Annotated in this window: 68 protein-coding genes, 2 rRNA genes and 2 pseudogenes (2 of these 72 only partly in view); 45 read left to right on the top strand and 27 right to left on the bottom strand. The window is 64.4% G+C overall.

Translation table 11 applies throughout. The annotated features are described in order from the left end of the window. Positions 1-442, top strand: a 23S ribosomal RNA gene (locus AC3RCP_RS22255); it begins 2,450 nt to the left of the window's first position. A 139-nt stretch (positions 443-581) separates the two neighbouring features. Beyond that, positions 582-697: ribosomal RNA gene (gene rrf, locus AC3RCP_RS22250) — 5S ribosomal RNA — on the top strand. A gap of 133 nt (positions 698-830) precedes the next feature. Here rrf and AC3RCP_RS22245 read toward each other — a convergent pair. Together AC3RCP_RS22245 and AC3RCP_RS22240 are read right to left on the bottom strand one after the other, a co-directional pair. Beyond that, the gene (locus AC3RCP_RS22245) at positions 831-1,835 is read right to left on the bottom strand and encodes a zinc-binding dehydrogenase (protein WP_492571915.1); all 1,005 of its coding nucleotides are present in this window, start codon (positions 1,833-1,835) and stop codon (positions 831-833) included. Then, positions 1,825-2,757, bottom strand: a complete 933-nt coding sequence (locus tag AC3RCP_RS22240) for a TIGR03571 family LLM class oxidoreductase (protein ID WP_101338659.1) — start codon at positions 2,755-2,757, stop codon at positions 1,825-1,827. The genes AC3RCP_RS22245 and AC3RCP_RS22240 overlap by 11 nt, the downstream gene beginning before the upstream one ends. Before the next feature lie 243 nt (positions 2,758-3,000). Here AC3RCP_RS22240 and mrdA point away from each other — a divergent pair, with 243 nt between their 5' ends. Continuing rightward, positions 3,001-4,893, top strand: a complete 1,893-nt coding sequence (gene mrdA, locus AC3RCP_RS22235) for a penicillin-binding protein 2 (RefSeq protein ID WP_101338658.1) — start codon at positions 3,001-3,003, stop codon at positions 4,891-4,893. A gap of 1 nt (position 4,894) precedes the next feature. Here the strand turns inward: mrdA and AC3RCP_RS22230 are convergent, their stop codons facing one another. Beyond that, positions 4,895-5,881 (bottom strand): LysR family transcriptional regulator, encoded by a 987-nt coding sequence (locus tag AC3RCP_RS22230; RefSeq protein ID WP_101338657.1) that lies wholly within the window; start codon positions 5,879-5,881, stop codon positions 4,895-4,897. A gap of 155 nt (positions 5,882-6,036) precedes the next feature. Here AC3RCP_RS22230 and AC3RCP_RS22225 point away from each other — a divergent pair, with 155 nt between their 5' ends. The 3 genes from AC3RCP_RS22225 to AC3RCP_RS22215 are packed head-to-tail and all read left to right on the top strand — an operon-like array spanning position 6,037 to position 9,016. Further along, positions 6,037-7,338 carry an MFS transporter gene (locus AC3RCP_RS22225; RefSeq protein ID WP_101338656.1) on the top strand — a complete coding sequence of 434 codons (1,302 nt, stop codon included), beginning with the start codon at positions 6,037-6,039 and terminating at the stop codon, positions 7,336-7,338. Next, the gene (locus AC3RCP_RS22220; RefSeq protein ID WP_007928209.1) at positions 7,335-8,090 is read left to right on the top strand and encodes a class II aldolase/adducin family protein; all 756 of its coding nucleotides are present in this window, start codon (positions 7,335-7,337) and stop codon (positions 8,088-8,090) included. The genes AC3RCP_RS22225 and AC3RCP_RS22220 overlap by 4 nt, the downstream gene beginning before the upstream one ends. Next, entirely contained in the window at positions 8,087-9,016 is a 930-nt protein-coding gene (locus AC3RCP_RS22215; protein WP_101338655.1) for a 2-hydroxyacid dehydrogenase, read from the top strand. Before AC3RCP_RS22220 ends, AC3RCP_RS22215 begins: the two co-directional genes overlap by 4 nt. Here the strand turns inward: AC3RCP_RS22215 and AC3RCP_RS22210 are convergent. After that, on the bottom strand, positions 9,010-9,945 hold the full coding sequence (locus tag AC3RCP_RS22210) for a LysR family transcriptional regulator (RefSeq protein WP_087091837.1): 936 nt from the start codon (positions 9,943-9,945) through the stop codon (positions 9,010-9,012). The two genes, AC3RCP_RS22215 and AC3RCP_RS22210, sit on opposite strands and share 7 nt — an antisense overlap. A 182-nt stretch (positions 9,946-10,127) precedes the next feature. On the opposite strand from AC3RCP_RS22210, the gene AC3RCP_RS22205 reads away from it, so the two are divergent. The 8 genes from AC3RCP_RS22205 (at position 10,128) to AC3RCP_RS22170 (ending at position 21,396) form a co-directional block, all read left to right on the top strand. Next, positions 10,128-11,432 carry an MFS transporter gene (locus AC3RCP_RS22205; RefSeq protein ID WP_492571916.1) on the top strand — a complete coding sequence of 435 codons (1,305 nt, stop codon included), beginning with the start codon at positions 10,128-10,130 and terminating at the stop codon, positions 11,430-11,432. A 28-nt stretch (positions 11,433-11,460) separates the two neighbouring features. After that, positions 11,461-12,690, top strand: a complete 1,230-nt coding sequence (locus tag AC3RCP_RS22200) for a Zn-dependent hydrolase (protein WP_492571917.1) — start codon at positions 11,461-11,463, stop codon at positions 12,688-12,690. 10 nt (positions 12,691-12,700) lie between these two features. Further along, on the top strand, positions 12,701-13,726 hold the full coding sequence (locus tag AC3RCP_RS22195; protein WP_492571918.1) for a histone deacetylase family protein: 1,026 nt from the start codon (positions 12,701-12,703) through the stop codon (positions 13,724-13,726). Between the two features lie 296 nt (positions 13,727-14,022). Then, positions 14,023-14,709: a cysteine hydrolase family protein gene (locus AC3RCP_RS22190; RefSeq protein WP_492571919.1), complete on the top strand. Its 687-nt coding sequence runs from the start codon at positions 14,023-14,025 to the stop codon at positions 14,707-14,709. Between the two features lie 6 nt (positions 14,710-14,715). Continuing rightward, positions 14,716-15,603 (top strand): LysR family transcriptional regulator, encoded by an 888-nt coding sequence (locus AC3RCP_RS22185; protein WP_492571920.1) that lies wholly within the window; start codon positions 14,716-14,718, stop codon positions 15,601-15,603. Between the two features lie 175 nt (positions 15,604-15,778). Continuing rightward, a complete protein-coding gene (locus AC3RCP_RS22180; RefSeq protein ID WP_492571921.1) occupies positions 15,779-16,981 on the top strand; it encodes an EAL domain-containing response regulator in 1,203 nt (400 codons plus the stop codon). A gap of 150 nt (positions 16,982-17,131) precedes the next feature. After that, positions 17,132-17,758 carry a response regulator gene (locus AC3RCP_RS22175; protein ID WP_492571922.1) on the top strand — a complete coding sequence of 209 codons (627 nt, stop codon included), beginning with the start codon at positions 17,132-17,134 and terminating at the stop codon, positions 17,756-17,758. Beyond that, positions 17,758-21,396: a transporter substrate-binding domain-containing protein gene (locus AC3RCP_RS22170; protein ID WP_492571923.1), complete on the top strand. Its 3,639-nt coding sequence runs from the start codon at positions 17,758-17,760 to the stop codon at positions 21,394-21,396. Before AC3RCP_RS22175 ends, AC3RCP_RS22170 begins: the two co-directional genes overlap by 1 nt. A gap of 621 nt (positions 21,397-22,017) precedes the next feature. Here the strand turns inward: AC3RCP_RS22170 and AC3RCP_RS22165 are convergent. From AC3RCP_RS22165 to AC3RCP_RS22150, 4 genes are all read right to left on the bottom strand, one after another. Then, the gene (locus AC3RCP_RS22165; protein ID WP_492571924.1) at positions 22,018-23,019 is read right to left on the bottom strand and encodes a fimbrial protein; all 1,002 of its coding nucleotides are present in this window, start codon (positions 23,017-23,019) and stop codon (positions 22,018-22,020) included. A gap of 30 nt (positions 23,020-23,049) precedes the next feature. Next, on the bottom strand, positions 23,050-25,512 hold the full coding sequence (locus AC3RCP_RS22160; RefSeq protein ID WP_492571925.1) for a fimbria/pilus outer membrane usher protein: 2,463 nt from the start codon (positions 25,510-25,512) through the stop codon (positions 23,050-23,052). Between the two features lie 229 nt (positions 25,513-25,741). Continuing rightward, the gene (locus AC3RCP_RS22155) at positions 25,742-26,422 is read right to left on the bottom strand and encodes a fimbrial biogenesis chaperone (protein WP_492571926.1); all 681 of its coding nucleotides are present in this window, start codon (positions 26,420-26,422) and stop codon (positions 25,742-25,744) included. A 114-nt stretch (positions 26,423-26,536) separates the two neighbouring features. Next, positions 26,537-27,061, bottom strand: a complete 525-nt coding sequence (locus AC3RCP_RS22150; RefSeq protein WP_492571927.1) for a fimbrial protein — start codon at positions 27,059-27,061, stop codon at positions 26,537-26,539. A 439-nt stretch (positions 27,062-27,500) separates the two neighbouring features. Here AC3RCP_RS22150 and AC3RCP_RS22145 point away from each other — a divergent pair, with 439 nt between their 5' ends. The 6 genes from AC3RCP_RS22145 (at position 27,501) to AC3RCP_RS22120 (ending at position 32,224) form a co-directional block, all read left to right on the top strand. Next, positions 27,501-28,706, top strand: coding sequence for an EAL domain-containing response regulator (locus AC3RCP_RS22145; protein WP_492571928.1), 1,206 nt, complete (start codon positions 27,501-27,503; stop codon positions 28,704-28,706). Then, positions 28,703-29,146, top strand: coding sequence for a hypothetical protein (locus tag AC3RCP_RS22140; protein WP_492571929.1), 444 nt, complete (start codon positions 28,703-28,705; stop codon positions 29,144-29,146). Before AC3RCP_RS22145 ends, AC3RCP_RS22140 begins: the two co-directional genes overlap by 4 nt. Before the next feature lie 89 nt (positions 29,147-29,235). After that, positions 29,236-29,991 carry a carbonic anhydrase gene (locus AC3RCP_RS22135; protein WP_492571930.1) on the top strand — a complete coding sequence of 252 codons (756 nt, stop codon included), beginning with the start codon at positions 29,236-29,238 and terminating at the stop codon, positions 29,989-29,991. Positions 29,992-30,266: 275 nt separating this feature from the next. After that, positions 30,267-30,680: a DUF4398 domain-containing protein gene (locus tag AC3RCP_RS22130; protein WP_101338637.1), complete on the top strand. Its 414-nt coding sequence runs from the start codon at positions 30,267-30,269 to the stop codon at positions 30,678-30,680. A 14-nt stretch (positions 30,681-30,694) separates the two neighbouring features. After that, complete coding sequence (locus tag AC3RCP_RS22125) at positions 30,695-31,468, top strand: OmpA family protein (RefSeq protein WP_492571931.1); 774 nt, start codon at positions 30,695-30,697, stop codon at positions 31,466-31,468. A 60-nt stretch (positions 31,469-31,528) separates the two neighbouring features. Next, positions 31,529-32,224, top strand: coding sequence for an outer membrane protein (locus AC3RCP_RS22120; protein ID WP_492571932.1), 696 nt, complete (start codon positions 31,529-31,531; stop codon positions 32,222-32,224). Positions 32,225-32,382: 158 nt separating this feature from the next. Here AC3RCP_RS22120 and AC3RCP_RS22115 read toward each other — a convergent pair whose 3' ends face one another. Then, positions 32,383-32,646 carry a hypothetical protein gene (locus AC3RCP_RS22115; RefSeq protein ID WP_101338634.1) on the bottom strand — a complete coding sequence of 88 codons (264 nt, stop codon included), beginning with the start codon at positions 32,644-32,646 and terminating at the stop codon, positions 32,383-32,385. Positions 32,647-33,159: 513 nt separating this feature from the next. Here AC3RCP_RS22115 and AC3RCP_RS22110 point away from each other — a divergent pair. Genes AC3RCP_RS22110 through AC3RCP_RS22100 form a run of 3 tightly spaced genes read left to right on the top strand, consistent with a single transcriptional unit; the run spans position 33,160 to position 34,079 of the window. Continuing rightward, entirely contained in the window at positions 33,160-33,357 is a 198-nt protein-coding gene (locus AC3RCP_RS22110; RefSeq protein ID WP_177323800.1) for a hypothetical protein, read from the top strand. Further along, the gene (locus tag AC3RCP_RS22105) at positions 33,354-33,740 is read left to right on the top strand and encodes a hypothetical protein (RefSeq protein WP_007928225.1); all 387 of its coding nucleotides are present in this window, start codon (positions 33,354-33,356) and stop codon (positions 33,738-33,740) included. The genes AC3RCP_RS22110 and AC3RCP_RS22105 overlap by 4 nt, the downstream gene beginning before the upstream one ends. A 21-nt stretch (positions 33,741-33,761) precedes the next feature. After that, on the top strand, positions 33,762-34,079 hold the full coding sequence (locus tag AC3RCP_RS22100) for a hypothetical protein (protein WP_256593413.1): 318 nt from the start codon (positions 33,762-33,764) through the stop codon (positions 34,077-34,079). Positions 34,080-34,122: 43 nt separating this feature from the next. On the opposite strand, the gene AC3RCP_RS22095 is transcribed toward AC3RCP_RS22100, so the two are convergent. Further along, the gene (locus AC3RCP_RS22095) at positions 34,123-35,328 is read right to left on the bottom strand and encodes a hypothetical protein (protein ID WP_492571933.1); all 1,206 of its coding nucleotides are present in this window, start codon (positions 35,326-35,328) and stop codon (positions 34,123-34,125) included. Then, complete coding sequence (locus AC3RCP_RS22090) at positions 35,329-35,505, bottom strand: hypothetical protein (protein WP_157832265.1); 177 nt, start codon at positions 35,503-35,505, stop codon at positions 35,329-35,331. Between the two features lie 865 nt (positions 35,506-36,370). Between AC3RCP_RS22090 and AC3RCP_RS22085 the strand changes: the two genes are divergently transcribed. The 4 genes from AC3RCP_RS22085 to qhpG are packed head-to-tail and all read left to right on the top strand — an operon-like array spanning position 36,371 to position 41,976. After that, positions 36,371-38,287, top strand: coding sequence for a sigma-54-dependent Fis family transcriptional regulator (locus AC3RCP_RS22085; RefSeq protein ID WP_492571934.1), 1,917 nt, complete (start codon positions 36,371-36,373; stop codon positions 38,285-38,287). Continuing rightward, positions 38,287-40,005, top strand: a complete 1,719-nt coding sequence (locus tag AC3RCP_RS22080; protein WP_492571935.1) for an ABC transporter ATP-binding protein — start codon at positions 38,287-38,289, stop codon at positions 40,003-40,005. Before AC3RCP_RS22085 ends, AC3RCP_RS22080 begins: the two co-directional genes overlap by 1 nt. After that, complete coding sequence (gene qhpE / locus AC3RCP_RS22075) at positions 39,995-40,672, top strand: subtilisin-like serine protease QhpE (protein ID WP_492571936.1); 678 nt, start codon at positions 39,995-39,997, stop codon at positions 40,670-40,672. Before AC3RCP_RS22080 ends, qhpE begins: the two co-directional genes overlap by 11 nt. Continuing rightward, a complete protein-coding gene (gene qhpG / locus AC3RCP_RS22070; RefSeq protein WP_492571937.1) occupies positions 40,669-41,976 on the top strand; it encodes a flavin-dependent monooxygenase QhpG in 1,308 nt (435 codons plus the stop codon). Before qhpE ends, qhpG begins: the two co-directional genes overlap by 4 nt. A gap of 222 nt (positions 41,977-42,198) precedes the next feature. Here qhpG and AC3RCP_RS22065 read toward each other — a convergent pair whose 3' ends face one another. Then, entirely contained in the window at positions 42,199-44,100 is a 1,902-nt protein-coding gene (locus AC3RCP_RS22065; RefSeq protein ID WP_492571938.1) for an amidohydrolase, read from the bottom strand. 230 nt (positions 44,101-44,330) lie between these two features. Beyond that, positions 44,331-45,821, bottom strand: coding sequence for an aldehyde dehydrogenase family protein (locus tag AC3RCP_RS22060; RefSeq protein ID WP_101338626.1), 1,491 nt, complete (start codon positions 45,819-45,821; stop codon positions 44,331-44,333). Between the two features lie 231 nt (positions 45,822-46,052). Here AC3RCP_RS22060 and AC3RCP_RS22055 point away from each other — a divergent pair, with 231 nt between their 5' ends. Together AC3RCP_RS22055 and AC3RCP_RS22050 are read left to right on the top strand one after the other, a co-directional pair. Then, positions 46,053-46,442: an MliC family protein gene (locus AC3RCP_RS22055; RefSeq protein ID WP_007921876.1), complete on the top strand. Its 390-nt coding sequence runs from the start codon at positions 46,053-46,055 to the stop codon at positions 46,440-46,442. A gap of 211 nt (positions 46,443-46,653) precedes the next feature. Next, positions 46,654-47,097 (top strand): hemerythrin domain-containing protein, encoded by a 444-nt coding sequence (locus AC3RCP_RS22050; protein ID WP_009044849.1) that lies wholly within the window; start codon positions 46,654-46,656, stop codon positions 47,095-47,097. Between the two features lie 156 nt (positions 47,098-47,253). Here AC3RCP_RS22050 and AC3RCP_RS22045 read toward each other — a convergent pair. The 4 genes and pseudogenes from AC3RCP_RS22045 to AC3RCP_RS22030 form a co-directional block, all read right to left on the bottom strand. Continuing rightward, positions 47,254-48,198: pseudogene (locus tag AC3RCP_RS22045) on the bottom strand (methyl-accepting chemotaxis protein); the annotation flags it as partial. Between the two features lie 354 nt (positions 48,199-48,552). After that, positions 48,553-48,819 (bottom strand): annotated as a pseudogene (locus tag AC3RCP_RS22040) (PAS domain-containing protein); the annotation flags it as partial. A 235-nt stretch (positions 48,820-49,054) separates the two neighbouring features. Then, the gene (locus tag AC3RCP_RS22035) at positions 49,055-49,459 is read right to left on the bottom strand and encodes a DUF1090 family protein (protein WP_101338624.1); all 405 of its coding nucleotides are present in this window, start codon (positions 49,457-49,459) and stop codon (positions 49,055-49,057) included. A gap of 130 nt (positions 49,460-49,589) precedes the next feature. After that, positions 49,590-50,255, bottom strand: coding sequence for an HAD family hydrolase (locus AC3RCP_RS22030; RefSeq protein WP_492571939.1), 666 nt, complete (start codon positions 50,253-50,255; stop codon positions 49,590-49,592). Between the two features lie 450 nt (positions 50,256-50,705). Between AC3RCP_RS22030 and peaA the strand changes: the two genes are divergently transcribed. The 4 genes from peaA (at position 50,706) to peaD (ending at position 55,273) form a co-directional block, all read left to right on the top strand. Beyond that, the gene (peaA, locus tag AC3RCP_RS22025) at positions 50,706-52,286 is read left to right on the top strand and encodes a quinohemoprotein amine dehydrogenase subunit alpha (protein WP_492571951.1); all 1,581 of its coding nucleotides are present in this window, start codon (positions 50,706-50,708) and stop codon (positions 52,284-52,286) included. Between the two features lie 80 nt (positions 52,287-52,366). Continuing rightward, entirely contained in the window at positions 52,367-53,800 is a 1,434-nt protein-coding gene (peaB, locus tag AC3RCP_RS22020; protein WP_274329582.1) for a quinohemoprotein amine dehydrogenase maturation protein, read from the top strand. Between the two features lies 1 nt (position 53,801). After that, entirely contained in the window at positions 53,802-54,125 is a 324-nt protein-coding gene (gene qhpC / locus AC3RCP_RS22015; RefSeq protein WP_007921889.1) for a quinohemoprotein amine dehydrogenase subunit gamma, read from the top strand. A gap of 23 nt (positions 54,126-54,148) precedes the next feature. Continuing rightward, positions 54,149-55,273 carry a quinohemoprotein amine dehydrogenase subunit beta gene (gene peaD, locus AC3RCP_RS22010; protein ID WP_492571940.1) on the top strand — a complete coding sequence of 375 codons (1,125 nt, stop codon included), beginning with the start codon at positions 54,149-54,151 and terminating at the stop codon, positions 55,271-55,273. Between the two features lie 44 nt (positions 55,274-55,317). Here peaD and AC3RCP_RS22005 read toward each other — a convergent pair whose 3' ends face one another. Then, positions 55,318-55,719, bottom strand: coding sequence for a lysozyme inhibitor LprI family protein (locus AC3RCP_RS22005; protein ID WP_274334863.1), 402 nt, complete (start codon positions 55,717-55,719; stop codon positions 55,318-55,320). A 192-nt stretch (positions 55,720-55,911) separates the two neighbouring features. Here AC3RCP_RS22005 and AC3RCP_RS22000 point away from each other — a divergent pair, with 192 nt between their 5' ends. The 3 genes from AC3RCP_RS22000 to AC3RCP_RS21990 are packed head-to-tail and all read left to right on the top strand — an operon-like array spanning position 55,912 to position 57,538. Then, positions 55,912-56,367 (top strand): SRPBCC family protein, encoded by a 456-nt coding sequence (locus AC3RCP_RS22000; RefSeq protein WP_101338619.1) that lies wholly within the window; start codon positions 55,912-55,914, stop codon positions 56,365-56,367. Continuing rightward, positions 56,357-56,716, top strand: coding sequence for an ArsR/SmtB family transcription factor (locus AC3RCP_RS21995; RefSeq protein ID WP_009044833.1), 360 nt, complete (start codon positions 56,357-56,359; stop codon positions 56,714-56,716). The genes AC3RCP_RS22000 and AC3RCP_RS21995 overlap by 11 nt, the downstream gene beginning before the upstream one ends. 15 nt (positions 56,717-56,731) lie before the next feature. Further along, entirely contained in the window at positions 56,732-57,538 is an 807-nt protein-coding gene (locus AC3RCP_RS21990; protein WP_492571941.1) for an aminoglycoside phosphotransferase family protein, read from the top strand. A 222-nt stretch (positions 57,539-57,760) separates the two neighbouring features. Here AC3RCP_RS21990 and AC3RCP_RS21985 read toward each other — a convergent pair whose 3' ends face one another. Beyond that, positions 57,761-58,165, bottom strand: coding sequence for a GFA family protein (locus AC3RCP_RS21985; protein ID WP_007921926.1), 405 nt, complete (start codon positions 58,163-58,165; stop codon positions 57,761-57,763). Positions 58,166-58,673: 508 nt separating this feature from the next. Here AC3RCP_RS21985 and darA point away from each other — a divergent pair. The 3 genes from darA to darC all read left to right on the top strand — a co-directional run bounded on the left by darA (position 58,674) and on the right by darC (position 61,112). After that, positions 58,674-59,615 (top strand): 2-hexyl, 5-propylresorcinol biosynthesis aromatase DarA, encoded by a 942-nt coding sequence (gene darA, locus AC3RCP_RS21980; RefSeq protein ID WP_492571942.1) that lies wholly within the window; start codon positions 58,674-58,676, stop codon positions 59,613-59,615. A 7-nt stretch (positions 59,616-59,622) separates the two neighbouring features. Further along, entirely contained in the window at positions 59,623-60,774 is a 1,152-nt protein-coding gene (darB, locus tag AC3RCP_RS21975) for a beta-ketoacyl synthase DarB (RefSeq protein WP_150052385.1), read from the top strand. A gap of 80 nt (positions 60,775-60,854) precedes the next feature. Continuing rightward, positions 60,855-61,112 carry a 2-hexyl-5-propylresorcinol biosynthesis acyl carrier protein DarC gene (darC, locus tag AC3RCP_RS21970; protein ID WP_157832264.1) on the top strand — a complete coding sequence of 86 codons (258 nt, stop codon included), beginning with the start codon at positions 60,855-60,857 and terminating at the stop codon, positions 61,110-61,112. 89 nt (positions 61,113-61,201) lie between these two features. Here darC and inhA read toward each other — a convergent pair whose 3' ends face one another. After that, the gene (gene inhA, locus AC3RCP_RS21965; protein WP_101338614.1) at positions 61,202-61,888 is read right to left on the bottom strand and encodes an isonitrile hydratase; all 687 of its coding nucleotides are present in this window, start codon (positions 61,886-61,888) and stop codon (positions 61,202-61,204) included. Between the two features lie 114 nt (positions 61,889-62,002). Between inhA and AC3RCP_RS21960 the strand changes: the two genes are divergently transcribed. Further along, the gene (locus AC3RCP_RS21960; protein ID WP_492571943.1) at positions 62,003-62,995 is read left to right on the top strand and encodes a GlxA family transcriptional regulator; all 993 of its coding nucleotides are present in this window, start codon (positions 62,003-62,005) and stop codon (positions 62,993-62,995) included. On the opposite strand, the gene AC3RCP_RS21955 is transcribed toward AC3RCP_RS21960, so the two are convergent. From AC3RCP_RS21955 to AC3RCP_RS21935, 5 genes are all read right to left on the bottom strand, one after another. Further along, positions 62,981-63,883 carry an alpha/beta fold hydrolase gene (locus tag AC3RCP_RS21955; RefSeq protein ID WP_492571944.1) on the bottom strand — a complete coding sequence of 301 codons (903 nt, stop codon included), beginning with the start codon at positions 63,881-63,883 and terminating at the stop codon, positions 62,981-62,983. The two genes, AC3RCP_RS21960 and AC3RCP_RS21955, sit on opposite strands and share 15 nt — an antisense overlap. 136 nt (positions 63,884-64,019) lie before the next feature. Beyond that, entirely contained in the window at positions 64,020-64,490 is a 471-nt protein-coding gene (locus AC3RCP_RS21950; RefSeq protein WP_101338612.1) for an isochorismatase family protein, read from the bottom strand. Positions 64,491-64,592: 102 nt separating this feature from the next. After that, positions 64,593-66,413 (bottom strand): glycoside hydrolase family 15 protein, encoded by a 1,821-nt coding sequence (locus AC3RCP_RS21945; RefSeq protein WP_492571945.1) that lies wholly within the window; start codon positions 66,411-66,413, stop codon positions 64,593-64,595. Further along, positions 66,406-67,206 carry a glucose 1-dehydrogenase gene (locus AC3RCP_RS21940; protein ID WP_053262027.1) on the bottom strand — a complete coding sequence of 267 codons (801 nt, stop codon included), beginning with the start codon at positions 67,204-67,206 and terminating at the stop codon, positions 66,406-66,408. The genes AC3RCP_RS21945 and AC3RCP_RS21940 overlap by 8 nt, the downstream gene beginning before the upstream one ends. Positions 67,207-67,325: 119 nt before the next feature. Continuing rightward, on the bottom strand, positions 67,326-67,913 hold the full coding sequence (locus tag AC3RCP_RS21935) for a TetR/AcrR family transcriptional regulator (RefSeq protein ID WP_009044820.1): 588 nt from the start codon (positions 67,911-67,913) through the stop codon (positions 67,326-67,328). 132 nt (positions 67,914-68,045) lie between these two features. Here AC3RCP_RS21935 and AC3RCP_RS21930 point away from each other — a divergent pair, with 132 nt between their 5' ends. Further along, complete coding sequence (locus tag AC3RCP_RS21930; RefSeq protein WP_492571946.1) at positions 68,046-69,239, top strand: MFS transporter; 1,194 nt, start codon at positions 68,046-68,048, stop codon at positions 69,237-69,239. Between the two features lie 3 nt (positions 69,240-69,242). Here the strand turns inward: AC3RCP_RS21930 and AC3RCP_RS21925 are convergent, their stop codons facing one another. Then, the gene (locus AC3RCP_RS21925) at positions 69,243-70,379 is read right to left on the bottom strand and encodes a cupin-like domain-containing protein (protein ID WP_492571947.1); all 1,137 of its coding nucleotides are present in this window, start codon (positions 70,377-70,379) and stop codon (positions 69,243-69,245) included. Between the two features lie 312 nt (positions 70,380-70,691). On the opposite strand from AC3RCP_RS21925, the gene AC3RCP_RS21920 reads away from it, so the two are divergent. Then, positions 70,692-71,435 carry a thioesterase II family protein gene (locus tag AC3RCP_RS21920; RefSeq protein WP_492571948.1) on the top strand — a complete coding sequence of 248 codons (744 nt, stop codon included), beginning with the start codon at positions 70,692-70,694 and terminating at the stop codon, positions 71,433-71,435. 172 nt (positions 71,436-71,607) lie between these two features. Here AC3RCP_RS21920 and AC3RCP_RS21915 read toward each other — a convergent pair whose 3' ends face one another. After that, the gene (locus AC3RCP_RS21915) at positions 71,608-72,576 is read right to left on the bottom strand and encodes a siderophore-interacting protein (RefSeq protein ID WP_101338608.1); all 969 of its coding nucleotides are present in this window, start codon (positions 72,574-72,576) and stop codon (positions 71,608-71,610) included. Between the two features lie 211 nt (positions 72,577-72,787). Here AC3RCP_RS21915 and AC3RCP_RS21910 point away from each other — a divergent pair, with 211 nt between their 5' ends. The 3 genes in view from AC3RCP_RS21910 to AC3RCP_RS21900 are tightly spaced (at most 12 nt apart) and all read left to right on the top strand, a layout consistent with a single transcriptional unit that may run on beyond the window. After that, positions 72,788-83,962 (top strand): non-ribosomal peptide synthase/polyketide synthase, encoded by an 11,175-nt coding sequence (locus AC3RCP_RS21910; RefSeq protein WP_492571949.1) that lies wholly within the window; start codon positions 72,788-72,790, stop codon positions 83,960-83,962. Continuing rightward, positions 83,962-90,543 carry an amino acid adenylation domain-containing protein gene (locus AC3RCP_RS21905; RefSeq protein ID WP_493149220.1) on the top strand — a complete coding sequence of 2,194 codons (6,582 nt, stop codon included), beginning with the start codon at positions 83,962-83,964 and terminating at the stop codon, positions 90,541-90,543. The genes AC3RCP_RS21910 and AC3RCP_RS21905 overlap by 1 nt, the downstream gene beginning before the upstream one ends. Before the next feature lie 12 nt (positions 90,544-90,555). After that, a protein-coding gene (locus tag AC3RCP_RS21900; RefSeq protein WP_493149218.1) for a non-ribosomal peptide synthetase crosses the window boundary here: on the top strand, positions 90,556-103,388 show its 5' portion. It continues 349 nt past the right edge of the window; the window shows 12,833 of its 13,182 coding nt (coding positions 1-12,833); the start codon lies at positions 90,556-90,558; the stop codon falls past the right edge of the window.

Raw genomic sequence — 103,388 nt, 5'->3', positions numbered from 1 at the left:
CGCCCAAGAGTTCATATCGACGGCGGTGTTTGGCACCTCGATGTCGGCTCATCACATCCTGGGGCTGAAGCCGGTCCCAAGGGTATGGCTGTTCGCCATTTAAAGTGGTACGCGAGCTGGGTTTAGAACGTCGTGAGACAGTTCGGTCCCTATCTGCCGTGGACGTTTGAGATTTGAGAGGGGCTGCTCCTAGTACGAGAGGACCGGAGTGGACGAACCTCTGGTGTTCCGGTTGTCACGCCAGTGGCATTGCCGGGTAGCTATGTTCGGAAAAGATAACCGCTGAAAGCATCTAAGCGGGAAACTTGCCTCAAGATGAGATCTCACTGGAACCTTGAGTTCCCTGAAGGGCCGTCGAAGACTACGACGTTGATAGGTTGGGTGTGTAAGCGCTGTGAGGCGTTGAGCTAACCAATACTAATTGCCCGTGAGGCTTGACCATATAACACCCAAGCAATTTGCGCTTAACAGCCAGATTGCGGTGTGTGAAGACGAAACGAACCGAAAGTTCGAAAAAACACACAAACTATCGCATACCCAATTTGCTGAAGCGTCGAAAGACGACTCGGCACACCGAATTTCTTGACGACCATAGAGCATTGGAACCACCTGATCCCATCCCGAACTCAGCAGTGAAACGATGCATCGCCGATGGTAGTGTGGGGTTTCCCCATGTGAGAGTAGGTCATCGTCAAGATTAAATTCCGAAACCCCAATTGCGAAAGCAATTGGGGTTTTGTTTTTGCGCGCGGAAAAACCTTTCCAGTCACCGGAGAGCAGTGCGCTTCGACTCAAGAACTACCTCAAGCCGAAGGCACCCTTGGCGGGCGTTAACGTCCCAGGCTGTTGTGGGTCAGCCGGGCTACCCACTTGCCATGCTGCTCACCATTCTTCAATGCCCGCAGTTTCTCCGGCAGTTGGTTGAAGTCGAACTCAATCAGCGGTGCAGGTTGCAGCAGACCCGATACAGTCCCGCTCATCAGTTGCTCGGCGTACTGACGTAGCTGTTGCCAGTCGGCTCGGCTGCCGTAAGCGTGAATACTGTTGAGGGCCACCTCGTGGAGTGAGATCGCGGTGCTGAACGCCGGCAATGGCGCTGCCTCCTGACGATCCTGAATACACACCAAGTGCCCGTTGTAACCCAGCAGTGCTGCCAGCCTGCGCGCCTGAGCCCCGCTGACGGTATCGAACAGCGCATGCAGGCAACGTTCGCCCAGTCGCGATTGCAGCTCGGTTTGCCAGGTGCCTGCCCGATAGTCGAAGACCCCGACCGCGCCTTGCGCCAGCAACCGCGCATGGTGCTGGGCAGACGCCGTCGCCCACACCCGCAAACCACGTTGCGCCGCCAACTGAACCAGCAGTGAACCCACTGCCCCGCCAGCTCCCACCACCAGCACATCACGTGCACCTACAACGGGGACCTTATCCAGCGCCTGCAAGGCGGTCAGGCCGGGGCTGGGCAGGCTGGCGGCAACTGCGTCATCCAGTGACTCAGGAAGCGGCAGCGCCGCATTGGCATCGAGCAGGCAATACTCGGCGAAGCTGCCATCACGGCTCAACGACTGGTGATAAGCCACCCGTGTACCGATCTTCAGCGTCACCGCGGACCCCGCGGCCACCACCACACCAACGCCATCGACACCAGGCACGCGGCCGGTATGCCAATCGGCATGTCCCCACTCGATGATCTTCCAGTCCACCGGGTTGAGGGCGATCGCGGTATTGGCGATCAGCACTTCATTCGCTCCCGGTTGCGGCAATGTCTTGCGGATCAGTTGAAGGCCTTCCAGGCCGGCTCCTGCGGTCCAGCCCCAGGCGTTGTATTCAGTTGGCATGGTGAAACCTCGGCAATACGAATTCGGCAATTTCCTCGATGGCCTCGGCCACCGGGCGTTCACTGCGGCGCAGATGCAGGCCGACATGCTGCACGCCTGCCTCACGCAGGGCCTGCAGTTCCTCGATCAGTGCCAGGCGCCCACAGCGGCCACCAAAGCGCAGGCGCTGCATGGGCGCATGTGGGTCAGCGGCAAGGTCCAGGTGGACGAAGCTGATATAGGGTTTGTCGCCACCGACCTCACGCCAGAGCGCGACGCGTCGGCGATGTTCGTCCGGGGTGCCCGGGTAGGCGAGCCAGCCGTCCATGTGTGCACCGATCCAGGCCGGCGATTGCTGGCCCAGCCCGGCCACCAGCAGCGGTGCGGCTTCAGGACGCTGTGGCAGCAGATGCGCACCCTCGGGTAAACGATCCTGTCCCTGGCTGTGCAACAGCTCGACAGCATCGCGAAAGAGCTCTCCGCGCTGGGCGTAATCGACACCGAACAGCGGATACTCCATCGGCCGGTCACCACTGGCGACCCCCAGCAGCAAGCGACCATCGCTCAACTCGTCGATGCTGTTGGCGGCCTTGAGGGTCAGCCACGGCTGACGCAACGGCAGGACCACCGCGGCGGTTCCGAGCATGATGTTCTGCGTGATGCCGGCCAGATAGCCGAGGTAGGAAAAGGTTTCGAAGACCTGAGCGGCATCGCCGAAATTCGGGTCGTACACCGGTACGTCACGTACCCATAGCGCGCGAAAGCCGGCCTGGTCCGCCAGGCGGGCGAGGGTTGCGTGCTGCTTGAGGTCCGGCACGCCGAAGGGGCGACCTTCGATCTGGCGCAGGCGTTGGCCATCGCTGGACCAGTCGTTATCGAGCGGCAGTTCCAGGCCGACGGAAAAGTTGTTCCTGCCAAGCAGGCGTTGAAAACGAGGGTGCATGAAGGGCTCCGGCGTCTCGCCCGTGGCAAGACGGTCATAGGGATCACAGCGCAGCAGTATCCCCAGGCCCGGCCCACGGAAAAATGCATGAATCGGAACAACAATCTTGAGCGGGGATCACGAATCGGCCGAATTCTTCATGAAAGCGCCGGGACGGTTTTTGGTATGGTGCAGCTCGTTTTTCAAGGGACCGACATTCACCCGCACGGATCAGCGTTCACTATTCCACGAGAAGCTGTAGCAATGCCTGAACCGATACCGATCAAGGACCACGAAAAAGAGACGCGTCTGGTCAACAAAAGGCTGTTGGCCTGCGCGCTCCTGGTGGTCGCCATCACCTGCACCCTGATCGGGCGCCTGTACTTCCTGCAGGTGGTCGAATTCGACTATCACTCGACCATCTCCGAAAACAATCGGGTGCACGTGCTGCCCATCACCCCGACTCGCGGCCTGATCTACGACCGCAACGGCGTGCTGCTGGCCGACAACCGCCCCAGCTTCAACCTGACCATCACCCGCGAGCGCACCACCGATCTGAAAGGCGAGCTGGACCAGGTGGTCAGCCTGCTGCACCTGCCCGCTGAAGACCGCGCGCTGTTCGACAAGGCGCTGAAGCAGTCACGCCACCCGTTCGTGCCGGTCACCCTGTTCTATGAGCTGACCGAAGAGCAGATCGCCGTGCTGGCGGTCAACGAGTACCGCTTGCCGGGGCTGGAGGTCGAGGCCCAGTTCGTGCGGCACTATCCGATGGGCGCGCACTTCGCCCATTCCATCGGCTATGTCGGGCGCATCAACGAGAAGGAAGCCAAGGTCCTGGACTCGGTGGAGTACCGCGGCACCCAGTCGATCGGCAAGACCGGGATCGAGCGTTTCTACGAGTCCCAGCTGCATGGCCATGTCGGCTATGAAGAGGTGGAAACCAACGCCCAGGGCCGGGTCATGCGGGTGCTCAAGCACACCGATCCGATCCCTGGGAAAAACATCGTGCTCAGCCTCGACGTGAAGTTGCAGGAGGCGGCCGAGGCGGCCCTGGGCGACCGTCGCGGATCGGTGGTGGCCCTCGATCCGCAGACCGGCGAAGTGCTGGCCATGGTCAGCAAGCCGAGCTTCGACCCGAACCTGTTCGTCACCGGCATCAGCTTCAAGGAGTACAGCGCGTTACGCGACTCCATCGACCGGCCGCTGTTCAACCGGGTGCTGCGCGGCCTGTATGCGCCGGGTTCGACCATCAAGCCGGAGGTGGCGATCGCCGGGCTGGACTCCGGGGTGGTCAACGCCTCGACCCGAGTGTTCGATCCGGGTTACTACCAACTGCCGGACGTCGACCACAAATACCGCAACTGGAACCACAGCGGCGACGGCTGGGTGGACCTGGACGCGGCGATCATGCGTTCCAACGACACCTACTTCTACGACCTGGCGCACAAGCTCGGTATCGATCGCCTGCACGATTACCTGGCGATGTTCGGCCTGGGCGAGAAAGTCTCCCTGGACATGTTCGAGGAAGCGCCGGGGCTGATGCCGTCCCAGGCCTGGAAGCGCGCCACCCGGCGTCAGCCGTGGTTCCCTGGCGAGACGGTAATTCTCGGCATTGGCCAAGGGTACATGCAGGTCACGCCGCTACAGCTGGCCCAGGCGACGGCGCTGATCGCCAACAAGGGCGTGTGGAATCGCCCTCATCTGGCCAAGACCGTCGATGGCGTGGCGCCGGTGGACGAACACCCGATGCCGAACATCCGGCTCAAGGACCCGGTCGACTGGGACCTGGTCAGCCACGGCATGCAGATGGTGATGCACGCGCCCCGGGGCACCGCGCGCGACGCGGCGGCCGGTGCGCAATACCGCATCGCCGGCAAGAGCGGTACGGCGCAGGTGGTGGCGATCAAACAGGGCGAGCGTTACGACCGTCTCAAGACCCGCGAGCGCCATCGTGACAATGCTTTGTTCGTCGGCTTCGCGCCGGCCGAGCACCCACAGATCGTGGTGGCGGTGATGATCGAGAACGGCGAGGCCGGCGGCCGGGTCGCAGGCCCCGTGGTACGTCAGGTCATGGATGCCTGGCTGCTCGATCAGCAAGGCCACCTGAAGCCGCAATACGCCAGCCCTGGCAAGGGGCCGGACGTTCCCCACGCCTGAGTCATTTGAACATCAGGCTGTCCGGCACCTGCTCACGAATACTGAGCATGTGCTGGATGCTGTCCAGGAACAGGGTTTCGGCCTGGCTCATCTTCTGTTCCCGGTGCCACAGCAACTGGATATCGAAATCCACCACGCCCTCGTCCGGCGGCAAACGCCAGAGCAGCCCTTGCTCGACATCCCGCCTGACCAGGTGGATCGGCAGGCAGCCGATCCCGAACCCTGCGCAGATCAGGCGATAGATCTCTTCAAAGCTGGTGGAGGAGGCGACGATCTTGCCGGTAAAGCCCTGCTGGTCGCGAAACAGCGTCAGCGGTGACAGGTTGCCCCCCAACTGGTCGCTGGTGAAGCTGACGAAGTTCTCGTTGGCCAGCTGTTGCAGGGTCAGGCCTTGCTGGCCGAACAGCCGGTGGCGCTGGCCGCAGAAGTAGGCATATCGCTCGCGAAACAGCACCCGCTGTTCCAGCCTGGGTTGTGGCAGGCGGCACAGCCCGACCCCCAGGGTCGCGGTCTTTTGCAGCAGCGAACTGATGATGTCCGAGCTGCCCATCACCTCGACTTCCAGCTCGATTTTCGGGTGGGCCTCATGGAAATCGGCGAGGAACTCGTCGTAATGCGGCGCCTGCACACCGCTGACGGTGAGGATGCGGATCTTGCCCACCACGTCGTCGTTGCGGCTCTCCAGCACCGTGCCCAGGCGCGAGATATCGCCGTAGATATCGGTGGCGATACGCAGCACTTCCTCCCCGGTTTCCGTCAGCTCGAAGCGCCGCCCGCTGCGCGCGATCAACACGCAGTCGAGCTGTTCCTCCAGGCGCTTGAGGGCCTGGCTGACCGCCGACTGGGTGATGTGCAGGCGCGCGGCGGCGCGGCTCATGCTGCCTTCCTGGCCGATCACCAGGTAGGTGCGCAGCAGGTTCCAGTCCAGGCGATCGTTGAGGAAACGCCGACCGACCCAGGGGTTGGAGGTGGAGAGCGGTGCGGGCATGGCGGCTCCATGTAGTAGCGGTGCTAATAGCAAAGATAAGGATTTGAAAATTGACTAATCCTGGCATGACGGCGATAAAGCCCACAAGCGCCAGAGAGCGCCGCGTGATCAGCCTTCCGCACCTGCCCAAAACTACAAATACACAGGGTCCTTGCATGCACAGCACTCCTCAGCCGCGCCGAGCCGCGGCGGCGGCCTTTATCGGCACGACCATCGAGTTCTACGACTTCTACATCTACGCCACGGCCGCGGCCCTGGTCCTCGGCCAGGTGTTCTTTCCCAGCAGCGACCCGGTGATGAGCACCCTGGCAGCCTTCGGCAGCTTCGCCGTGGGCTTCATCGCCCGGCCCATGGCCGGCATGGTGTTCGGCCACCTCGGCGATCGCCTCGGGCGCAAGAAAATGCTGCTGGTGACCATGGCGCTGATGGGCCTGGCCACCACCGGCATCGGCTTGCTGCCCAGCTACGCCAGCGTCGGCATCTGGGCGCCCATCAGCCTGATCGTGCTGCGCATCATCCAGGGCATTTCCGTGGGCGGCGAGTGGGGCGGGGCGGTGCTGATGGCCAGCGAACATGCCCCGGCCAAACGCAAGACCTTCTACGCCTCCTTCGCCCAGCTCGGCAGCCCGGCCGGCCTGCTGCTGGCGTTGATCGCCTTCCGCCTGGTGACCGGGCTGGACCAGCAGGACTTCCTCGACTGGGGCTGGCGCCTGCCGTTTCTCGCCAGCGGCGTGCTGATGATGTTCGGCCTGATGATCCGTTCCGGCGTGCATGAGTCGCCGGAGTTCGCCAAGGCCCGGGACAACAACGAAACCGCCCAGTACCCGGTGATGGAAGTGCTGCGCAGCTGCTGGAAGCAGATCCTGTTCGCCGCCGCCGCGGTGACCATCGGCTCGGCCGGTTTCTTCTTCACCAACACCTTCATGATCACCTACGTGACCCAGTACCAGGGCATTTCCCGGGCGACTATTCTCGATTGCCTGTTCCTGGTGACGATCATCCAGCTGCTGTCCCAGCCGGTCTCCGCGCTGCTGGCCGAGCGTATCGGCGAGGGGCGTTTCCTCAAGTGGGTGGCGCTGCTGTGCATGGCCACGCCGTACCCGATGTTCCTGTTGGTCGGCACCCAGAACATTGTGCTGATGACCCTTGGCATCGCCCTGGCGGTGGTGATTCTCTCGGCGCTGTACGCGGTGATCGCCGGCTACATGACCCAGGCCTTCCCGGTGCACCTGCGCTACTCGGGGATCTCCATCGCCTACCAACTGGCCTGCGCGGTCGCCGGTGGCAGCACGCCGCTGATCGGCACCCTGCTGGCCAGCCAGTTTTCCGGACAGTGGCTGCCGCTGGCGGTGTTCTTCAGCCTGCTGTCGGCCCTGTCATTGATCGGCGTCTGCGGCCTGGCCCGGCTGCGCGCCAACCCGACTGTCCACCACGCTGCCAAAGAGGTGTATTCGTGAGCAAACCCGAACACATGAGCCCGATTGAATGGCAGGCCCGCTGCGAGCTGGCGGCCCTGTATCGACTGGTCGCGCACTTTCGCATGACCGACCTGATCGACACCCACATCACCCTGCGCATTCCAGGGCCCGAGCATCATTTTTTGATCAACCGCTACGGGGTGATCTTCGACCGCATGCGTGCCAGCGACCTGGTGCGCATCGACCAGGAGGGGCGCATCGTCGACCCGCACTACGCCGGGCACCGGGTCAACGCCGCCGGCTTCGTCATCCACTCGGCGATCCACATGGCGCGCCCGGACCTCAACTGCGTGATCCACACCCACACCGCCGCCGGCATCGCAGTGGCCGCGCAGAAACAGGGGCTGTTGCCCATCAGCCAGCACGCGCTGAAGTTCTACGGCAAGCTGGCGTACCACACCTATGAAGGCATTGCCTTGTCCCTGGACGAGCGCGAGCGCCTGATCGCCGACCTTGGCCCGCACAAGGCGATGATCCTGCGTAACCACGGCCTGCTGGTGGGCGGTGCCAGCGTCGCCCATGCGTTCCAGGAGATCCATTTTCTCGAGCGTGCCTGCCAGGCCCAGGTCCAGGCGCTGGCCGGCGGTTGCGAGCTGAACTACCCGTCGCCGCAGGTCTGCGCCCACACCGCCGAACAGTTCGAACGCGACGACGCCGACCACATCATCGAGCTGGCCTGGGAGGCCGCCTTGACCTTGATCGAGTCCCAGCGCGAGTCCTATCTGTCATGAGCCTCGTGGTGCTGCTGTCCCGCGACAGCCTGTTGCTCAAGCAATTGCAGGCCGCCTTCGCCCGCTGCGCGCCACAGGTCCAGGCGGTGCTGGCCGACGATCCGCGTGCCGCTCAGGCGCAGGTCGCCGCTTGCTGGTTTCCACCCGCCGGCAGCCTGGGGCGCTTGCCCAGCCTGCAAATGATTCATTCGGTGGCGGCGGGCATCGACCACCTGGAACACGACCCTTCGTGCCCGGACCTGCCGGTGTGCCGGGTGGTAGACCCGGGCCACCGCCAGGGCATGACCGAGTACCTGCGCTGGGCGGTGATCCACTATCACCGCGGCTTCGACCGGGTGCTGCAGCAGCAGCGCGAGCGGCACTGGGAGCGGCCGCTGCAACGGCCGGCGCGGCAGTTCAAGGTCGGGGTCATGGGCCTGGGTTCCCTGGGCAGCGCCATTGCCCTCGACCTGGCCGCCGCCGGCTACGACGTGCGCGGCTGGGCCCGCAGCGCCAAGCGCCTGGCGGGGGTACAAACCTTGGTCGGACCGGGGCAGCTGGAGCCCTTTCTCGACCAAGTGGAACTGCTGATCAACCTGCTGCCCCTGACCGCCGAGACCCGCGGCATTCTCGGGTGCGACAGCTTTGCCCGGCTGGCCCATGGCGCGGCGCTGGTCAATGTCGGGCGCGGCGGCCACCTCAACCTCGACGACCTGCAACAGGCCCTGGCCAGCGGCCAGTTGCGCGGCGCTTTGCTCGATGTGTTCGAACAGGAGCCGCTGCCGGCCGATCATCCGTTGTGGAGCACCCCCGGGGTCACTCTCACCCCGCACATGGCCTCGGCGGCTTCCCACGATTGCATTGCCGAACAGGTGGCGGACAACCTGCGGCGGCTGCAAGCCGGCGATGCGCTGTTGAACGAGGTGGACAGGGCACAGGGTTACTGAGCGCCCAGGCAGGCCTGTAAGGCTTCGATAAAGACCGTCTCGGCGCGGCTCATGCGCTGTTCTCGGTTCCACAGCAGATGGATATCGACGTCGGCGATGCCTTCGTCGGGCGGCAGGCGCCACAGCAGCCCGGCTTCGACATCGGCCGCCACCACATGCTCGGGCAGGCAGCCGATACCGTAGCCGGCGATCACCAGGCGCCGCACTTCTTCCAGGCTCGGCGACGAGGCGACGATGCGCCCGCTGAAACCCTGTTGGTCGCGAAAGATGGTCAGCGGCGAGAGCATGCCGCCGATCTGGTCGCTGGTGAAGCTGACGAAATTCTCCCGCTGCAAATCCCCCTCGGCCACCTTCTGCTGGCCGAACAGCCCATGGTGCTTGCCGCAGAAAAACGCATAGCGCTGGCGCAGGAACAGCCGCTGTTCCAGGCGCGGCTGGGGCCGGCGGTTGAGGCTCAGGCCGAGGGTCGCGGTTTTCTCCTGCAAGGCGCTGACGATGTCCGAGCTGCGCAGCACCTCGATCTCCAGGTCGACCCGCGGATGCTGGCGGTGGAAGTCGGCGAGGAAGTCATCGAAACGCGCGGAAAAGATCCGGCTGATCATCAGCAGGCGCACCTTGCCGATCACCTCGTCGGCCGGCTGCTCCAGCACGCCACTGACCTGGGACATCTGCCCGTAGATCTCGCCGGCCAGGTGGAAGATCTGCTCGCCGACTTCGGTCAGGGCAAAACGTGGTCCGCGCCGGGCGATCAACTGGCGGCCCAATTGTTCCTCCAGGCGCTTGAGGGCCTGGCTCACCGCCGGCTGGGTCAGGTGCAGGCGAGCGGCCGCGCGGCTGATGCTCAGCTCCTGGCCGATCACCCGAAAGGTGCGCAGCAGGTTCCAGTCCAGGCGGTCGTTGAGCAGGCGGTCGGGCAGGCGGTTGGACATGGCGCGGGGCTCTGGGTCGAAGGACAGGGCTGATAATAAGTAGAAGTAATAATCAGCATAATAAATAGAAAATTGACTAATTATAGGCCCGCGACGATAAATCCCTCCCAGACAGGCGCCGCCAGAGCGCCTCTGCGTTCCCGTTCTCTCCTGCCAGAAAAATAATCAAAGGAGCACGATCCATGAAGCCTTCAGCTTCGCCACAGCCGCGCCGTGCGGCCGCCGCCGCCTTTATCGGCACCATGATCGAGTGGTACGACTTCTACATCTACGCCACCGCCGCGGCGCTGGTGTTCGGCGCCTTGTTCTTCCCCTCCGACGACAAACTGTTCAGCACCATGGCGGCCTTCGGCACCTTCGCCGTGGGCTTCTTCGCCCGACCATTGGGCGGCATCGTGTTCGGCCATATCGGCGACCGTATCGGGCGCAAGAAATCCCTGGTGATCACCCTGCTGATGATGGGCGTGGTCACGGTGTGCATCGGCCTGCTGCCGACTTATGCACAGATCGGCGCGGCGGCGCCGGTGCTGCTGATCCTACTGCGCATCGTCCAGGGCATCGCCGTCGGTGGCGAGTGGGGCGGGGCAGTGTTGATGGCCAGCGAGCATGCGCCCAAGGGCCGGCGCAACTTCTTCGCGTCCTTTGCGCAGTTGGGCAGCCCGGCCGGGTTGATCCTGTCGCTGCTGGCCTTCAGCGCGGTCACCCGCCTGCCCGAAGAAGACCTGATGAGCTGGGGCTGGCGCCTGCCGTTCCTCGCCAGTGCGCTGTTGCTGGTGGTGGGCCTGGCGATTCGCCTGGGGGTCAATGAGTCGCCGGAATTCCTCGCCAGCCGCGAGCAGGCGCACAAGAGTCTGCGCAAGGAACAGGCGCCGGTGATGGAGGTGCTGCACAGCGCCTGGCGCCCGCTGCTGCTGTGCATCGGCGCCAACACCCTGGGGATTGCCGGGGTGTACTTCACCAACACCTTCATGATCGCCTACAGCACCCAGCAACTGGGGTTGCCGCGTTCGCTGATCCTGGAATGCCTGTTCGTGGTGGCGATCATCCAGTTCTGCATCCAGCCCCTGGCGGCCTGGACCGCCGAGAAGATCGGCGCCACGCGCTTCCTGTGCCTGGTGTCGTTGCTGGCCATGGCCTCGCCCTACCCGATGTTCGTGCTGGTGAGCAGCGGCCAGGCGCCACTGATCATCCTCGGCATCGCCCTGGCGGTGGTGTGCATGGCGTCTTTCTATGCGGTGATCGCCGGCTACGTCAGCGGCATGTTCGAGACCCGCGTGCGCTACACCGCGATCTCCCTGGCCTATCAGATCTGCGGCGCCGTAGCCGGTGGCCTGACGCCGCTGATCGGCACCTGGCTGGCCCATCAATTCGCCGGCCAGTGGTGGCCGATGGCGCTGTTCTACAGCCTGATCGCGACCATTTCGCTGCTCTGCGTGCTGGCCCTGGCCCGTCGCCATGCAGCCGTCCACCGCCTGGAAATGGCTTGAGTGTTTATCGAATCCGGAGAACCGAAGCATGTTGAAGATCAACGGTGAACGCCTGTGGGCGAGCCTGATGGCCATGGCCGAAATCGGTGCGACTGCCCGTGGCGGCAGTTGCCGCCTGGCCCTGAGCGAGGAGGACAAGGCCGGGCGCGAGCTGTTTGCAAGCTGGTGCCGCGAGGCCGGCATGAGCCTGAGTGTCGACCCCATCGGCAACCTGTTTGCCCGGCGTCCGGGCAGCGACCCCGACGCCGCCCCGGTGATGATGGGCAGCCACCTCGACACCCAGCCCGAAGGCGGGCGCTTCGATGGCGTGTACGGCGTGCTCGCCGGCCTGGAGGTGGTGCGCTGCCTCAACGATCTGCAAATCCAGACCCGCAAGCCGCTGGAAGTGGCGGTGTGGACCAACGAGGAGGGCGCGCGTTTCACCCCGGCCATGTTCGGCTCGGCGGTGTTCACCGGGATCATGGACCTGGAGAGCGCCCTGACGGTGCGCGACGCCGACGGCATCAGCGTCGCCGAGGCTCTGCACGCCACCGGCTACGCCGGTACGCGGCCGCTGGGCGGGGCGGTGGATGCCTACTTCGAGGCGCATATCGAACAAGGGCCGATCCTCGAAGACAACGCCAAGAGCATCGGCGTGGTCAGCGGCGGCCAGGCGATCCGCTGGCTCGATGTGCAGGTCGAAGGTATGGCGGCTCACGCCGGCACCACACCGATGCCGCTGCGCAAGGATGCGCTCTACGGCGCCGCGCAGATGATCCTGGCGATCGAAACCCTGGCCACGGATTTTGCCCCCGAAGGCCTGACCACCGTTGGCGAGCTGAGCATCGCCAAGTCTTCGCGCAACACCATTCCCGGCCTGTTGCAATTCACCGTCGATCTGCGGCACCACCGCGACAGCGCCATCGCCGCCATGGAGCAGGAAGTACGCGCGCGGCTTGCTGCCATCGCCGGACAACGCCAGCTGAAAGTGACCATCAGCCCGCACTGGATCAGCCCGGCCACGCCCTTCGATGCCGACTGCGTGGCGGCCGTGCAACAGGCGGTGGACGGCCTGGGCTACGCTCAGCAATCGATCGTCAGCGGCGCCGGCCATGACGCAATTCACCTGGCGCGGTTCTGCCCCACGGCCATGGTCTTCATCCCGTGCGTTGGTGGCCTGAGCCACAACGAAGCCGAAGACGTACTGCCCGAGGATGTGCGCCAGGGCACCGACGTATTGCTCAACGCCGTGCTGGCCCGCGCCGGCCGGGTCGAATAAGGAGAAGGTCATGCGCAGTTTTTTCCACCCCGAACAGCTGCTGCACCATCCGCGCAGCTATTACTCCCGCGGCCAGATGCGCACCCCGCAGGAAGTGCCCGAGCGCGCCCAGCGCCTGGTCCAGGCCGCGCACTCCCTGGGTTTTGACGTGCAACAACCAGAGGACGCCGGCCTGCAACCGCTGCTGGCGGTGCACGGCGCGGCGTACCTGCAATTTCTCAAGGAAGCCCACCAGCGCTGGAAGGAGATTCCCGAGGACTGGGGCGACGAGGTGATGTCGAACATCTTCGTCCGCGAGCCCAACGCCCTGCGCGGCATCCTCGCCCAGGCCGCGCGTTACCTGGCCGACGGCAGCTGCCCGGTGGGCGAACTGACCTGGCGTTCGGCCTACTGGTCGGCGCAAAGCGCGATTGCCGGCGCCCGCGCCTTGCTCGACGGCGAACCGGCGGCCTACGCCCTGTGCCGCCCGCCGGGCCATCACGCCCGGGCCGAAGCCGCCGGCGGCTTCTGCTACCTGAACAACGCAGCGATCGCCGCCCAGGTACTGCGCGAAAAATTCGAGCGGGTCGCGGTGCTGGACACCGACATGCACCACGGCCAGGGCATCCAGGAAATCTTCTACGAACGCGACGACGTGCTGTACGTCTCGGTGCACGGCGACCCGACCAACTTCTACCCGGGCGTCGCCGGTTTCGCCGACGAGTGCGGCAGCGGCGCGGGGCAGGGCTACAACCTCAACCTGCCAATGGCCCACGGCGCCAGCGAAGCCGAATTCCTCGCCCAGCTGGAAACCGCCCTGGCGGCGGTGAAAAGCTTCGACGCGCAAGTGCTGGTGCTGTCCCTGGGTTTCGACATCTACGAACTCGACCCGCAAAGCAAAGTGGCGGTAACCCGCGCAGGTTTCGCCCGCCTCGGCGAACGCATCCGCAGCCTCGGCCTGCCGTGCCTGATCGTGCAGGAAGGCGGCTACCACCTGGAAAGCCTGGAAGACAACGCACGGGCATTCTTTGCCGAAGCTGGGGCCTGGAAGCTCTGATCGAGGCGATTGTGAGATCGCTTCGCGGGCAAGCCTCGCTCCTACGCAAGCACAGGTGCCGCCGTCCGTAGGAGCGAGGCTTGCCCGCGATAAACGTCAACGATAACGCGGGGCTCGCCCTTCATGGGCGGTGCTTTGGCAGACAGCCGCTGAGCGGTGAACCACGCATATTGCAGATTGCCGAACATCCCTATTTGTGCGAAAACCGCACAGACCCTGTGCTACCTGCGCTGTGTTCGAGCTTGAGGTATTTCCCTAGCATTTGTTTATTCACTCTACCGAAGAAGGAAATACCCATGCAACGTTTTACCCGTCGTTTCCTCGCCGCCTGTGCATTTTCCGGCATTGTGGCCAGCACTGCTGCCTTGGCTGAAGGCCATCCGACCATTCGTGCCATGTCGGGCGCCATGCCGATCAACGAGTTGCCGGCCGGCAAGTCCGCACTGCTGGTGATCGACTTCCAGAACGAATACTTCACCGGCAAGATGCCGATCCCGGACGGCACCAAGGCCCTGGCCAATACCCGTGAGCTGATCAAGTTCGCCGACAGCCACAACCTGCCGGTCTATCACGTCCAGCACGTTGCACCGGCCGGTTCCGCTGTGTTCGCCATCGATGGCGAAACCGTGAAGTTCCACCCCGACATGCAGCCGCGGGCCAAGGACAGGGTGCTGCAGAAAAGCACGGTCAGCGTCTTCGCCAGTACCGATCTGGATAAGCGCCTGAAGAGCGCCGGGATCGAGAACCTGATCATCTCCGGCCTCATGACCCACGCCTGTGTCGCCGGTGCCGCCCGTGACGCCGCGCCCCTGGGCTACAAGGTCATAGTCGCCTCCGACGCCTCGGCCACTCGCGACATTACCCGGGTCAACGGCGACAAGGTCGACAAGGACGCCTTGCACAAGGCCGCGCTGGCCGAGATCGAGGACACCTTCGGCGACGTGATGACCACCGCCCAGATCCTCAAATTGCCGGTGCGCTAAACCGCTATGAATCAGATGCTCGCCATGCGTGTGTTCCGCTGTATCGTCGAAGCCCAGGGGTTTTCCGCCGCCGCCGAGCGGCTGGACACCACGCATTCCTCGGTGTCGCGACATTTGCAGCAACTGGAGTCCACGCTTGGCGTGCGTCTGATCAATCGCAACACCCGGCGCATGAGCCTCACCGCGGCGGGCGAGCGTTATTACACCGCCTGCGTGGACATCCTGGATCGCGTCGATGCCGCGTCCCAGGCCGTGACCCTGGAGCAGGAACGCCCCTCCGGGTTGCTGCGCATCAGTGCGCCGCTGGTGGTCGGCACCCTGGAGCTGGCCCATTGGCTGCCGGCGTTCCAGCAGCGGTATCCGGACATCCAGGTCGATCTGTCCTGCTCGGACCCTTTTGTCGATCTGGTGGCCGATGGCTTCGATGTGGCCATCCGCATCTGCGGGCCCTTGGCCGACAGCAGCCTGGTCGCGCGCTTGCTTACGGTCTCGCCCATGGTGATGGTCGCGTCATCGGCCTACGTCTTCAGGTGCGGCCTGCCACGCAGCGTCACCGAACTCAGCGCGCATCGGCTGCTGACCTTTGCCTCGGCCACGCAGTGGTCCCTGGTGAGTGAAAAAGCTGAGCCGGTCACCGTGACCGCCGACAGCCGTTTTCACACCGACACCATCACCGCGTTGCACGCCTGCGCCCTGGCGGGTGGGGGCATTGCCGCCTTTACCCTGGCCACCGTGCAGGACGACCTGTTGGCCGGCAGGCTGGTGCGGATTCTTCCCGACTACACCCTCGGTGTGCGTCATTACTATGCGCTATACCCCCATGCCCGGAACCTGCCCGCCAAGGTCAGGGCATTTGTCGATTTCATGGCCGAGTATTACCGAGCCAAGTCGTGACCCTGGGGCTGTCCGGCCGCTCTCCGTTCACTCATCGCGCTCAGCCCCTGGCGTAGGTGCCTGACACTCGGGCTTGGGAAAATTCCTACAAGTCTCTGGGAAGGCCCCTGCTCAAAACTCCGCCATCGCCTAGCAGAATGCCTCTCCCTGGCTCCATGGCAATGGCAGACGAACGATGACCTCCCTGCGTATTCTGGTTTTAGAAAAACACTCGGCTCAGCGCAGTGCCGTGGTCGCTGCGCTGCAGCAACTGGGTGTTTTCGATATTTTGCAGGCCAGCAGCGGAGAACAGGCGTTGGCCTTGATGCAACGCCAGGGCCAGGTGGATGTGGCCCTGTGCGACCTGGCCCACATGGGCATGGACTGCCTGGATTTCCTCAACTGCGTGGGCCAGCTGTCGATGGTCCGGGCAGTGATTCTCTACTGCGAGTTTCAACCACAGTTGCGCCGGGCCATCGAACAGATGGCCTCGTTTTCCGGGGTGGAACTGCTGGGAACCCTGAGCACGCCGATACAGGCCAAGGCCCTGCAAAAGATCCTGCAGCGTTACCAGCACCAATGCCAGGCGACGGCAGCGGCGCCTGTGCCCGTGACGAGCTTGCCCAACGAAGAAGACATTCGCCGTGGGCTGGCCCTGGGCGAGTTCCGCGCGTTCTTCCAGCCCAAGTTTTTCCTGGCCAATGGTCAGGTGGCCGGGGCTGAAGTCCTGGCGCGCTGGCAGCACCCGTCGAAGGGCTTGCTGCTGCCCAGGGATTTTCTCGCGGCCGTGCTGGCCTACGACCTGATCGACGAGATGTTCAAGCAGTTGCTGGAACAGGGCCTGAGCCTGCTGGGCATGTTGCAGCGGGGTGGGCGCCCGCTGGAGATGTCGTTCAACCTGCATGCATCGCAACTGTTGGAGGCGGGGCTGACCGACCATATTCGCCAGGCGCTCAAGCGCCATCGGGTATCGGCTGCGGCCCTGACCTTCGAGCTGGCGGAGAACGGTCTGCTGGAGATCCAGCCGAGGATTCAGGAGAGCCTGCTGCGTTTGCGGGTCATGGGCTGCGGGCTGTCGATCGATGATTTCGCCGTGGGTTTTTCCTCGCTGAAACTGCTCTGCCAGTTACCCTTCAGCGAGATCAAGCTGGACGGTGAATTTGTCCGCAGCATCCAGGAGCCGCGCAGTAAAGCGGTGATTGCCAGCACGGTGGCCTTGGCCCGCTCACTGAGTATGTCGCTGGTGATCGAAGGGGTGAGCAATCAGCAAGAGTGCTATGCGCTGATCAATATGGGATGTGAAGTGGGTCAGGGTTTTTACTACGCCCAGCCCATGTCTTCCCATGAGCTGTTAACGTGGCTGCGGGCACCCACCATCGCCGGGCAGGAAGAGGGTTAGCCAGCGCTGCGCGGGTGAGGAAAACACACGCAGCGCCGCTTTGTAAAAGCTCATATATGCTAAAAGCCGTAGCGGGATATCAGGCGCTTTGCGTGTAGCATCCTGATCCCTTCCGACTCGATTCTCGTTCCCCCATTTACTGAGGCTCCTATGCTCAAAGCCGTGATTGTGGACGATCACCCGTTCATTCGTTCGACCGTGAGGATGATCCTCAAGCAGGAGCAGTACGAGGTCGTGGCGGAAACCGACAACGGCGCCTCGGCCGTCCAGCTGACCCGCGAACATCAGCCCAACCTGGTGCTGCTGGATATCTCCATGCCGGGGGTCGACGGCCTGGATGCCCTCAACCGCATCTCGGCGTTGAAGCTGCCGGTGAAGGTCCTGGTCCTGACGTCCTTGTCCCCGGTGTTCTTTTCGATGCGCTGCATGCGGGCGGGGGCCGCCGGCTACGTGTCGAAGGCCGATGACCTGGACGAGCTGGTGAAGGCCATCAACGCCATCAAGTCCGGCTATACCTTCTTCCCCGACCTGACCCTGAACTCGGTGCGCCGGGGGGACGTGGAAGCCTCGGAGCAGGCGTTGATCGAGAGCCTTTCCGACCGGGAACTGTCGATCCTGCAGCAACTGGCCAAAGGCTTGAGCAACAAGCAGATCGGTGACGACTTGCTCCTGAGCAACAAGACCATCAGCACCTATAAGGCCCGGTTGATCGAGAAGCTCAATGTGAGCTCGCTGGTGCACCTTTCGGAACTGGCCAAGCGCAATAACCTGATCTGATGAAGTCTTCACTGCGCTTGTGCCTGGCCCTGCTGGTGCTGCTGTCGCCGGTATTCGTGGTGGCCCACGCCGCTGATGAGGCCGAGGCGGAAACCCTGCAATTGCTCGGGCGCTCCACTCTGGGTGAACACCAGGTCGAGCTGGCCGAGGCGGACTGGAGCTGGTTGCGCAAAAAAGGCACCTTGTACCTCGGGGTTTCGGCGCCGGATTACCCGCCCTTCGACGTGACCGGCACCGGTCGCGATTACGAAGGGCTGACCGCCGATTACGTGGGGCTGCTGGCGCAGCTGCTGCATGTCCAGGTGCAGGTGCGTCGCTTCCCGTCCAGGGCCGATGTGATCCGTGCGCTGAAAGACGGTGAAGTCGACCTGCTGGGCACCGCCAACGGTTTCGAAGAGAGCGACCCCGAGCTGGTGATGTCGGCCGCCTATGCCGACGATCAACCGATGATCGTCACCCGTAGCGACGAAGGTGCTTCGTTTGCCGGGGACATGGCGGGGAAAAAGATTTCCATGCTGTACCACTACCTGCCGCCGCAGAGCGTCAGTCGCGCCTATCCCGATGCCGAGCTGCAACTCTACCCTTCGACGTTGAGCGCGATCGGCGCCGTGGCCTTCGGCAAGGCCGACGCCTACCTCGGTGATGCCATCAGCGCCAATTACCTGATCGGCATGAACTACCTGAACAATGTCCAGCTCAGCGACTTCTCGCGGCTGGAGGGCAGCCGCTTTGCCTTTGCCTTGTCCGCCCGCAACACCCGGCTGCTGGGCATCACCAATGCCGCCATCGCGGCGATTCCCATCGGCGAGCGCATGGCCATCCTGCGGCGCTGGGGGGCCTCCGAGATGAATATCCCGGGGCAGAATCGCCTGCACCTCACGCCCAAGGAACAACGCTGGCTGGAACAGCACCCCAGGGTCACGGTGGCGGCGATGGAGAACTTCCTGCCGCTGTCGTTCTTCGACAAAAAAGGCGCCCTGCGTGGCGTCAGCGCCGACGTGCTGGCCAAGGTCAGCCTGCGCACCGGCTTGAAGTTCGACATGGTGCGCGGCACCTCGATGGCCCGGCAGATCGACAACCTGCAGGCCGGCAAGGTCGATCTGCTGGCCGCCTTGACCCCGAGTGCCGAGCGGGAAGGGCAGATGCGCTTCACCCGGCCTTATCTGTCGACCCCTTATGTGTTGATCACCCGTATCAGTCCGCAAAGCCCGGCGACCCTGGATGAGATGGCCGGCAAACGCCTGGCGATCATTCGCGGCATGTTCCTTACCGACTACATCGCCAGCCGTTTTGCGCAGGTGCAGATCGTCTATGCGGACAACGCCGCCCAGGTCATGGCGATGGTCGCCAAGGGCGAGGTGGATGCCGGCGCCAACTCCCTGCTCAGTGCCCGCTACATGATTTCCCGGCAGTATCGGGACCGTTTGCAGGTCACCAGCACCGTGGGCATCGAGCCCGCCCGGTTCGCCTTCGTCACCCAGCGCGGCGACCTGGAACTGTACGCCATCCTGGAAAAGGCCCTGCTGAGCATCTCGCCGGAAGAAATGGCCGAGATCACCAATCGCTGGCGCAGCGAGGTGGTGATCGACGACACCTTCTGGCTGCGCAATCGCGACGCGATCGTCCAGGGCTTCTTTATCGCTGGTGTGTTGCTGCTGCTGGCGTTCGTCTGGATCGCCTACCTGCGCCGCTTGATCCAGCGGCGCGAAGTGGCCGAGCGGGCGCTGAACAACCAGCTGGAGTTCATGCGGGTGCTGATCGACGGCACGCCGCATCCGATCTACGTGCGTGACCTCGAAGGGCGCATGGTGATCTGCAACTCCAGTTACCTCGAGGTCCTGGGCCTGAGCAACGACGAGGTGCTGGGCAAACTCATCACGGAAAGCGTGTTTACCGACAGCGCCGAAGCCGCTGCCTACCACGACGAGTACCTGCAAGTGCTGCGCGACGATGTGTCGAAAGTCCAGGATCGCGCGCTGGTCCTGCCCGATGGTCGCCGGCTGACGATCTATCACTGGATGCTGCCGTACAAGGACAGCGAAGGGACCATCACCGGCATGATCGCCGGCTGGATCGATGTCAGCGAGCGCGAGCAACTGCTGGGCATGGTCCAGGAAGCCAACCGGGCCAAGACCACCTTCCTGGCGACCATGAGCCATGAAATCCGCACGCCGCTGAACGCGGTGATCGGCATGCTCGAACTGGCCCTGAAAAAGTCCGACCAGGGCGTGCTCGACCGCTTTGCCATCGAGGTCGCGTCGGGGGCAGCCCACGGCCTGCTGGACCTGATCGGCGACATCCTCGACATCGCCCGCATCGAGTCCGGCAAGCTGTCCCTGACCCCCGGCCGCGCCAACCTCAGGGAACTGGTCAGGTCGGTGGCGCGGATCTTCGAGGGCCTGGCGGAGCAGAAACAGCTGAAGCTGGAGCTGACACTGGATGCCCGCGCCGATTGCGATGTGTCGATCGACCCGCTGCGTTTAAAGCAGGTCATTTCCAACCTGGTCAGCAACGCCATCAAGTTCACCACCGAAGGCGAGGTGCGCCTGCTCCTGGAAGTGCTGGCCGACGCCCCCGGCGAGCCGCTGTCGATACGGCTGCGGGTGGAGGACAGTGGCCAGGGCATTTCCGTCGAGGACCAGCAGCGCCTGTTCAGCCCCTTCACCCAGGCCAGCAACAACAACCAGTCCGGGCGCAGCGGCTCGGGCCTGGGGCTGGTCATCAGCCGTACCCTGTGCGAAATGATGGGCGGTCAACTGCACTTGCACAGCGTGCTGGGGCAGGGCACGCAAATCGAAGTGTTGCTGCAGATGCCGGTCCTCGAGCCGCTGCCCCCTGAAGCACCCTCTGCGACTGAAGCCTCGCTCCAGCAGCCACTGAAGATTCTGGTGGTCGACGACTACCCGGCCAACCGCCTGCTGCTGTCCAAGCAGCTGGGCTACCTGGGCCACGAGATGGTCGAGGCCCAGGACGGCGCCCATGGCTTGCGCGCCTGGCGCAAGCAGCGTTTCGATGTGGTGATCACCGACTGCAATATGCCGATCATGAACGGCTATGCCCTGTCGCGCGCGATCCGTGCCGAGGAAGCGGACCGGCGCCTGGCGCCGTGCCTGATCATCGGCTTTACCGCCAACGCGCAACCGGATGAAAAGACCCGTTGCCTGGAGGCGGGCATGGACGACTGCCTGTTCAAGCCCATCAGCCTGGAATCGCTCAAGCAGCGCCTGGACCGGTTCGAGCCGGTCGTCGTGGCGGTGCCGGCGGATCAGGCCGCCGAGGAGCAGGTCGACGACATCGACTTCGCCGCCCTGGAAAAACTGGTCCGCGGCGATCAGGCGGCGATGCGCGAACTGCTGAACGACCTGGCGCTGAGCAACCAGCAGGACATGGCCCGGCTGGCCGAAGACTGCTCCACCCAGGACGGGCAGGAACTCTCCGACCTGGCGCACAAGGTCAAGGGCGGCGCGCGCATCGTCAAGGCGCGACGCCTGATCCTGGCCTGCGAGCAACTGGAGGCCGCCTGTGAAGCGAAGGCAGACGGGCAGGCCCTGCGGCGGGCGGGTGCTGCGTTGAAAGAGGAAATGTCCGCGCTGGCGACGGCGTTGGACACGTACACCGAGTCACTCGAGAACCGGTGAATCCACACGGCCGCAGCGCTGTTTAAAACAGTGCTCCGGCCAGTCGCCGGCTTGATCGGGCAGGTGAAATCGCAACCTTTACCGGGCACCGGCCGATGCTTGAGCAACTGGCGCCGAATACTGCCGGGTGACCCCTTGAGTCAACACGGGCCGGCCATAAAGGCGGTATCGCTCACCCAGCGTCATACGGCGCCTGCCCTGCACTGCATGGGCTTGTGGAGCGCCGAGGTCATGCGATGGGCATGGCTGTGGATTCAGCACGGCAGGGCAGGTCGCCGCCGCGCCCACCCGCCAATCACCCCGGTTACCGGCAGTCTGGCTGTGGCATAGGCAGGGCGTCGGCTGCTCGAACAACAGGGCTCGCACATACCGGGTTTTGCCGCGAGGCTCAGCGTCTTTGAGGTTTTGTTCAGGCGGGGCCAGTGCCTGGCAACTTATCGGACACCCAGGCGCCAACGAGTGTGCGGGGCATGAGGCGGGACAAGCGGCTGAGCAACAGAGAGCGACTTTCCGGCGTGCGCTTTGCTTAGCGAAGGCACGATAAACCGGGGGCGGCAGGCAGGGTTCAACAAGGGGGGCGTACGCCACGGTGTGGCGTACGCAGGATAGTCTGGCAAGGCGTCAGTTATAGGTCATGGTGAAAGTCGCCGTACCGTTAGCCTTGCCGGCTGTGACAATGGGGCCGGTTTGATAGTACTGGGCAAAAAATGGGAAGGAGATGCCGCCACCAGGAGCTGCTCTTTCTGGCGTTGTGATGCCAAATTGCACTGGCGCCCCGGCACGCGTCAGCCTGATCCCCACTCCGCTGGCGGCAGTTTCAGTAGCGGATGGATCGATCGCCATTACCCCGGGCACGCCAGAAGCGTCAGCGGTTGCATCGATCCTGTAGTTGATCCGGGCACCGGCGTCACAGTTAAGGGCAATAAAGAATTGCACGGCAGTCGATGCGTGGCCCTGGCCTGTGAATGTATTGCGCGGTATATCGCCCAAGCGGACATTGATAGTGGGGGTAGTGACCGAGCACGCGACGCTATTAACGTTCGAGGCGCCGAAATTATAGGCATAGACATAGTTCTGGTTAATGACACTTGCGCGAATACGCCCGGGAATCGCCAGTGTCCCACTGCCGGTTGTATTGGCAATCTTGACCAGTTCAAATCGAATGGGGCCTCCCCATGCGGCTCCGCAGTAGCGTAGCCACGTCAAGGGCACACCTGCCGTGCAGCCATTACTCAGATAGTCCCGTGGGAAGTTTCCCGTATACCTCCAGCCCCAGCCATTGGGTGGAGTCACCACGCGCATCGCCACCCCCGCGATGCCGGTATTGAACAATTGCTCACCATTAAAATTAACGGCGGAGGTCCCTTCCGCTGACCAACGTGAAGTCTGGCTGGTCGTTACGATGCAATTAAAGAAATTGCCACGATTGGAGAATGCAGGTGCGGTTGTTGTAGCAACAACAGTACCGATAGGCGCATCCCGCTGGATGATAATATTGCCGAAGTTAATGGTCTCGGTATCGCCAGCGGCACCTGAAATAAAACTACAGTTTGCCTGAGAGAGCATGGAATACATGCCAGAAGTACAGAGCAGGCCGGCTATCAATAACTTTTTCATATTCATGCTATTACCTATGTTCTTTGTGTCGCTGAGTTATTGGCATTCAGCATCTAATGACAGCACCGATGAAAGCCCATCTGCACTTGGCAAGGTAAAGCTGGCGCGACACTGTTGATTGGCCGCGGAGCCCCACTTGACCGTCAATTGGCCCTTTTCCGGTACACCGCTCAGGTACACCTGGCCATCGGCCCCGACGATCCCGCTGTTGTCCATGGCATCTTTTTCCTGCACTAACGCGGCGGTTGCGCCAAACGGCACCGGTTGGCCCTGGTACTTCAGGGTCATCAGCACGCGGCTGCCAACACGGGTTTTAAAGTTGGCCAGCACCACGGCGCCGTTCGTTGGGGTCACCGTCTGGGTGTTGGTCTCGATGTCGAGGTCGTCCGCCAGCGATTCACTGTCCAGGGCGATGCGGTTTTTGCGGTAGGTACTCACATACGGCACCACGGCGTAGCCGCGCCAGTCCGTGCGTACCCCGGTGTTGTTTTGCACCTTGGCATCCGCCGCGCCCGGGGCGCGGACCAGGGCAATGGTCTCGCCTTGTTCCTGGGAAAAGGTCACGCCGTAAGGGTGGGCCACGATCCCGCCCTGGACGCCATAGTTCACCTGCTGCGAGCTCTTGTCGTAGTTGTAGCCGGCCCGGGCTTCGCCGTAGGTGCCCTTGTAGTTGGCGCTGGCGTTGCCGGTTGTACCGACACCCTGGTTGGCATAGCCCTGCTGTACGTTGTAGTTCAGGTTGTTATCCGCCAGGGCGGTGCCGCCGACGCTGACATCCTGGCTGGTATTGCCCTGCTTGCTGGTGTTGAGGCTGTAGCGGGCCCAGCTGTTAGGCAGCACTTTTTCCAGCGGCACCTGCACATTGAAGGACAGTTGCTGATCCTTGCTGTTGCGGCCGCCTTCGTAGACCGGTGCCTGGGTGTAGGTGTAGTCCACACCGTAACTGACGCTGTTATGGGTCAGGTTGTAGCCGGCGCTCAGGCTGCGCTCGTAGCCCTTCTGACGCCAGAAGTCCTGCTGATAGCCGTTGATATAGAAGTTGCCATACTCGCCCAGGACCTGGCTGATGTTGATCTGCGCCTTGCTGCGCTTGTTATAGGTCCGGCGCCAGTCATTGAAGTTGCCAGGATCGATTTCATTGGCCTCCTGGAAATCGTAGTAACCGCTGGTGGAGTAGCGGTAACCGGCCAGGGTAAAGGTGGTGCCGGTGGCCGCGATGTCCTTGGCGTATTGAATGCGATAAGACTGGCCGTTATGCCGCGAGCTATCGCGCAATTCGGTCTTGGCCTGGGTCACGTCGGTGGACAGCGAACCCCAGTCGCCAAACCCATGGCCGACCCCCAGGCTCGCCGCGGAATATTTCCCGGACGCCAGCAAGCCGCCGTACAGCGTGGAATCGTAAGGCATGCCGTAGATCAGTGTGCCCTGGGCGAATGCCGGCTTGCTGCTCTCGCTGGCCGTCGAGCGGTATTCGCCCGCGGTCAGCGCATACTTCAGGCGTCCTTCGCGCAACATGACCGGCACGGCGGAGAAGGGCTGGAGGGAGCGGCGTTCGGTGCCGTCGGCTTCGGTAATCGTGACTTCCATATCGCCACTGGACGAAGTCGGATACAGGTCGGTAATGGCGAAGGCACCGGCTGGCACATAGGTCTGATAGATGATGTAGCCGTTCTGCCGCACAGTGACCTGGGCATTGCTCTGCGCAATGCCGCGCACCACGGGGGCAAAGCCTTTCAGGCTATCGGGAAACATGTTGTCGTCCGAAGCCAGCTGTGCCCCTCGGTACTGGACGCTGGTGAAGACGTCGCTGGGCGTCGCGCTGTCGCCCAGGGTCAATTGGCCTTTTACCGAATGAATATCCCGCTGGGCATAGGTGTTGACGTTGTCCCAGGCGCTTTTGCCGCTGCTCTGGTTGTAGGTGGAATAGTTGCGCAACCGCCAGGCGCCCAGGTTCAACCCGCTGCGCAGGTTCAAGTAGTAACTGTCATCGGTCCCAGAGCGGTGGTCACGGGAGGTATTGGCGCCGCTAAAGGTGTAGTTCAGCAGGCCGGCCGTCAGCCCTTGGTCCCATGTCCTGGGGTCGACATAACCACGCGCTTCATTGCTCAGCGCGGCTTGCGGAATACTGATGTCCAGGCGTTGTTCGGCGAAATTGAACCGGCTGCCGGCATCGGGAATATAGTCTTGCAACTGGGTGATGACTTGCGCGGCCGGCAGTTTTTGCAGGGCCGGGAAGGCTTCAAGCTTGACGCCCATCTCTTGCAGTTGCTGCGCCGTCAACTCGGGCTGCAACTTGCCCCCGACATCGACAAAGTTCACGTCACGATTACTGATTTGAGTATCGTTCAGATAGATATCAACCCGGTAAGTACCAGGAAGTTGCCCGCCCTTGCTGGAAAAACGCTCAAGCTCGATGAACTGTTGACCGGGCGTGTCCGCTTCCAGCGCGTGAGGGTTGAAATAGTCTTCGGCCAATACCGAAGCCGGTTGCAGACTCATTCCCAGAACAAACTGAGTCGCCACCAGGGTCGCCAGGCGAGTGGGAGTAAAAGCAGATGGCCGAACATTTGCTTTTGCCTGCGTTGCAGGGTTTACACAAATTTTTTTCATGTAGATTAATTCCACCCAACCTTATGACACGCAAGCCACTCCCACGGATGGCGGGCAGTTGATCCAGCGGATTGATATTGAGTTAAACAAAGAGGGGTAAAGCAGGTTCTGAACTTAATCAGAGGGGCGCATTGGCCTCTTCGGAAATGCCACCGAAATCATTGATCGCTTGCCAACTTGCGGCGCCGGTCGCACCGTTTGGAATGGTCCAGGTCAGTGAGCTTTGTGGGGCCACCATGCCGGCATTTTTAATTTCGTCTTTACCCACGCTCACGCGATAAAAAGAAACGTGGTAAGGCGTCGGATTATTAACCTGCAATTGGTTCCCGGAGCGCGTGAACTTCAGTTCTTTGTAGGCAGCGTTCGCTGAACCGGGCAAGTTGGCCGGTCGATAGAACATCTTGATCCGGGTTTTTACGGAAATCTGCAGTTGATTGGCGTCGGTTTTTTCCGAGGCGGGGATCGACTTGATATTGACCCAGTACACCGACTCCCGGTTGTCCGGAAAGCTGCCACCCGTACGGATGATACGCAGCACGTTTTCCTGGCCCGCGTCGAGGCGAAACAGCGGCGGCGTCATGATAAAGGGGGCCTTTTGGGTCGCGGAAGCCGAGCTGTCCTCGATCCAGGATTGAATCAGATAAGGGGTGTCTTTTTCCGGGTTGGTGACGGAAATGGAAGCTTCTTTTTTCGACGCGTCATACACCACGCGGGTGCCGCCCACTACCACGCCGGCCCACGCAGTATGGGCCATGCCCAGGAGGCAGCCGGCGACACAAACGGACTTGAGCCAATGCATTGATCAATGCTCCTTGAGTAGCCCCTTATTCACTGGGTTTTTCCAGGAAGAGGGGGCAGTTTGCTTATGCGCTGATACCGGGCATTAAACGGGTTAATGCCCGGGCTTTACGGCTTAGTTGTAAGTGACAGTGAAGTTACTTACAGCGTTTGCGGTACCGGCGCCCACAGTGGCGTTGGTGGCAACGTACTTGGCGATGAAGTTGAAGGTGGTATCGGCGGTGGTGGAAAGAGCGCGACTGGCCGAAGCGCCACCGACCGGAATCTGGGTAACGGCGTCTTGCTCATACAGGCCGATACCGACACCGGTCGCTACGCCAGTGCCGGTGGTCAGAGCCAGCAGGCTGCTGTTTGCCGCGTTGGCTGGGCCGTCGAACTTGACAGTGGCGCTGGTGGCAGCTACCGGACAAGAGGTCAGCACAACGCTGAAGCGCGTCGGCGCGGAGGTGGCGCCTACGGCACCCAGGGCCGTGGAGGCGACAGTGCCCAGGGCTACGGTCTGGTTGGCGGTGCCCGGGGTAACGGTGCAAGCAGCATCGGTGATGTTGCCGGTGAAGTTGATAACACCGTCAGCGGCGTTGGCCATAGTTGCGAATGCCGAACCAGCCAGCAGGGCAGCAGTGATCAAACTCTTCTTCATAGCGATGTTCCTTTAAGATTTAGTAGGTTCTTGCACATTATTTAGGTACTTCTAAACAACACAGACACCTGCTGTCGCCTTTCAAAAGATGGCTTCATATGTACAAGGGTTACTTGCATGCATATAGCCGGGGTCTGAACTCTCCTTGTTCTATAGAAGAGTTGCAGCAATATTCACAGCTTTCATAAATACTCCACAGATGTGAATTCAGCAGAGCGTGTAGGAAATTTCCCAAGCGCCAGGTGCCGCCGATAAGGAGCCTCAACAAACCGCATCGCTCAGGTTTAATGACTTTCTTCCTTATTTAAGATGCGGCGATTGGTTTTATTCCTGCGGTGATTCTTAGGAAATTTCATACAACAACGGAGGACGTTACCTCGGTTGTTTCCCGGGGCGCTGACGCAACATGGGCTACAGCTCTTTTCGTGGGTGGGTCCCAATGCCTGTTTCTACTTTGCGTGTCATCGTCCTTGAAGATCATTCCTTCCAGCGCGCCATCGCCGTGAGCATGTTGCAGCAGATGGGCTGTACGCAGGTGTTCCAGGCCGCGGACGGGGCGCAGGCGCTGGCGGTGCTGAACGAGGTCGGCCCGGTGGACATCGCCCTGTGCGACCTGCGCATGGATGGCATGGACGGCCTGGAGTTCTTGCAGGCGGTCGGCCATTCGGGGCAGGTGGGCTCGGTGATCATCAGCAGCTCGCTGTCCGCCGACCTGCGGCGCACGGTGCGGCAGATCATTTCCCTGTTGAACCTGGAACTGCTCGGCGATATCGGCAAGCCGCTGCACTACGAAACCCTGGAGCGCCTGCTAAAAAAGCATTGCAGTGCGCCGCGTATCGCAACCTCGCCCGAACCGCCGGAGATCTTTCCGGATGAGGCGCAGGTACGCGAGGCCCTGGCGACTCACGAACTCTGCGGGTTCTTCCAGCCGAAATTCATCCTGGAGACCGGGGAGATCACCGGCGTCGAAGTGCTGGCCCGCTGGCGGCATGCCTCGGGCAAGGTGCTGTCTCCGGCTTGTTTCCTGCCGGTCCTGGAGCGTTACGGCTTGCTCGACGAGCTGCTGAACCAGCAGTTGCACCAGGGGCTCGCGCTGCAACAGCAATTGCGCACGCTGGGGCATGACCTGAATTTCGCCTTCAATCTGCACGCCGGGCAATTGTCCAGCGGCACCCTCGCTTCACAGATCCGCTGCGTGCTCAGTGAGTACGGCGCGCGGGGTTCGAGCCTGACCTTCGAGCTGACCGAGAGCGGCCTGCTGCAAGCGCCGGAAACCAGCCTGGAGTGCCTGTATCGCTTGCGGATGATGGGTTGCCGCTTGTCCATCGATGATTTCGGCACCGGCTTTTCTTCACTCCAGCGCCTGCTCCAGCTGCCCTTCAACGAAATCAAGCTGGATGCCGGGTTCGTCCAGGCGCTGACCCAGGAGCCGCGTTGCCATGCGGTGGTCAGCAGCACCCTGGCGCTGGGCGAAGCCCTGGGCATGGCGGTGGTGGTGGAGGGCATCGAGACCGACGAGCAACGCCAGCACCTGTTGAACATGGGCTGTAGCCAGGGGCAGGGGTACTGGTACGCCAGGCCCATGAGCAGCGGCGATCTGCTGCGCTGGCTCGAGGGCGGACAACAGCGGAGCCTGCGCGCATGACCGACAAGAAACTGCGCATCCTGATCGCCGATGAGCGTCACGAGCAGTTGCTGCACATCGAGAAGCTGCTCAACCGCCTCGACTACTACCGCATCGCGCCCATCCGCACCTTCGATGAGCTGGCATTGCTGACCGATAGCGCCACCGAGTCGTTCGACCTGCTGATCGTCAACAAGGCCCTGGGCGTGCCCTATGGCATCGACATGCGGCAGTTCTGTCGCGCCCGCCCGCACATCCGCCATGCGCTGTTCTACGACAGCCCGGAGCCATCGCTGGAGCTGATGCTGCACAGCCCGGACCAGCCGGTGCGTGCCTGCCTGGCCGACCCTCCGGACGCCGGCTCGCTGAGCCTGCTGATGAGCATCATCGATCCACCGGCCCAGTGGGCCAGCCTCGCCGCGTTGTCATGGTTGCACGGGCCCGCCCGGCAGGCCCGATGAACCGTCAACAAGCCGTTGTGCATGGCCAGTGGGGGATGCGCAAATGGATTCGCGCCAGTCGAATTGATCGGTTTATCAAACGAGGCTTCATGAACGTGTTTATTCGTCCTTTTCATCTGTTCGTTCCCTTGTGTTTTTCCCTGGCCAGCCAGCACGCGGCCGGGGCTGACTGGACTTACCACGGCGCCCATGGCCCCACGCACTGGGGCATGTTGGGCAGCGAGCTGTGCGCCCAGGGCGCCCAGCAGTCGCCCATCGATGTCGAGTTGAAAAAAGTTCACCCCCTTAGAGGCAGCGCCTCGGACTTGAACATCAGCTACGGCGCGACGTCGCTCGACGTGGTCAACAATGGCCACAGCATTCAGGCCAACGTCGGTGAGGGGGAAACCGTCACGTTCAAGGGCCGTGAATACCGCCTGGTCCAGTTCCACTTTCATACCCCCAGCGAGCACCGGATCGAGCATGTGTCGTATCCAATGGAAATGCATTTGGTCAACCAGGGCCCGGACGGCCGTCTGCTGGTCATCGGGCTTATGGTCAAGGAAGGGCAAAACAACCGCGAGCTTGCCGCGTTGTGGAAGCACCTTCCCGAGCGTGAAGGCCAGGCCGTGACCCTGAGTGCCAAGGACGCGCCTGACCTCGGCTCGCTGCTGCCCGCTGCCAGCCATCATGTCTTCTACCAGGGTTCACTGACCACGCCGCCCTGCACGGAAGGGGTGCAGTGGGTGCTGTTCGAACAACCCATCGAGCTGTCGAAGGCCCAGATCCGGAAAATCCGCCAGTTGTTTCCCGACAACCACCGCCCGGCGCAGCCGCTCAATGAGCGCGAGGTGGACGAGGACTGAGTCCTTGGGAAATTTCATACAGGAACTCAGGCCGTTGCCTCGGTTGTTGGCCAGGGTGGTCACGCAAGATGAGGCACAGCTCTCCAGCGCTGGCCGATGGGTCAGGCGCTGATTCGCTGAGCGTGCCGATGAGCGACATCGCTCCACCGGCCCAATAAATCATGAGTAGCAGCTGTGCATTGCCAATGGGCAATGCGCTTGTGGATTTCCATTGCCTCTCACTTGGGTGAAGAGGGCTGCAAGCATTAGTTGGCAGAGAACATCTGGAGAACTTTATGAGTACTAAGCATTCAAGTCGGCGAGCCATTTTCTGGGCCTCCCTGCTCACCGGCACGGTATTGATCAGCGCCTGCGCCAGCGTCCCCGCGCCTGACGAACAGGTGTCCCTGGCACGCAATGCCCTGAGCCGTGCGGTATCCGCCGGAGCGACCCAGTACGCGCCGGTACAGATGAAGACCGCGCAGGACAAGACCATGTTGATGGACCGCGCGCTCGGCGAAAAAGACTTTGGCAAGGCCAAGGGCCTGGCCGAGCAGATCGCCGCGGATTCGGCACTGGCCGAGCGCATGGCGCGCACCGCGAAACTGCAGAAAGAACTGAAGGATGCCCAGACCGGTATCCAGGTCCTCAAGCAGGAAATGCTGCAGGCGCCTGATGCCGGGTTGAATCCAGACTCGCCGACCTTTTAACTGAGGAATTTTCCATGCGAACTTCATTGATTTTCCCTTCCCTGTGCGCATTCGCGCTGCTTTTGACCGGCTGCGCCGCCACCCCGGAAAACCCGCAACTGGTCGAGGCACGCAAGCTGTACTCGGACCTGCAGAGCAAGCCTGAGTCGAGCACCCTGGCCGCCCTGGAAACCCAGGACGCCTTTATCGCCCTGGGCAAGGCGGACATGCTGTCCATCCAGGACCGCCGCGCTCCCGAGATCGACCAGTACGCGTACCTGGCCAAGCAAAAGATTGCCCTGGCCGAGCAGACCATTCTCGGGCGCAAGGCCGAGGCCGGTTTGAGCAACATCGATGTGCAGCGCACCCAGGTGCAGCTGGATGTGCGTACCCAACAGCTCAAGGCCCTGCAGGCGATGAAAGCCAAGCCGACGCCACGCGGTGAAGTGGTCACCTTCGGCGACGTGCTGTTCGATACCGGCAAGGCCAGCCTCAAGCCCGGCAACCAGCGCAACGTCCAGCAACTGGCCGACTTCCTGCTCAACAACCCCGAGCGCAAGGTGCGCATCGAAGGCTTCACCGACAGCGTGGGCAGCGATGCCTTCAACCAGACGCTCTCCGAACGTCGCGCCGAAAGCGTGGCCTTTGCCCTGGAACGCCTGGGCGTGGACATGACCCGCATCAAGACCCAGGGCTACGGCAAGGAATATCCGGTGGCCGACGACGCCTCGGCGCAATCCCGCCAGTTGAACCGTCGGGTCGAGGTGATCATTTCCAACGGTGCCGCGGCGGTCGATAGCCGCGGGTAACTGCGCCGCTGGATCAAGGCGGTATCGCTTTCCCTTAAACGTTAGAGATAAAACCTGACAATGAAGACTCTTACAAAAATCTCCGCTGTGCTGCTGCTCGCTCCTGCGGCTTACACCTCGCTGGCGGTGGCCGCTCCTGCCGAGAAAGAGGGTTACTACGGAGTCGCCCGGGTGATCAGCGCCGAGCGCAAGGCCCGCAACATGGACTCCAGCGCGCGTCCCGGCATCGGGGCGTTCGTCTCCGGCGACGACAGCCAGAAGGACATGACCGGCTCGATCGGGGTCGGTTACCGGTTCGGCAATGGCTGGCGCGTGGAGGGCGAGTTGTCCCTGCCGCAAAAGGACACATTCACCAGCGGCTCGACCACCTTCCCCACCAGCCTCAACGAGCACCATATCGAGTCCAGGCGGGTGATGCTCAACGCCTATCGGGACTTCCGTGTGACCGAGAAGTTGTCGCTCTACGGTTCCGCCGGGCTGGGCCTGGCCCAACTCGAGTCCAAGGGCTGGCAGGGTAACGAGTCGCGTCAGTACGGCTCGGCGACCCAGACCAACCTGGCCTGGTCCCTCGGCGCGGGCGTTGCCTACGACGTGACCGATCGCCTGGCCCTGGACCTCGGCTATCGCTACGTCGACATGGGCGACACCGAAAGTGGCTGGAACAACTTCCCGAATGCCCGCGGCCTGCAGGACGAGAAGATGAAGGCCAACCTGGTTTCCAGCGAGGTCGTGCTGGGTATGCGCTGGGCTTTCTAGGCCGGTAAAAACCACCATCGCGAGCGCGCTCCTGCGGGAGCGTGGCCAGCTGCCGGAGCGGCGTGCTCGCGATGAACGTCAACGGCAACGCCCAGCCTCCGGGCTCCCCCCGAACCGAAAGGTTCAGGGGGCATGCGCGTGATCGCGCAGCGCTGGCGTTAGCTTTGCATCGCCTTGCCCTGCGCCACATCCAGCAAGGCCACGCCATCGCTCAGCAGCAGCGAGGCGATATCGGCGATCTGGAATAAATCACTTTCATCCGCGGTACGCGCGGTCATGCAAGACAGGCTGTTCATCAGTTTGTGAATGGCGCGAACGCGCCGGTCGGCGCAGGCCAGCAAGTCCACCAGCGAGGCGCTGGAATCGATCAGCAGGACAGGATGCTCGGTGGCAGTGCTGTGAAGCGGGATATATCCGTTCATTGATGTAGCTCCTTGTGTGTGAGGAGCCATCACCCAAACTTCCTACAGCCTGGGTGGCGGCTGCACGCGGGGTAGGAAACCGGCACACAAGACCCGGTCACGCCGAAGCGTGCCCGCGTACAGCCGCCATAACGCATAGGCAGCAAAAAGCGCCCGCACAACTTGGGCGCTTGTACGCTTCTTGATGACGGGTTCCTACACCCGGACGCTGATTTGGCAGCGACCGGCGCAGAGTAATGACGCGCCTTCATGAGCGCAAGCCCCGACTCAATGACTGAACGTAACAGGGCCGCCAGCGAGCAATGTGCCTGCTCAGACCTTGATCCGGCTCTAGCGTCAGACAAGTTCAGGCACGCTTGTAGGACTCTCCTGAAATACACGTTTTTACCCTGTTCAAGTGTTCTATCCGCTTGAGCCGACAGATGACGGCCAGCACCATCCCCCGCCTTATCAATAGCGCCAACACGCTCAACGGCTTGCTTGGACGCGTCGTTTATCAGGGAGGAGGGGGGTATGTGGCTGCGCCTTGAAGCCTTTTTAACGACGCCTATTGTCGGAACACTGTGCGTCGCACTGGGTGTTCCAACTGCTGGCTTAGCCTCGTTGGCTTGTGGTGTCGTGGTTGTAGGAAGTGCTTCTTTTACGGCTGGTGTCGTTGGTAACTCTGCCGGGGAAGCAATGGCCGAGAAAATTTATGAGGCGGTCAAATGAGCCTGAATACGGCAGACAAAATATTTCTGGTGGTCGGACTCGTCGATTTTGCAGGGATATTTATTGTGCTTGGTATTTGCTTGCACATGGCCTACACCAAGATGGACTTGATGTTGGATCATCTGAAAAACAGTGCTGTGCTCAGCACGCTGACCACGCTCAGGCACGGTGGCCCATGGGGGAAACTGATTCTGGTCGGGAGCATTTCCGGTTTTGTAACCTTCCCCCATTTTTACCTTAAGCGTGGCTGGGTCAGTGCCGAGGACTTGCTGGGTTTTCCTGCGGCGCTTAAGCGCAAGTTGGTCGTGCTGCAGTGGAGTGCGCTAGCGCTGATAGTGGTCATGACGGGCCTTGCGGCGGTGGTCAAGCTGGGTGTTGTTTGAGGTTATTTACGAGAGCCACAAATGAGTACCCCTGAGATTGCTTTCGGGTATCTGGGTGGTGTAGTGATTCTCGGCACACTTGTCTGGATTGGCGTCGCGTTGCACATGGCCTATACGAAAATGGATGAGCTCTTGGACCATCTGAAAAACTGTTCCGCCATCATGGCCCGCGCTCCGTTAAAACACGGCGGTCCCTGGGGGAAGCTGTTGCTGATTGGGGGGATCTCCGGGATCGTGACGTTTCCCGGGTTCCATCTCAAAAGAGGGGAGACAGAAACCATCGTGACGCCGGGCCTGGCCAATGGCGCGGCGACCTTTACGATTATTTATCCGCGATGAACGGCACACCTCCTGCCGGGAGGCCGGCAGGAGGCAGCGCGGCTCAGTCGTAGTTGCTCACATAAGCCAGGATGCCCTGGGCGCCCAGGGCGTTACCGTTGAAACGGGTCGCCTGCAGCAGTACGGCGGTCTGGTTGTCGCTGGCGACGGCTTTTGGAAAGGTATTGCCGCTGTCGTTCGGGTTGATCGATGTTTCCGCCGCCAAGGGGATGAAGGCGTCATCGAACCGGTTGAAAAAGATGCCGGTATAACCGGTACTCCAGGTCACCAGGAAGTCAATGACACCGCATGTGGCCGGCATGGCACTGATATAGGGCTGGCTCGAGGCGTAGACATTGTTGTTCAGGCGAACGGGGGAGAGGGCTTGCAGTTCCTGATCGCTTTGGTACTGCTCAGCCTCAGACTGATCAGCCTTGCCGAAGATCCGGACTCGGTCGCCATAGACATAGGCGCTGGTGCCGATATAAACCAGCATGATGTTGTTGTGCGCGGTGTCGAAGGTTGCATGGAACTTGCCCATGCCGGTTTGCGAGTAACTGGTCATCAGATTGACCGGCGATTTGCCGGAGGAGGGGCTGCCCACTCGCAGGAAATTGATCTTGCTCAGGGTTTCCTGGACGCCGACGATCACCCCGTCGCCATGGTTCATCAGCACGATATTTTCGTAGGTGGAAGTGTCCAGATCGGCACCGGGATTAAACAGGGTCGGATAGACGGCAGAGGTGATCATCACCGGATAACTGGTCGGCTCGAGGGTGTCCTTGTCCAGCCAGATGCCTTGCAACTGGCGTTCGGTCACGCCGATCCAGCAGGCGAAGAGGTGGCAGTTGGCGGGGTTGTAGATGACCCTGGGGCAGACGTAATCACCGTTGGAGCCACTGATCAGGGTTTCCGTGAAGGGCGCGCCGATACCCTGGCGCTCGCTGACGCTGTATTTGCGCGCAAAGATGCGAAAGGCGCCCGGGTCGTTGCTGGCCCAGACGGCAACGAAGTCGTCGCTGCCCTGGATCGGCGTGGTGTCGACATCCTTCTGGGTCCGCTGGGTGAAGGCGGGAAGCAGATAGCTCGGGCGTAGCGTGCCATTTTTTGTCTCCAGGCGGCCATAGAGCGTGGTGTAGCCGGAAGCCTTCGGCCCTTGATAGGTGCCGACCAGGTGACTGCTGACATCGGTCTTCAGCACGCCGCGCAGGGATTCGTTGCTGCTATCGTCATAGAAAATGTTCAAGCCGTTCAACCATTTGGTATTCATTCAGGCACCTGTGACTGTTTGAGGAGTGTCTTCGTTGTTCACGTAGTGGCGCAGGAACAGCAGGTCGCCATTGGCATCGGTCTGATGGCTGTAAAGAAGCGCAGGCAAACCGTTAATGATTCCCGAGTCGAAATTTCTGAAGAAGTTTCGCAAGTTCGGGGTGGAGGAACTGGGCATGCTGACTCTCCTTGTGGGCGAAATAGTCGAAGCTACTTTCTGCCGTGGGCTTTCCATCTCCATGGACTTTCATAGGGGGCGCCAATCAGGCTCTGCCCTGAAAAGCAGCTTTTCGGGAGGTCGATTTAGTGGGGCGTAGGTGACTTTTCTGGGCGGCTTGAAGTGTGCAAGCTGACAGTCTTGATAGGTCGTAGAAGTGCGGGGCAATAGTGTGTTCCGACGCATGACTTCGACCTCCTTGTCGACTCGCGTTCTGTCCGTTCGCATCCAGCAAGATCAGCGTAGTCATTATTTTCTAGTGCCCGATAATATTTTTTTATTTATTTAAAACAGTAAGATGCCCCTGAAGTTTTGAGCGGTTACAGGTTTGTCGGATAACTGACTTGGCGAGGGAAAGGGTGGTGTTACTAGGTGGCTATAAAGATAAGTGCGAGTGGTAATAGTGCGAAGTTGTCTTTATAACTCCGCTAAAGAATGACCATGGCTTCTTGTAAGTATTGGCAATAAGTCATTTCAGAATATAAAGGGACTTAGTTGGCAGCCTGTCCGCATTACCTGCTTTATGTTCCCCCTGTTCAGACTGGTCATTTACTGGGCCGTTTACCGCCAGGCGAGCAGTGAGTACCAGGGGCAACCGGACGCCATACGGCTCTTGCCATCCGCTTTACGTTAACGTCAAGATGCTCCGGCGCGGTTTTTCCCGTGGCGCAGGTTTTGCTTCTGTGAATGGCAGGGCTGGCCGCGGGCCAAACTTCCCTTTACTGCCTTCTGAACCGGGTGTAGACATTGCCCATGGCTTGCGTGCCCCTCGCAACCCAAGGGAATGGACCGGGGAGGTGCCGGGCGGACCGATTCGGAGCGCTTGATGACCCTTATAAAAACAACAACCGGCGAGCTGCAGCACCAAGCCGGGCTGGCCCGCAGAAAGCTCCATCTGGAAGGCGCAGTCCCCGACGGCGTATTGCGTGCGGAAATCGATGCGTCATGGCGGCGCAGCCTCAGCCATGGCGTGCACTTCAATGGCCAGCCGGAGTTGACCCTGGAATCCGGCGCCAGCCTCGAGGTGCTGCTGGCGAGCAATCGCCTGCTGCTCGACGCGGCGATACCCGCCATCGACTACCTGGCCGAGCGCCAGGGCCAGGACGGCCTGATCATCCTGGCCAATGCCGACGCCACCATTCTTGCGGTCGAAGGCCGGGCCGACCGGCTCAAGGGCAGCGGCGTGCAGGACATCACCCTCGGCGCCTGCTGGAGCGAAGCCACCCGTGGCACCAATGCCCTGGGCACGGCGCTGGTGGAAGCACGCACCACCCTGATCGACTGCGGCGAACATTACCTGGATCGCCTGAGCCCTTTTTCCTGCACCTCGGTGCCCATCCATTGCCCCCAGGGCGAGATCCTCGGCGTGCTCGACCTGACCCGCGAAGGCCCGCTGGGTCGTATCCACGACAGCACCGCGCTGCTGAGCATGGCGGTCAGCCAGATCGAGAGCCGGGTGTTCAACAACAGCTTTCCCGAGCAGATCGTCCTGGCGTTCCACAGTCGTCGGCAGTATCTCGAATCGCCGTGGCAAGGCTTGCTCGCGGTCAGTCTCGGCGGGCAGATCCTGGCGGTCAGCGCCCAGGCCTGCCAGTTGTTGCGCGCCGAGCGTTCGGCACTGGTGGGGCGGCGTTGCGAAGAGTTTCTCGGCGTGGATGGCGTGCAACTGCTCGGCCGTTTGCAACAGGGCGGCATCGGCAGCCTGCAGACCGCCAAGGGCGAGTTTTTCTACAAGACCCTGCGCGCCCCGCAACGCTCGATCAATGTCAGCAGCGTGCCGCGCGGCACGTCGAAAAACGCCCCGAGCCAGGCGCAGCCCGACCCGCAACTCGACACCCTGGCCGGCAGCAACAGCCGTTATGCCCGGGCCTTGCGCATGGCCCGCCAGGGCCTGGCCAATGCCTTGCCGGTGTTGCTGCTGGGGGAAACCGGCACCGGCAAGGAGGTCATCGCCCGCGCCCTGCACATGGCGGGCAGTCGCGCCGACAAGCCCTTTATCGCGGTCAACTGCGCGGCGATTCCCGAGGGCCTGATCGAGTCGGAGCTGTTCGGTTATCGCGAGGGCGCCTTCACCGGCTCGCGCCGTGGCGGCATGATCGGCCGCCTGCAACAAGCCCACGGCGGCACCCTGTTTCTCGATGAAATCGGCGATATGCCACTGGCCTTGCAGGCGCGCCTGTTGCGGGTGCTGCAGGACCGTAAGGTAGCGCCGCTGGGCGCCGGCGAAGAGCAGGACATCGATGTGGCGCTGATCTGCGCCACCCACCGCGACCTCAAGCAGCAGGTGGCCGACAAGCAGTTTCGCGAGGACCTGTTCTACCGGGTCAACGGCATCAGCGTGATGCTCCCGGCGCTGCGCGAGCGCGAGGACTTCGACGCGTTGCTGGAGGTCCTGCTGGCCAAGCTCGGCAGCCCCGGCGCGGCCCTGGCCGAGGACCTGCGCCAGTTGCTGGCCGGCTATCACTGGCCGGGCAACATTCGCCAGTTGGAGATGGTCCTGCGCACCGCCCTGGCCATGCGCGAGGCGGGCGACGCGGTCCTGGGCCTGGAGCACCTGCCCGACAGCATGCTTGACGATCTCAACGCCAGCGAACGCCCGGCCAGCGGCAGCATCCGCGAGAACCAGCTGGAACTGATCCGCCAGGCACTGGACAACCACCAGGGCAATGTTTCTGCCGCCGCCGATGCCCTGGGCATCAGCCGCGCGACCCTGTACCGCAAGCTCAAGCAGTTGCGCAGCTGATGGCGCGCCTGCTCAGCCGGCTGGTGGACAGCCCCGACCCCGCGGCCCTGCAAGCCGCCTTGCGCTGGCTGTACGGGTTTGTCCGCCCGCAGCGCCTGGCCATCGCCGGGTTGCTGGCGCTGTCGGTCTGCGCCTCGTTGCTGGTGCTGGTGCAGCCGTGGCTGACCAAGCTGCTGATCGACGACGGTCTGCTGGCGCGCAATTTCCCGATGCTGGCGTGGATCGCCGGGCTGATGATTCTCGCCGGGCTGCTGGGCACCGCGCTGTCGGGCATCAACCGCTACCTGCACACGCGCCTGTCGGGGCGGATCCTGTTCGCCCTGCGCGACGACCTGTACCGGCATTTGCAGCGCCTGTCGCCGGGCTTCTACGGCCAGCGGCGGATCGGCGACCTGATGTCGCGGCTCGATGGCGACGTCGCGGAGATCCAGCGCTTTGCCGTCGATTCGCTGTTCTCCGCGGTGTCCAGCGTGATCGGCCTGGTGGTGGCCCTGGCGCTGCTGGTGACCCTGTCCTGGCAGCTGTCGCTGCTGGCGCTGCTGCTGATTCCGCTGGACGTGCTCTGGCTGCGCTGGATGCGGCGCAAGGTCGAGCGCGATGTGCGGCAACTGCGCGAGCGTTCGGCGGACATGTCGTCGTTCATGGTCGAGACCCTGCCGGTGATGAAGTTCATCCAGAGCGCCGGCCAGCAACAGCGCGAAGCCCGGCGCCTGGAACAGTTGGGGCAGGGCTACATGAGCCAGTTGCTGCGCCTGCAGGTCAGCGAGTTCTTCACCCAGGCGGTGCCCGGCACCCTGACTTCGCTGTCGCGGGCCTGTGCGTTCCTGATCGGCGGTTATTGGGTGGTGCAGGGCACCTGGCAGTTGGGCGCACTGATCGCCTTTTCCACTTACCTGGGCATGGCCGTGGGGCCGGTGCAGAGCCTGCTGGGGCTGTACGTGGCGATCCAGCGCATGAGCGTCAGCCTGGGCCGGGTCATGGAGCTGCGCGGCGAGCAACCGAGCGTGACCACGCCGGCGCAACCGTTGCCGATGCCCAGCGGTGGCGAGCTGTCTTTTCGTGATCTGCACTTCAGCCACCCGGGGCGGCCGAGCACCCTGCGCGGCATCGAGGCACGCATTCCCTATGGCCTGAAGGTGGCCCTGGGTGGCGGTTCCGGGGTCGGCAAATCGACCCTGATCGACCTGCTGCAACGCCACCACGACCCGCAGTCCGGGCAGGTGCTGCTGGACGGTATCGACCTGCGCCAGCTCGACCTGTTCGAGCTGCGCCGGCGCATCGCCGTGGTCAGCCAGGACATCGTGCTGTTCCGCGGCAGCCTGGCCGACAACCTGGCCTACAGCGTGCCCGACGCACCGCGCGCGGCGGTGGCCGAGGTGGCGCGGCTGGCGCAACTGGACAGCCTGATCGAAGCGCTGCCCGAGGGCCTGGACAGCCCGTTGGGCGAGCGCGGCCAGCAGCTGTCCGGCGGGCAGAAACAACGGATCGCGATTGCCCGCGCGCTGCTCCAGGACCCGTTGATCCTGGTGCTGGACGAAGCCACCTCGGCGGTGGACGAAAGCACCGAGCGCGAAGTGATCGAGGCCATCGACCGGCTGTTCGCCGGACGCACGCGGATCCTGATCAGCCATCGGCCGTCGACCCTGGCCGACGCCGACCTGCGTTTCGAGCTGGTGGACGGCGTGTTGCACTCCGTGAAGGTGCCCCATGAAGCCTGAGCTGCGGATCGGCGTGGTCGACAGCGGGCATACGGCCGTGCAACGCCCGCAGGTGGTGGCCGGGCGGCGCTTCTACCTGGTGGAAGACGGGGTCGGTGAGGGCGACTTGCGCGAAGATCCCCTCGGCCACGGCAGCGCGATCATCGAGGCGATCAGCGCGCGGGCGCCCCAGGCGCGTTTCTGTGTGGCCCAAGTGTTCGACCAGCGCGGGGTGACCAGCGCGCTGCAGATCGCCAGCGCCCTGGACTGGCTGGTGCGCCAGCAGGTGCGATTGATCAACCTCAGCCTGGGGCTGCGCCAGGACCGCCGCCTGTTGCGCGAAGCCTGCGCGGCCGCCCTGGCCCGTGGCGTGCTGTTGTGCGCCTCGACGCCGGCCCAGGGCGAGGGGGTGTACCCGGCGCGTTACCCGGGGGTGCTGCGGGTCACCGGCGATGCCCGTTGCACCCCCGGCGAATGGTCGTGGCTCGACAGCCAGCAGGCCGACTTCGCCGCCTGTGTGCAGGGCAGCCACCCCGGCCAGTCCGGCGCCAGCCTGGGCTGCGCGGCATTGAGCGGGCATATCGCCCGCTACCTCGGCGAACACCGCGACGCCGATAACCCGCAGGTGGTCCAGTGGCTGCGGACCCACGCCCGCTATCACGGCCCCGAACGGCGCGGCTGGACATGAGGCCGATCCTGGTGCTCGGCGCCGGCCCGGCGGGTGCCGCGGTGGCCCTGGGCTTGCGCCGCCTGGGTTACGCGGTGGCGCTGGTCAGTGAGTGGCGGCGTTTCCCGGCGCTCGAAGGGGTGTCGCTGCGGGTGCTCGAAGCCCTGCGTGGCGCCGGCCTGGGGCGTGGGCTGGAGGCGGCGTTGCAGGCGTCCCAGCGTCAGGTGGTGTGGAACGGCCAGAGCCATGCGCAGAACGTCGAATACCTGCTGGATCGCCCGCGCTTCGATCGCGGCCTGCGCGAGGATCTGCGCGAGGCCGGGGTCGAACTGATCGAGGGCCGGGTGCTGGAGGTGCAGTCGACGGCGAACGGGCATCGGCTGCGGATCGAGGGGCAGGCCGAGCGTCTAACGGATTTTCTGGTGGAGGCCCGCGGGCGCCAGGCGCCTGCATCGAGTAAAGAATTGGGCAAAGGCCTGCGGGGCCCGGAAACCCTCAGCCTGCTCAACCGCTGGCAGGGCGCGCCGGGCAGCACCGCCAGCGCCGTGCACAGCCTGGAAGACGGCTGGGCCTGGATGGCGCGCCAGGCCGACGGCCAGTGTTACTGGCAACTGACGGTGGACGTGGCCAGCGCCGCGCTGCCGGGCAAGGCGCAGTTGCTGGATTACTGCCGCCAGCGACGACAGGCTTCGGCCCTGGCGCGGGCGTTTTTCGCTGACGGGCCGCAGCACGATGTGCAGCTGCACGCACGCAGCAGCACGGCGATCCTTTGCCCGCAGGTGTGTGGCGCCAACTGGATTCGCGTGGGCGATGCGGCCATGGCCGTGGACCCGCTGTCGGGCAACGGTATCTTCCAGTCGCTGTCCTCGGCGTTGCAGGCGCCGGCGGTGATCAACACGCTGCTGCAACGGCCCGAACGGGCGGCGCTGGCGCAGCGCTTCCATGCCCGGCGGGTGGAGCAACTGTTCCTGCGTTTTGCCCGCATCGGCCGCGATTTCTACGCCGACGAGCAGCGTTGGGCCGAACAGCCGTTCTGGCAGGCGCGCCGGCAATGGCCGGACCGCGAGCCGGCGCATCGCGTCGCGGACTTTTCCGCCCTGCGTATCGAGCGCGCCCCGGTATTGCGCGACGGCCTGGTGGACGAAGCCGAGGTGGTGATCACCCCGGACCAGCCGCTGGGCATCTGGCATGTGCAAGGGGTGGAGCTGGCGCCGTTGTTGCGCCGCTTGCCCAACGAGCCGGCGCAACAGCTGCTGGCGGGTCTGAGCGCGGAGCAGGACAAGGCCGTGCGCGGCTGGTTGCTGGGGCAGGGATACCAGCCCTGATGCGACGGGGCGGCTTTTGTAGCCGCTGCCGCAGGCTGCGATCGGCGGCGTAGCCGCCGCAAAGGCACCCGCGATCGATCGGCGGATGTGTGGCGCCTGGGCGAATGATCGCGGGCAAGCCTCGCTCCTACAGGGGCTCTCATCTTCCGTAGGAGCGAGGCTTGCTCGCGATCCGCGCAGCGGCCATCCAAACCCCGCCGCCCGGCTTGCGACAGCTGACGGTCAGCGATCGGGATTGACGTACACCCGGTGGCCGCCTTTCCAGGTTTCACAGACCTTGATGTCCCTGATGCTGGTGGCCGGCACTTTCTCGTCGAGGGGATCCTGCTCGAGAATCACCAGGTCCGCGAAATAACCGTCCTGCAGGGACCCGGTCCAGCCTTCGGCGTGGCACTGCCAGGCCGCGTCATAGGTGATGGCTTTCAAGGCCTGCTTGCGCGTCAGGCATTCGGCTTCATTGAGGATCGGTTGCAGCCTTGGGTCATGGACGAACCGCCCCTGGGCATCGCGAATGCCTTCCATCTTGCGGGTCACCGCCTGCTCCATGGAGCGCAGCGGCCCCAACGGCGTTACCGAACAGTCGCTGTGCAGGGTCATTCTCAGGTTGTGGTCCAGGGCCGACTGGCACAGGTCGAGCATCTGTTCGGCCTTGCCTTCGAAGATCGCCTGTTTGAAGGCGTAGCCCCAGTAGCCGACATGACCGATCAGGAAGCTTGGCGACAGGCCCAGGCGCTGCAGGGTCTGCAGGGTGCCCGCGGTCAGCAGCGAGCAGTGCTCGATGCGGTGGCGTTTTTCCAGGGCGCTGCCGCCCTGCAAGGCCGCCTCGTAGGCTTGCAGGGTGAACTCGATGGCCCGGTCGCCGTTGGCGTGGATCATCAGCGGCCAGCCGGTTTCGACGGCATTGCGCACCACGGTCTTGTAGGCATCGGGTGGGGTGACCGGGGTGTGGTCCTGGTCGCAGAAATTGAAGTTGCCCACCGGCCGCGTCGCCTCGCAGCAGTAGCGCGTGGCCTGGTAGCCCGTCAGCCCCTGGTTGGAACCGTCCGACACCAGCTTGACCGAGCCCTGGTAGAAGCGCTTGGCCTGTTCCCGGCTGACCGGCTGGTAGCGCGGCAGCTTGCCGATGGCCTCGGGCGTGCCATCGCAGGCGGCGGCATAACCGATCCGCAGCTTCCTGGGGCGGGTCAGGAAGTAGGCGCCCAGTACCCGCTTCGACTGGGGGTCCATCATCGCGTCGTAGAGCAGGGTGATCCCGCGGCGCGACGCCTTGTCGAAGTAGTCTTCGAGGTGCTTGAAGATATTGAGTATTTCCAGCTGCTGCCTGAGGGGAATGCTCTTGATGGCGGCCAGCACCTGGGCTTCCTGCAGGACACCGTTGTCGGCCCTGACGCCGGTCTTCTTGAACACCGCATCGCTGGCCGCGGTGTTCAGGTAGGCGGTGTGCATGGACGCGCTGATCAGCAGCATCGGATGCTGCTTGTCGATGGTGTCCAGGTTGCCGATGTCGTCGCCGGGGCCACAGTGGAAGGTGATGAGTTTGTTCAGGCCGTGGGGTACGACCTGGAAGGGCATCAGCGCCGGATCGACCTGATGGCCGAGGATCCAGGTCGAGTTGTCCTTGGGCAGGTTGGCCTGGATGGTGCTTTTCAACCATTGCCAGTCATAGGTGGGCCGTAGCCGCTGGTTCTTGTGCTCATCGGGGTTGTCGGTATCGATGGCCCCCAGGTTCAGCCAGCCTTCCATGGCACAGCTCTGCACGATATGGGCGTGGGGTTCGATCAGGCCGGGCAACAGGGTCCTGCCGTTCAACGACTGCTTTTTGTAGGTGATGCCCAGGGTTTTCATGCGGGCTTCGACGGCGGCCAGGGTGCCGGATGCGACCACGTCGCCGGCGTGGATGCCCAGGGCCTCGACCCGTTCGTCCATGTTGCCGTCGCGCAAGGGGTAGATGGTGCCGTTGGTAAAGATGATGGACTCGCCGGCCGGTTCCTTGGCCAGCTCATGGGTGTCCTGTGGCTGGCTGGCGGTATGGCTGGCCGGGTCGAGTGTGTCCTTCAGAGCGTTCCAGATGGGGTTGTGGCATCCGCATTGGACCCCGTCGTGATCATATCCATTTGATCCCATGATGCTTCCCTCGGGTTTTCGGTGGTGATGAGGTGTGGGTTGAAGGTGGGTGAGCCAGGCTCGCAGGGCAGCTGTCGAGCTGGCTCGGGCTGAGCGTAGCAGCCGTTCGGGGCGCGGGCCGGGCAGCGGGTCGGCGACGCTAAACCAGTCGTCGGGAGACGCCGGACAGACCCCGGCGCCGCCGTGGAGAAGCGCTTGCGCGAGTGCGAGGTGCTATGTGTTGTCGCGGATCAGAGCTTGATCAGCACCGATTTCAGCTCGGTGTAATGCTCGATCGCCGCGTAACCCATTTCCCGGCCCACGCCGGACATCTTGTAGCCACCGAACGGCAGCGCCGGGTCGAGGGCGCTGTGGCAGTTGACCCAGACCGAACCGGACTTGATCCGCGGGATCATCCGGTGCACCGCCGCCAGGTCGTTGGACCAGATGCTCGCGCCCAGGCCGTAGGGGCTGTCGTTGGCCAGGCGCAGGGCCTCGGCTTCGTCGTCGAAAGGAATGGCCACCAGCACCGGGCCGAAGATCTCTTCCTGCACCAGCGAATGCTGCTGGTCGACGTCGACTATCACCGTCGGTTTGACGAAATAGCCGGGGCCGAACCGCTCGCCGCCGCAGGCGAGGGTGGCGCCGCTGTCCCGGCCCATCTCGATATAGCGCCAGACCCGCTCCTGCTGCCGGGCGGAGATCAGCGGGCCCATGTCGACGCTGGTGTCCAGGCCGCTGCCGAGTTTCATGGCGTTGGCGATGCCGGCGATATCGGCCACCACATTGTCGAAGTGCTTGCGCTGTACATACAGCCGGGAGCCGGCGCAGCAGACCTGGCCCTGGTTGAAGAAGATCGCGCTGGCAGCGCCGGCCGCGGCGCTGCCCAGGTCGGCATCGGCCATGACGATGGTCGGCGACTTGCCGCCCAGTTCCAGGGTGACCCGGGTCATGTTGTCCATGGCGATCTTGCCGATTTCCTTGCCCACCGCGGTGGAGCCGGTGAAGGTCAGCTTGTCCACCCGTGGGTTGTGGGTCAGGGCCGAGCCCGCGGTGATGCCGGTGCCGGTGACTACGTTGAACACGCCGTCGGGGTAGCCGGCTTCCTGCACCAGTTCGGCGAGTTTCAGCGCGGTCAGCGGGGTTTCGTCGGCCGGCTTGAGCACCACCGTGCAGCCGGTGGCCAGGGCCGGGCCGAGCTTCCAGCAGGCCAGCAGCAGCGGGAAGTTCCAGGCGACGATGGCGCCGACCACGCCCACCGCTTCGCGGCGGATGAAACTGTGGAACTGCTGGTCGGGCATCAGCGGCACTGAGACCTCGACGCTGCTGCCTTCGATCTTGGTCGCCCAGCCGGCCATGTAGCGCAAAAAATCGATGGCCAGTTGCACGTCCATGACCTGGGCCACCGCGGCGCTCTTGCCGTTGTTCAGGCACTCCAGTTGCGCCAGCAGCTCGGCATCGCGCTGCATCAGGTCGGCGAGTTTCCACAGCAGGTTCTGCCGTTCCCGCGGGCGGGTGCGGCTCCAGGGCGAATCGTCGAAGGCCTGGCGCGCAGCCAGCACCGCGCGGTCGACATCGTCCACCGTGGCCCGCGGCACCACGCACAGTTGCTCGCCGGTGGCCGGGTTGCGCAGGGGCATGGTCTGGCCGTCGGCGGCCTCGACCCATTCGGCGCCGATCAGCATGCGCGGGGCGCGCTGGATAAAGGCGGTGGTGGCGGGGAGCAGGGTTGCAATAGCCATGACAGAACCTCTTGTTATGCGTGAGGCGAGGGCTTTCGCAACCGCTGTGCCAGTTTTTAATTGCGATTAACTATATGATTTTAATAGGGTTTATTTGATGTGACGGAAGGGCTGCGGATACAAGCTGTCGCAAATTGCGAATGCCTTGAGACACCCCGGCCTGAACTTATGGGGGCCTGCTTCGTCGTAAAGGGGCCTGTCATGAAAGTGCACTGAACAAGGAGCTGTACATTGAAGATTGCAACGATTCTGGGAACCACCTTGCTGCTGGCGCCGTTGTTCGCCCAGGCCGCGACGACCCCGGCCGAGCCGGAACTGCCGGCGTACCAGAGCAGCCTGGCCAGCTACCGCTGCGAGGGTGGGGTAGAGGTGCAGGCGGCGTACCTGAACATCGATAACGGCGCCTCGTTCGCCACCCTGTATTACAAGGGCCAGCTGATACCGATGCATATCGCCCGTGCAGCCTCCGGCGCGCTGTATGTCGCCGACGACGAGCAGAACAGCTACCGCTGGCACACCCAGGGCGACAGCGGCCTGTTGAGCTTCCTGGAAGCCGACCACACCGCCAAGGAACAGCAACTGCTCAAGGACTGCCAGGAGCAGAAGACCGAGGAGCAGTAGCGCCTGGCCCCCATCCGCCTGTAGGAGCCAGCTTGCTGGCGAGAGGTCGGCACGGACCCTCTGGTTTTCGCGTCGAACGCCAGTCCGTCATCGCGAGCAATCGAGCGTCGACCGGCTGCTCCTACAGAGGGGGGACGGCCATTATCTGCGGTTGAACTGCCGTCGAACGGCCAGTGTCTAGTCAAGACAAGCCTGCCGTGGAGATGTGCCCGTGAACATATTCGAAGCCCTGCGTGAGAGCCATGAACGCCAGCGCGGCTACGCTGCCGAACTGATGCGCACCTCGGGGGACAGCCCCGAACGCAGCGCGGCCTACGCCCAGCTCAAGGCCGAAGTACAGGCCCACGAGACGGCGGAGGAACGCTTCTTCTACCTGCCGTTGATGGAGCACGACAACGGCGTCGACCTGAGCCGGCACGCGATTGCCGAGCACCACGCGATGGACGAGCTGATGGAGGCATTGGACGACACCGAGATGTCCAGCCCGGCCTGGCTGGCCACGGCGAAGAAGCTGGTGGACAAGGTGCATCACCACCTGGAGGAAGAAGAACAGAAGTTCTTCCAGATGGCCGGCAAGATCCTCGACGACAAGCAGAAGGACCAGTTGGCCAACGGTTACGTGAAGGAGTACCGGCAGCAGCTGGCGGCCGACTGAGACGGCCCTCGAAGAATTAAAAAGCCCGCGCATTGGCGGGCTTTTTTGTACGTGACGGGGGGAGGGCCAGGCCCACGATCGCGAGCAAGCTCGTTCCTACAGGAACAGCATCCATTGCAGGAACGCTTGCTCGCGATAAACCCGTACACCCCGAACCTAGCGGTTGAAACGTTCCACCAGCGAGTACTGGGTGGTGGCGGTCCGGGTCAGTTCCTTGCTCAGTTCGGCCGAGTGATGGGCCTGCTCCGAGGTCTGGTCGGCCAATTGCGCGATGGTGCTGATATTGCGGCTGATTTCCTCGGCGACCGCGCTCTGCTCCTCGGTGGCCGCGGCGATCTGGGTGGTCATCTCGGTGATGTTGGCCACCGCCTCGCTGATGCCCAGCAGCGCCTGGTCCGCCTCCAGTACCCGGGCCACGCCTTCCTCGGCCTGGCGCTGGCCGCTTTCCATGCTCTGCACGGCGTTTTGCGAGGAACTCTGCAACTGGGTGATCAGTTCATGGATCTGCTGGGTGGATTGCGCGGTGCGCTGGGCCAGCTGGCGCACCTCGTCGGCCACCACCGCGAAACCGCGGCCCATGTCGCCGGCGCGGGCTGCTTCGATGGCGGCGTTGAGCGCCAGCAGGTTGGTCTGGTCGGCGATGCTTTTGATCACATCGACCACGGTGCCGATCTCGTCGCTGTCCCTGGCCAGTTGCGCCACGTTCTGCCCGGTTTCGCCGACCACCTGGGACAGGCGCTCGATGGCTTCGCGGGTATCGCGGGCCACTTCGCGCCCACGGTCGGTCAACTGGTTGGCGGCCTGGGTGGCGTCGGCGGTGCGCTGCACATGGCTGGCCACTTCCTGGGTGGTGGCGGCCATCTGGTTGACCGCGGCGGACACCTGCTCGGTTTCCACCCGCTGGCGGTCCAGGCCACGGGAGCTGTCGCTGGCCAGGGTATCGGAGCGGCTGGCCAGGGCATTGAGCTGTTCGGCGCTGTCCTGCAGGCGGGTAAGGCAGGTTTGCAGCCGCGCGTCCTGGCTGACGAAGGCGGTTTCCAGGCATGCCTGGGGGCCGTGGGCGTCGCTGTACATCTGCGCGATCAACGGGTCGCAGGTGGACGAGTCGGCCAGTTGCAGCAGGCGCCGGGCGGCATGGTTCTGGCGCTGCATCGCCAGCAGCGCCAGGGGCACGGAGAGCCCGGCGGCCACCGCCAGCGCCAAAGGCTGCGCCAGCCAGATACCGCTCAGGCTACCGGCCAGGCCCGTGGCCAGGAACGGCGCCCAGCCCAGCAGGGCCGGTTGCCAGCGATGCCGACGGGGGATGGCCGGCTGCTTGCGGTTGAGACGCTGGTAGAGGCCTTGCGCGCGGCGGATCTGTTCGGCGCTGGGTTTGACCCGGACCGATTCGTAGCCGACGATCCGGCTGCCCTCGAAAATCGGCGTGACGTAGGCGTTGACCCAGTAATGGTCGCCATTTCTCGAGCGGTTCTTGACGATGCCCATCCACGGCTGGCCCTGTTTCAGCGCCGCCCACATATGGGCAAATACCGCGGGGGGGACATCGGGGTGACGGACAATGTTCTGTGGAGCGCCGATCAGGTCGTCGCGGTCGAAACCGCTGATGTCGACGAAGGCATCGTTGCAGTAGCTGATGACGCCATGGGCATCGGTGGTGGAGATGAGTTTCTGGTTTGACCCTAAAGCCACTTCACGTTGTGTAACGGGCTGATTGTTTCTCATTTCCAGATTGCTCCCTGTGTCCTACAAAATCCATCGGCACGAGTCAGAACAATCTTAGCTAAATATTAGAAAATTCCTTGCATAACAATTGGTTGCATTCCCATTCACGAGGAATTCTGAATACTCCCGAACGGATTTCGCAGGTTGTTGAATCTGTTGGGAAAGTCTGGCGCTGAAGGAGGCCCGGGCTCGCTGAAGCGAGCCGGTGATGAAGCTTATCGGGCAAGAAACCGCTTCAGTTGCCGTGGGCGCCAAGGGCGTATTGCAGGACTTGCAGGGCGTGGGTCAGCCGGGCCTTGCGTTTGTCGATGATGCTTGGGTCGCCATAACGCTGCGCGGCGTCGAGTTCCATCTGGCGCAATATCACTTGGTATTCGGCCTGGCGCAGGGGCGGGTTGTGCTCGAAGTGCAGGCCGTCGCAATAGTCGCTGAGCGGTTCCAGCGCCCGTTGCAGGCCGGCCAGTTGGCGCTGCTCAGGGTCGGGCAGGAGTTTTTCCAGGCTGCTCTTGATGGCTTCGCCCCGGGTCAGGCAGCTGCTGGTGGCTTCCGGCGGGGCCGGTTCGAGGTCTTCCTGGGCATGGCCCGTGCTGGCTGCAAGGCCCAGCAGGGCCAGCAGGGAAAGGGAGGTGAGGGCGTTCATGAAGGTCCTTGATACGACAGGCGTGCGGGGCGCTATCTTCAAGAGCCAACGCGCGCCGGACCATCAGACACAACTGAAAAAGCCTAGGGATATTTCTGGGTTTGCCGATCGGACCGGGCAGTGCCCGGTCTCAGCGTGGGCTGAGCATCCGCTCGATCACCGCCCACAATCGCGGGTCGTTGAAATCCTCGACCACCAGATGCGCGCCAGCGGCCAGCAACGCCTCGGGGCTCTGGCTGGTGGCCAGGCCGACGGTGAAGACCCCGGCCCCGACCGCGGCGGTCAGGCCGGGGATCGAGTCCTCGAAGGCTATCCCGGCCTCGGCGCTGGCGCCCAGGCATTCCAGGCCGGTGAGATAGGGCAGCGGGTCGGGCTTGGCCCGCGGCAATTCCTCGGCCACCAGCACGCTGTCGAAGCGATCGCCCAGCCCCAGCACGTCGAGCATGTGCTCGGCATTGGCCCGTGGCGCATTGGTCACCACGCAGACGCCGATGCCGCGTTCCCGGGCGAAATCCAACAGGCGCAGCAGGCCCGGCATCGGCGTCAGTCGTGGCGACAGCTGGCGAAAGCGCACTTCCTTGCGGTCGGCAAAAGCCTCGTGCTCGGCCACCGAGCGCTGCGCAAACAGGTAGCGGCACATATTGGCATTGGCCTGGCCGCTGACATGGGCCGCGAACTCTTCCTGGGTGAACACCCGGCCCTCTTCCTCCAGCAACAACTGCTGCAACGCCAGCAGGTGCAGTTGGTCGGTGTCGGTCAGGGTGCCGTCGAGATCGAAAAGCAGGGCATTGAGCATGGCGCGATTCCTGTCAGGGCCGGTGGCTGAAGCGGTTAAGCCAGGCATCGTAGCAGCTGCCGAGGGGGGCGCCACAGCCATTTCTCGGGGTGATTCAGAATGCTGCCCCCGCCGCCAGCCACCTCTCCCTTCCTGTGCTTAGCTCTCAAGACTCCTCTGCTTTTGCGGGCGTAGGCGGGTCTCGTCTCAGAGTGGAACAGTTGTCGCGAAATTAAACGCGGTCGGCCGGCGGTTGCCTGGGAGATGTGTCCTGTAACTTCAGCAACTCATTGATAAAACACATCATTTGTAAGATGGCACGCTCCGTGTATTGCTCAACCCAGCCGTTTCTCTTGCCTCCGTGCCCGGCGCCACCGGGCATGGCAGAAACCATAAAAACGACGCACAACAATAATAAAGCTCGCTAATAAAAAGCTCCCTGATAAAGAGCTCCGTGGAGGTCCGACCTTGATCAAGAGAACACTCCGAGCAGGCACGTCCAGCGGCCTGCTGGCGCTGGCGGTCTGCGCCGCCTTGCATGCCCCTCCCAGCCTTGCGGCGCGCGAGGCCCAGGCCATCCTCAAGGAAACCTGTCAGGGCTGCCATACCCCGGAAACGGGAGGCGGCCTGAGCCGCATCAGCCACCAGCGCAAGACCCCGGAAGGCTGGTTGATGAGCATCGCCCGCATGCAGGTTATGCATGGCTTGCAGATCAGCGACGATGACCGCCGCACCCTGGTCAAATACCTGGCCGACACCCAGGGCCTGGCGCCGAGCGAAACCGACGGCGTGCGTTACGCCCTGGAGCGGCGCTTGAACACGGTGGAGAAGTTCGACGAACAAACCAGCCAGATGTGCGGCCGCTGCCACTCCGGCGCGCGGGTCGCCTTGCAACGGCGTCCGGCCCAGGAGTGGGAACGCCTGGTGAACTTCCACCTCGGCCAATGGCCGTCGCTGGAATACCAGGCGCTGTCCCGCGACCGCGACTGGTTCGACCTGGCGCGCAAGGAGATGGTGCCGCTGCTGGCCAAGCGTTATCCGCTGGACAACCCGGCCTGGACAAAATGGCTGGGCAGCGCACCCAAGGCCGAGACCCTGGCGGGCGACTGGAGCTTCAGCGGCCATCTGCCGGGCAAGGGCGAACTGGCCGGGGTGATGAGCGTCGCTGCCGATGGCAACGACACCTTCAAGGTCGGCATCAAGGGCCAGTACGCCGACGGCAGTCCGTTCAACGGCGAGGGCAGCGCGATTCTCTACAGCGGCTACGAATGGCGCGGCAATGTCAGCATCGACGGCGTGAGCATGCGCCAGGTGTTCGCCGCTCAAGGCAATGCATTGCAGGGCCGGATGTTCGAGGCCGAGCACGACGAACGCGGCCTGGACTTTATCGCCGCCAAGCAGGGCAGCAGTCGTTTGCTGGCGGTGCAACCGGGTTACCTGAAGGCTGGCGGTGAAACCGAAGTCACCCTGATCGGCAGCGGCCTCAGCGGCAAGCCGAGTTTTGGCAAGGGCGTGGAAGTGGTCGACGTCATCGAGCAGGGCCCGCAGCGGATCAAGGTCAGGCTCAAGGCGGCCGCCGATGCCCAACCGGGCCTGCGCAACGTCACCGTCGGCAGCCTGAACGGCGCGACGCTGGCGGTGTACAGCCAGATCGCCGAGGTCAAGGTGGTGCCCGAGTTCTCGGTGGCGCGGGTTGGCGACGGCGGTGGCTCGACGCCCAAGGTCCAGGGCCGCTTCGATGCCGAAGCCTGGGGCAAGGGCGCCGATGGCAAGCCGTACCGCATCGGCGTGTTCCCGGCGCAGTGGAAGGTCGAAGCCTTCGACGAGCGCGCCAAGGAAGACGAGGACGTCAAGTTCGCAGGCCAGATGCAGGCCGACAGCGGCGTGTTCATTCCGGGCGATGCCGGGCCGAACCCGCAGCGCAAGATGTCCACCAACAACGCCGGCAACCTCAAGGTGATCGCCGCCGTCGACGACGCTGGGAAATCCCTGACCGGCGAAGGCCACCTGATCGTCACCGTGCAACGCTGGAACAATCCACCCATCCCCTAAGGCGCGGTCCGTGATTGACGACACCCTTTCGGAATGACCGCGGGCCCCCGCCAAAAGGGGGCCGGCACAGGAGGTTTGCAATGGGCGCTATCTTGAATCTGGTCGAACGCAACCTGCACGAAGTGCAGGTCGATGCCGACCGCATGCTGTTCCATATCCCCAGCAGTTCGCTGTTCGCCAGCGATGCCTTGACCGGCAGCATCATCGATGCCCTGCGCGGGCCGGGCTGCTCTTCCACTGAGCTGATCCAGCGACTGGCCAGCCAGTACGACGGCGAGGAAATCAACGAGACCCTGCGCGAGCTGATCGCCCTGGAACTGGTCAGCGACGGCTCGCCGCTGACTGAGGAATGGACCGTCAAGCGGGTCGAGCGCACGGCAATCAACACCGTGGTGCTCAACGTCAACACCGGCTGCAACCTGAGTTGCACCTACTGCTACAAGGAGGACCTGGACAAGCCCTCGGCGGGCAAGAAGATGGACGTCGAGACGGCCATCGCCTCGGTGGAAATGCTGCTCAGGGAATCCCCCGACGAGGAACGTTTCACCGTGGTGTTCTTTGGTGGCGAGCCGCTGAGCAACCGCAAGCTGATCGAGTACATGGTCGACTACTGCGAGAAGCGTTTTCGCGAGGCGGGCAAGTTCGTCGAGTTCGTCATGACCACCAATGCCACGCTGCTCACCGAGGAAACGGTGGACTACCTGAATGCCCACCGCTTTGGCTTGTCGGTGAGCATCGACGGGCCGAAGACCGTGCACGACCGCAACCGCATCACCGTGGGCGGGCAGGGCACCTATGACGTGGTGCGGCGCAAGGCGCAGATGCTGCTGGCGCGCTACGACAGCCGCCCGGTCGGCGCACGGGTGACCCTGACCACCGGGGTCACCGATGTGGAAACCATCTGGGATCACCTGTTCAACGAACTGGGTTTCGCCGAAGTCGGGTTTGCCCCGGTGACCTCGGGCGACATCAGCAGCTTCAACCTCACAGGCGAAGAACTGATCGAAGTCTTCGCCAGCATGAAGCGCCTGGGCCGGCGCTACCTGGAGGCGGCCCTGGAGCATCGCAATATCGGTTTCTCCAACCTGCACCAGCTGATCACCGATATCCACGAAGGCCACAAGAAGGCGCTGCCCTGTGGCGCCGGGCTGAAGATGCTGGCGGTGGACCACAAGGGCGAGCTGAACCTGTGCCACCGCTTTACCGGCTCATCGCTGCCGACCTTCGGCAACGTGCGCGAGGGCGGGGTGAAGCAGATGGAGCTCAACGACTTCCTGTCCCAGCGCCTGGACCGCAGCAACACCGGCTGCGACAGCTGCCGCATCCGCAACCTGTGCTCCGGCGGCTGCTACCACGAGAGCTACGCCCGCTACGGCGACCCGGCGCACCCGACCTATCACTATTGCGAACTGATGCGTGACTGGGTGGATTTCGGCATCGAGGTCTACAGCCGGATCATGGCCCGCAACCCTGCGTTCATCAGCAGTTACATCACTCCGCGCAAGGCCCACTGACATGAAACATCTCAAGCCGATCAATAACAAAGCCCAGAAACTGGAACAGGCCGCCGACGAGAACCGTATCGAAGAGGTGGTCGCCATGAGTTCGGTGGCCGGTTGTGCCTCGACCACCGACCCGGGCTGGGAAATCGATGCCTTCGGTGGCGTGTCGTCCTTGTGCCAGCCGATGGAGGCCGACCTCTACGGTTGCTCCGACCCTTGCTGGTGGCCGGCCCAGGTGCCGGACATGATGAGCACCTACCCCGACTGGAACAAGGATGCCCAGGCCTCCAACGAGAACTGGCGCAACCTCGGCACCGTGTTCCCTAAAGACAAGTAATCGGTCAGTAGAAGGATTCCAGCATGCGCTTGATCAATGCCTGCGGCCTGGCCGCTTCCGCCGTCCTGGGGGCCTGTTCCCTCAGCGTCCTGGCCGATGACAACAGTGACAAGGCCCTCAACGCCGGCCATGAATACATGGTCACCACCAACTATCCGAATAACCTGCACGTGATCGACCTGGCCAGCGACACGCTGTACAAGACCTGCAAGATGCCCGACGCCTTCGGCCCCGGCACCGTGCAGCTGGCGCCGGACCGCAAGGTCGCCTACGTGCTGAACAACCACTACGCCGATGTCTACGGGGTCGAGCTGGACAGCTGCAAGCAGGTGTTCCACGCCAGCATCACCCAGCAGCCGGGGGAGAAGGCGCGCTCGATGTTCGCCTTCACCGTCAGCCACGATGGCAAGGAGCTGTACACCGTGGCCAACCCGACCCAGATGCTCAACGACCGCTATGAGGTCAAGCAGCCGCGGCTGGACGTCTACGCCACCGACGCCGGGCTCAAGGCCAAGCCGGTGCGCAGCTTCCCGGCGCCACGGCAGCTGACCATCATGCAGAGCGGCGACGACGGCTCGCTCTATGTGGCCGGGGCGGATGTGTACAAGGTCGACGTCAAGACCGGCAAGTTCGATGTACTGATCCCCAGCCGCCACTGGAAACGCCCGAACTACAGCGCGCCGGATGTGCTCTACGTGTGGAACCAGCAGACCTGGCGCCATGATTTCTCGCTGCTCTACACCGCCGCCAAGTTCAAGGACCAGAAACAGGACCCGGCCAGCGCCGAGTACCTGTACGGCCTGTTCAGCATCGACTTGAAAACCGGCAAGAGCGAAACCACCGACTTCGGCCCGCTGACGGAAATCTATTTCAGTGGGATGCGCTCGCCGAAGGACCCGAACCTGATGTTCGGCGTGCTCAACCGCCTGGCCAAGTACGACATCCGGCAGAAAAAACTGCTCCAGGCAGCCACCCTGGACCATTCCTACTACTGTATTTCGTTCAACAAGGCGGGCAGCAAGATCTACCTGGCCGGGACCTTCAACGACGTGGCGATCTTCGATGCCGACAGCCTGAAGCAGATCGGCAGCATCAAGCTGCCGGGCGGGGACATGGCGATCACCACGGCCCAGGTGTTCGAGCGCTAGTCGCGGATACCGCCATCGCGAAAAAGCTCAAGATCACCGCGGTTTCAATTCCCCGGCACCGGACAGCCGAGGTCGCCTTCCTGGCACTTGAGGTAAGTCTTGAACGCCTCGACCCGGGCCTTGGTCAGGTCGGTGGTGCAGTTGCTGTAGATCAACGGGTAGACGCTGCCACCGGCCACCCCGGAGGCGGCGAACCCGCATTCCGCATCCCGAAAAGCCACCCAGGCGCGCTGGGCGCCGACCAGCAGCTTCTTGCCGTCCGGGTTGTCCTTCAGGCGCTGGGTGATGCGCTGGTAGAGCGTATTCAGTTCCTTGTCCGCCGCCTGGTGCTGCTCGGCGGCGCACTGGTTCATGGCGGCCTGGGTGCTGGCGTTGGCACAATCGGCGGCCTGGGCCAGCGGGGTGAGCAGCAGCGGCGCCAGGGCCAGGAAAATACGTGGGTTCATGCTGATTCTCGCGATGGACGATCAAGGGGGCATCAAGGACGTTTTGCCGGCCGCCCGGTTCTGGTTGGCGACAGCTCTTTGGCCTGCATCCTAGCCCTGACGACGACCGCGTGTCCGTCTTTGCGAAAAAATGCAACTTAAAGGTTGCTCTTCTGCCAGGGCGAGCTAGGGTGTGATCACTGGAGGTGACCCATGAACTCATCAGATCGCATCGAAAGAAAGATCCTGCTCAAGGCGCCGCGTGCCCGTGTCTGGGCCGCGCTGGCGAATGCCGAGGCGTTCGGCAGCTGGTTCGGCGTGGCGCTCGAAGGCCAGCGTTTTGTCGTTGGGCAACGGACCCGGGGGCAGATTACCTATCCCGGGTATGAACACCTGGTCTGGGATGTGCTGGTGGAGCGGCTGGAGCCCGAACATCTGTTCGCCTTCAGCTGGCACCCTTATGCGGTGGAGCCGGGCGTGGATTATTCCGCCGAGCCCAGCACCCTGGTGCAATTCGAACTCGAAGACCTGGACGGCGGCACCTTGCTGCGGGTGGTCGAGTCGGGGTTCGATGGCATTCCACCCGAGCGGCGGCTCAAGGCGTTTCGCATGAACAGCCGCGGCTGGGACGAGCAGATGAACAATATCGAGACCTACCTTGGCCCCTGATACTTCTTCCCCATCCCTGTTGCCGGTGGCGGCATCCCTGGACGGCTCGGCCATGATCTTCGCGGCACTGGGCGACGAGACCCGCCTGCGGCTCGTCGCCATCCTGTGTGGCGGTGGCGCGATGTCTATCACTCAACTGACCCTTGGCACCGACATCAGCCGCCAGGCGGTGACCAAGCATTTGCAGGTGCTGGCGCAGGCCGGGCTGGTGCGCGACGCCAAGCTGGGGCGCGAGCGCCTGTGGGCCTTCGAACCGGGCCGGCTGGCCGAGGCCCGGCGCTCGCTGGAGGTGATCAGCCAGCAATGGGATCATGCCCTGGGTCAATTGCAGGCCTTTGTCGAGTCATAACGGAAAGAGTCACGGATGTTCGAGTTTTACCTGAAACGCTGGAACCTGCAGGTCGATGGCGCGCCCATCGTCACCCCTGGCAGCCACTTGTTGCCGGTGCGCCTGGACGATGCGCCGGCGATGCTGAAGATCGCCCTCGACGACGAGGAAAAATACGGCAACCGCCTGATGGTCTGGTGGGCCGGGGAGGGCGCCGCCCGGGTCTACGCGCACCATGGCGATGGTTTGTTGATGGAGCGGGCCATGGGTCGGCGCTCGCTGATGCAGATGGCCCTGGCCGGCGAAGACGACGAGGTCAGCCGGATCGTCTGCGCCAGCCTGGCACGCCTGCATGCGCCACGCGCGACGCCCTTGCCGCCGCTGTTGAGCCTGCAGGAATGGTTCAAGGCCCTGCGCCCGGCCGCCCGGCGCGAGGGTGGGGTTTTCCTGCGCTGCCTGGCCACGGCCGATGAACTGCTGGCTACCCCTCGGGAGCAGGTGGTGCTGCACGGCGATATCCATCACGACAATGTGCTGGATTTCGAGGAACGCGGCTGGCTGGTGATCGATCCCAAGCGGGTCATGGGCGAGCGCGGTTTCGATTTCGCCAACCTGATCTGTAACCCGGACCTGGCGACCAGCAGCGATCCGCGGCGCTTCACCCGCCAGGTCGAGGTCATCGCCCAGGCCGCCGGGCTGGAGCGCAAGCGCCTGCTGCAATGGGTGCTGGCCTATACCGGGCTGTCCGCCGCCTGGTTCCTGGAGGACGGCGACGTACCCAGCGCGGAACACCAACTGCAAGTGGCGGAATTGGCCACCCACGCTCTGGAAGGCGCGGCCTAGGGGTTTTGGCAGGTCGATCTATGGCGAAAGGCTTACATGCGCTGGCTGCTATCTCGCCTGTTGCCGATTGGGCGACAGGCTTAATCTTCACCCACCAACTGCAGCGCAGGACGCGCTCAGGGTCATGGATGACCGACCATGTGCAAGGATGCAGCGACAGGATGTCGTAATGGTCTTGAAAAAACCCCGCTTCGGCGGGGTTTTTTTTCGCCTGTGGAAAAGCTAGAGATGGCGGGTTTCCTCCGGCACGTTGCCCCAGTTGTCATGGCGCCCATCGGCGTAATGCACCGGGGCCGCAAGCAGCTCCTGCAGGTCGATGTCATCCAGGGTCATCACTTGCACCGCGACATAGTCGCCGCCGATCTCCTGCACATGACCGCGCCCGAAGGGGCGTACGCCGCAATGCTTGCAGAACAGATGATGGGTATTGCCGGTGTTGAACCGATAGTCGCTCAGCGCCTGTTCGCCACTGAGCAGGCGAAAGGCCTTGGGGGCGATGATCGCGTTCCAGTTGCGGGTCTTGCTGCAGATCGAGCAATTGCACTTGTGGGTGCCCTGGCTCAAGTCGATCTCGGCTTCATAGCGCACTGCACCGCAATGACAACTGCCGGTGTAAGTCTTGTGCATGGCAAGGCTCCTGAGGGAAGGCTGGGCCAGAGTGTAGAAGCTGCCCGGACATTAGCGGGAAAACTTTTTGATTAAGGCCAGTAGCCAGTATTGAATGTGCCCTGCTTAGATTAAAAAGGTTCCGATAAGAGCATGTAAGTTCGTCCGTTGGGTAGCGCGAAGGGCCTACCAGAGTTGGTAGGTTTACAAGCGTCCGATTGCAGATAGAGTTTCAACCAGAAGACGGGTTCTGTCCCACTACAGGTTCTTTCTGTCAAAAGCAGGCAGAAAGTATTTGTCATGCGGGGTGGGCGATTTCCGGGTTCAGTTCGTCACCAGGCCGCTGCTCCGGGTGCTGCTGTTTTTGTCGTGCAGCATGTTTTGTTTTTCAAGTTCGACCAGCCACGAATACAGTGCGCGTCTTTCTCGTCGTGCCCAACTTATAAAAACTGCCTTTTATGCTGAAGTTCACATTCAAGTGAATCTCTGGCGTGTTTGTGTGGTTGAAAAGCCAAAGGTCCCCGCACTTATGAAGCATGTTCTTGTGGTTCGTTATTCGCAAAGCGGTCAGTTGAACGACGTAGTCGAAAGCCTGATCTCGCCCCTGCGTTCGACGCGGGAGGTCAAGGTGCATGAGATGGTGCTCAAGCCCCGGGTCGCCTATCCGTTTCCCTGGCCGGTGGGCCGGTTTTTCGACGTGTTTCCCGAGACCGTGCAGCTCAGCCCGCCGGCCATCGAACCGCTGCATACCGATCATCGCGGGCCCTTCGACCTGGTGATCCTGGCGTATCAGGTCTGGTACCTGTCGCCGTCGCCGCTGATCACCGCGTTTCTCCAGAGCGCGGAAGGCAAGCGCCTGCTGGCCGGGCGCCCGGTGGTCACGGTGATCGCCTGCCGCAACATGTGGCTGATGGCCCAGGAGGCGGTCAAGCACCTGCTGCACGAGGCCGGCGCGCGGTTGCTCGACAACGTGGTGCTGACCGACCGGGCCAACACCTTCGCCACCCTGATTACCACGCCGCGCTGGATGTTCACCGGCAGCCGCGAGTCCTTCCTCGGCCTGCCCAAGGCCGGGATCAGCGCCGAGGATGTCCAGGGCGCCGCACGTTTCGGGCGGGCATTGAAGGCCGCCCTGCAGGCCAATAAAGAGCAAGCCGACGGGCCGATGCTGGCAGGGCTGGGGGCGGCGACCGTCAACCCCGGGCTGATACTCAGCGAGCGGGCGGCCTATAGAGGCTTCAAGTTCTGGTCGGGAATAATTTGCCGTTTCGGCAAGTATGGGCAATGGCTACGGCGACTCTTGCTGTGCCTGTTCATCGTTTATCTATTACTGGTCATCTTGACTGTCCTGCCTGTTTCACTGGTGTTACGCCGTTTGCTTCATCCCTTTATCCGGACGCGGCTCGATCAGTTACAGCGTTATTACGAACAGCCGTCCGGTTCGCAACTAAATCTTGAATCCGAAGGGTGAAATCATCATGAGTGAATTGTTTGTCTATATCACGAAAACATCCACTTATATGCCGGGAGAGGCAGTGGATAACGATACGATGGAGAGCATTCTCGGGTATGTAGGCGGGCGACCTTCACGGTCTCGGCAAGTAGTGCTGCGTAATAACGGAATCAAGCAGCGCTATTATGTGCTGGACCCGCAGACCGGTATTCCCCGTTTCACTAACGCGCAAATAACCGCCGAGGCGATCAAGGGCCTGGTGGGCGACGGCTTTACCCTGGACGCCATGGAATGCCTGTCCACCGGCACCACCATGCCGGACCAGTTGATGCCCAACCATGGCGTGATGGTGCATGGCGAACTGGGCAACAAGCCTTGTGAGGTGGTGTCCACCGCCGGCATCTGCCTGGCTGGCCTCACCGCGCTGAAATATGCCTACCTGTCGGTGCTTGCGGGGGCCAGCCGCAATGCCGTGGCCACCGCCTCGGAGGTGCCTTCGCCGGTGCTGCATGCGCGCAATTTCGATGCGGAAAACGAGGCGCTGGTGGCGCAGATGGCTGCCCGCCCGGAAATCGCCTTCGATAAGGATTTCCTGCGCTGGATGCTGTCCGACGGGGCCGGGGCCTTCCTGCTCGAGAACCAGCCACGGGCCGGAGGTTTGTCGCTGCGCATCGACTGGATCGACATCTTCTCCTACGCCAACGAATTGCCGACCTGCATGTACGCTGGCGCGGAAAAGGCCGAGGACGACAGCCTGATCGGCTGGAAGCTGCTGACCCCGGAGGAGTGGGCCTTGCGCTCGATTTTCGCGATCAAGCAGGACGTGCGGCTGCTGAACGAGAACGTGGTGAAGTACACCCTCGGCAAGCCGCTCAAGGAGGTGATGATCAAGCGCAACCTGTCGCCCGAAGCCATCGACTGGTTCCTGCCGCACATGTCATCGGAATACTTTCGCAAGCCGATTGCCGAGTGCCTGGAAAACACCGAACTGGCGATTCCCCAGGAGCGCTGGTTCACCAACCTGTCCGAGCGCGGCAACACCGGCTCGGCGTCGATCTACATCATGATCCACGAGTTGCTGGAGTCCGGGCGCTTGCACAAGGGACAGCGCGTGCTGTGTTTCGTCCCGGAAAGCGGGCGCTTCTCCGGCGGCTTCATGCACCTGACGGTGGTCTGAGGCGCCTCGCCAAGGCGCAAGAACCCGGTGGCCGGCGCGGGTCGGCCACTGTTTCGTGGTACGCATCCAACTGCAAGGGAATGAATATGGAAACCCTCGAACAACGCGTGAAAAGAGTGGTGGCGACCGAACTGGCCGTCGACCTGACGCAGATCGGCAACCAGGACTCGTTCGTCGAGAACCTGGGAGCAGACTCGCTGGCCCGGGTGGAACTGGTGTCGGCCCTGGAGGCCGAGTTCGACCTCACTATCCCGGACGACGCAGCCGATGGCCTGCAGACCGTGCAGCAGGCGATCGACTACCTCCGACAGGCCAGTGAGCAAGCAGTCCCGGCCTGACGCCGGTTCATCGAAGATGCGGCCAGGGCTCAGCTGGCCGATAAGGTTGCCCTGGTCCGCATCTTTCTTCAGCTTCTGTAAGCGCCGTCTCAGGCCTGCTGCCACTGCGCCACGACCCTGTCGACGATCTCGGCGCGCTGCTGGATGGAGTTCGCCGCGAGCCGCTGGGCTTGTTCCACCACCGCTTTGGGCGCTGTCTCTGGGCTACCGGCCGCGAACGGCGGAGCCGGGGCGTATTCCAGTTGCAGCTGGACCCGCTGCGCCGTTGCATCGCCGAACAGTTCGCCGGCCAGGGTCAGGGCGAAATCGATCCCGGCGGTAATCCCGCCACCGCTCAACAGGTTGCCATCGCGCACCACGCGTTCCTGTACCGCGATCGCCCCCAGCGCCTCCAGCAAATGGTGGTAGGCCCAATGGGTGGTGGCGCGCCTGCCCCGCAGCAGCCCGGCGGCGCCAAGCACCAGGGAGCCGGTGCAGACCGAGGTGACATAACGCGCCTGCTCCGCCTGCTGGCGGATGAAGTCGAGGGTCTGCGGGTCTTCCATCAACGGCCCGACACCGGCGCCACCGGGGATGCAGATCACGTCCAGCGGCGGGCAATCGGCGAAGCTGGTGGTCGCCTGCAGCACCAGGCCGGTGCTGGCGGTGACCGGCCCGCGCGCCTTCCAGACCAGATGCACCTGCACGTCCGGCAGCGACGCGAGCACATCGTAGGGGCCGGTCAGGTCGAGTTGCTGGACGTTGGGGAACAACAGGAAACCGATCTGCAGCGTCATGGGGTATCTCCCTGGAGAAGTTCGAAGGTGTCCGCTCTTATGTGGCTGGACGGTTCGACTCTAGCGCCCTAGGCTTTGGCGAATACGCCAACCTACCCACGATTTACGCCAATCATGTCCCAGACCGCCAGAACCGTTCATGTACTGACTTTCGCCAACGCCCAGGTACTTGACGTCACGGGCCCGCTGCAGGTGTTTGCTTCGGCCAACGACCTGGCGCGGCACAAAGGCCTGCCGCTGCCCTACGCGGTGAATGTGATCGCCGCGGGCGACGGGCCGGTGACCACCTCGGCCGGGCTGGCGCTGTTGGCCGAGCCCTTGCCGGCGCCGGGCACGCCATGCGACACCCTGGTCATCGCCGGCGGCTGGGGTGTGTACGCCGCGGCGGAAGATCCGGCGCTGGTGGCCTGGGTCCGCCAGCAGGCGGCGCTGGCGCGACGGGTGGCGTCGGTGTGCACCGGGGCGTTCCTGCTGGCCGCCAGCGGCTGGCTCGACGGGCGCCGGGTGGTCACTCACTGGACCCGCTGCGAGCAACTGGCGCGGCAATATCCGCAGCTGCGGGTGGAAGCCAACCCGATCTTCATCAACGAGGGGCCGGTCTGGACCTCGGCCGGCGTCACCGCCGGTATCGACCTGGCCCTGGCGCTGGTGGAGGCGGACCTGGGGCATGCCATGGCGCTGGACGTGGCCCGGCAACTGGTGGTGTTCCTCAAGCGCCCGGGCGGCCAGTCGCAGTTCAGCGCGACCCTGGCCCTGCAAAAACAGGGCAGCCGCTTCGACGACCTGCACGCCTGGATCGCCGAAAACCTCGGCCGCGACCTGAACATCCCGGCCCTGGCCGAGCGGGCCGGCATGAGCGAGCGCAGCTTTGTCCGCCACTACCGCGCCGACACCGGCCAGACCCCGGCCCGGGCCATCGAACAGATCCGCGTGGAAAGCGCCCGGCGCCTGCTCGGCGACAGCGGCGTGGCGATCAAGCGCATCGCCGTGCAGTGTGGCTTCGGCAGCGAAGAAACCCTGCGGCGCAGCTTCCTGCGGGTCGTCGGCGTGACGCCGCAGGCCTATCGGGAGCGCTTTTCGCCAGAGGGGGCGTCAGGCTTCCAGTAGTTCCAGCAATGCCTGCAAGGTGGCGTGCGGCGCTTCCTGCGGCACGTTGTGGCCGACCCCGGGCAAGACCCGGCGCTGGTAAGGGCCGGTGAACAGGCCGATGTCTTCGTCCTCTTCGCTCGCCGGGCCGACCCCGTCATCGCCGCCGCACAACGAGAGGGTCGGCACGCGGATCGGCGGCTGCTGCGCCAGGGCCTGCTCGATATGTTCCAGGCTCGGGTCGCCCGGCGCGTACATGAAGCGATGCCGGTAGGAGTGGATCACCACCTCGACGAAGTCCGGGTTGTCGAACGACGGCGCGCTCCGGCCATAGAGTTCCTGGCCGCGATCCCAGGTCGGCGACCACAGTCGCCACAGCAGTGCGCACAGTTCGCGACGGTTGGCGGTCAGGCCGTCGACCCCGCGTTGGGTGTGGAAATAGTACTGATACCAGAGCCGGTGCTCGGTCTCGGGCGGTCGCGGTTGGGTCGAGCGGGCAATGTCCTGGATGTTGTAGCCGTCGGCGCTCACCAGGCAGCGCACCCGCTCCGGCCACAGGGCCGCGACGATGCAGGCGGCGCGACCGCCCCAGTCGAAACCGGCGAGGGCGGCCAGGGGGATCTCCAGGGCGTCCATCAGGTCCAGCAGGTCCTGGGCCAGCGCCGCCTGTTGCCCGGAACGCGGGATGTCCGGGCCGGCGAAACGGGTCGGGCCGTAGCCGCGCAGGTACGGCACTATCACCCGATAGCCGCGCACCGCCAGCTCGGGGGCGATCTCGTCGTAACTGCGAGGGTCGTAGGGAAAGCCATGCAACAGGATCACCGGCTCGCCGTCGGCGGGGCCGTGGTGTTCGTAGGCGATGCGCAGGGACGGAGTCTGGATGTACTGGACAGAGAGCGAGCTGTTCATGACGGATCCGGCGACAGGGAAAACAGCAACCTTAGCTCAAACTGCATGCCTGGCCAGTGTCGCGCCAGGACCTCGTTCGTGGGCTTTGCCCTGATGGCATGAAGCGCTGACGACTGCTTCAGACCTCAGTCAGCGGCTACAGGAAGGCGAGCTCGGCGCTGGTCGTGAGGTGCTTGAAATGGTGCTGCCACAACCGCACGCCCAACTGCCCGCTGCGGTCCAGTGACGAGCCTACGGTCAGGTCGGTGATCAGCGTCGGTTGCAGGCCGGCGTCGAACAGGGCGAAGCCGGCGGCGAGCACGCAGGTGTCGGTCTGGATGCCGCAGACCAGCACGCGGTCCGGGGCCAGGCTGCGCAGGTAGGCAATGGTGTCCGGCGTGGGGGCGTAGCCGTGCTTGATGAAGACGCGGTCGGCGGCGACCAGGCTGTGGTCGTCGGCGGCGGGGCACCAGCCGAGCTGGCGGACGAAGGGCGTGCGACTTTCGTCATGGCGCTCGACGGTGGCCACCGAGGACAACTGGCCGAGCAGGGCGTTGATGCCGTTCACCAGCCAGTCCGGCGGGTTGAACGAGGGTTGCACGTCGATGATCAGCAGCACCTGGCGCATGGGAATCCTTGAGGGAACCGGGCGGCCTATTCTGCCCGCAAACCGCCGTTGCCGCGAACGGCTTGTCTTCTGTAGGCGCGAGGCGATGGGGCGTATTGCGGGTCAAGGCTGCCAGAGGATCTTCTCGCCACTGAGCCGGCGATCGAGAAAACTCGCGGCGCTGATCAAGGCCAGGTGGGTCAGTGCCTGGGGGGTGTTGCCCAGGTGCCGGGCATGGCTGTCGAACTCTTCGGCGTACAGCCCCAGCGGGTTGGCGTAGCGCAACAGTTGCTCGAATTCCAGGTGGGCCTGCTCCAGCCGGCCGGCGCGGGCCAGGCATTCGACGTACCAGAACGAGCAGGCGGCGAATGCGCCTTCGGTGCCGGCCAGGCCGTCGATCTGGCTGTCTTCGTTGCGGTAGCGGTAGACCATGCCGTCGCGCACCAGGGTCCTCTCGATGGCTTCCAGGGTCGCCAGCCAGCGCGGGTCGCGGGCGCCGACGAAGCGCACCAGAGGCATCAGCAGCATCGAGCCGTCCAGCGCGGTGCCGCCCCGGTACTGGACGAAATGCCCGCGTTCTGCGTTCCAGAAGTTGCTCCAGATATCGTCGTAGATCGCCTGGCGGGTCTGGTCCCAGCGGGCGAACGGCGCCGGCAGCGAGCGCTTCGAGGCGAGGCGGATGGCCCGGTCCAGGGCGACCCAGCACATCAGCCGCGAATGCAGGAAATGATGCTGCTCGCCGCGCATTTCCCAGATGCCCACATCCTCGCCGTCCCAGCTGCTGCAGACCTGATCCACCACATCCACCACGTGTTTCCAGCCTTCGTGGGAAATCGCCTCGCCGTATTTGTTGACCAGGTACACCGCGTCCAGCAGCTCGCCGAAGATGTCCAGCTGGACCTGTTCATAGGCCTGGTTGCCGATACGCACCGGCGTCGCGCCGCCATGCCCGGACAGGTGCGGCAACCGGGTTTCCGGCAGCTGCTGGCGGCCGTCGATGGCGTACAGGATATTCAGCTTGGCCGGCTGGCCACAGCAGTCGCTGACCCGCCCGCGCAGCCAGCGCATATAGGCGTTGGCCTCCGCGACGAAGCCCAGGCGCATGAAGGCGTAGACGGTGAACGAGGCGTCGCGGATCCAGGTGTAGCGGTAATCCCAGTTGCGTTCGCCGCCCGGGGTTTCCGGCAGGCCGAAGGTGGCGGCGGCGAGGATCGCCCCATGCTTGCGCGAGGTCAGCAGCTTCAGCGCCAGGGCCGAGCGGTTGACCATCTCGCGCCAGCGGCCGCGGTAGTTGGACTGGCCGATCCAGTCGCGCCAGAACTTCAGGGTGCGTTCCAGGCACAGGTCGCTGCCACCTGTGACCAGCCGCGGATCGTCGAGCCCGCCCAGCATGAATTCGGCGCTCTGCCCCTGTTCCAGCTCGAACTCGGCCACCGCCGCCTGCCGGTCGATGCGCAGGGGCTGGCTGGCCACCAGGCGCAGCCCCGGCTGCCGCTCGGCCTCGAAGCACACGGCGTCGCCGTCCAGCCGCGCGCGGGTGGTGGCGCGGGCATAGTCATGGCGCACCGCGCAGCGCAGGCGCAGGGTAGCGCGGCCGCTGACCACCCGTACCCGGCGGATCAACAGCGGCAGGTCGTCCTCGCTGTCGCCGATCGGCAGCAAATCGGTGACTTCGACCACGGCCCGTTCGCTCAGCCAGCGGGTCTGCAGGACGTTGCTGTCGGGCAGGTAGATCTGTTCGTGGCGGGCGTCGGGCAGGTCCGGCGCCAGCTGGAAGATGCCGGCGTCCGGGGTGTCGAGCAGCGAGCAGAAGATCGACGGGCTGTCGAACTCCGGCCAGCAGAAAAAATCCACGCTGCCCTTGTCGTTGACCAGCGCGGCGCTGCGCAGGTCGCCGATGATGCCGTGGGCGTCGATCGGCGCCTGTCGTTCAGTGTCAGCCATGGTCGCGAAACTCCGGGTACAGGCTCATGCCGCCATCGATCACCAGGGTGCTGCCGAGCACGTAGTCGGAGGCATCGCTGGCCAGCCAGACCACGGCGTTGGCCACGTCCTTGACGTCGCCGATGCGCCCGTAGGGAATCAGCTCGAGCAGCTTGCGCTCGGCCGCGCCCTCGGTGGCCTTGCGATTGAGCGGCGTGGCGATCGCGCCCGGGGCAATGGCATTGACGCGGATGCGCTGGTGGCTGACCTCCTGGGCCAGGCTGCGCATCAGCATGTCCACGCCGCCCTTGGACGCCGCGTAGTTGACGTGCCCGGCCCAGGGAATCCGCTGATGCACCGAGCTCATGTGAATGATCTTGCCGGCGGCCCGCGACACACCGGTGCGGATGCCCTGGCGATTGAAAATGCGCAGGGCGGCGCGGGCGCAGAGGAACTGGCCGGTGAGGTTGACGCTGATCACCTGGTTCCAGTCCTCCAGGGTCATGTCCACCGTGGCGGCGTCTTTTTGCAGGCCCGAGTTGGCCACCAGGATGTCGAGGAAACCGAAGGCTTCCAGGGCCCTGTCGAACAGGTGCTGGACCTGGTCTTCCTGGGAGATGTCGGCGCCCACGGCAATGGCCCGGCCGCCGCAGGCGTTGATGTCGGCGGCGAGCTTTTCCGCGGGCGCCGCCTGCCGATGGTAATTGAGCACCACCGAGGCCCCGGCCGCGGCCAGGGCGGTGGCCGCCGCGGCGCCGATGCCGGAACTGGCGCCGGTGACCAGGGCGACTTGTTGGTTCAGGGAGATATTCATGAGCACGCACCTTAACCGGAGAGCCTGTTCAGCTGACTGGCTAGAGCGGGCAGGAGTTCACCGCAGTTACGAAGTCCCGGAGGAGGGCGGGGCCGATGCCAAGCATCCGGCGCCGGGGCTCAGCGCACCCGCAAGCCCTGCAGCAGCGCCTCCAGCCCGGCCAGTGCCTGCTGCAATCGTTGCCCCGGATGCTCGTCCCGGGCGATCCACAGCGAAGCGTCGAGCAGGCTGCCGTTGATCAGGCGCGCCAGGGCTTCGCTGGGGGCGTTGACCACCAGGCCGGCCTGCATCAGCTCATCCAGCAGCGCGCTCAAGGACGCCACGCACTGCTCCTCGCTAGCCTCGGTCAGGTCGCCGAGTACTGCGCGCGCATCCTGCAGGACGATGCGCTGGATCTCCGCTTCCTGGGCCATTTCCAGGTAAGTGCGGCAGCGCTGGACGAAGGCGGCCCAGAGATCGTCGGTGCCGCGCGAGATTGCCTCCAGGCGCTGGTCCATCTCGGCGTCGAGCTGTTCCACCACCGCCGCCAGCAGGCCTTTCTTGTCGCCGAAATGGTGATACAAGGCCCCCCGGGTCAGGCCCGCCTCGGCCGTCAGCTCGTCCATCGAGGTGTTGGCATAACCCAGGCTGCCAAAGGCCTGGCGGGCACTGGCGATGAGTTTGCTGCGGGTTTCTTCGATCATCTCGGCGCGTTGACGCGGGCTCATGACGGGCACTCACACAACTGACAGGTGGATTGACATACGGTGCGTATGTTCTCATGCTTTCTCACATACGCACCGTATGTATTTTTGCCTTGCGGTGCATTTCTGGCAAGCCTCAAACAAGGTGTGATGACGATGGCAAACCCTTACCGCGAACTGTTCAAGGCCCCCGGCAGTCGCGCTTTCGTGGTGGCGGGGATGATTGCGCGGATGCCGATGTCGATGACCGGCATCGGCCTGATCACCATGTTGGCCCAGCTCAAGGGCGGCTACGCGCTGGCCGGTGCGGTGGCGGCGACCTTCGCCCTGGCCACGGCCTTTTGCGCGCCCCAGGTGTCGCGCATGGTCGACCGCTTCGGCCAGGGCCGGGTGCTGCCGATCGCCGCCGGTGTGGGCGGCGGAGCACTGCTGGCGTTGCTGCTGTGCACCCGCGTGCAGACGCCGCACTGGACGCTGTTCCTGTTCGCCGCCCTGGCCGGCTGCATGCCGAGCATGCCGGCCATGGTCCGCGCCCGCTGGACCGAGCTGTACCGCGGCCAGCCACAGTTGCAGACCGCCTATGCCCTGGAGTCGGTGCTCGATGAGGTGTGCTTTATCGTCGGCCCGCCGTTGTCGGTGGGGCTGTGCGTGGCGGCCTTCCCCGAGGCCGGGCCGCTGGCGGCGCTGCTGATGCTGGCGATCGGCGTCACCGCGCTGGTGGCGCAACGGGCGACCGAGCCGCCGGTGCATCCCCATGAGGCCCGGCACGACGTGTCGATCATCCGCTCGCTGGAGTTGCAGCTGCTGGTGCTGCTGATGATCGCCATGGGCATGATCGTCGGCGTGGTGGATGTGGTCAGCGTGGCGTTTGCCCAGCAGCAGGGGCAACCCGCGGCGGCGAGCATCGTGCTGTCGGTGTACGCCATCGGTTCCTGCCTGGCGGGCATCGCCTTCGGCGCGCTGAAACTGAATATCCCGCTGCCGCGGCTGTTCATGTACGGCGGTATCGCCACCGCCGTGACCACCCTGCCATTGCTGATGGCGAGCAATATCTTCGGCCTGTCCCTGGCGGTGTTCGTCTCCGGCCTGTTCTTCGCCCCGACCCTGATCGTCGCCATGGCCCTGGTGGAAAACATCGTGCCGCCGGCCAAGCTCACCGAAGGCCTGACCTGGCTGGTCACCGGGGTCAGCATCGGCGTGGCCATCGGCGCCGCCAGTTCCGGCTGGCTGGTGGATGCCTTTGGCGCGCGCAGCGGCTTCTGGGTGGCGCAGGCGGCGGCAGTGGTGGTGCTGGGGGCGGCAGTGCAGAGCTGTCGCCGGCTGACCCGCAGCCAGCCGGCGGTCGCCTGAGCCTTACCAGCCGCGCCCGGAGTTGACCCAGAAATTCACCGACAGCGAGGTGGACACCGACTGCACCTGGTGGAACCAGCCCTCGGGCAGGAACAGCAGGTCGCCGGCTTCCAGGATGACCCGCAGGAAGGTCACGTTCCGCGAGGCCGGAAAACGCTCGTAGTCCGGCGCGTCCGGGTTGACCTCGCAACCGTCGAGCCCGCCCTGGGGCGCGGTCGACCAGGTGCCCAGCGCCTCACGGTGGTGGGGCGCGGCGAGGATGAAGGACTTCTGGCCCCAGACCTGGGCGAACAGGTTGTCGGTGTCGTCGCGGTGCAGCGGGGTCAGGGTGCCCTTGGGGCCGATCCAGATCCGCGGCGGGATGAACAGCGAGCGGTCGAAGTAGGGCGGGTACTGGATCTGCTCCAGCAACTGCGCCGGCAGGATGTTGTTGCCCATGTAGGCGGGCGGTTCGCCGTCGGCGTTTTTCGGCGCCGGGTTGTCCAGCGAGGCGATGAACTCGGCCATGGAGGTGGAGCGGAAATCGCGCTCGGTGGAAAAGGTCTTTTTCACGTAGTCGCCGTGGCGGGTGATGCCTTGCAGTTCGGCGAAGTGCACCAGCGATTCTTCGCGGCTGAGCTGGAACAGCGGCCAGTCCTGCAGGGCATCGCTGATCACCACGGGAATGCCCTGGGGCAGGTAACGCGTCCTGAACTCCTCCACCGAGAGCCCGCTGCGCGGACGCCGTTCCACCGTGCGCTGGGTCGGCAGGCCGGCCGAGACTGTCTCGCTGTAGCGCGGCGGGGTGGGGTAGCGAGTGTTCATCTCGACTTTCTTTTCCAGCGCGCCACCGCCATGCCGGGCATGGTCGATGATCTGCGGCAGCAGCGTGGCCAGGCCCATGTTGCCGCCGATCTTCAGGCGGCCGCTGGCGAACAGTTCCTCGACGTTGGCGCTGCCGCCCATGATCCCGAGAAAGTCGGCCTGGGCGACCTCGATGGTGACGTCGGGCGCCGGGTGCCGGCCGGCTTCGGTGTGGCTGTGCGCCTGGACCTGTGACCAGAATGCCAGCTGTGGACCGAACACGAATTGAAAGGTGCCTTCGATTCCCACGGCACCGGCATTGGCGAACAGCTTTGACAGAATGGTCTGCAAGTCCACGGCGATCTCTCTTGTTGGTTGGTTTGATCTGCAGCAGGGAACGAAGGCTGTATCGGGAAATTTATGGGGACGACTGACTCAATGACGACCGGTCAAGCGAAGGGGATCTACTGTAGGAGCAGCTGGTCGACGCTCGATTGCTCGCGATGGTCGTTAACGATACTGCGTCTTAATTGGGTAAACGCGGCGTTCTCAAGTTCATCGCGAGCAAGCTTCGCTCCTACAGGTCGGCATTGGGCCGGTGGCGGCTACTAATTTGCCGGCCAGGTGGCACGTCCAGTCTTTACCATCATTTTTTTCAAGGGGAACACCGTGACCCAGCTGACGTTGCTGTGCCTGCCGTATTCCGGAGCCAGCGCCATGGTCTACAGCCGCTGGCGGCGCAAGCTGCCCGAATGGCTGAAATTGCAGCCGGTGGAACTGCCGGGGCGGGGCGCCCGTTATGCCGAGCCGCTGGCCACCGACATGCGCGAGCTGGCGCGGCAACTGGCGGTGGAAGTTCGCGCGGGCCTGCGTGCGCCCTATGCCTTGTTCGGCCATAGCCTGGGGGCGCTGCTGGCCTGCGAGCTGGCCCACGCCCTGCGGGCCCTGGGTTGTCCGGAACCGGTGGCGCTGTTCGCTTCGGGAACCGCGGCGCCGACCCTGCGCACCGACTACGACCGAGGTTTTGCCGACCCCAAGACGGACGAACAACTGATCGAACAGTTGCGCACCCTCAATGGCACCAGCGAAGAGGTATTGGCCAACCAGGAGTTGATGAGCCTGACCCTGCCGATCCTGCGCGCCGACTTTCTCCTGTGTGGCCGTTTTCGCCCGCTGCAGCGACCGTTGCTGAACTGCCCGGTGCATGTCCTGGGAGGCAAGGCCGACCGGGCCACCACCGAACAGTTGATTGGCTGGCGGAAGGAGACCCAGGGCAGCTTTTCCGTGGACATGCTGGCGGGCGGGCACTTTTTCATCCACGAACACGAAGCCAGGGTCCTGAGCCTGATCAAGGGCCACCTTGAGGTGCATCGTCGGCGTCACCTGCAACCGGAAACCGCGGCCGCCCTGTAGCCGCTGCCGCAGGCTGCGATCGGCCGGCACGGCCGCGGCGCTCTCGGTGGCCCCCATCGCAAGATCGTCAAGCAAGGCCCTGCGGGCCTTATCGCAGCCTCGCGGGCTCGGCAGCGGCTACAGGAGTGGGCGTAGCCGCTGCCGCGGCGTTCTCAAGGCCCAGGCAGATCTATCAGCCCAACGACGTGCCCAGGCGCCAGTAGCCCATCAGGGTCAGGTTGCGGCGTTCCTGGCCGCGCTCGTTGATCAGGTGGCGGCGGATGCTCATCACCGTGGCGGACTCGCCGGCCACCCAGGCGTAGAAGCTGTTGTCGGCCGGCGTGGCGGTCTCCCAGGGGCGTTGTTCCTCGTCGCCCTCGCGGACCTTGACCGGCCGCTGCGCGGTGTGGGGCGGCGGCAGCTCGGCCAGCTCTCGGGCGGCATGGATCAGGGTTTCGCCGTGCTGGGCGCCCAACAGGTCCCGCGGCAGCCAGTTGAGCCGGGTCTGGGGGTTGCAGCGCAAGTCGATGCAATCGCTTTCGTGGGGCACTTCGATAAACGCCTGCACGTCCGGGTAATCCGGATACTCCTGCAGCTCCTCGAGAATCCCGGCAATGGCCGGCAGGGCGGTTTCATCGCCCATCAGCAGCACTTTGCGGATATCTGCCGGCGGCATCCATTCATAACCGCCGGGATCGCCGCTGTAGGCCTTGTTCGGTACCACCATCTGCAGGCGGTCGCCGGGCCGGGCGTGGGTGGCCCAGCCGGACGCGGGGCCGTTGACCCCGTGCAGCACGAAGTCCACATCCAGCTCCGCCGGCAGCAGGCGCAGGGCGCGGATGGTGTAGGTGCGCATCGGCGGCTGCTGCTCGGCCGGCAGCTTGCGCCGGGCGGCGTGCCAGTCACCTTCCACCGGCAGTTGCGGGGCGCTGCCGTCGGCGCCGGGGAACAGCAGCTTGATGCGCTGGTCCGGGGCCAGGGTGCGGGCCTGGGCGATGTCCTCGCCGGCGAACACCAGGCGCACCAGGGACGGGCTGAGGACGATGCGCCGCTTGAGCTCGACGTTGATCACCCGGTAGCCCTTGGGTCTGGGCCGGTCGATGCCCGTCAGTTTGCGCAAGCCTTGGGTGAGGATGTCGGTCAGCGATTGAGCGGAGGACATGGGCGGATACCTGTTGCAAGGGGGGATAAGCAAGGAACGAAGGGGGGCGGGTCCGATTTACCGTCGGGGCCGCTGGCCGGCCTGTCCTGCGCGGCCCGGGGGTTGGCGGCCGGCGTGGCGCGCGGGGTTAATTTTCCCGGGCCTTCATCCGTTCCGTAGGGATGACCGAGCCAATGCTCGATACCCCACACGCAAGTACGGATGACCCCCGATGAATGCCGAAGACTCCTTGAAGCTCGCCCGTAGATTCATTGAACTGCCGCTGGAAAAGCGCCGGCTGTTCTTGAAGGCTCTGGACAAGGAAGGCGTCGACTTCTCTCTGCTGCCTATTCCCGCGGGGGTCGCAGTGCCTGACCGCCAGGCGTTGTCCTACGCGCAGCAGCGCATGTGGTTTCTCTGGCAACTGGACCCGCAGAGCGCGGCCTACAACCTGCCCAACGCGGTACGCCTGAGCGGGCCGCTGGATCGGGCGGTGCTGGCCCGGGCCTTCGACTGGCTGCTGGAGCGCCATGAAAGCCTGCGCACGGTGTTCCGCCTGGAGCAGGACGAGCCGCGGCAGGTCATCCTGACGACCCAGGTGAGCATCGATTACCAGGACCTGAGCGACCTTGACCCTGCGCTGCGCGAGGCCAGCGTGCGGCAACGGGCCGACGCCGAGGCGCGCCGGCCCTTCGATCTGCAGCAGGGGCCGCTGTTGCGGGTCTGTGTGCTGGGATTGGGGGAGCAGGAGCACGTCATGCTGCTGACCTTGCACCATATCGTCGCCGACGGCTGGTCCATGGGCGTGCTGATCGAGGAGTTCCTGCAAGCCTACGACGCGCTGCTCCAGGGCGCGGCGCCGAGTGCGCCGGCCCTGCCGATCCAGTACCGCGACTACGCCCTGTGGCAGCGCAGCTGGCTGGAGGCGGGGGAGCAGGAGCGGCAGCTGGCGTACTGGAGGGCCAAGCTCGGGGACGAGCATCCGGTGCTCAGGTTGCCCACCGATCATCCGCGCCAGGCCCATTCCAGCCGCCAGGGGCGGCGCCTGGACTTCGAGCTGGCGCCGGACCTGGCCCAGCAACTGGGTGCCCTGGCGCGACAGCAGGGGGTGACCCTGTTCGCTGTGCTGCTGGCCGGTTTCAAGCTGCTGCTGGCGCGCTACAGCGGCCAACAGGATATCCGCGTGGGCGTGCCTATCGCCAACCGCACGCGCCAGGAAGCCGAAGGGCTGATCGGCTTCTTCGTCAACACCCAGGTGCTGCGCAGCGAGTTGAGCCCGCACTTGACGGTGGAGCAACTGCTGGCGGATATCCGCGAGACCACCCTGGGCGCGCAGGCCCATCAGGAGCTGCCTTTCGAGCGGCTGGTGGAGGCCCTGCAACTCGAGCGCAGCCTGAGCCACAGCCCGCTGTTCCAGGTGCTCTACAACCACCAGCCGCAGGTCACCGAGCTGACCACCCTGCGCAGCCGCTCCGGTCTTGAGGTGCAGGCCCTGGCGCGCAACGAGCGCACGGTGCAGTTCGACCTGACCCTGGGCACCTTCGAGCGCGGTGGCCGGCTGCAGGCCGCCTTCACCTACGACTGCCAGCTGTTCGAGGAACAGACCGTCGAGCGCATGGCCGGCCACTGGCAGAACCTGCTGTGGGCGATGGTGCGTGAGCCGCGTTCGGCGATCGCCGAGCTGCCGCTGCTCAGCCCCGAGCAACGCCAGGCCACCCTGGCCCAGGGCGTCGGTGCGCATGAGGCGTTCGCCGCCGTTTCGGTGCTCGAGCTGTTCGCCGAGCAGGTGCGCGTACGGCCCGAGGCCCCGGCCCTGGTGTTCGGCGAGCAGTGCCTGAGTTACCGCCAGCTGGATCAGCGCGCCGCGCGCCTGGCCGCGGCCCTGGTACTGCGTGGCGTGGGCCCCGAGGGGCTGGTGGGGATCGCCGTGGAGCGCTCCCTGGAGATGGTGGTGGGCTTGCTGGCGGTGCTCAAGGCCGGCGGTGCCTATGTGCCGCTGGATGCCCAGTACCCCGAGCAACGCTTGCGCTACATGCTGCAAGACAGCGGCGTTACCCTGCTGCTGAGCGAGACCGCGGTGCAGGCGCGGCTGCCGCTGGCGGCCGGGGTCAGCGTGCTGTTGCTGGACCAGCCGGACAGCTGGGCGCCGGCCACCGGCCCGCAGGCGCCACTGCCGCGGGTCGAGGCCGGGCACCTGGCCTATTCGATCTACACCTCCGGTTCCACCGGGGCCGCCAAGGGCGTCACCATCACCCACGCAGCCCTGGCCAACTACGTGCAGGCGATCCTGGCGCGCCTGCCGCTGGGGGCCGCGCGCAACATGGCGGTGGTCTCCACCATTGCCGCCGACCTGGGGCATACCACGCTGTTTGGCGCCCTGTGCTCCGGCAGTTGCCTGCATGTGATCGACCTGGATACCGGCCTGGACGCCGAGGCCTTTTCGGCCTACCTGGACGCCCGGCAAATCGATGTGCTGAAGATCGTCCCTTCGCATTTGCAGGCGCTGATGAGCGGCGCGGAGCCGGCCCGTTCCCTGCCAAGGCAGTGCCTGGTGCTGGGCGGCGAAGCCTGCCCGGCGGCGCTGGTCAGAAAGATCGCGGTTCTGGCGCCGCAGTGCGCGGTGTTCAACCACTACGGCCCGACGGAAACCACGGTCGGCGCCCTGACCCTGGCCGCCGCTGCCGTGGATCAGGCCCTGGCGGTGGTGCCCCTGGGCCAGCCGCTGGCCAACGTTCGCGCCCGGGTGCTGGATGCCTCGTTGCAGCCCGTGGCGCCCGGCACCCCGGCCGAGCTGTACCTGGGGGGCGCCGGCCTGGCGCGGGGCTACCACCGCCGGCCGGCCTTGACCGCCGAGCGTTTCGTTCCCGACCCCTTCAGCGCCGACGGGCAGCGGCTGTACCGTACCGGTGACCTGGCGCGCTACCTCGATGGCGGGGTCATCGATTACCTGGGGCGCATCGATCACCAGGTGAAGATTCGCGGCTACCGCATCGAACTGGGGGAAATCACCGCGGCGCTCAAGCAGTTGCCGCAGGTCGAGGATGCCGTGGCCCAGGTGGTCAGCGTGGCGGATGAGCCGCAAGTGGCGGCGTATGTGGTGCTGGCCAAAGCCAGTGTCCAGGAGCCGGAAGCGGCCTGGCAGGAGATTCGTCGGCAGTTGGCGGTGGCGCTGCCCGACTACATGCTGCCGATGCATTTCGTGGCCCTGGAAGGCATGCCGTTGACCGCCAACGGCAAGCTCGACCTGCGGGCCTTGCCGCCGTTGCAGCAGCAGGCGCCGGTGGCGGTCTACGTTGCCCCGGTCAGCGAGTTGCAGCGGGGTATCGCGGCGATCTGGCAGGACGTGCTCAAGGTCGAGCGGGTGGGCCTGAGCGACAACTTCTTCGCCCTGGGCGGGCATTCGTTGCTGGCCACCCAGATCATTTCCCGGGTCCGCCGGCTGCTGGCGGCGGAGGTGCCGCTGCGGGTGCTGTTCGAGACCGCGCGCCTGGATGAGTTCGTCGAGCAGGTGCAGGCTTGCGCCGGCACGGGTTCGTTGTCGTTGATCGAGGCGCTAGGGCGCGACGAGCCATTGCCGGCGTCCCATGCCCAGCAGCGGCAGTGGCTGTTCTGGCAGATGCATCCCCAGAGCACCGCCTACCACACGCCGATCGTGGTCCGGCTCCAGGGGGCGCTGGACCGGCAGGCGCTGCAGCACAGCTTCGATGCCCTGGCCCGACGCCATGAAGCCTTCCGCACCACCTTTACCCAGCACCAGGACAGCCTGTGCCAGGTGGTGCACCCCCAGGGTGAAATTACCCTGGCCTGGGAACGCCTGGCCCCGGGACTGTCCCGCGAGGCAGTCGAGGCCAGGGCCCTGGAAGAAACCCAGGTGCTGTTCGACCTGGAGCACGGCCCCCTGTGCCGGGCCCGGGTGCTGCAGATCGCCGAGCAGGACTGCCTGCTGGTGGTGACCCTGCACCACATCATTTCCGATGGCGCCTCCATGAGTGTGCTGGCCCGGGAATTCGTCGCCCTCTACCGGGGGTTCATCCAGGGGCAGGCGCCGCGGTTCGATGAACTGAGCGTGCAGTACGCCGACTACGCCAGCTGGCACCGGGCCTGGCTCGAGCAGGGCGAGCAGCAGCGGCAACTGGATTACTGGCGCGAGCAGCTGGGGCTGGAGCACCCGGTGCTGGAACTGCCGGTGGACTATCCGCGCCAGGCCCTGGTGAGCCATCGCCAGGAGCGCCTGGGTTTACGCCTGCCGCTGGACCTGGAGCAGGGCCTGCGGCGCCTGGCGCGCGAGCATGACATGACCCTGTTCCAGCTGTTCCTTGGCTCGTTCGCCCTGTTGCTGCACCGCTATTGCGATCAGCCCGATATCCGTATCGGCGTGCCGGTCAGCAACCGTCGCCACCAGGAAATGGAAGGCGTGATGGGATTCTTCGTCAACACCCTGGTGATGCGCGTCGACCTGGCGCCGAACCTGGCGGTGGGGCAGTTGCTGCGTCAGGTCAAGGCCACGGCCCTGGCTGCCCAGGCCCATCAGGACCTGCCGTTCGATCGCCTGGTGGATGCGCTCAAGCCCCAGCGCGCACTGGACCAGAACCCGCTGTTCCAGGTGATGTACAACCACCTGAGCATTGCCGGGGAAAGCGCCGACGGCGCCAGCCTGCCGGGCCTGCAGGCCGAGGAGATGGTCCTGCAGGGCGGTACCGCGCAATTCGACCTGACCCTGGAAACCCTGGAGACCGACGCCGGGATCACTGCGTCGTTCATCTATGCCGCTGAGTTGTTCGAGGTGTCGACCATCGAGGGTTTCGCCGATCACTGGCGCAACCTGCTGCAAGGCATGCTCGAACCGCAACAGGCGATTGGCGAGCTGCCGATGCTGGGCCGGGAGGAGCAGGGGCGGATTCGCCAGGACTGGGATCACACTGATGTGGTCTATCCCACCCAGCGTTTTGTCCACCAGCTGTTCGCCGACCAGGCGGCCAGGGCGCCGGAGGCGCCGGCGGTGTTGTTCGCCGAACAGCGCCTGAGCTATCGCGAGCTGGACATTCAGGCCAACCAGCTGGCGCACAAGCTGATCGAGCTGGGCGTCGGCCCGGAAGTGCGGGTGGCCATCGCCATGCCGCGTTGCGCGGAAATCATGGTGGCCTTCCTGGCGGTGCTCAAGGCGGGCGGAGTTTATGTGCCGCTGGACATCGAGTACCCCCAGGACCGCCTGCGCTACATGATGCAGGACAGCGGCGCGTGGCTGCTGTTGACCCAGAGCCATCTGCTGGACCGCCTGCCGATCCCGGACGGTTTGCCGACCCTCAGCGTCGAAGGCGCGGCTGATTTCGCGGCTTACCCGACGACCAGCCCGGAGGTGACCCTGGCCGAGGAAAACCTCGCCTATGTGATCTACACCTCCGGTTCCACCGGCCTGCCCAAGGGCGTGGCGGTGTCCCATGGCCCGCTGGCGATGCACAGCCTGGCCACCGGCGAGCGTTATGAAATGAGCCCGGCGGACTGCGAGCTGCACTTTATGTCCTTCGCTTTCGACGGTTCCCATGAAGGCTGGATGCACCCGCTGATCTACGGCGCCAGCGTATTGATCCGCGACGACAGCCTGTGGTCGCCGGAATACACCTACGAACAGATGCATCGCTACGGTGTCACCGTGGGCGTGTTCCCACCGGTGTACCTGCAACAACTGGCGGTGCACGCCGAGCGTGACGGCAATCCGCCGGCGGTGCGGGTCTATTGCTTCGGCGGCGACGCAGTGCCCCAGGCCAGCTACGACCTGGCCTGGCGGGTGCTGCGGCCGAAGTACATCTTCAACGGCTACGGCCCGACCGAAACCGTGGTCACCCCGCTGATCTGGAAGGCCAAGGCCGGTGATCCGTGCGATGCGGCCTATGCGCCGATCGGCAATATCGTTGGCAACCGCAGCGCCTACGTGGCCGATGCCAACCTCAATCTGTTGCCGGTTGGCGTGGCGGGCGAGCTTTACCTGGGTGGCCTGGGCGTGGCCCGGGGTTACCTGGATCGGCCAGGGCTGACAGCGGAACGCTTTATTCCCGACCCTTACAGCACCAGCGGGGCGCGGCTGTACCGCAGCGGCGACCTGACCCGCTATCGCACCGATGGCTTGGTGGAATACGTCGGCCGTGTCGACCATCAGGTCAAGGTGCGCGGCTTCCGTATCGAACTGGGCGAGATCGAAGCGCGCTTGCTGGAACAGGAGCCGGTGCTGGAAGTGGCGGTGATCGCCCAGCCAGGGCCGAGCGGCCAGCAACTGGTGGGTTATATCGTGCCGGTGGACGCCGACGTGGCGCACAGTGCCGAACGCCAGGCGCAACTGCGGGAAAGCATCAAGGGTCGTCTGCGAGAGAGCCTGCCGGACTACATGGTGCCGACCTACCTGCTGTTCCTCGAAGCATTGCCGCTGACACCGAACGGCAAGCTGGATCGCAAGTCGCTGCCGAAAGTCGATGCACAGTTGATGCAGCAGACCTATGTGGCGCCGCAAAACGACCTGGAGCAACAGATCGCGGCGATCTGGGCCGATGTGCTGAAGCTGGAACAGGTGGGCGTCACCGACAACTTCTTCGAGCTGGGCGGCGACTCGATCATCTCGATCCAGGTGGTCAGCCGCGCGCGGCAGGCCGGTATCCGTTTCACCCCGAAAGACCTGTTCCAGCACCAGACGGTGCAAGGACTGGCCACGGTGGCGGAGCAGGGCGAGGGCGGCTTGCAGATCGACCAGGGCCCGGTGCGTGGCCAGATGGCGCTGCTACCGATCCAGCAGTGGTTCTTCGACACCCCGGTGCCGGAGCGTCAGCACTGGAACCAGTCGGTGTTGCTCAAGCCGCTGAAAGCCCTGAGTGCCAAGGCGCTGGAGCATGCCTTGCACGCCTTGCTCGAACACCACGACGGCCTGCGCCTGAATTTTGTCGAAGCGGGCGCAGCCTGGAGCGCGACTTATGCGCCGTCGGCGCCGGTGACTTCGGCGCCGTTGGCCGCGATGCAAGCCGATGCGCTGCTGTGGCTGGTGGACGACGCCACTGAGGATTCACTGCAAACGCTGTGCGACGCGGCGCAACGCAGCCTCAATCTGCAACAGGGGCCTTTGCTGCGCGCCGTGCTCTTCACTTTGCAGGACGGCAGCCAGCGTCTGCTGCTGGCGATCCATCACCTGGTGGTGGACGGCGTGTCCTGGCGGGTGCTGCTGGAAGACCTGCATCGGGCCCTGGTGCAGCAAGCGGCCGGGCAAGCCATCCGGCTGCCGGCCAAGACCAGCTCGACCCAGGCCTGGGCCGGGCAGTTGCAAGCCTATGCCAGCAGCACGGCGCTGCAGCAGGAGCTGGGTTACTGGCAGGCGCAGTTGCAGGGCGTCGAGTCGGGCCTGCCCTGCGACCGGGTAACGGACCGGGTGGCGATCAAGGATGCCCTGAGCGTCAGCACCGAGCTGGATCAGGCCTACACCCAGCGCCTGCTGCAGGATGCCCCGGCGGCCTACCGCACCCAGATCAACGACCTGTTGCTGACGGCATTGGCGCGGGTCATCACCCGCTGGACCGGCGAGGCCAACGCCCTGGTGCAACTGGAAGGCCATGGCCGCGAAGAGCTGTTCGACAGCATCGACCTGAGCCGCACTGTGGGTTGGTTCACCAGTGTGTTCCCGGTCAAGCTGACACCGCAGGCGGCCCTGGCCGACTCGATCAAGCAGATCAAGGAACAACTGCGCGCGGTGCCGAACAAAGGCATCGGCTTCGGCGCCCTGCGTTACCTGGGGGATGCCAATGCCCAGGCAACCCTCGCGGCCCTGGCGGTGCCGCGCATCACCTTCAACTACCTGGGCCAGTTCGACGCCAGCTTCGACGAGCCGGATGCCTGGTTTGCCCCAAGCGCCGAAGCCAAGGGCCAAGACCAGAGTGCCGAGGCGCCGCTGGGCAACTGGCTGAGCATCAATGGCCAGGTCTATGGCGGTCAGTTGAAGCTGGGCTGGAGCTTCAGCCAGACAATGTTCGAGCGCTCGACCATCCAGCGCCTGGCGGATGACTATGCCGAGGAACTCAAGGCGCTGATCGAGCATTGCAGCCAGCCGCAGCACCGTGGCGTGACACCGTCGGACTTCCCGCTGGCGGGACTGAGCCAGCAGCAACTGGATCGCCTGCCGCTGTCCCTGGCCCAGGTCGAGGACCTCTACCCGCTGTCGCCGATGCAGCAGGGCATGCTGTTCCATACCCTGTACGAGCAGCAGGGCGGCGATTACATCAACCAGCTGCGGGTGGATGTGGACGGGCTCGATCCCGAGCGCTTCCAGCAGGCTTGGCAAGAGGCCATCGACCGTCACGATATCCTGCGCAGCGGTTTCCTCTGGCAGGGCGAGTTGCCGGCGCCGATCCAGGTGGTGCACAAGCGCATCGCCCTGGATTGTGTCGAGCATGACTGGCGTGCCGTGGCATCGGCGGCCGAGGACCTGGACGCCCTGGCCGAGCAGGAGCGCCAGCGCGGTTTCGACCTAGCGGCGGCGCCGTTGCTGCGCCTGACCCTGGTACGGATCGACGACCAGCGTTATCACCTGATCTACACCAACCATCACATCCTCATGGACGGCTGGAGCAACTCGCGGCTGTTGGGCGAAGTGCTGCAACGTTACTCGGGGCAATCGGCGGGGGCGGCGCCTGGCCGCTATCGCGACTACATCGCCTGGTTGCAGCGCCAGGATGCCCAGGTCGGCGAGGCCTTCTGGAAAGAGCAACTGGCGGCCCTGGACGAGCCGACCCGCCTGGCCCAGGCCATCGGCCGCAGCGGGCCAAGCACCCTGGACAAAGGCCATGGGGCTTACCAGCAGCAGTTGGACGAGCAGCAGACCCGGCGCTTGAGCGAGTTCGCCCGCCAGCAGAAGGTCACGGTCAACACCCTGGTGCAAGCCGCCTGGCTGTTGTTGCTGCAACGCTACACCGGGCAGGACACGGTGGTGTTCGGCGCCACGGTGTCCGGGCGTCCCGCGGAACTCAAAGGCGTGGAGCAGCAGATCGGCCTGTTTATCAACACCCTGCCGGTGGTGGCCTCGCCGCGTCCGGACATGGCCGCCAGCGCCTGGCTGCAGCTGGTGCAGGAACGCAACCTGGCCCTGCGCGACTTTGAACATACGCCGCTGTATGACGTGCAGCGCTGGGCCGGCCTGGGGGGCGAAGCCCTGTTCGACAACATCCTGGTGTTCGAGAACTACCCGGTGTCCGAAGCACTGGCACAAGGCGCTCCGGCGCAGTTGAGCTTCGGCGTGGCGGCCAACCACGAGCAGACCAACTACCCGTTGACCCTGTCGGTCTACCTGGGGCAGACCCTGGCCTTCGACTACAGCTATGCCCGCGAGCATTTTGCCCAGGCGGACATCCAGCAACTGGCCGGCTACCTGGAGCAACTGCTCATGGGCATGCTGGCGAGCCCGCAGGGCAGCCTCGGCGAGCTGTCGTTGCTTGGCGCCACCGAGCGTCGGCTGATCGACGAGCAGCGCGGCCGGACCCCGGCGCGGGACCTGGCGTCGCAGTCTGTCCATCAGTTGATCGAGGCCCAGGCCCAGCGTACCCCGGATGCCGTGGCACTGCTGTGTGATGGCCAGCAACTGAGCTACAGCCAGTTCAACCAGCGGGCCAACCAACTGGCGCACAAGCTGATCGAGCAGGGCATCGGTCCGGATGTCCGGGTCGGTATCGCCGTGGAGCGCGGGCTGGACATGATTGTCGGCCTGCTGGCGGTGCTCAAGGCCGGTGGCGCCTACGTGCCGCTGGACCCGGAATACCCCCAGGACCGCCTGCACTACATGATGCAGGACAGCGGCATCCAGCTCTTGCTGACCCAGGCGCCACTGCTTGAACGCTTGAAGGACGGCGTAGCGGTGCCGCACCTGTGCCTGGACTCGCATGAGCACAGCCTGCGCGGCTACCCCCTGGACAATCCGCGCTCGCGGGCCGAGGCCGGCAACCTGGCGTACGTGATGTACACCTCCGGTTCCACCGGGCGGCCCAAGGGCGTGGATATCAGCCACGCTGCCTTGAGCCGGCACGCCCAGGTTTCCCGGGATTATTTCAAGATGACCGCCGAGGACCGCGGGCTGCAGTTCTCCACCTTCAACTTCGACGCCTTCGTCGAGCAGCTGTACCCGGCGCTGATCTGCGGCGCCTCGGTGGTGATCCGTGGCAAGGACCTGTGGGACAGCGAGACCTTCTACCGTGAGCTGATCGGGCAGGGCATCAGCATCGTCGACTTGAGCACCGCCTACTGGTTCATGCTCGGCAAGGATTACGCCAGCCGCGAACCCCGGGACTTCGGGCGCCTGCGCCAGCTCAACCTGGGCGGCGAAGCCATGGCGGCGGAAGGCGTGGCCGCCTGGAAAAAGGCCGGGTTGAAGGACGTTTGCCTGCTCAATACCTACGGGCCCACCGAGGCCACGGTGAGTGTCACCGCCCATGACTGCAGCCGCTACCTGCGGGACGACGCAACCCTGCCGAGCCAGATCCCCCTGGGCAAGGGCCTGCCGGGCCGTTCCATCTACCTGCTGGACAACAGCGGCAACCTGACCCTCAAGGGCGCCACCGGCGAGCTGATGATCGGCGGCGAGCTGCTGGCCCGGGGTTACCACGATCGCCCAGGTCTCACGGCGGAGCGTTTCATCCCCGACCCGTTCAGCCAGGACGGCGGGCGCCTGTATCGCTCCGGTGACCTGGCGCGCTACGACGCCGAGGGCGTGATCGATTACGCCGGGCGTATCGACCACCAAGTGAAGATCCGCGGTTTCCGCATCGAGCTGGGCGAGATCGAAGCGCGCCTGCTGGAACAGCCCCAGGTGCGTGAAGCCGTGGTGCTGGCCCAGGAGGGGGCGGGTGGTCCGCAGTTGGTGGCCTATCTGGTCGCCGCCGAGGGCATGTTGGCGCAGCGCTCGGAACAAAACAGCCAGGACGACCAGGCCCGGTTGCGCGACGAGTTGAAAGCGGCGCTCAAGGCCGTGCTGCCGGACTACATGCTGCCGGCGCACCTGCTGTTCCTGGAAACGCTGCCGCTGAGCCCCAACGGCAAGCTGGACCGCAAGGCCCTGCCCAAGGCCGACGCCAGCCTGTTGCAGCAGGCCTATGTCGCGCCGCAGAGCGAGCTGGAACAACAGGTCGCGGCGATCTGGGCCGAGGTGCTCGAAGTCGAGCGAGTGGGCATGAACGATAACTTCTTTGAATCAGGTGGGCATTCCTTGTTGGTAACCGCGATGGTCTCTCGAGTCCAGCTCAAGCTTGGGCGTCAAGTCAGTGTGCAGATGGCGTTCGAATTTCCAACCCTGGGGCTGTTCGTCAGCCAGTTGCAGCAGGCCCCGGGCCAGGCGCAGGGCACCGACCTGAGTGCGCTGGCGCTGTTGCTCGACGAAATGGAGGCCGTGTAATGGATAACGCCACCGCGCTGAAGATTGTCAAAGGCTTCATCCTGCTGCCGCTGGAGAAGCGCAAGGTCTACCTGCAGAAGATGCTGGAGCAGGGCATTTCCCCGGCCAACCTGCCGATTCCGCAGGTGCGCCTGGGCCAGGCGCGCCTGCCGCTTTCCTATGCCCAGCAACGCCAGTGGTTTCTCTGGCAACTGGCGCCGGACAGCGCCGCCTATCACATCCCCAAGGCCCTGCGCCTGCGTGGCCGGCTGGACGTGGAGGCCTTGCAGCGCAGCTTCGACACACTGATTGCCCGCCATGAAAGCCTGCGCACGCATTTCGTCGAGGACGCCGACGCGGCGGTGCAAGTGGTGCTGCCCGAGGTGCGCCTGGAAATCGCCCGCCAGTCGTTGCCGGCCATGGCCGATGAACGCGAGATCGATACCGCGGTGCAGGGCTTCGTGCAAGCCCAGACCCGGCAGCTGTTCGATCTGTTGCAAGGGCCTCTGCTCAGGGTCGGCCTGTTGCGGGTGGCCGAGGACGACCATGTGCTGGTCCTGACCCAGCACCATATCGTTTCCGATGGCTGGTCGATGCAGGTCATGGTGGATGAGCTGATGAGCCTCTACATCGGCTACAGCCAGGGGCAACAGCCCCAGCTGCCGCCGCTGCCGATCCACTACGCCGACTACGCCATCTGGCAGCGCAACTGGATGGAAGCCGGTGAGAAGGAGCGGCAACTGGCCTACTGGACGGTGCAGCTGGGGGGCGAGCAGCCCCTGCTGGAGCTGCCGCTGGACCGTCCGCGTCCGGCCGTCCAGAGCCATCGCGGCGCGCGCCTGGAGCTGATCCTGGAGCAGCCGTTGAGTGAAGCCCTGGGCAGCCTGGCCCAGCGTGAAGGGGTGACCCTGTTCATGCTGTTGCTGGCCTCGTTCCAGGTTCTGCTGCACCGCTACAGCGGCCAGGCCGATATCCGCGTCGGCGTGCCCATCGCCAACCGCAACCGGGTCGAGACCGAGCGCCTGATCGGCTTCTTCGTCAATACCCAGGTGCTCAAGGCCGAGATCGACGGGCAGATGTCCGTAAGCCAGCTGTTGCAGCAGGTGCGGCAAACCGCCCTGGCGGCCCAGGCGCACCAGGACCTGCCTTTCGAGCAATTGGTGGAGGCGCTGCAACCGGAGCGCAGCCTGAGCCACAACCCGCTGTTCCAGGTGATGTTCAACCATCAGATCGAGGCCGCGGCTCCAACCGGCGCCCTCAGCCTGCCGGGCCTGAGCATCGAAGCCCTGGACTCGGCGGGGCAGTCGGCGCAGTTCGACCTGACCCTGGACACCGTCGAGACCCAGGGCCGGATCGCCGCCGCGCTGATCTATGCGACCGACGTATTCGATGCCGCGACCATCGAGCAGATGGCCGGCCACTGGCGCCAGTTGCTGCAGGGCATGGTCCACCAGCCCGAGCAGCGCATTGGCCTGTTGCCGATGCTCGACGCCGGGGAGCAGGCGCGGATCGTGGCTCAGTGGAATCCGCCGCCGCAGGCATTCCCCTCGACGGCCTGCGTGCACCAGCTGATCGAGGCGCAGGCGGCGCAGGCGCCCGAGGCCATCGCCCTGACGTTCCAGGGGCAGCACCTGGACTACCGGCAGCTCAATGAACGGGCCAACCGCCTGGCGCACAAACTCATCGAGCAGGGCGTGGGGCCCAATGTGCTGGTGGGGCTGGCGGCGGAGCGTGGCCTGGAGATGCTGATCGGCCTGCTGGCGATCCTCAAGGCCGGCGGTGCCTATGTGCCGCTGGACCCGGCCTATCCCCAGGACCGCTTGCAACACATGATGCAGGACAGCGGCATCAGGCTGCTGCTGACCCAGGCGTCTCTGCGGCAGGGGCTGCCGGCATTTGCCGGCAGCACCCTGTTGCTCGAGCAGCCACTTGCGGACTACGGGGTGCACAACCCCGAGGTCGGGGTGACCCCGCAGGACCTGGCCTATGTGATCTATACCTCCGGCTCTACCGGCAAGCCCAAGGGCACCTTGCAGACCCATCACAACGTGCTGCGGCTGTTCGCGGCGACCGCCGACTGGTTCCGCTTCGGCCCGCGGGATGTCTGGAGCCTGTTCCATTCCTATGCTTTCGACTTCTCCGTATGGGAGATCTTTGGCGCCCTGATGCATGGCGGGCGCCTGTTGATCGTGCCCCAGGAGGTGGCGCGTTCGGCCCAGGACTTTTACCCGCTGCTCTGCGCCGAAGGGGTCACGGTGCTCAACCAGACGCCGTCGGCCTTCCGCCAGTTGATGCACGTGGCCTGCGCCGCCGAGCAGGGGCATGCGCTGCGCTACATCGTGTTCGGCGGCGAGGCCCTGGAGGTCAATACCCTGCAACCCTGGTTCCAGCGTTTCGGCGACCGCCAGCCGCAGCTGGTGAACATGTACGGCATCACCGAAACCACGGTGCACGTCACCTACCGTCCGCTGTCCCGGGCGGACTTGACGCTGGCGGGGGCCAGCCCGATCGGCGAGCTGATCCCCGACATGTCCTGGTACCTGCTGGACGGCAACCTGCAACCGGTGCCAAAGGGCTGCATCGGTGAGCTGTATGTCGGGCGCGCCGGGCTGGCCTGGGGCTACCTGAACCGCGGCGACCTGAGCGCCGCGCGGTTTGTCCCGGACCCCTTCGGCGAGGCGGGCGAGCGCCTGTACCGTACCGGCGATCTGGCGCGTTACCAGGCCGATGGTTCGATCGGCTACATCGGCCGCATCGACCATCAGGTGAAGATCCGCGGTTTCCGCATCGAGCTGGGCGAGATCGAAGCGCGCCTGCTGGAACTGCCGACGGTGCGCGAGGCGGTGGTCCAGGCCCAGGAAGGGCCGGACGGTCCGCAGTTGGTGGCTTATGTGGTGCCGGCCGGCCTGGACTGGAATGACGCGGCCCTGGCCGACGCGCAACTGACCCTGCGCGAACACCTCAAGGCCGGGTTGCGCGAGCACCTGCCGGCGTACATGGTGCCGGCCCACCTGCTGTTCCTGGCGGCCTTGCCCCTGACGGCCAACGGCAAGCTCAATCGCGACGCCTTGCCCGCCGTCGACAGCGGCTTGCTGCAGCGCGCCCATGTGGCCCCGCGCACCGAACTTGAGGCGCAGGTGGCCGGGATCTGGGCCCAGGTGCTGAAGCTGGAGCAGGTCGGCCTGAGCGACAACTTCTTCGAACTCGGCGGCCACTCGCTGCTCGCCACCCAGGTGATGTCGCGGCTGCGCCAGGACCTGGGCATCGAGGCGCCGCTCAAGCGGCTCTTCGAGGGCGAGTCGCTGGAAGACTTCGTGCGCCTGCTGGGAGCTGATACCTCGACAGCGCTGGAAGCGATTCCCCTGGTGGATCGCCAGCAGCCCCTGGCGGTCTCCTATGCCCAGGAGCGCCAGTGGTTCCTCTGGCAGCTGGACGCCGACAGCAGCGCCTACCACATCCCCATGGCCTTGCGCCTGCGCGGCGCCCTGGATGAGGCGGCGTTGCAGAGCAGCTTCGATGCCCTGATCGCGCGCCATGAAACCCTGCGCACGCGCTTTGTCGAGGGGCCCCAGGGCCTGACCCAGGTGATCGAGGCCCAGGCCCGCTTGCAGATCGACCGGCAGGATCTGTCCCTGCTGGTGGAACCCGGCAACGCCGAGCAATTGATCGAGCAGGTGCTCGAGGCCCAGGTACGCCAGGCCTTCGACCTGCGCCAGGGGCCTTTGCTGCGGGCCACCTTGGTGCGCCTGGCGGCGGACGAGCATGTGCTGGTGCTGGTGCAGCACCATATCGTCTCCGATGGCTGGTCGATGCAACTGATGGTGGAGGAACTGATCCAGCTGTATGGCGCCCATGCCCAGGGGCAGCCGGCCGAGTTGCCGGCGCTGGCGGTGCAGTACGCGGACTACGCGGCCTGGCAGCGGCAGTGGATGGACGCCGGCGAACGCGAGCGGCAGCTGGGCTACTGGCTGCAACAACTGGAAGGCGGCACCCAGGTGCTGGACCTGCCACTGGACCATCCGCGTCCGTTGCAGCAAAGCCACCGCGGCGCGCGCCTGGGCATCAGCCTGGACGGCGCGTTGCCGGGCGCCTTGAAACAACTGGCGCAGCGCGAAGGGGTGACCCTGTTCATGCTGTTGCTGGCGTCGTTCCAGGTGCTGTTGCACCGCTACAGCGGCCAGGCCGATATCCGCGTCGGCGTGCCCACCGCCAACCGCAACCGGGTCGAGACCGAGCGCCTGATCGGCTTCTTCGTCAACACCCAGGTGCTCAAGGCCGAGGTCGACGGGCAATCGAGCTTCAGCGACTTCCTCGCTCAGGTCAAAGGCCGGGCCCTGGAAGCCCAGGAGCATCAGGACCTGCCTTTCGAACAGTTGGTGGAGGCCCTGAACCCGGAGCGCAGCCTGAGCTACAGCCCGTTGTTCCAGGTGCTGTTCAACCATCAGGCGGCCGCCCGCCAGGGCGCCCGGGGCCTGGTGGTTCCCGGCTTGCGGGTGGAGATGCTCAGCGGCGAGGAGAGCAGTACCCAGTTCGACCTGAGCCTGGACACCTTCGAGTCCGACGATGGCCTCTGGGCGTCCATGACCTACGCCACTGACTTGTTCGAATCCTCGACCATCGAGCGTCTGGCCCAGTCCTGGGTGCAGTTGCTGCAGGGCATTGTCCAGCAGCCCCGGCAACGCCTGGGGGACTTGCCGCTGCTGGCGGCCTCCGAGCAGAACAAGCTGCTGCATGAGTGGGCCCCGGCCTCGGTCCAGTTGCCGAGCGAGCACTGCGTGCATCAACTGGTCGAGGCCCAGGCGCGGAAAACCCCCGAAGCCGCAGCCCTGCTGTTCGCCGGACAAAGCCTGGACTACCAGACACTCAATGCCCGGGCCAACCGCCTGGCGCACAAGCTGATCGAGCTGGGCGTCGGGCCGGAAGTGCGGGTCGGCGTGGCCTTGCAGCGCACTCCGGAAATGGTCGTGGCCCTGCTGGCGGTGCTCAAGGCCGGTGGCGCCTACGTGCCGCTGGACCCGGATTATCCACAGGATCGCCTGGCCCATATGCTATGCGACAGTCAGGCGCAGATCCTCCTCACTGAAAGCGCATTGCTGTCGCTGCTGCCTTCCGTGGAGTCCCTGCAAACCCTGCAACTGGATGCCCAGCCGGGCTGGCTGGACGGCTATTCGCCGGACAACCCGGCGCCGCGAGCGACCGCGGACAACCTGGCCTATGTGATCTACACCTCGGGCTCCACCGGCCTGCCCAAGGGCGTGGCGATTGCCCATCGCAACGTGCTGGCGCTGATCGACTGGTCGAGCCGGGTGTACTCGGCCGATGACCTGCAAGGGGTGTTGGCCTCGACTTCGATCTGCTTCGACCTGTCGGTGTGGGAGCTGTTCGTCACCCTGTCCAGCGGCGGTTTTGTCGTCCTGGCGCGTAATGCCCTGGAACTGCCGGAACTGGTGGACCGCGATCGGGTGCGCCTGATCAACACCGTGCCGTCGGCGATTGCCGCCTTGCAACGCAGCGGGCAGATTCCGCCCGGCGTGCGGATCATCAACCTGGCGGGCGAGCCGCTGAAGCAGGCGCTGGTGGACACCCTGTACCAGCAGCCGGGGCTGATGCATGTCTACGACCTGTATGGCCCGTCGGAAGACACCACCTACTCCACCTATACCCGTCGCGAGGCCGGTGGCCAGGCCAATATCGGCCGTGCCATCAGCAATACCCAGAGCTATATCTTGAGCCCGGATTTGCAGGCGGTGCCGGTGGGCAGCGCTGGCGAGCTCTATCTGGCCGGGGCCGGGGTGACCCGTGGTTACCTGGCACGTCCGGGGCTGACCGCCGAGAAGTTCCTGCCCAATCCGTTCTCCAGCGACGGTGGCCGGGTGTACCGCACCGGCGACCTGACCCGCTACCGCGCCGACGGGGTGATCGAGTACATCGGCCGTATCGACCATCAGGTGAAGATCCGCGGTTTTCGTATCGAGCTGGGTGAAATCGAAGCGCGGCTGGTGCAGCAGGCCGCGGTGCGCGAGGCCTTTGTCCTGGCCCAGGATGGCGACAACGGCCAGCAGCTGGTGGCCTATATCGTGCCGAGCGAAACCACCGAGGCTATCGAGGCCCAGGCCACGCTCCGGGAAGACATCAAGGCGGCCCTGAAAGAACATCTGCCGGACTACATGGTGCCGACCTACCTGCTGTTCCTCGAAGCGTTGCCGCTGACGCCGAACGGCAAGCTCGACCGCAAGGCCCTGCCCAAGGTCGACGCGCAGTTGATGCAGCAGGTCTATGTGGCGCCGCAGAGCGAGCTGGAGCAGCAGGTCGCGGCGATCTGGGCCGATGTGCTGAAACTGGACCGGGTAGGCCTGAGCGACAACTTCTTCGAACTGGGCGGCCATTCCTTGCTGGTGGCCCAGGTCGTGACCCGGGTCAAGCAGCAGTTTGGCGTGGATATGCCGATCAAGTCGTTGTTCGGCGCGGAGAGCCTGTCGGCCTTTGTCGAGAAGGTTCAGGCCCTGCGGGAAACAACCTCGTCCCTGCAGGATGAATTGGCTAAATCTTTGGAGGCCCTCAAACGTTTATCTCCTGATGATCTTGAAAAAATAATTTCTTAGGAGAGGTAGTACATGCAAGCTTTAATCGACTCGGTAGGCACGCTTTCTGCCAAAGAAAGAAAAGCCCTGGCGATTTTGCTTAAAGAAAAGGGCATCAACCTTTTTGGTATCGCTCCTATCTGCAGCCGCGGCGCCGATGAGGCGCCGGTTCTCTCCTATACCCAGGAAAGCCAGTGGTTCCTCTGGCAACTGGAGCCCGACAGCAGCGCCTACCACATCACCACGGCGTTGCGCTTGACCGGAGAACTGGACCTCGACGCGCTGCGCCATGGGTTCGATAGCCTGATTGCCCGGCATGAAACCCTGCGTACTACCTTTTGCGAAGAAGATGGCATCGCGGTGCAGGTGGTTCATCCACCGGCGCCGCTGCACATCGAGGTCATCGATCTGCACACCGGCGGCCTGTCCTATGAGGAGCAGGTCAATGCCCTGACCGACAGCAAGCGCCAGCCTCCCTTCGACCTGCGTAACGGTCCGCTGCTGCGGGCCAGCCTGTTGCGAGTGGCGGCGGACGAACATGTGCTGGTGCTGACCCAGCACCATATCGTCTCCGATGGCTGGTCGATGGGGGTGATGGTCGATGAGCTGATCCAGCTCTATGCCGGCTACCGCCAGGGGCGCAGGGTCAACCTGCCGGACCTGCCGATCCAATACGCCGACTATGCCAACTGGCAACGGCAGTGGATGGACGCCGGCGAGCGTGAGCGGCAACTGGGCTACTGGTTGCAGCAACTGGGCGGGGAACAGCCGCTGCTGATGCTGCCCCTGGACCATTCGCGCCCGGCGATCCAGAGCTATCGCGGCGCGCTGTTCGACATTCCGCTGGGGGACGAACTGCGGGTCGGCCTCAAGCAACTGGCGCAGCGCGAAGGGGCGACCCTGTTCATGCTGTTGCTGGCCTCGTTCCAGGTACTGCTGCACCGCTACAGCGGCCAGGCCGATATCCGCGTCGGCGTGCCCACCGCCAACCGCAACCGGGTCGAGACCGAGCGCCTGATCGGCTTCTTCGTCAACACCCAGGTGTTCAAGGCCGAGGTCGACGGGCAACTGGGTTTCATTGACTTCCTGCAACAGGTCAAGCAGACCGCCTTGATGGCGCAGTCCCATCAGGACCTGCCTTTCGAGCAGTTGGTGGAAGCCCTGCGCCCCGAGCGCAGCCTGAGCCACAGCCCGCTGTTCCAGGTGCTGTTCAACCATCAGACCGCGGTCAAGAAGGGCGCGCGCAGCCAGCGCCTGGACGACCTCAGCATCGAAACCCTGAGCTGGCAGGGGCGCGCCGCGCAGTTCGACCTGACCCTGGACACCTTCGAGTCCGAGGACGGTCTCTGGGCTTCGTTGACCTATGCCACCGACTTGTTCGAGCCCTCGACCATCGAGCGTCTGGCCCAGTCCTGGGTGCAGTTGCTCCAGGGCATTGTCCAGCAACCCCGGCAACGCCTGGGGGACCTGCCGCTGTTGGCCGTTCCCGAGCAGAACAAGCTGCTGCATGAATGGGCCCCGGCCTCGGTCCAGTTGCCGAGCGAGCACTGCGTGCATCAGTTGGTTGAGGCCCAGGCGCGGAAAACCCCCGAAGCCGCAGCCCTGCTGTTCGCCGGACAAAGCCTGGACTACCAGACACTCAATGCCCGGGCCAACCGCCTGGCGCACAAGCTGATCGAGCTGGGCGTCGGGCCGGAAGTGCGGGTCGGCGTGGCCTTGCAGCGCACTCCGGAAATGGTCGTGGCCCTGCTGGCGGTGCTCAAGGCCGGTGGCGCCTACGTGCCGCTGGACCCGGATTATCCACAGGATCGCCTGGCCCATATGCTATGCGACAGTCAGGCGCAGATCCTCCTCACTGAAAGCGCATTGCTGTCGCTGCTGCCTTCCGTGGAGTCCCTGCAAACCCTGCAACTGGATGCCCAGCCGGGCTGGCTGGACGGCTATTCGCCGGACAACCCGGCGCCGCGAGCGACCGCGGACAACCTGGCCTATGTGATCTACACCTCGGGCTCCACCGGCCTGCCCAAGGGCGTGGCGATTGCCCATCGCAACGTGCTGGCGCTGATCGACTGGTCGAGCCGGGTGTACTCGGCCGATGACCTGCAAGGGGTGTTGGCCTCGACTTCGATCTGCTTCGACCTGTCGGTGTGGGAGCTGTTCGTCACCCTGTCCAGCGGCGGTTTTGTCGTCCTGGCGCGTAATGCCCTGGAACTGCCGGAACTGGTGGACCGCGATCGGGTGCGCCTGATCAACACCGTGCCGTCGGCGATTGCCGCCTTGCAACGCAGCGGGCAGATTCCGCCCGGCGTGCGGATCATCAACCTGGCGGGCGAGCCGCTGAAGCAGGCGCTGGTGGACACCCTGTACCAGCAGCCGGGGCTGATGCATGTCTACGACCTGTATGGCCCGTCGGAAGACACCACCTACTCCACCTATACCCGTCGCGAGGCCGGTGGCCAGGCCAATATCGGCCGTGCCATCAGCAATACCCAGAGCTATATCTTGAGCCCGGATTTGCAGGCGGTGCCGGTGGGCAGCGCCGGCGAACTCTATCTGGCCGGTGCCGGGGTGACCCGTGGTTACCTGGCGCGTCCGGGGCTGACCGCCGAGAAGTTCGTGCCCAATCCGTTCTCCAGCGACGGTGGCCGGGTGTACCGCACCGGCGACCTGACCCGCTACCGCGCCGACGGGGTGATCGAGTACATCGGCCGTATCGACCATCAGGTGAAGATCCGCGGTTTTCGTATCGAGCTGGGTGAAATCGAAGCGCGGCTGGTGCAGCAGGCCGCGGTGCGCGAGGCCTTTGTCCTGGCCCATGACGGCGACAACGGCCAGCAGCTGGTGGCCTATATCGTGCCGAGCGATGCCGAGGCGGCCGTTGCCGGTGACGCGCAAGCGGCCTTGCGCGAAAGCATCAAGACGGCCCTGAAAGAACATCTGCCGGACTACATGGTGCCGACCTACCTGCTGTTCCTCGAAGCGCTGCCGCTGACGCCGAACGGCAAGCTCGACCGCAAGGCCCTGCCCAAGGTCGACGCGCAGCAGATGCAGCAAGTCTATGTGGCGCCGCAAAGTGAACTGGAGCAACAGATCGCGGCGATCTGGGCCGATGTGCTGAAGCTGGAACAGGTGGGCGTCACCGACAACTTCTTCGAGCTGGGCGGCGACTCGATCATCTCGATCCAGGTGGTCAGCCGCGCCCGCCAGGCCGGCATCCGCTTTACCCCCAGGGACCTGTTCCAGTACCAGACGGTGCAAGGCCTGGCGGCGGTGGCCGAGCAGGGCGAGGGCGGGGTGCAGATCGACCAGGGCCCGGTGCGTGGCGCGGCCGCGCTGTTGCCGGTGCAGCAGTGGTTCTTCGACTCGCCCATGAGCGAGCGTCATCACTGGAACCAGTCGGTACTGCTCAAGCCGGCCCAGCCGTTGCGCGCCGAGGTGGTGGAGAACGCCTTGCAGGCGCTGTGGGTGCAGCATGATGCCCTGCGCTTGCGGTTCAGCCAGCAGGCCGATGGTTGGTCGGCGCGGTTTGCCGATGCCGGCCAGCGGCCAAGCCTGCTCTGGCAGGTCAGGGTGGACAGCGCGCATGCCATGGAGCAACGGGCGATCGAGGCCCAGCGCAGCTTGAGCCTGGAGCAGGGGCCGCTGTTGCGGGCCGTGCTGTTCAGCCTGGCGGACGGCAGCCAACGCCTGTTGCTGGTGATCCACCACCTGGTGGTGGATGGCGTGTCCTGGCGGATCCTGCTGGAGGACCTGCAACTGGCCCACGCGCAACTGAGCGCCGGCCAGCCCCTGGCATTGCCGGCCAAGACCAGCTCGACCCAGGCCTGGGCCGAGCACATGCAGGCCTATGCCCAAGGCGCGGCGCTGCAACAGGAGTTGGGTTACTGGCAGGCCCAGTTGCAAGGCGTCGAGTCGAACCTGCCGCTGGATCGTCCGGTGACCTCGTTGCAGAACCAGCACGCCAGCAGCCTGAGTTCGCGCCTGGACAAGGCCCATACCCAGCGCTTGTTGCAGGACGCCCCGGCGGCCTACCGCACGCAGATCAACGATCTGCTGCTCACCGCGCTGGCCCGGGTCATCACCCGCTGGACCGGCGAGGCCAGCGCCTTGGTGCAACTGGAAGGCCATGGTCGCGAAGAGCTGTTCGATAACCTCGACCTGACCCGCACAGTGGGTTGGTTCACCAGCATGTTCCCGGTCAAGCTGACGCCCCGGGCGGCCCTGGCCGACTCGATCAAGCAGATCAAGGAACAGCTGCGCGCGGTGCCGAACAAGGGCATCGGCTTTGGCGCCCTGCGTTACCTGGGGGATGCCCAGGCACAGCAAACCCTCGCAGCGCTGGCGGTGCCGCGCATCACCTTCAACTACCTGGGCCAGTTCGACGGCAGCTTCGACGAGCAGGATTCCCTGTTCAAGCCGACCGGCGAAGCCAAGGGCGACGACCAGAGCCCGCTGGCCCCGCTGAGCAACTGGCTGAGCCTGGACGGCCAGGTCTATGGCGGCGAGCTGAGCCTGAGCTGGACCTTCAGCGCACAGATGTTCGACGCCGCCACCATCCAGCGCCTGGCGGATGACTATGCCGCGGAACTCAAGGCCCTGGTGGCGCATTGCTGCGAGCCGGGCCAGGGCGGCGCGACGCCTTCGGACTTCCCGCTGGCCGGCCTGGACCAGCAGCAGCTGGACCGCCTGCCGGTGGCGCTGGCCGAGGTCGAAGACCTCTACCCGCTGTCGCCGATGCAGCAGGGCATGCTGTTCCATACCTTGTACGAGCAGCAGGGTGGCGACTATATCAACCAGCTGCGAGTGGACGTGGACGGGCTCGATCCGCTGCGTTTCCAGCAGGCCTGGCAGGCGGCCATCGATCGGCACGACATCCTGCGCACCGGCTTTATCTGGCAGGGCGAGGTGGCGACTCCGCTGCAGGTGGTGCACAAGCACATCGCCCTGGAGTGCAGCGAGCATGACTGGCGTGGCCAGCCGCAGCTGCAAGAGGCGCTGGACAGCCTGGCCGCCGCCGAGCGCCAGCGTGGCTTCGAGCTGGATGCGGCGCCGTTGCTGCGCCTGACCCTGGTGCGTCTCGACGACCAGCGGCATCACCTGATCTACACCAACCATCACATCCTGATGGACGGCTGGAGCAACTCGCAGTTGCTCGGCGAAGTGCTGCAGCGTTATGCCGGTCAGTTGCCGAACCATGCGCCCGGCCGTTACCGGGATTACATCGGTTGGCTGCAACGCCAGGATGCCCAGGCCTGCGAGAACTTCTGGAAAGAGCAATTGCAGGCGCTGGACGAACCGACCCGCCTGACCCAGGCCCTGTCCCGGGTCGCGGAGATTCCAGTCGGCGTCGGTCATGGCAAGCATCATCGTGAGCTGGACCTGGCGCAGACCGCGGGTCTGGGCGAGTTCGCCCGCCAGCAGAAAGTCACGATCAATACCCTGGTGCAAGCGGCCTGGCTGCTGTTGCTGCAGCGCTGCACCGGCCAGGAAAGCGTGGTGTTCGGCGCCACGGTGGCGGGGCGTCCGGCGGAGCTCAAGGGCATCGAGCAGCAAGTGGGCCTGTTTATCAACACCTTGCCGGTGGTGGCCACGCCACGTCCGGACATGACCGTCAGCCAATGGCTGCAGGCGGTGCAGAGCCGCAACCTGGCGCTGCGCGACTATGAATACACGCCGCTGTACGAAGTGCAGCGTTGGGCCGGGCTGGGTGGCGATGCGCTGTTCGACAACATCCTGGTGTTCGAGAACTATCCGGTGTCCGAGGCCCTGGAAAAAGGCGCGCCGGCACAGCTGCGGTTCGGCGCGGTGGGCAACCACGAGCAGACCAACTACCCGCTGACGGTCGCGGTCAATTTGGGCCAGAGCCTGTCGTTCGAATTCATCTACGCCCGCGAGTCGTTCTCCGAGGCTTCGATGCTGCAGTTGGGCGGCCACTTGCAGAGCCTGTTGCTGAGCCTGATGGCGCATCCGCAGACCGGCCTGGGCGAGTTGCCCTTGTTGACACTGGAAGAGCAGCGCGGCATCCGCCAGGACTGGGATCACACCCAGGTGGTCTATCCCACCAACCGCTTTGTCCACCAGCTGTTCGCCGATCAGGCGGCCAGGGCGCCGGAGGCGCCGGCGGTGTTCTTCGCCGAGCAGCGCCTGAGCTATCGCGAGCTGGACATCCAGGCCAACCAGCTGGCGCACAAGTTGATCGAGCTGGGAGTGGGCCCGGAAGTCCGGGTGGCCATCGCCATGCCGCGTTGCGCGGAAATCATGGTGGCCTTCCTCGCCGTGCTCAAGGCCGGTGGAGTCTATGTGCCGCTGGATATCGAGTACCCACAGGATCGCCTGCGTTACATGATGCAGGACAGCGGCGCGTGGTTGCTGTTGACCCAGAGCCACCTGCTGGATCGTCTGCCGATTCCCGATGGCTTGCCAACCCTCAGCGTCGAAGGCGCGGCCGACTTCGCGGCTTACCCGGTGACCAGCCCGCAGGTGACCCTGGCCGAGGAAAACCTCGCCTATGTGATCTACACCTCCGGCTCCACTGGTTTGCCCAAAGGCGTGGCGGTGTCCCATGGCCCGCTGGCGATGCACAGCCTGGCCACTGGCGAGCGTTATGAAATGAGCCCGGCGGATTGCGAATTGCATTTCATGTCCTTCGCTTTCGACGGCTCCCACGAAGGCTGGATGCACCCGTTGATCTACGGCGCCAGCGTGCTGATCCGTGACGACAGCCTGTGGTCGCCGGAATTCACCTACGAACAGATGCACCGTTATGGCGTCACCGTGGGCGTGTTCCCGCCGGTGTACCTGCAACAACTGGCGGTGCACGCCGAGCGCGACGGCAATCCGCCGGCGGTGCGGGTCTATTGCTTCGGCGGCGATGCGGTGCCCCAGGCCAGCTACGACCTGGCTTGGCGCGTGTTGCGGCCCAAGTACATCTTCAACGGCTACGGCCCGACCGAGACGGTGGTCACTCCGCTGATCTGGAAGGCCAAGGCCGGTGATCCCTGCGACGCGGCCTACGCGCCTATCGGCAATATCGTTGGCAACCGCAGCGCCTACGTGGCCGATGCCAACCTCAACCTGCTACCGGTGGGCGTGGCGGGCGAGCTGTACCTGGGTGGCCTCGGCGTGGCCCGGGGTTATCTGGATCGGCCGGGGCTGACGGCCGAGCGTTTTATTCCCGACCCTTACAGCACCACGGGGGCGCGGCTGTACCGCAGCGGCGACCTGACCCGCTACCGCACCGACGGTCTGGTGGAGTACGTCGGCCGTGTCGACCATCAGGTCAAGGTGCGCGGCTTCCGTATCGAACTGGGTGAAATCGAGGCACGGCTGCTGGAGCAGGACCCGGTGCTGGAAGTGGCGGTGATTGCCCAGCCCGGCCCGAGCGGCCAGCAGCTGGTGGGCTATATCGTGCCGGTGGATGCCGAGGTGGCGCACAGCGCCGAACGCCAGGCGCAGCTGCGGGAAAGCATCAAGGCCCGCCTACGGGAAAACCTGCCGGACTATATGGTGCCGACCTATCTGCTGTTCCTGGAGGCGCTGCCCCTGACACCCAACGGCAAGCTGGACCGCAAGTCGTTGCCCAAGGTCGATGTGCAGTTGATGCAGCAGACCTATGTCGCGCCGCAGAACCCGTTGGAGCAGCAGATCGCCGCGATCTGGGCCGATGTGCTGAAGCTGGAGCAGGTCGGCGTCACCGACAACTTCTTCGAGCTGGGCGGCGACTCGATCATCTCGATCCAGGTGGTCAGCCGCGCGCGTCAGGCCGGTATCCGTTTCACCCCGAAAGACCTGTTCCAGCACCAGACGGTGCAGGGACTGGCCACGGTGGCGGAGCAGGGCGAGGGCGGGTTGCAGGTCGACCAGGGGCCGGTGCGTGGCGAGATGGCGCTGCTGCCGATCCAGCAATGGTTCTTCGATACCCCGGTGCCGGAGCGTCAGCACTGGAACCAGTCGGTGTTGCTCAAGCCGGCCCAGCCTGTACAAGCGGCTGTCCTGGAAACGGCCTTGCAGGCGCTGACGGTGCAGCACGACGCCCTGCGCCTGCGTTTTGTCGAGGGCGAGGGGGGCTGGAGCGCAGGGTTTTCCGAGTTCGACGAGCAGGCGCAACTGCTGTGGCAGGCCAGCGTGGCCAACGATCAGGAGTTGCAGCAATACAGTGAGCGGGCCCAGCGCAGCCTGAACCTGCAGGACGGCCCGCTGCTGCGTGGCGTGCTCTTTACCCTGGCGGACCAGAGTCAGCGCTTGTTGCTGATCTTCCACCACCTGGTGGTGGATGGGGTGTCCTGGCGGATCCTCCTGGAAGACCTGCAGGCGTTGCTGGGCAACCGGCCGCTGCCGGCCAAGTCCAGTTCGACCCAAGCCTGGGCCGGGCAGTTGCAGGCTTATGCCAGCAGCGCGGCCCTGCAACAGGAGCTGGGTTACTGGCAGGCACAGTTGCAAGGCGTCGACTCGAGCCTGCCCTGGGATCACGCCAGCGACGGGCTGCAGAACCAGCACGCGCGCAGTGTCGATACCCGGCTGAACAAGCGCGATACCCAGCGCCTGCTGCAGGATGCCCCGGCGGCCTACCGCACCCAGATCAACGACCTGTTGCTGACGGCATTGGCGCGGGTCATCACCCGCTGGACCGGCGAGGCCAACGCCCTGGTGCAACTGGAAGGCCATGGCCGCGAAGAGCTGTTCGACAACATCGACCTGAGCCGCACCGTGGGTTGGTTCACCAGCGTGTTCCCGGTCAAGCTGACACCGCAGGCGGCCCTGGCCGACTCGATCAAGCAGATCAAGGAGCAACTGCGCGCCGTGCCGAACAAGGGCATCGGCTTCGGCGCCCTGCGTTACCTGGGGGATGCCAATGCCCAGGCAACCCTCGCGGCCCTGGCGGTACCGCGCATCACCTTCAACTACCTGGGCCAGTTCGATGCCAGTTTCGCTGAAGAGCAGGCGCTGTTCACGCCGGCCCGTGAAGCCAAGGGTGAGGACCAGAGCCCGCAGGCACCCCTGGGCAACTGGCTGACCCTCAACGGCCAGGTCTATGGCGGCGAGCTGAGCCTGGGCTGGAGCTTCAGCCAGGCGATGTTCGAGCCAGCGACCATCCAGCGCCTGGCGGATGAGTACGCCGAGGAGCTCAGGGCGCTGATCGAGCATTGCAGCCAGCCCGACCACCGTGGCGTGACGCCGTCGGACTTCCCGCTGGCGGGCCTGAGCCAGCAGCAACTGGATCGCTTGCCCGTGCCGGTGGCGCAGATCGAGGACCTCTACCCGCTGTCGCCGATGCAGCAGGGCATGCTGTTCCACACCCTGTACGAGCAGGCCGCGGGCGACTACATCAACCAGCTGCGGGTCGACGTGGACGGGCTCGACCCGCGGCGCTTCCAGCAGGCCTGGCAGGATGCCATCGATCGCCACGACATTTTGCGCAGCGGCTTTATCTGGCAAGGCGAGCTATCGACGCCGGTTCAAGTCGTGCACAAGCAGATCGTGCTGGACTGTGTCGAGCATGACTGGCGGGGCCAACCTCAACAGCAAGAGGCCCTGGATACTCTGGCCGATGCCGAGCGTCAGCGCGGTTTCGAGCTCAGCGCTGCGCCGTTGCTGCGCCTGACCCTGGTACGGATCGACGACCAGCGTTATCACCTGATCTACACCAACCACCACATCCTGATGGATGGCTGGAGCAACTCGCAGCTGCTCGGCGAGGTGTTGCAACGTTATGCCGGTCAGTTGCCGGGCCATGTGCCCGGTCGCTACCGCGATTACATCGCTTGGCTGCAGCGTCAGGATGCCCAGGCCGGCGAGCGTTTCTGGAAAGAGCAACTGGTGGCCCTGGACGAGCCGACCCGCCTGGCCCAGTCCATGGTGGCGGCTGCGCAGGGGTTGAGCGCCAGCGGCCATGCCACCCATCTGCACAGCCTGGATGCGCAGCAGACCCGACGCCTGGGCGAGTTCGCCCGCCAGCAGAAGGTCACGGTCAACACCCTGGTGCAAGCCGCCTGGCTGCTGTTGCTGCAACGCTGCACCGGGCAGGACACGGTGGCGTTTGGCGCCACGGTGTCCGGGCGTCCCGCGGAACTCAAAGGCGTGGAGCAGCAGATCGGTCTGTTTATCAACACCTTGCCCGTGGTGGCCACGCCACGTCCGGACATGACGGCGCGCGACTGGCTGCAAGCGGTGCAACGCCACAACCTGGCCTTGCGTGACTATGAACATACGCCGCTGTATGAAGTGCAGCGCTGGGCCGGCCTGGGTGGCGAAGCCCTGTTCGACAATATCCTGGTGTTCGAGAACTACCCCGTCTCGCAAGCCCTGGAGCAGGGCGCGCCAGGACAATTGCGCTTCGGTAGCGTGGGCAACTTTGAGCAGACCAACTACCCGCTGACCTTGCTGGTGGGCGTGGGTGAAAGCCTGTCCCTGGAGTTCAAATACGCCCTGGCGTCGTTCTCCCCGGCGGCCATGACCCGGTTGGGCGAGTACCTGGAAAACCTGCTGCTGGGCATCATGCTCGACGCGCAGCAGTCCCTGGGCGAGTTGCCGTTGCTGGGGGCCGCCGAGCAGTCGCGGATCCTCCATGAATGGAATCCGCCGGCCAGCGATTTCCCGAGCGAGTGCTGTGTGCATGAGCTGATCCAGGCTCAAGCGGTTAAAACCCCGGATGCCCAGGCACTGATCTTCGGTGAGCAACGCGTCAGCTATCAGGCATTGAATGCCCGGGCCAACCGCCTGGCGCACAAGCTGATCGAACTGGGCGTCGGGCCTGAGGTGCGCGTTGGCGTGGCCTTGCAACGCTCGACGCAAATGGTCGTGGCCTTGCTGGCGGTGCTGAAAGCCGGCGCGGCCTATGTGCCATTGGACCCGGATTATCCGCAGGATCGCCTGGCTCATATGCTGCACGACAGCCAGGCGCAGATTCTGTTGACCGAGAGCGCATTGTTGGAAGTCCTGCCGACCCTTGAGTCCGTGCGAACCCTGCAACTGGATGCCGACGCTGGCTGGCTCGATGGGTACTCCGCGGAGAATCCACAGGCGGTGGCGACCCCGGATAACCTGGCTTATGTGATCTACACCTCGGGTTCGACCGGCCTGCCCAAGGGCGTGGCCATCGCTCACCGCAACGTGCTGGCACTGATCGACTGGTCGCTGCAGGTCTACAGCCCGGCGGATCTGCAAGGGGTCTTGGCTTCGACCTCGATCTGTTTCGACCTGTCGGTGTGGGAGCTGTTCGTTACCCTGTCCGCTGGCGGTTATATCGTCCTGGCCCGTAATGCCCTGGAATTGCCTGAGCTGCCGGCGCGCGACCAGGTGCGCCTGATCAATAGCGTGCCGTCGGCGATTGCCGCTCTGCAGCGTGGCGGGCAGATCCCGGATGGCGTACGCATCATCAACCTGGCCGGTGAACCGCTGAAGCAGAGCCTGGTCGACAAGCTTTATGAGAACCCGGGGTTGCAGCACGTCTATGACCTGTATGGGCCGTCGGAAGACACCACTTACTCGACCTATACCCGTCGGGAAAAAGGCGGTCGGGCCAATATCGGCCGGGCGATCAGCAACACCCAGGGCTACATCCTCGGCGCGGACCTGCAAGCGGTGCCGGCGGGTAGCGCGGCAGAACTCTACCTGGCCGGTGCCGGGGTCACCCGGGGTTACCTGGCCCGCCCGGCGCTGACCGCCGAGAAGTACGTGCCCAATCCGTTCGCCACGGACGGCGGTCGCCTGTATCGCACGGGCGATCTGACGCGTTATCGCGACGACGGGGTGATCGAGTACATCGGGCGTATCGACCATCAGGTCAAGGTGCGCGGTTTCCGCATCGAGCTGGGCGAGATCGAAGCGCGACTGGTGCAACAGGAGGCGGTACGCGAAGCCTTTGTCCTGGCGCAGGACGGCGAAGGTGGCCAGCAACTGGTGGCGTACATCGTGCCGGCCGATGCCGAGGTAGCGCTCGATGTGGCGCGCCAGGCCAACCTGCGTGAGGCCATCAAGGCGCGGCTCAAGGACAACCTGCCGGACTACATGGTGCCGGCTTATCTGTTGTTCCTTGAGGCCTTGCCACTGACGCCGAACGGCAAGCTGGACCGCAAGGCCCTGCCCAAAGCCGATGCCAGCCAGGTGCAACAGGCCTATGTCGCGCCGCAAACCGAGCTGGAGCAACAACTCGCGGCGATCTGGGCCGATGTACTGAAACTGGACCGGGTCGGCCTGACCGACAACTTCTTCGAACTGGGCGGCCATTCGCTGGATGCCTTGCGACTGGTCAGTGAGATCAGGCAGGCCTTGGGGCTGGAGTTGAGCCTCAACACCGTCTTCACCTCGCCCGATGTGCAGCAAATGGCCCGGTTCGCGACCACGCGCCAGGCGTCCAAGGCTGACAACATCATCGCGCTGGGCGGAACCGGGCAGCCGGTTTTCTGCTTCCACCCGGCGGGCGGGACCGTCTATTGCTACCTCTCGCTGGCGGCGCGGCTCAAGGACCGTTATGCGGTCTACGGGGTGCTGAACGAGGCCTATCTGCAGGAGGACTGGAGCGAAACCTCATGGCAGGCCATGGTGCAGCGTTATGTCGGCAATATCAGGAAGGTCCAGCCGCACGGCCCTTATCGTTTGCTGGGTTGGTCCCTGGGCGGTTCCATCGCCATGGACGCCGCCAGCGAACTGGAGGCCATGGGCGAAGAGGTCAGCTTCCTCGGACTGTTCGACCCAACCCCGCCCGAGGATGCCGCGCATCAGCAGGTCGAGCTGCAGGTACCTGCCGCAACATTGGCCGCCGAGTCCGAATGGCGGGCCGTGATCGACCAGCTGAGCCTGCTCTATCCGGCACAGGCCGGGCTGATTGGCAGCCGCTTGAGAGACGAGGCGCAACTGTCCTGGGACAG

This window comes from Pseudomonas sp. GW822-FHT05A08 (assembly GCF_058800485.1).
Note: the sequence above shows the minus strand (reverse complement) of the source record. Positions and strands in the feature narration are given on the sequence as shown.

Bases quoted from the DNA above. Each gene is read 5' to 3' on its own strand.
- AC3RCP_RS22005 (WP_274334863.1), bottom strand. From the start codon at position 55,719: ATGAACCCACGTATTTTCCTGGCCCTGGCGCCGCTGCTGCTCACCCCG.
- AC3RCP_RS22085 (WP_492571934.1), top strand. From the start codon at position 36,371: ATGACCCTTATAAAAACAACAACCGGCGAGCTGCAGCACCAAGCCGGG.
- darB (WP_150052385.1), top strand. From the start codon at position 59,623: ATGAGTGAATTGTTTGTCTATATCACGAAAACATCCACTTATATGCCG.
- AC3RCP_RS22195 (WP_492571918.1), top strand. From the start codon at position 12,701: ATGCGCAGTTTTTTCCACCCCGAACAGCTGCTGCACCATCCGCGCAGC.
- darC (WP_157832264.1), top strand. From the start codon at position 60,855: ATGAATATGGAAACCCTCGAACAACGCGTGAAAAGAGTGGTGGCGACC.
- inhA (WP_101338614.1), bottom strand. From the start codon at position 61,888: ATGACGCTGCAGATCGGTTTCCTGTTGTTCCCCAACGTCCAGCAACTC.
- AC3RCP_RS21985 (WP_007921926.1), bottom strand. From the start codon at position 58,165: ATGCACAAGACTTACACCGGCAGTTGTCATTGCGGTGCAGTGCGCTAT.
- qhpE (WP_492571936.1), top strand. From the start codon at position 39,995: ATGAAGCCTGAGCTGCGGATCGGCGTGGTCGACAGCGGGCATACGGCC.
- darA (WP_492571942.1), top strand. From the start codon at position 58,674: ATGAAGCATGTTCTTGTGGTTCGTTATTCGCAAAGCGGTCAGTTGAAC.
- AC3RCP_RS21935 (WP_009044820.1), bottom strand. From the start codon at position 67,913: ATGAGCCCGCGTCAACGCGCCGAGATGATCGAAGAAACCCGCAGCAAA.
- peaB (WP_274329582.1), top strand. From the start codon at position 52,367: ATGGGCGCTATCTTGAATCTGGTCGAACGCAACCTGCACGAAGTGCAG.
- AC3RCP_RS22190 (WP_492571919.1), top strand. From the start codon at position 14,023: ATGCAACGTTTTACCCGTCGTTTCCTCGCCGCCTGTGCATTTTCCGGC.
- AC3RCP_RS22155 (WP_492571926.1), bottom strand. From the start codon at position 26,422: ATGCATTGGCTCAAGTCCGTTTGTGTCGCCGGCTGCCTCCTGGGCATG.
- AC3RCP_RS21910 (WP_492571949.1), top strand. From the start codon at position 72,788: ATGAATGCCGAAGACTCCTTGAAGCTCGCCCGTAGATTCATTGAACTG.
- AC3RCP_RS22230 (WP_101338657.1), bottom strand. From the start codon at position 5,881: ATGCCCGCACCGCTCTCCACCTCCAACCCCTGGGTCGGTCGGCGTTTC.
- AC3RCP_RS22060 (WP_101338626.1), bottom strand. From the start codon at position 45,821: ATGGCTATTGCAACCCTGCTCCCCGCCACCACCGCCTTTATCCAGCGC.
- AC3RCP_RS22165 (WP_492571924.1), bottom strand. From the start codon at position 23,019: ATGAATATGAAAAAGTTATTGATAGCCGGCCTGCTCTGTACTTCTGGC.
- AC3RCP_RS22170 (WP_492571923.1), top strand. From the start codon at position 17,758: ATGAAGTCTTCACTGCGCTTGTGCCTGGCCCTGCTGGTGCTGCTGTCG.
- AC3RCP_RS21950 (WP_101338612.1), bottom strand. From the start codon at position 64,490: ATGCGCCAGGTGCTGCTGATCATCGACGTGCAACCCTCGTTCAACCCG.
- AC3RCP_RS22030 (WP_492571939.1), bottom strand. From the start codon at position 50,255: ATGCTCAATGCCCTGCTTTTCGATCTCGACGGCACCCTGACCGACACC.
- AC3RCP_RS21915 (WP_101338608.1), bottom strand. From the start codon at position 72,576: ATGTCCTCCGCTCAATCGCTGACCGACATCCTCACCCAAGGCTTGCGC.
- AC3RCP_RS22095 (WP_492571933.1), bottom strand. From the start codon at position 35,328: ATGAATACCAAATGGTTGAACGGCTTGAACATTTTCTATGACGATAGC.
- AC3RCP_RS22105 (WP_007928225.1), top strand. From the start codon at position 33,354: ATGAGCCTGAATACGGCAGACAAAATATTTCTGGTGGTCGGACTCGTC.
- AC3RCP_RS21960 (WP_492571943.1), top strand. From the start codon at position 62,003: ATGTCCCAGACCGCCAGAACCGTTCATGTACTGACTTTCGCCAACGCC.
- AC3RCP_RS22245 (WP_492571915.1), bottom strand. From the start codon at position 1,835: ATGCCAACTGAATACAACGCCTGGGGCTGGACCGCAGGAGCCGGCCTG.
- AC3RCP_RS22180 (WP_492571921.1), top strand. From the start codon at position 15,779: ATGACCTCCCTGCGTATTCTGGTTTTAGAAAAACACTCGGCTCAGCGC.
- AC3RCP_RS22200 (WP_492571917.1), top strand. From the start codon at position 11,461: ATGTTGAAGATCAACGGTGAACGCCTGTGGGCGAGCCTGATGGCCATG.
- AC3RCP_RS22080 (WP_492571935.1), top strand. From the start codon at position 38,287: ATGGCGCGCCTGCTCAGCCGGCTGGTGGACAGCCCCGACCCCGCGGCC.
- AC3RCP_RS22145 (WP_492571928.1), top strand. From the start codon at position 27,501: ATGCCTGTTTCTACTTTGCGTGTCATCGTCCTTGAAGATCATTCCTTC.
- AC3RCP_RS22150 (WP_492571927.1), bottom strand. From the start codon at position 27,061: ATGAAGAAGAGTTTGATCACTGCTGCCCTGCTGGCTGGTTCGGCATTC.
- AC3RCP_RS22225 (WP_101338656.1), top strand. From the start codon at position 6,037: ATGCACAGCACTCCTCAGCCGCGCCGAGCCGCGGCGGCGGCCTTTATC.
- AC3RCP_RS22120 (WP_492571932.1), top strand. From the start codon at position 31,529: ATGAAGACTCTTACAAAAATCTCCGCTGTGCTGCTGCTCGCTCCTGCG.
- AC3RCP_RS21990 (WP_492571941.1), top strand. From the start codon at position 56,732: ATGTTCGAGTTTTACCTGAAACGCTGGAACCTGCAGGTCGATGGCGCG.
- qhpG (WP_492571937.1), top strand. From the start codon at position 40,669: ATGAGGCCGATCCTGGTGCTCGGCGCCGGCCCGGCGGGTGCCGCGGTG.
- AC3RCP_RS22160 (WP_492571925.1), bottom strand. From the start codon at position 25,512: ATGAGTCTGCAACCGGCTTCGGTATTGGCCGAAGACTATTTCAACCCT.
- AC3RCP_RS22185 (WP_492571920.1), top strand. From the start codon at position 14,716: ATGAATCAGATGCTCGCCATGCGTGTGTTCCGCTGTATCGTCGAAGCC.
- AC3RCP_RS22140 (WP_492571929.1), top strand. From the start codon at position 28,703: ATGACCGACAAGAAACTGCGCATCCTGATCGCCGATGAGCGTCACGAG.
- AC3RCP_RS22110 (WP_177323800.1), top strand. From the start codon at position 33,160: ATGTGGCTGCGCCTTGAAGCCTTTTTAACGACGCCTATTGTCGGAACA.
- peaD (WP_492571940.1), top strand. From the start codon at position 54,149: ATGCGCTTGATCAATGCCTGCGGCCTGGCCGCTTCCGCCGTCCTGGGG.
- AC3RCP_RS22240 (WP_101338659.1), bottom strand. From the start codon at position 2,757: ATGCACCCTCGTTTTCAACGCCTGCTTGGCAGGAACAACTTTTCCGTC.
- AC3RCP_RS22065 (WP_492571938.1), bottom strand. From the start codon at position 44,100: ATGGGATCAAATGGATATGATCACGACGGGGTCCAATGCGGATGCCAC.
- AC3RCP_RS22000 (WP_101338619.1), top strand. From the start codon at position 55,912: ATGAACTCATCAGATCGCATCGAAAGAAAGATCCTGCTCAAGGCGCCG.
- AC3RCP_RS22100 (WP_256593413.1), top strand. From the start codon at position 33,762: ATGAGTACCCCTGAGATTGCTTTCGGGTATCTGGGTGGTGTAGTGATT.
- AC3RCP_RS22035 (WP_101338624.1), bottom strand. From the start codon at position 49,459: ATGAACGCCCTCACCTCCCTTTCCCTGCTGGCCCTGCTGGGCCTTGCA.
- AC3RCP_RS21930 (WP_492571946.1), top strand. From the start codon at position 68,046: ATGGCAAACCCTTACCGCGAACTGTTCAAGGCCCCCGGCAGTCGCGCT.
- AC3RCP_RS22205 (WP_492571916.1), top strand. From the start codon at position 10,128: ATGAAGCCTTCAGCTTCGCCACAGCCGCGCCGTGCGGCCGCCGCCGCC.
- AC3RCP_RS21945 (WP_492571945.1), bottom strand. From the start codon at position 66,413: ATGGCTGACACTGAACGACAGGCGCCGATCGACGCCCACGGCATCATC.
- AC3RCP_RS22090 (WP_157832265.1), bottom strand. From the start codon at position 35,505: ATGCCCAGTTCCTCCACCCCGAACTTGCGAAACTTCTTCAGAAATTTC.
- mrdA (WP_101338658.1), top strand. From the start codon at position 3,001: ATGCCTGAACCGATACCGATCAAGGACCACGAAAAAGAGACGCGTCTG.
- AC3RCP_RS21955 (WP_492571944.1), bottom strand. From the start codon at position 63,883: ATGAACAGCTCGCTCTCTGTCCAGTACATCCAGACTCCGTCCCTGCGC.
- AC3RCP_RS21905 (WP_493149220.1), top strand. From the start codon at position 83,962: ATGGATAACGCCACCGCGCTGAAGATTGTCAAAGGCTTCATCCTGCTG.
- AC3RCP_RS21940 (WP_053262027.1), bottom strand. From the start codon at position 67,206: ATGAATATCTCCCTGAACCAACAAGTCGCCCTGGTCACCGGCGCCAGT.
- AC3RCP_RS22175 (WP_492571922.1), top strand. From the start codon at position 17,132: ATGCTCAAAGCCGTGATTGTGGACGATCACCCGTTCATTCGTTCGACC.
- AC3RCP_RS22215 (WP_101338655.1), top strand. From the start codon at position 8,087: ATGAGCCTCGTGGTGCTGCTGTCCCGCGACAGCCTGTTGCTCAAGCAA.
- AC3RCP_RS22210 (WP_087091837.1), bottom strand. From the start codon at position 9,945: ATGTCCAACCGCCTGCCCGACCGCCTGCTCAACGACCGCCTGGACTGG.
- AC3RCP_RS22135 (WP_492571930.1), top strand. From the start codon at position 29,236: ATGAACGTGTTTATTCGTCCTTTTCATCTGTTCGTTCCCTTGTGTTTT.
- AC3RCP_RS22130 (WP_101338637.1), top strand. From the start codon at position 30,267: ATGAGTACTAAGCATTCAAGTCGGCGAGCCATTTTCTGGGCCTCCCTG.
- AC3RCP_RS22125 (WP_492571931.1), top strand. From the start codon at position 30,695: ATGCGAACTTCATTGATTTTCCCTTCCCTGTGCGCATTCGCGCTGCTT.
- AC3RCP_RS22115 (WP_101338634.1), bottom strand. From the start codon at position 32,646: ATGAACGGATATATCCCGCTTCACAGCACTGCCACCGAGCATCCTGTC.
- qhpC (WP_007921889.1), top strand. From the start codon at position 53,802: ATGAAACATCTCAAGCCGATCAATAACAAAGCCCAGAAACTGGAACAG.